Source organism: Blastococcus sp. TF02-09 (assembly GCF_003319105.1).
GTDB lineage: Bacteria > Actinomycetota > Actinomycetes > Mycobacteriales > Geodermatophilaceae > Blastococcus.
In genome coordinates this window covers 55769-168302 of record NZ_QOHH01000005.1, presented here as the reverse complement: position 1 = coordinate 168302, position 112534 = coordinate 55769, and the positions used below count along the sequence as shown (strand labels likewise).

At 74.5% G+C, this 112534-nt stretch carries 112 protein-coding genes, 2 tRNA genes, 1 pseudogene and 1 riboswitch (2 of these 116 cut by a window edge); of the genes and pseudogenes, 53 read left to right on the top strand and 62 right to left on the bottom strand.

The features are described from left to right. Positions 1–522, top strand: partial view of a SpoIIE family protein phosphatase gene (locus DQ239_RS09710; protein ID WP_113834204.1) — the end only. It extends 1455 nt beyond the left edge of the window; the window shows 522 of its 1977 coding nt (coding positions 1456–1977); the start codon falls outside the window, past its left edge; it ends in the stop codon at positions 520–522. 88 nt (positions 523–610) lie between these two features. Then, complete coding sequence (locus DQ239_RS20330) at positions 611–778, top strand: hypothetical protein (protein WP_233489011.1); 168 nt, start codon at positions 611–613, stop codon at positions 776–778. Positions 779–1158: 380 nt separating this feature from the next. Here DQ239_RS20330 and DQ239_RS09705 read toward each other — a convergent pair whose 3' ends face one another. Both DQ239_RS09705 and DQ239_RS09700 read right to left on the bottom strand, forming a co-directional pair. Continuing rightward, a complete protein-coding gene (locus tag DQ239_RS09705; RefSeq protein WP_113834203.1) occupies positions 1159–2127 on the bottom strand; it encodes a helix-turn-helix transcriptional regulator in 969 nt (322 codons plus the stop codon). Between the two features lie 33 nt (positions 2128–2160). Further along, positions 2161–3123 (bottom strand): AraC family transcriptional regulator, encoded by a 963-nt coding sequence (locus DQ239_RS09700; protein WP_113834202.1) that lies wholly within the window; start codon positions 3121–3123, stop codon positions 2161–2163. Between the two features lie 271 nt (positions 3124–3394). Between DQ239_RS09700 and DQ239_RS09695 the strand changes: the two genes are divergently transcribed. From DQ239_RS09695 to mscL, 3 genes are all read left to right on the top strand, one after another. After that, positions 3395–3703 carry an FmdB family zinc ribbon protein gene (locus DQ239_RS09695; RefSeq protein ID WP_113834201.1) on the top strand — a complete coding sequence of 103 codons (309 nt, stop codon included), beginning with the start codon at positions 3395–3397 and terminating at the stop codon, positions 3701–3703. Between the two features lie 85 nt (positions 3704–3788). Beyond that, positions 3789–4406, top strand: coding sequence for a Flp pilus assembly protein CpaB (gene cpaB / locus DQ239_RS09690; RefSeq protein WP_113834200.1), 618 nt, complete (start codon positions 3789–3791; stop codon positions 4404–4406). 50 nt (positions 4407–4456) lie between these two features. Further along, positions 4457–4861 carry a large conductance mechanosensitive channel protein MscL gene (mscL, locus tag DQ239_RS09685; protein WP_113834325.1) on the top strand — a complete coding sequence of 135 codons (405 nt, stop codon included), beginning with the start codon at positions 4457–4459 and terminating at the stop codon, positions 4859–4861. On the opposite strand, the gene DQ239_RS09680 is transcribed toward mscL, so the two are convergent. After that, positions 4862–5560: a YbaK/EbsC family protein gene (locus DQ239_RS09680; protein WP_233489009.1), complete on the bottom strand. Its 699-nt coding sequence runs from the start codon at positions 5558–5560 to the stop codon at positions 4862–4864. It lies immediately after the preceding gene. Between the two features lie 120 nt (positions 5561–5680). Here DQ239_RS09680 and DQ239_RS09675 point away from each other — a divergent pair, with 120 nt between their 5' ends. Together DQ239_RS09675 and DQ239_RS09670 are read left to right on the top strand one after the other, a co-directional pair. Beyond that, on the top strand, positions 5681–6037 hold the full coding sequence (locus tag DQ239_RS09675; RefSeq protein WP_199582827.1) for a VOC family protein: 357 nt from the start codon (positions 5681–5683) through the stop codon (positions 6035–6037). After that, positions 6034–6432, top strand: coding sequence for a PaaI family thioesterase (locus DQ239_RS09670; protein WP_113834197.1), 399 nt, complete (start codon positions 6034–6036; stop codon positions 6430–6432). The genes DQ239_RS09675 and DQ239_RS09670 overlap by 4 nt, the downstream gene beginning before the upstream one ends. 12 nt (positions 6433–6444) lie before the next feature. On the opposite strand, the gene DQ239_RS09665 is transcribed toward DQ239_RS09670, so the two are convergent. The 8 genes from DQ239_RS09665 to DQ239_RS09630 all read right to left on the bottom strand — a co-directional run bounded on the left by DQ239_RS09665 (position 6445) and on the right by DQ239_RS09630 (position 13232). Beyond that, positions 6445–7347 carry an MSMEG_6728 family protein gene (locus tag DQ239_RS09665; protein WP_113834196.1) on the bottom strand — a complete coding sequence of 301 codons (903 nt, stop codon included), beginning with the start codon at positions 7345–7347 and terminating at the stop codon, positions 6445–6447. A 16-nt stretch (positions 7348–7363) separates the two neighbouring features. Further along, a complete protein-coding gene (locus tag DQ239_RS09660) occupies positions 7364–7669 on the bottom strand; it encodes a biopolymer transporter Tol (protein WP_113834195.1) in 306 nt (101 codons plus the stop codon). After that, complete coding sequence (locus DQ239_RS09655; RefSeq protein ID WP_113834194.1) at positions 7666–8517, bottom strand: NAD-dependent protein deacetylase; 852 nt, start codon at positions 8515–8517, stop codon at positions 7666–7668. Before DQ239_RS09655 ends, DQ239_RS09660 begins: the two co-directional genes overlap by 4 nt. Before the next feature lie 38 nt (positions 8518–8555). Beyond that, positions 8556–9002, bottom strand: a complete 447-nt coding sequence (locus DQ239_RS09650; protein ID WP_113834193.1) for an SRPBCC family protein — start codon at positions 9000–9002, stop codon at positions 8556–8558. Between the two features lie 4 nt (positions 9003–9006). Further along, positions 9007–10038, bottom strand: a complete 1032-nt coding sequence (locus DQ239_RS09645; protein ID WP_113834192.1) for a hemolysin family protein — start codon at positions 10036–10038, stop codon at positions 9007–9009. Then, positions 10035–11414, bottom strand: a complete 1380-nt coding sequence (locus DQ239_RS09640) for a hemolysin family protein (protein WP_233489007.1) — start codon at positions 11412–11414, stop codon at positions 10035–10037. Before DQ239_RS09640 ends, DQ239_RS09645 begins: the two co-directional genes overlap by 4 nt. Positions 11415–11570: 156 nt before the next feature. Then, positions 11571–12029 (bottom strand): DUF4396 domain-containing protein, encoded by a 459-nt coding sequence (locus tag DQ239_RS09635; protein WP_199582825.1) that lies wholly within the window; start codon positions 12027–12029, stop codon positions 11571–11573. A 54-nt stretch (positions 12030–12083) separates the two neighbouring features. Then, positions 12084–13232 carry a serine hydrolase gene (locus tag DQ239_RS09630; RefSeq protein ID WP_158544817.1) on the bottom strand — a complete coding sequence of 383 codons (1149 nt, stop codon included), beginning with the start codon at positions 13230–13232 and terminating at the stop codon, positions 12084–12086. Positions 13233–13395: 163 nt separating this feature from the next. On the opposite strand from DQ239_RS09630, the gene DQ239_RS20325 reads away from it, so the two are divergent. Next, positions 13396–14091, top strand: a complete 696-nt coding sequence (locus DQ239_RS20325; protein WP_158544816.1) for a DUF1775 domain-containing protein — start codon at positions 13396–13398, stop codon at positions 14089–14091. Between the two features lie 52 nt (positions 14092–14143). On the opposite strand, the gene DQ239_RS09620 is transcribed toward DQ239_RS20325, so the two are convergent. Beyond that, positions 14144–14216: transfer RNA gene (locus tag DQ239_RS09620), tRNA-Arg, on the bottom strand. 175 nt (positions 14217–14391) lie between these two features. On the opposite strand from DQ239_RS09620, the gene DQ239_RS09615 reads away from it, so the two are divergent. The 3 genes from DQ239_RS09615 to DQ239_RS09605 are packed head-to-tail and all read left to right on the top strand — an operon-like array spanning position 14392 to position 16444. Continuing rightward, positions 14392–14712, top strand: coding sequence for a GNAT family N-acetyltransferase (locus DQ239_RS09615; protein WP_113834189.1), 321 nt, complete (start codon positions 14392–14394; stop codon positions 14710–14712). Positions 14713–14746: 34 nt separating this feature from the next. Then, positions 14747–15556, top strand: coding sequence for a zinc finger domain-containing protein (locus DQ239_RS09610; RefSeq protein WP_113834188.1), 810 nt, complete (start codon positions 14747–14749; stop codon positions 15554–15556). A gap of 39 nt (positions 15557–15595) precedes the next feature. Beyond that, complete coding sequence (locus tag DQ239_RS09605; RefSeq protein WP_199582823.1) at positions 15596–16444, top strand: hypothetical protein; 849 nt, start codon at positions 15596–15598, stop codon at positions 16442–16444. A 22-nt stretch (positions 16445–16466) separates the two neighbouring features. On the opposite strand, the gene DQ239_RS09600 is transcribed toward DQ239_RS09605, so the two are convergent. After that, the gene (locus DQ239_RS09600) at positions 16467–16775 is read right to left on the bottom strand and encodes a putative quinol monooxygenase (RefSeq protein ID WP_113834187.1); all 309 of its coding nucleotides are present in this window, start codon (positions 16773–16775) and stop codon (positions 16467–16469) included. 85 nt (positions 16776–16860) lie between these two features. Between DQ239_RS09600 and DQ239_RS09595 the strand changes: the two genes are divergently transcribed. Then, the gene (locus DQ239_RS09595; RefSeq protein ID WP_113834186.1) at positions 16861–18261 is read left to right on the top strand and encodes an FAD-dependent oxidoreductase; all 1401 of its coding nucleotides are present in this window, start codon (positions 16861–16863) and stop codon (positions 18259–18261) included. Between the two features lie 29 nt (positions 18262–18290). On the opposite strand, the gene DQ239_RS09590 is transcribed toward DQ239_RS09595, so the two are convergent. The 6 genes from DQ239_RS09590 to DQ239_RS09565 all read right to left on the bottom strand — a co-directional run bounded on the left by DQ239_RS09590 (position 18291) and on the right by DQ239_RS09565 (position 23947). Next, on the bottom strand, positions 18291–19337 hold the full coding sequence (locus tag DQ239_RS09590) for an inositol monophosphatase family protein (protein ID WP_113834185.1): 1047 nt from the start codon (positions 19335–19337) through the stop codon (positions 18291–18293). Positions 19338–19386: 49 nt separating this feature from the next. Next, positions 19387–20268: a tetratricopeptide repeat protein gene (locus DQ239_RS09585; protein ID WP_233489005.1), complete on the bottom strand. Its 882-nt coding sequence runs from the start codon at positions 20266–20268 to the stop codon at positions 19387–19389. 62 nt (positions 20269–20330) lie between these two features. Then, the gene (locus DQ239_RS09580; protein ID WP_113834184.1) at positions 20331–21311 is read right to left on the bottom strand and encodes a TIGR03557 family F420-dependent LLM class oxidoreductase; all 981 of its coding nucleotides are present in this window, start codon (positions 21309–21311) and stop codon (positions 20331–20333) included. 36 nt (positions 21312–21347) lie between these two features. After that, on the bottom strand, positions 21348–22529 hold the full coding sequence (locus DQ239_RS09575) for an ABC transporter permease (protein WP_113834183.1): 1182 nt from the start codon (positions 22527–22529) through the stop codon (positions 21348–21350). Further along, a complete protein-coding gene (locus DQ239_RS09570) occupies positions 22526–23440 on the bottom strand; it encodes an ATP-binding cassette domain-containing protein (RefSeq protein ID WP_113834182.1) in 915 nt (304 codons plus the stop codon). The genes DQ239_RS09575 and DQ239_RS09570 overlap by 4 nt, the downstream gene beginning before the upstream one ends. A 78-nt stretch (positions 23441–23518) precedes the next feature. Further along, positions 23519–23947, bottom strand: a complete 429-nt coding sequence (locus DQ239_RS09565) for a GNAT family N-acetyltransferase (protein ID WP_113834181.1) — start codon at positions 23945–23947, stop codon at positions 23519–23521. 56 nt (positions 23948–24003) lie between these two features. On the opposite strand from DQ239_RS09565, the gene DQ239_RS09560 reads away from it, so the two are divergent. Next, positions 24004–24693, top strand: a complete 690-nt coding sequence (locus DQ239_RS09560) for a UdgX family uracil-DNA binding protein (protein ID WP_113834180.1) — start codon at positions 24004–24006, stop codon at positions 24691–24693. Positions 24694–24768: 75 nt separating this feature from the next. Here the strand turns inward: DQ239_RS09560 and DQ239_RS09555 are convergent, their stop codons facing one another. Further along, positions 24769–26019 carry an MFS transporter gene (locus DQ239_RS09555; RefSeq protein ID WP_233489003.1) on the bottom strand — a complete coding sequence of 417 codons (1251 nt, stop codon included), beginning with the start codon at positions 26017–26019 and terminating at the stop codon, positions 24769–24771. Continuing rightward, positions 26016–26663 (bottom strand): pyridoxamine 5'-phosphate oxidase, encoded by a 648-nt coding sequence (gene pdxH / locus DQ239_RS09550; RefSeq protein WP_199582821.1) that lies wholly within the window; start codon positions 26661–26663, stop codon positions 26016–26018. Before pdxH ends, DQ239_RS09555 begins: the two co-directional genes overlap by 4 nt. A 158-nt stretch (positions 26664–26821) precedes the next feature. On the opposite strand from pdxH, the gene DQ239_RS09545 reads away from it, so the two are divergent. From DQ239_RS09545 to DQ239_RS09535, 3 genes are all read left to right on the top strand, one after another. Next, entirely contained in the window at positions 26822–27952 is a 1131-nt protein-coding gene (locus DQ239_RS09545) for a citrate synthase 2 (RefSeq protein WP_113834178.1), read from the top strand. Positions 27953–28034: 82 nt separating this feature from the next. After that, positions 28035–29147: a phosphoserine transaminase gene (serC, locus tag DQ239_RS09540; protein ID WP_113834177.1), complete on the top strand. Its 1113-nt coding sequence runs from the start codon at positions 28035–28037 to the stop codon at positions 29145–29147. Between the two features lie 85 nt (positions 29148–29232). After that, positions 29233–31941: an ATP-binding protein gene (locus DQ239_RS09535; protein WP_113834176.1), complete on the top strand. Its 2709-nt coding sequence runs from the start codon at positions 29233–29235 to the stop codon at positions 31939–31941. A 12-nt stretch (positions 31942–31953) separates the two neighbouring features. On the opposite strand, the gene DQ239_RS09530 is transcribed toward DQ239_RS09535, so the two are convergent. Beyond that, on the bottom strand, positions 31954–33405 hold the full coding sequence (locus DQ239_RS09530; RefSeq protein ID WP_113834175.1) for a circularly permuted type 2 ATP-grasp protein: 1452 nt from the start codon (positions 33403–33405) through the stop codon (positions 31954–31956). Next, a complete protein-coding gene (locus tag DQ239_RS09525; RefSeq protein WP_113834174.1) occupies positions 33402–35255 on the bottom strand; it encodes a S9 family peptidase in 1854 nt (617 codons plus the stop codon). The genes DQ239_RS09530 and DQ239_RS09525 overlap by 4 nt, the downstream gene beginning before the upstream one ends. 342 nt (positions 35256–35597) lie before the next feature. On the opposite strand from DQ239_RS09525, the gene sepH reads away from it, so the two are divergent. Continuing rightward, positions 35598–36506 (top strand): septation protein SepH, encoded by a 909-nt coding sequence (gene sepH, locus DQ239_RS09520; protein WP_113834173.1) that lies wholly within the window; start codon positions 35598–35600, stop codon positions 36504–36506. 12 nt (positions 36507–36518) lie between these two features. Here sepH and DQ239_RS09515 read toward each other — a convergent pair whose 3' ends face one another. Continuing rightward, positions 36519–37214 carry an HAD family hydrolase gene (locus DQ239_RS09515; RefSeq protein ID WP_113834172.1) on the bottom strand — a complete coding sequence of 232 codons (696 nt, stop codon included), beginning with the start codon at positions 37212–37214 and terminating at the stop codon, positions 36519–36521. Between the two features lie 71 nt (positions 37215–37285). Between DQ239_RS09515 and DQ239_RS09510 the strand changes: the two genes are divergently transcribed. The 3 genes from DQ239_RS09510 to DQ239_RS09500 are packed head-to-tail and all read left to right on the top strand — an operon-like array spanning position 37286 to position 41379. Next, positions 37286–39061 carry an ABC transporter ATP-binding protein gene (locus tag DQ239_RS09510; protein WP_113834171.1) on the top strand — a complete coding sequence of 592 codons (1776 nt, stop codon included), beginning with the start codon at positions 37286–37288 and terminating at the stop codon, positions 39059–39061. Further along, positions 39058–40869, top strand: coding sequence for an ABC transporter ATP-binding protein (locus tag DQ239_RS09505; protein WP_113834170.1), 1812 nt, complete (start codon positions 39058–39060; stop codon positions 40867–40869). Before DQ239_RS09510 ends, DQ239_RS09505 begins: the two co-directional genes overlap by 4 nt. Before the next feature lie 36 nt (positions 40870–40905). Further along, a complete protein-coding gene (locus DQ239_RS09500; protein ID WP_113834169.1) occupies positions 40906–41379 on the top strand; it encodes a general stress protein in 474 nt (157 codons plus the stop codon). A 71-nt stretch (positions 41380–41450) separates the two neighbouring features. Here DQ239_RS09500 and DQ239_RS09495 read toward each other — a convergent pair whose 3' ends face one another. Beyond that, on the bottom strand, positions 41451–42251 hold the full coding sequence (locus DQ239_RS09495) for an RNA methyltransferase (protein ID WP_233489002.1): 801 nt from the start codon (positions 42249–42251) through the stop codon (positions 41451–41453). 54 nt (positions 42252–42305) lie between these two features. Between DQ239_RS09495 and DQ239_RS09490 the strand changes: the two genes are divergently transcribed. The 4 genes from DQ239_RS09490 to DQ239_RS09475 all read left to right on the top strand — a co-directional run bounded on the left by DQ239_RS09490 (position 42306) and on the right by DQ239_RS09475 (position 45403). After that, positions 42306–43259, top strand: a complete 954-nt coding sequence (locus DQ239_RS09490) for an FAD-dependent oxidoreductase (RefSeq protein WP_113834167.1) — start codon at positions 42306–42308, stop codon at positions 43257–43259. A 61-nt stretch (positions 43260–43320) separates the two neighbouring features. Next, entirely contained in the window at positions 43321–44040 is a 720-nt protein-coding gene (locus DQ239_RS09485; RefSeq protein WP_113834166.1) for an ABC transporter ATP-binding protein, read from the top strand. Continuing rightward, complete coding sequence (locus DQ239_RS09480) at positions 44037–44780, top strand: ABC transporter permease (protein WP_113834165.1); 744 nt, start codon at positions 44037–44039, stop codon at positions 44778–44780. The genes DQ239_RS09485 and DQ239_RS09480 overlap by 4 nt, the downstream gene beginning before the upstream one ends. 71 nt (positions 44781–44851) lie before the next feature. Continuing rightward, positions 44852–45403, top strand: coding sequence for a TetR family transcriptional regulator (locus DQ239_RS09475; RefSeq protein WP_113834164.1), 552 nt, complete (start codon positions 44852–44854; stop codon positions 45401–45403). A gap of 6 nt (positions 45404–45409) precedes the next feature. On the opposite strand, the gene DQ239_RS09470 is transcribed toward DQ239_RS09475, so the two are convergent. Continuing rightward, a complete protein-coding gene (locus DQ239_RS09470; protein WP_113834163.1) occupies positions 45410–46246 on the bottom strand; it encodes a thioesterase family protein in 837 nt (278 codons plus the stop codon). Between the two features lie 27 nt (positions 46247–46273). Between DQ239_RS09470 and DQ239_RS09465 the strand changes: the two genes are divergently transcribed. After that, positions 46274–47242: an aldo/keto reductase gene (locus DQ239_RS09465; RefSeq protein ID WP_113834319.1), complete on the top strand. Its 969-nt coding sequence runs from the start codon at positions 46274–46276 to the stop codon at positions 47240–47242. A 187-nt stretch (positions 47243–47429) separates the two neighbouring features. Further along, positions 47430–49244 carry a heme peroxidase family protein gene (locus DQ239_RS09460; RefSeq protein ID WP_113834162.1) on the top strand — a complete coding sequence of 605 codons (1815 nt, stop codon included), beginning with the start codon at positions 47430–47432 and terminating at the stop codon, positions 49242–49244. 9 nt (positions 49245–49253) lie between these two features. Here DQ239_RS09460 and thpR read toward each other — a convergent pair whose 3' ends face one another. Genes thpR through DQ239_RS09440 form a run of 5 tightly spaced genes read right to left on the bottom strand, consistent with a single transcriptional unit; the run spans position 49254 to position 53581 of the window. After that, positions 49254–49796 (bottom strand): RNA 2',3'-cyclic phosphodiesterase, encoded by a 543-nt coding sequence (thpR, locus tag DQ239_RS09455; protein ID WP_255411213.1) that lies wholly within the window; start codon positions 49794–49796, stop codon positions 49254–49256. A gap of 11 nt (positions 49797–49807) precedes the next feature. Then, the gene (locus DQ239_RS20610) at positions 49808–50194 is read right to left on the bottom strand and encodes a hypothetical protein (RefSeq protein ID WP_199582857.1); all 387 of its coding nucleotides are present in this window, start codon (positions 50192–50194) and stop codon (positions 49808–49810) included. Positions 50195–50241: 47 nt separating this feature from the next. Beyond that, positions 50242–51615, bottom strand: a complete 1374-nt coding sequence (locus DQ239_RS09450; RefSeq protein WP_233489001.1) for an MFS transporter — start codon at positions 51613–51615, stop codon at positions 50242–50244. Further along, a complete protein-coding gene (locus DQ239_RS09445) occupies positions 51612–52046 on the bottom strand; it encodes a MarR family transcriptional regulator (protein ID WP_199582819.1) in 435 nt (144 codons plus the stop codon). Before DQ239_RS09445 ends, DQ239_RS09450 begins: the two co-directional genes overlap by 4 nt. 26 nt (positions 52047–52072) lie before the next feature. Then, a complete protein-coding gene (locus tag DQ239_RS09440) occupies positions 52073–53581 on the bottom strand; it encodes an NCS2 family permease (protein WP_113834161.1) in 1509 nt (502 codons plus the stop codon). Positions 53582–53685: 104 nt separating this feature from the next. On the opposite strand from DQ239_RS09440, the gene DQ239_RS09435 reads away from it, so the two are divergent. After that, positions 53686–53907: a DUF2530 domain-containing protein gene (locus DQ239_RS09435; protein WP_113834160.1), complete on the top strand. Its 222-nt coding sequence runs from the start codon at positions 53686–53688 to the stop codon at positions 53905–53907. On the opposite strand, the gene DQ239_RS09430 is transcribed toward DQ239_RS09435, so the two are convergent. After that, the gene (locus DQ239_RS09430; protein ID WP_113834159.1) at positions 53904–54740 is read right to left on the bottom strand and encodes a DUF3027 domain-containing protein; all 837 of its coding nucleotides are present in this window, start codon (positions 54738–54740) and stop codon (positions 53904–53906) included. The two genes, DQ239_RS09435 and DQ239_RS09430, sit on opposite strands and share 4 nt — an antisense overlap. An 86-nt stretch (positions 54741–54826) precedes the next feature. On the opposite strand from DQ239_RS09430, the gene DQ239_RS09425 reads away from it, so the two are divergent. Together DQ239_RS09425 and DQ239_RS09420 are read left to right on the top strand one after the other, a co-directional pair. Further along, positions 54827–56281, top strand: a complete 1455-nt coding sequence (locus DQ239_RS09425) for an MFS transporter (RefSeq protein ID WP_233489000.1) — start codon at positions 54827–54829, stop codon at positions 56279–56281. Next, on the top strand, positions 56278–56718 hold the full coding sequence (locus tag DQ239_RS09420; RefSeq protein WP_113834315.1) for a DUF2771 domain-containing protein: 441 nt from the start codon (positions 56278–56280) through the stop codon (positions 56716–56718). Before DQ239_RS09425 ends, DQ239_RS09420 begins: the two co-directional genes overlap by 4 nt. Before the next feature lie 263 nt (positions 56719–56981). Here the strand turns inward: DQ239_RS09420 and DQ239_RS20885 are convergent. Beyond that, positions 56982–57173 (bottom strand): annotated as a pseudogene (locus DQ239_RS20885) (cold-shock protein); the annotation flags it as partial. 177 nt (positions 57174–57350) lie between these two features. On the opposite strand from DQ239_RS20885, the gene DQ239_RS09410 reads away from it, so the two are divergent. After that, on the top strand, positions 57351–57671 hold the full coding sequence (locus tag DQ239_RS09410; RefSeq protein ID WP_113834156.1) for a hypothetical protein: 321 nt from the start codon (positions 57351–57353) through the stop codon (positions 57669–57671). 19 nt (positions 57672–57690) lie between these two features. Here the strand turns inward: DQ239_RS09410 and DQ239_RS09405 are convergent, their stop codons facing one another. Then, the gene (locus DQ239_RS09405; RefSeq protein ID WP_113834155.1) at positions 57691–57912 is read right to left on the bottom strand and encodes a hypothetical protein; all 222 of its coding nucleotides are present in this window, start codon (positions 57910–57912) and stop codon (positions 57691–57693) included. A 72-nt stretch (positions 57913–57984) separates the two neighbouring features. Between DQ239_RS09405 and DQ239_RS21280 the strand changes: the two genes are divergently transcribed. The 4 genes from DQ239_RS21280 (at position 57985) to DQ239_RS09385 (ending at position 63910) form a co-directional block, all read left to right on the top strand. Continuing rightward, a complete protein-coding gene (locus DQ239_RS21280) occupies positions 57985–60246 on the top strand; it encodes a helicase C-terminal domain-containing protein (protein WP_113834314.1) in 2262 nt (753 codons plus the stop codon). A gap of 81 nt (positions 60247–60327) precedes the next feature. After that, positions 60328–61614: a class I SAM-dependent methyltransferase gene (locus tag DQ239_RS09395; protein WP_113834154.1), complete on the top strand. Its 1287-nt coding sequence runs from the start codon at positions 60328–60330 to the stop codon at positions 61612–61614. A gap of 108 nt (positions 61615–61722) precedes the next feature. Next, on the top strand, positions 61723–63408 hold the full coding sequence (locus tag DQ239_RS09390) for a DNA repair helicase XPB (protein WP_113834153.1): 1686 nt from the start codon (positions 61723–61725) through the stop codon (positions 63406–63408). A 97-nt stretch (positions 63409–63505) separates the two neighbouring features. Next, positions 63506–63910: a nuclear transport factor 2 family protein gene (locus DQ239_RS09385; RefSeq protein ID WP_113834152.1), complete on the top strand. Its 405-nt coding sequence runs from the start codon at positions 63506–63508 to the stop codon at positions 63908–63910. A gap of 36 nt (positions 63911–63946) precedes the next feature. On the opposite strand, the gene DQ239_RS09380 is transcribed toward DQ239_RS09385, so the two are convergent. Then, the gene (locus tag DQ239_RS09380; protein WP_233488999.1) at positions 63947–66112 is read right to left on the bottom strand and encodes an HNH endonuclease signature motif containing protein; all 2166 of its coding nucleotides are present in this window, start codon (positions 66110–66112) and stop codon (positions 63947–63949) included. Positions 66113–66386: 274 nt separating this feature from the next. On the opposite strand from DQ239_RS09380, the gene DQ239_RS09375 reads away from it, so the two are divergent. Beyond that, positions 66387–68147: a DEAD/DEAH box helicase family protein gene (locus DQ239_RS09375; protein WP_233488998.1), complete on the top strand. Its 1761-nt coding sequence runs from the start codon at positions 66387–66389 to the stop codon at positions 68145–68147. A 202-nt stretch (positions 68148–68349) separates the two neighbouring features. Then, on the top strand, positions 68350–68595 hold the full coding sequence (locus tag DQ239_RS09370) for a DUF6458 family protein (protein ID WP_113834149.1): 246 nt from the start codon (positions 68350–68352) through the stop codon (positions 68593–68595). Positions 68596–68848: 253 nt separating this feature from the next. Here the strand turns inward: DQ239_RS09370 and DQ239_RS09365 are convergent, their stop codons facing one another. Beyond that, complete coding sequence (locus tag DQ239_RS09365) at positions 68849–69571, bottom strand: phospholipid scramblase-related protein (protein ID WP_113834148.1); 723 nt, start codon at positions 69569–69571, stop codon at positions 68849–68851. A gap of 44 nt (positions 69572–69615) precedes the next feature. On the opposite strand from DQ239_RS09365, the gene DQ239_RS09360 reads away from it, so the two are divergent. After that, entirely contained in the window at positions 69616–70293 is a 678-nt protein-coding gene (locus tag DQ239_RS09360) for a metal-dependent phosphohydrolase (RefSeq protein ID WP_113834147.1), read from the top strand. Here the strand turns inward: DQ239_RS09360 and DQ239_RS09355 are convergent. Then, complete coding sequence (locus tag DQ239_RS09355) at positions 70217–70510, bottom strand: DUF4031 domain-containing protein (protein ID WP_113834146.1); 294 nt, start codon at positions 70508–70510, stop codon at positions 70217–70219. The two genes, DQ239_RS09360 and DQ239_RS09355, sit on opposite strands and share 77 nt — an antisense overlap. 44 nt (positions 70511–70554) lie before the next feature. Between DQ239_RS09355 and DQ239_RS09350 the strand changes: the two genes are divergently transcribed. Both DQ239_RS09350 and DQ239_RS09345 read left to right on the top strand, forming a co-directional pair. Then, a complete protein-coding gene (locus DQ239_RS09350; RefSeq protein WP_113834145.1) occupies positions 70555–71547 on the top strand; it encodes a Gfo/Idh/MocA family oxidoreductase in 993 nt (330 codons plus the stop codon). Between the two features lie 100 nt (positions 71548–71647). After that, positions 71648–72406, top strand: a complete 759-nt coding sequence (locus DQ239_RS09345) for a hypothetical protein (RefSeq protein WP_113834144.1) — start codon at positions 71648–71650, stop codon at positions 72404–72406. A gap of 45 nt (positions 72407–72451) precedes the next feature. Here DQ239_RS09345 and DQ239_RS09340 read toward each other — a convergent pair whose 3' ends face one another. Then, positions 72452–73231, bottom strand: a complete 780-nt coding sequence (locus tag DQ239_RS09340; RefSeq protein ID WP_113834143.1) for a DUF72 domain-containing protein — start codon at positions 73229–73231, stop codon at positions 72452–72454. A gap of 142 nt (positions 73232–73373) precedes the next feature. Between DQ239_RS09340 and DQ239_RS20875 the strand changes: the two genes are divergently transcribed. After that, positions 73374–73634 carry a VOC family protein gene (locus tag DQ239_RS20875; protein WP_255411212.1) on the top strand — a complete coding sequence of 87 codons (261 nt, stop codon included), beginning with the start codon at positions 73374–73376 and terminating at the stop codon, positions 73632–73634. 162 nt (positions 73635–73796) lie between these two features. On the opposite strand, the gene groL is transcribed toward DQ239_RS20875, so the two are convergent. From groL to thrC, 3 genes are all read right to left on the bottom strand, one after another. Continuing rightward, on the bottom strand, positions 73797–75425 hold the full coding sequence (groL, locus tag DQ239_RS09330; RefSeq protein WP_113834142.1) for a chaperonin GroEL: 1629 nt from the start codon (positions 75423–75425) through the stop codon (positions 73797–73799). Between the two features lie 272 nt (positions 75426–75697). Next, positions 75698–75898, bottom strand: a complete 201-nt coding sequence (locus DQ239_RS09325; RefSeq protein ID WP_113834141.1) for a cold-shock protein — start codon at positions 75896–75898, stop codon at positions 75698–75700. Positions 75899–76097: 199 nt separating this feature from the next. Beyond that, positions 76098–77399 carry a threonine synthase gene (gene thrC / locus DQ239_RS09320; protein WP_199582817.1) on the bottom strand — a complete coding sequence of 434 codons (1302 nt, stop codon included), beginning with the start codon at positions 77397–77399 and terminating at the stop codon, positions 76098–76100. A 12-nt stretch (positions 77400–77411) separates the two neighbouring features. After that, positions 77412–77540: riboswitch (SAM riboswitch) on the bottom strand. A 57-nt stretch (positions 77541–77597) separates the two neighbouring features. Between thrC and DQ239_RS09315 the strand changes: the two genes are divergently transcribed. Both DQ239_RS09315 and DQ239_RS09310 read left to right on the top strand, forming a co-directional pair. Further along, the gene (locus tag DQ239_RS09315) at positions 77598–78419 is read left to right on the top strand and encodes an HAD hydrolase family protein (protein WP_113834140.1); all 822 of its coding nucleotides are present in this window, start codon (positions 77598–77600) and stop codon (positions 78417–78419) included. 57 nt (positions 78420–78476) lie between these two features. Then, entirely contained in the window at positions 78477–78902 is a 426-nt protein-coding gene (locus DQ239_RS09310; RefSeq protein WP_113834139.1) for a hypothetical protein, read from the top strand. Here the strand turns inward: DQ239_RS09310 and DQ239_RS09305 are convergent. The 5 genes from DQ239_RS09305 to rarD all read right to left on the bottom strand — a co-directional run bounded on the left by DQ239_RS09305 (position 78899) and on the right by rarD (position 85328). Continuing rightward, complete coding sequence (locus DQ239_RS09305; protein WP_113834138.1) at positions 78899–79756, bottom strand: ABC transporter permease subunit; 858 nt, start codon at positions 79754–79756, stop codon at positions 78899–78901. The two genes, DQ239_RS09310 and DQ239_RS09305, sit on opposite strands and share 4 nt — an antisense overlap. Next, the gene (locus tag DQ239_RS09300; RefSeq protein WP_233488995.1) at positions 79753–82563 is read right to left on the bottom strand and encodes an alpha/beta fold hydrolase; all 2811 of its coding nucleotides are present in this window, start codon (positions 82561–82563) and stop codon (positions 79753–79755) included. The genes DQ239_RS09305 and DQ239_RS09300 overlap by 4 nt, the downstream gene beginning before the upstream one ends. Positions 82564–82641: 78 nt before the next feature. Continuing rightward, positions 82642–83706 (bottom strand): LytR C-terminal domain-containing protein, encoded by a 1065-nt coding sequence (locus tag DQ239_RS09295; protein WP_147252062.1) that lies wholly within the window; start codon positions 83704–83706, stop codon positions 82642–82644. Between the two features lie 246 nt (positions 83707–83952). Continuing rightward, the gene (locus DQ239_RS09290) at positions 83953–84294 is read right to left on the bottom strand and encodes a DUF3263 domain-containing protein (protein WP_113834135.1); all 342 of its coding nucleotides are present in this window, start codon (positions 84292–84294) and stop codon (positions 83953–83955) included. A 122-nt stretch (positions 84295–84416) separates the two neighbouring features. After that, the gene (gene rarD / locus DQ239_RS09285; protein WP_113834134.1) at positions 84417–85328 is read right to left on the bottom strand and encodes an EamA family transporter RarD; all 912 of its coding nucleotides are present in this window, start codon (positions 85326–85328) and stop codon (positions 84417–84419) included. Positions 85329–85369: 41 nt separating this feature from the next. Here rarD and DQ239_RS09280 point away from each other — a divergent pair, with 41 nt between their 5' ends. From DQ239_RS09280 to DQ239_RS09270, 3 genes are all read left to right on the top strand, one after another. Further along, complete coding sequence (locus tag DQ239_RS09280; protein ID WP_113834133.1) at positions 85370–85768, top strand: DUF5313 family protein; 399 nt, start codon at positions 85370–85372, stop codon at positions 85766–85768. A gap of 129 nt (positions 85769–85897) precedes the next feature. Next, on the top strand, positions 85898–88270 hold the full coding sequence (locus DQ239_RS09275) for a multicopper oxidase domain-containing protein (RefSeq protein WP_113834132.1): 2373 nt from the start codon (positions 85898–85900) through the stop codon (positions 88268–88270). A gap of 7 nt (positions 88271–88277) precedes the next feature. After that, on the top strand, positions 88278–88916 hold the full coding sequence (locus DQ239_RS09270; RefSeq protein WP_113834131.1) for a hypothetical protein: 639 nt from the start codon (positions 88278–88280) through the stop codon (positions 88914–88916). Here the strand turns inward: DQ239_RS09270 and DQ239_RS09265 are convergent. The 4 genes from DQ239_RS09265 to DQ239_RS20605 form a co-directional block, all read right to left on the bottom strand. Next, a tRNA-Thr gene (locus DQ239_RS09265) sits at positions 88890–88962 on the bottom strand. The genes DQ239_RS09270 and DQ239_RS09265 overlap by 27 nt on opposite strands. A 62-nt stretch (positions 88963–89024) precedes the next feature. After that, on the bottom strand, positions 89025–89732 hold the full coding sequence (locus DQ239_RS09260; RefSeq protein ID WP_147252060.1) for a hypothetical protein: 708 nt from the start codon (positions 89730–89732) through the stop codon (positions 89025–89027). A gap of 194 nt (positions 89733–89926) precedes the next feature. Next, positions 89927–90553 carry a hypothetical protein gene (locus DQ239_RS09255; protein WP_113834129.1) on the bottom strand — a complete coding sequence of 209 codons (627 nt, stop codon included), beginning with the start codon at positions 90551–90553 and terminating at the stop codon, positions 89927–89929. A gap of 126 nt (positions 90554–90679) precedes the next feature. Then, complete coding sequence (locus tag DQ239_RS20605) at positions 90680–91372, bottom strand: hypothetical protein (protein WP_199582815.1); 693 nt, start codon at positions 91370–91372, stop codon at positions 90680–90682. A 79-nt stretch (positions 91373–91451) separates the two neighbouring features. Between DQ239_RS20605 and DQ239_RS09250 the strand changes: the two genes are divergently transcribed. The 3 genes from DQ239_RS09250 to DQ239_RS09240 all read left to right on the top strand — a co-directional run bounded on the left by DQ239_RS09250 (position 91452) and on the right by DQ239_RS09240 (position 95126). Next, positions 91452–92228, top strand: coding sequence for an ABC transporter permease (locus DQ239_RS09250; RefSeq protein ID WP_199582813.1), 777 nt, complete (start codon positions 91452–91454; stop codon positions 92226–92228). A 106-nt stretch (positions 92229–92334) separates the two neighbouring features. Then, positions 92335–93798 (top strand): trypsin-like peptidase domain-containing protein, encoded by a 1464-nt coding sequence (locus DQ239_RS09245; protein ID WP_233488994.1) that lies wholly within the window; start codon positions 92335–92337, stop codon positions 93796–93798. A 47-nt stretch (positions 93799–93845) separates the two neighbouring features. Beyond that, positions 93846–95126, top strand: a complete 1281-nt coding sequence (locus DQ239_RS09240) for a DUF445 domain-containing protein (RefSeq protein ID WP_233488992.1) — start codon at positions 93846–93848, stop codon at positions 95124–95126. Positions 95127–95133: 7 nt separating this feature from the next. On the opposite strand, the gene DQ239_RS09235 is transcribed toward DQ239_RS09240, so the two are convergent. From DQ239_RS09235 to DQ239_RS09210, 6 genes are all read right to left on the bottom strand, one after another. Next, positions 95134–95562 (bottom strand): CBS domain-containing protein, encoded by a 429-nt coding sequence (locus DQ239_RS09235; protein WP_113834127.1) that lies wholly within the window; start codon positions 95560–95562, stop codon positions 95134–95136. A 66-nt stretch (positions 95563–95628) separates the two neighbouring features. Beyond that, entirely contained in the window at positions 95629–96588 is a 960-nt protein-coding gene (gene rlmB / locus DQ239_RS09230; RefSeq protein ID WP_113834126.1) for a 23S rRNA (guanosine(2251)-2'-O)-methyltransferase RlmB, read from the bottom strand. Further along, a complete protein-coding gene (gene cysS / locus DQ239_RS09225) occupies positions 96588–97985 on the bottom strand; it encodes a cysteine--tRNA ligase (protein WP_113834125.1) in 1398 nt (465 codons plus the stop codon). The genes rlmB and cysS overlap by 1 nt, the downstream gene beginning before the upstream one ends. Positions 97986–97995: 10 nt before the next feature. After that, positions 97996–98517, bottom strand: a complete 522-nt coding sequence (gene ispF, locus DQ239_RS09220) for a 2-C-methyl-D-erythritol 2,4-cyclodiphosphate synthase (protein WP_233488989.1) — start codon at positions 98515–98517, stop codon at positions 97996–97998. Next, positions 98514–99200: a 2-C-methyl-D-erythritol 4-phosphate cytidylyltransferase gene (ispD, locus tag DQ239_RS09215; protein ID WP_113834123.1), complete on the bottom strand. Its 687-nt coding sequence runs from the start codon at positions 99198–99200 to the stop codon at positions 98514–98516. The genes ispF and ispD overlap by 4 nt, the downstream gene beginning before the upstream one ends. Positions 99201–99241: 41 nt before the next feature. Continuing rightward, a complete protein-coding gene (locus tag DQ239_RS09210; RefSeq protein ID WP_091767428.1) occupies positions 99242–99724 on the bottom strand; it encodes a CarD family transcriptional regulator in 483 nt (160 codons plus the stop codon). 124 nt (positions 99725–99848) lie between these two features. Between DQ239_RS09210 and DQ239_RS09205 the strand changes: the two genes are divergently transcribed. Then, on the top strand, positions 99849–100703 hold the full coding sequence (locus tag DQ239_RS09205; protein ID WP_113834122.1) for a UbiA family prenyltransferase: 855 nt from the start codon (positions 99849–99851) through the stop codon (positions 100701–100703). Between the two features lies 1 nt (position 100704). Here the strand turns inward: DQ239_RS09205 and DQ239_RS09200 are convergent, their stop codons facing one another. Then, on the bottom strand, positions 100705–102270 hold the full coding sequence (locus tag DQ239_RS09200) for a cryptochrome/photolyase family protein (protein WP_113834121.1): 1566 nt from the start codon (positions 102268–102270) through the stop codon (positions 100705–100707). A 107-nt stretch (positions 102271–102377) separates the two neighbouring features. Here DQ239_RS09200 and DQ239_RS09195 point away from each other — a divergent pair, with 107 nt between their 5' ends. The 3 genes from DQ239_RS09195 (at position 102378) to disA (ending at position 105617) form a co-directional block, all read left to right on the top strand. Continuing rightward, positions 102378–103013, top strand: coding sequence for a copper chaperone PCu(A)C (locus tag DQ239_RS09195; protein ID WP_113834120.1), 636 nt, complete (start codon positions 102378–102380; stop codon positions 103011–103013). A 47-nt stretch (positions 103014–103060) separates the two neighbouring features. Then, complete coding sequence (gene radA, locus DQ239_RS09190) at positions 103061–104425, top strand: DNA repair protein RadA (RefSeq protein ID WP_113834119.1); 1365 nt, start codon at positions 103061–103063, stop codon at positions 104423–104425. A gap of 106 nt (positions 104426–104531) precedes the next feature. Beyond that, a complete protein-coding gene (gene disA / locus DQ239_RS09185; protein ID WP_113834118.1) occupies positions 104532–105617 on the top strand; it encodes a DNA integrity scanning diadenylate cyclase DisA in 1086 nt (361 codons plus the stop codon). On the opposite strand, the gene DQ239_RS09180 is transcribed toward disA, so the two are convergent. Together DQ239_RS09180 and DQ239_RS09175 are read right to left on the bottom strand one after the other, a co-directional pair. Continuing rightward, positions 105608–106057, bottom strand: coding sequence for a hypothetical protein (locus tag DQ239_RS09180; RefSeq protein ID WP_113834117.1), 450 nt, complete (start codon positions 106055–106057; stop codon positions 105608–105610). The genes disA and DQ239_RS09180 overlap by 10 nt on opposite strands. Continuing rightward, positions 106054–106755, bottom strand: coding sequence for a MucR family transcriptional regulator (locus DQ239_RS09175; RefSeq protein WP_113834310.1), 702 nt, complete (start codon positions 106753–106755; stop codon positions 106054–106056). Before DQ239_RS09175 ends, DQ239_RS09180 begins: the two co-directional genes overlap by 4 nt. A gap of 76 nt (positions 106756–106831) precedes the next feature. Between DQ239_RS09175 and DQ239_RS09170 the strand changes: the two genes are divergently transcribed. Next, positions 106832–107737 (top strand): A/G-specific adenine glycosylase, encoded by a 906-nt coding sequence (locus tag DQ239_RS09170; RefSeq protein WP_113834116.1) that lies wholly within the window; start codon positions 106832–106834, stop codon positions 107735–107737. Between the two features lie 124 nt (positions 107738–107861). Here DQ239_RS09170 and DQ239_RS09165 read toward each other — a convergent pair whose 3' ends face one another. The 3 genes from DQ239_RS09165 to lysX form a co-directional block, all read right to left on the bottom strand. Further along, a complete protein-coding gene (locus tag DQ239_RS09165; RefSeq protein ID WP_113834115.1) occupies positions 107862–110399 on the bottom strand; it encodes an ATP-dependent Clp protease ATP-binding subunit in 2538 nt (845 codons plus the stop codon). 348 nt (positions 110400–110747) lie between these two features. Further along, complete coding sequence (locus tag DQ239_RS09160) at positions 110748–111098, bottom strand: Lsr2 family protein (RefSeq protein WP_113834114.1); 351 nt, start codon at positions 111096–111098, stop codon at positions 110748–110750. Positions 111099–111256: 158 nt separating this feature from the next. Continuing rightward, positions 111257–112534, bottom strand: partial view of a bifunctional lysylphosphatidylglycerol synthetase/lysine--tRNA ligase LysX gene (gene lysX, locus DQ239_RS09155; RefSeq protein ID WP_113834113.1) — the 3' portion only. Its footprint extends 252 nt past the window's final position; only the last 1278 of its 1530 coding nucleotides appear in the window; the start codon falls outside the window, past its right edge; the stop codon is at positions 111257–111259.

The following is a 112534-nucleotide window of genomic DNA, read 5'->3' as shown; positions in this document are numbered from 1 at the left end:
GGGCACTGGCGGCAGCCCGATCCCACGGCCACCCACCGGGGGCGGGGCCTGCTGCTCGCCGAGCAGCTCGTCGACTCCCTCGAGGTCCGGCACCCACCGCACGCCGACGCTCACGGCGAGGGGACGGTCGTGCTGCTCCGCCAGCGGCTGCACCGTCCCGCCGTGCTCGGTCCCCACACCGAGGCGCCACCGCCCGCTCCCGCGCCCCGGCCGGAGTTCGCCGTCGACGCCGAGCACCGCGACGGCCTTCCGCGGCTCCGGGTCCGTGGGCCGGTCGACATCGTCACCGGAGAGGAGTTCGCCCGTGCCCTGTCCGGGGCCTCACGCGGTGGGGTGCTCCCGCTGACGGTCGACCTCACCGAGGTCACCCACCTGGCCAGCGCCGGCGTGCAGGTCCTGCACCGGATGCGCGACCAGCTCGGCGCCCAGCAGCAGCACCTGCGGCTGCTCGCCCCACCCGGCAGTCCCGCGCACGCCGTCCTCGACCTGGTGCGTCTGCCCTCCCTGGCCAGTGACGCCTGACCGGCGGCCCGCTTCGCCTCCGGGCGAAGCGGGCGGCGCGGGTCTTCGCCTGCGGGGGCTAGCCGGTCGGGGGCCGGCCGCTGCCCAGGTGGCGTTGACCTACGACACCACCGCCGCGGACGCCGCCGAGGACAGCGACCCGGCCGGGCCGCGCCCCGACCGGGCGGCGTGGGCGCGCACGCGCACGGACGAGCAGCGCCGCCTGGCGGTGCAGATGTGGGCCAGCCCGGCCGCGCTGGACTCCACCGCCCGCTGACCGACGGGCGAACCGACACCCCCGTCGTGCGCAGTCGCGGGCGGGCTGATCCGGCGGGACCCGCCTCTGCCGCGTTCGCTGACCGTCGGCGGCCGCGCGCGGTCGATCGTCTCGAACAGACGGGACGCCCCGGGTGCACGCGGGAATCTCCGCGCGCGGCGCCGCACGATCAGGAGGGGGCACCCGTGGGCGCGAGGGCCGGCAGCGGGGAGCGCGTGGCGGCGGAGGACCGGTCCTCGGTGGTGGCGCGTCACGACGCGGCCGCGCGGGCCCGGTCCCGCGCGGCCGAGCTGGGGGCAGATGCCCGGGCCTCGTCGCAGCGGGCCGAGGCGCTGCAGCGGGGACTCGAGGCCCGCCGGGTGCGGGGCGGGTACGGCGTCTCAGGTCCGCAGGGTGTGGCTGGGGAGCACGCCGTAGGCCGCGCGGTAGTGCTCGGTGAACCGGCTGGGCGTGAAGCCCCAGCGCGCGGCGACGGCGGTCACGGTGAGCCCGTCGCCCGGGGTGGCGTCGCGTAGCTGCTGGTGGGCCTGCGCCAGCCGGGCCGTGCGGAGGTAGGCGGTCGGGGTCGTGTCGAGGTACCGGCGGAAGGCCAGCTGCACCGCGCGCGGGGTGACGTAGGCGGCGCGAGCGATGTCGGCCAGGGAGATGTCGCGGTCGCAGTCGGCGTCGATGAACGCGACCGCGCGCCGCAGCGTGCCGGGATGGGCGTCGACGCTGTCCGCGGGCGCCGCGTCCGTGACGAGCGTGTTCGGGAAGACGGTGAGGGCAGTCGCGGCCAGCAACCGTGTGGCCGGACCGAGCAGCAGCGGTGACGCGGCGGTCGCGGGCTCGGCGAGCAGGTCGTCGACGAACCGGCTGGTCGCCCGCCACCGGGCGGCGTCGCTGGGGGTGCCCTGCATGGCTGTGAACTGCCACGGGGGCCCGGGCTCGCCGGCGCCGCGGGCCACATCGGTGAGCAGCGACTGCGGCAGGGTGGTCGTCAGCGCCCGGGCCTCGCGCGTGTACCCGATGTCGTCGCCCCGCGGGTCGCTGGAGATGTAGACGTCCCCTGGCGCGTAGCGGTAGGTGCTCTGTCCCCACTCGAACCCGATCAGGCCTCCGGTGACCGTGCCGATGACGAGGTCGTCCTGGCCGGCGAGGCCGAACGTGAGGTGGGCCGGCAGCACGATGTCGATGGAGCTGAACAGGCCGGCGTCGACCATGCGCAGGCCCAGCAGCCAACTGGCATCGCGGGGAGCCTCGACCTCGAGCCGGACCCCGTAGAGCGTGTCGAGGAACGCGCGCGCCTCGGCCGGGTCGCGGGTGCGGAACTCGGCGCGCCGCGGCGCTGTGGTGGTCGGTGCGGTCATGACGCTCCTCCGTGCGGGGTCGGCCGCGGGGCTCTAGGTGCGCAGGGTGTGGCTGGGGGGCACCCCGTAGGCGGCGCGGTAGGCGGCGGCGAACCGGTCGGGCTTGGCGAACCCCCACCGGGCTGCGATCGCCGCCACGGTGTCCCCGGAGGTGGGGTCGGCGGCCTGCAGCTCCCGGTGCGCGCACTCCAGCCGCACCCGCCGCACGTAGGCCATCGGGCTGAGCCCGAGGTGGCGGGCGAAGGCCAGCTGCAGCGCTCGTGGGCCGACCCCGGCGGCGCGGGCGATGTCGGTGACGGTGATCGGGAGCGAGGCGTGCGCGTCGACGAAGGCGACCGCCCGGCGCACCACCGCCGGCGCCACCGCGCCGGCTCCAGGCAGGTCGCCCGAGGTCATCGTGGTGTTCGGGAAGGCCGCCAGCGCGGCCGCCGCCACCAGCTCGGCCAGCTGCGCGGCGACCAAGGGCTCGCCCAGCCCGCTGCCCGGATCGGCCATCTGCTGGTGCACGAACCTCATCAGCCCCAACCACGTGCGGCGCATCGGCTCGGACACCGGGCTCATCCCGTCGAACCGGACGTCGACGGGTGACGCACCCAGCCGTTCCTCTGCCACCCGCTCGACCACCTCCAGCGGCAGCCGCACGATGCCCACGTCCACGTCGTCCCACTCGTTCATGAACGGCTCGCCGGTCGGGCACCGGAACACTACGCCCGGGCGGGTGGTGACCTCGTCCCGGCCCGCCACGTACCGGCATCCCCCGCTCACCGGGCTGGCCACCACCAGGTCGCTCAAGGGCGCGACCGTGCAGCGCATGCCCGCGGTGAACCGCAGCCGGTCCGCGGCCAGACCACCGGCCGTCGCTGACCGCAACTCGCAGGCGAACGCCCCCCGGACGCCGGAGAACGCGAGCGGGCGCTCCGAGCGGTAGAGGTCGGTGAGCACGGCCTGGGCGGCATCCGGCTCCTGGAGGGACAGCTCGACGACCTCGACCGGCATGACGGGCCTCCGGATGCGTGTTCCTCGGGGCCGTTGCTGAGCCGCCACCGGCCGCGCCGGCCCCGTCGACGCTAGTCCCGGGTGCCCGTTGTGCGAAACCCTTCGCCTGCCGGCGCAGTCGGAGCCGGTTGCCGAACCGGGCGCACCGCCGCGGTGGTGACGCTCGTCCACGTTCGTGGACGGGCGGGCGACGATGACGCATCATTGGCAGTCGCCGGGTGAGAGTGCCAATCCCGGCACCCACCTCCGCTCGATCAGGGAGCCCAGCACCGTGCCCACGTACCAGTACGCCTGCACCAACCCCGAGGGGAAGCACGAGTTCGAGGCCGTGCAGTCGTTCAGCGACGCCGCGCTCACCGAGTGCCCGCAGTGCGGTGCGCCGGTGCGCAAGGTCTACGGCTCCGTCGGCGTCGTCTTCAAGGGCTCGGGCTTCTACCGGACCGACAGCCGGAAGACCTCGTCCGCGTCGGAGTCGGCCTCGACGAGCAGCTCGTCGTCGAGCTCGACGGCCGCCTCCACCCCGGCGGCCTCGAGCACGCCGGCCGCGACCTCCGGCAGCGGGGCCAAGGCCGCCGACTGACCGAGGCCCGTCCACAGCCGACGGGTCCGTCCACAGCTGCTCCGCACCGGCCCCCCGGGCGCCGCCGACCCAGCAGGCTCGGCGCATGCCGCGCTTCCGCCGCCCCCGCTCCCCGGCCGCACTGGCCCGCCGGGTCGCGGCCGCCCTGCTGGCCGCCGTCGCCGTGGCGCTCGCCCTGCGTCCCGGGCCCCCGGCCGAGGGGGCGGGGCCGCAGCCGCAGCCGGTGGTGGTCGCGGCCCATTCCCTGGACGCCGGCCGGCCGCTCGCCGCGGGTGACCTGGCGCTGGCGCGCTACCCGCCCGGCACCGCTCCCGCCGGCGTCGTGGCGGAACCCGACCTCCTGGTCGGCCGGCTCCTCGCCGGCCCGGTCCGCGCCGGCGAACCGCTCACCGACACCCGGCTGGTGGGACCGGGCCTCACCTCGCTGCTCCCCGACGGCCAGGTGGCGGCGCCCGTGCGGCTCGCCGACCTCGCGGTGGCCGGGCTGGTGCGCACCGGTGACCGGGTCGACGTGCTCGCCACCGAACCGGGGGCCGGCGAGGCCGGGACGCTGGCCTCGGGTGTCCGGGTGCTGGCGGCGGGGGGCTCCGGCGACGGCCCGACCGCGGGGCTGCTGATCGTCGCCGTCGACACCGCCACCGCGGCACGGCTGGCCGCGGCAGCGACCAGCGCGACGCTCACGGTCAGCCTTCCGCCGCCCTGACCCGACGTGGCGCACGGGCAGCGGCCGACGCAGCCGGTTGGATGGCGGCCATGATCAAGGGATTCAGGGACTTCCTGCTCCGCGGCAACGTCGTCGAGCTGGCCGTCGCCGTCGTGATCGGCACCGCGTTCACCATGCTGGTCACGTCGTTCACCGAGTCGTTCCTGAAGCCGCTGATCGGCCTGGTCGGCGGTGGCGGCGTGCAGGGCGGCACGCTGGAGGTGGACGGTCAGGTCTTCGCGTGGGGCGCGTTCGTGAACCAGGTGATCACGTTCGTGCTCACCGCAGCGGTCGTCTACTTCGTCGTGGTCCTGCCCATGAAGACGCTCCTGGAGCGGCGCCGGCGCGGCGAGGAGCCGGGTCCCGTCGCACCCACCCAGGTCGAGCTGCTCGCCGAGATCCGCGACCTGCTCCGCGCCCAGCAAGAGGAGGGACGCTCCAGCACGACCCCGTGATTAATCACTGCCCCAGTGCGGCGGCCGGTCCTCCAGGTAGCGACGGTCGCTGTCGGAGGAGTCGGCCGGGCGCTCGCCCCAGCCCACGTCGCTGTCGTCGGGCGCTCGGCGTACGGCGGGCGCCACCGCGGGCGCCGCGGGCGCGGCCGGCGCGAGCGGCTGCCCGAGCCCGTCGAGCACCTCCGCCGCGGGCAGGGCGGCCAGCACCGCACCGGGGACGGCGAGCTTGCTGCCCCGGGTGCCCGAACCGATGACCACGAGGTCGGCACCGGCGACGGCGGCGTCGACCAGCACCGGCCACGACGACGGCAGCCCGACCGGGGTGATCCCGCCGTAGGCCATCCCGCTCTCGGCCACGGCGACGTCCTGCGGCGCGAACGACGCCTTGCGCGCTCCCAGGTGCCGGCGGACCAGGCCGTTCACGTCGGCGCGGGTGGTGGCCAGCACCAGGCAGGCGGCCATCGTGGTCTGGCCGGCGCGGCGGGCCGCGACGACCACGCAGTTGGCCGACGCCTCCAGCGGAACCCCGTAGGCGTCGGTGAACGCCGCGGTGTCGGCGAGCTCGTCGTCGATCTCGGCCACCCAGGCCGGCCCGGTGAGCTGCGACAGCGCCGCGGCGACCGGAGCGCCCAGCAGCTCGGGGTGCTCGGCGGCGGGCAGCCAGGTCAGGGAGCCCAGGACGGGCGGGTTCGGGGCCACGCTCCAGATCCTGCGCCACGGCGTCCGCGGGGAGCGCCGTGGGGGTGGTGGCTCGATCGGCACGGTTCGCGGCCGGTTTCCGGCTGGAGACGGTCGCATCCGCCCACCAGGATGGGCAGCATGATCGGTCAGCTGCACTCCGTCGTGATCGACGCGCCCGACGCGCACGCCCTCGCCCGCTTCTACGCCGACCTGCTGGGCATGGAGGTGAAGGGCGACCCCGGGGACGACTGGGTGGTGATCACCGGCGCCGGCTACCGCATCGCGTTCCAGCAGGCCCCGGACCTGCGCCCGCCGGACTGGCCCGATCCCGAGCGCCCCCAGCAGTTCCACCTGGACATCCGCGTGGCCGACATCGCCGACGCCGAGCCGAAGGTGCTCGCCCTGGGCGCCCGCAGGCTCCCCGGTGAGGGCGGCGACTTCCGCGTCTACGCCGACCCGGTCGGCCACCCCTTCTGCCTGGTGTGGGACGCATGAGCGCCGAGGGCACCGTGTCCGGCTTCGTCGGCGCGATGGGCTTCACGACCGACGAGGTGAGCGGCACGAGGGTGACCGGCACCGCCGAGCTGGGCCCGCAGCACCACACCCCGTGGGGCGTCGTGCACGGCGGCGTCTACTGCGCGATCGTCGAGTCCGCGGCCAGCATCGGGGCCAGCACGGCGGTGCAGGAGCACGGCCAGTTCTCCGTCGGCGTCAACAACAGCACCGACTTCGTGCGCTCGATGACCGCCGGGCGGATCGACGTCGTCGCCGAGCCGGTGCAGCAGGGCCGCACCCAGCAGCTGTGGCAGGTCACCCTCACCCGGGAGGACGGCACGCTCGTCGCCCAGGGCCGGGTGCGGCTGCAGAACGTCCCGCTGCCGGGGAGCTAGCCGAGCGCCCGATCAGCCCAGGACGTCAGGGTCCAGGACGACGCGGAACAGCGCGCGAGGGTCCTGCAGCGTGGCCGGCGGGCACGCGGCCGACCGCGGCACCACCCGCTCCCAGCGGGCCGGTCGCCGGTGCGGCAGCAGCTCGCGGCCCTGGAAGAGGTACTCCCCCACCACCTCGCCCAGCAGCAGCCCGGCGCCGTGCTCGACGGGCAGCCCCACGCGGTCGCCGGGCGCCATCTCGTCCAGGAACGCCGAGAGCTGGCGCAGGTCCTTGGCCGGCCGGCGTCCCGACAGCTCCTTGGACAGGGCGCGGAGCTCGGCCGGCGTCTGCCCGGTGGCGTCGACGTCGATGCCCGACTGGGTGCCCAGACCGACCACGCCCGCGGCCAGGCATGCCCCCAGCTCGTTGTGGTTGCGCGGCCGCACCACCCATACGCCGACGCCCTCGGGTGCCGGCGCGGGCGGCACGTCGTCCGAACCGGGCCACTTGTACGGGAGGTCGTCGGGGTCGCCCGGGAACCGGGGCCGGTAGAACTCGGGGTCCTTGGCCAGCAGGTTGGAGCGGTGCGAGAGGTGCAGCTCCTCGTCCCCCACCCAGCTCGGCAGCAGCCCGGCGGCCGCCGCCTCCTCCTGGGTCATGGCCGCCGCCTCGGGCGCGAACTCGGAGATGAGGGCCTCGGTGGTGTCGGCGAAGCCGCGCTCCCGCCAGACGCGGACCATCGCCAGCGAGTAGACGACCAGGCCAGCGGTGCGGCCGCGCCACATGGTGACCACCGGGTGGTTGGCCCAGCCGTAGTCCGGTAGCTCCAGCGCGCGCAGCACCTGCAGGCACTCCACGCGCTGCTTGCCGAGCCGGGGGTTGTCCAGGAGGCGGGCGGACTCGGTGAAGTCGGCGACCGGCAGGAAGGTCTGCATCGCCGCCCAGTCTCGGCTACTCCTCCAGGTCGCGCAGCGCGGTCTCCCAGCGCTCCCGCCGCTCCGCGTCGGACTGCTCCCACCAGGCGGTGCCGCGCTCCCCCAGCCCGGTCTTGGCCAGCTGCACCCGCGCGCGTGCGGCGGCCACCGCGGCGTCGTCCCCCGCCGCCAACGCCTGCCGCACGCCGGAACGACCCAGGCCGAGGTGGTGCAGCAGCCGCGCGCGGACGTCGTCGGGCAGCGCCGGGTCCGCGGTCCGCCAGCGCCGCCCGTCGACGACGATCCACCGCCCGTCGTCGGTGCGCTCGACCTCGCGGGTCATCCGGCCAGGCGCGCGGCGAGCGCCGGCAGCACCTCGCCCAGCGGGGCGTCGACCCGGACGTCGGCCTTGGCGTCGCCCCGGGTCGGCCCGACGGTGCAGATCGCCACCGGGATGCCCCGCTTCGCCGCGTGCAGCACGAACCGGTAGCCGCTCATCACGGTCAGGGACGAGCCGAGCACCAGCAGGCTGCCGGCGCCGTCGACCAGCGAGAAGCAGTGGTCCACGCGGTCGCGGGGCACCGTCTCGCCGAAGAACACGACGTCGGGCTTGAGCAGGTCCTCCCCGCAGGCCAGGCAGCCGACCATCGTGAACCCGTCGAGCACCTCGTCGGGCAGCTCCGCGTCGCCGTCGGGGTTGACCTCCTCGACCCGCGGCCCGAACCCGGGGTTGGCCGCGTGCAGCCGCGCGTCGAGCGCCTCCCGCCCGGCGACGTCCCCGCAGCCCAGGCACACCGTCCGGTCCAGCCCGCCGTGCAGCTCGACGACGTCCCGCGCGCCACCGGCCTGGTGCAGGCCGTCGACGTTCTGCGTGATGAGACCACCGACCAGCCCGGCCGCCTGGAGCTCGGCCACCGCCCGGTGCCCGTCGTTCGGCCGGGCCGCGCGCATCTGCCGCCAGCCGACGAAGCTGCGCGCCCAGTACCGGTGCCGGCCGCGCGGGTCCCGGGTGAAGGTCTGGTACGTCATCGGGGTGTGCCGGCGCAGGCTGCCGGTGGCGCCGCGGTAGTCCGGGATGCCCGAGTCGGTGGACAGCCCCGCGCCGGACAGGACGACGACGTCGCCGTCGCCCACCAGGTCGGTCAGGGCGTCCAGCGCGGTGCCGGTGACGGCGGGGTGGGCGAGGGTCACCCGACCATGGTCCCTGCCGAGCGGCCCGCGCGCCCGCGTCAGACCGCGGCGAGCTCGGCGTCGAGGCGGTGCAGCAGATCGACGTAGACCCGGCCCAGGCCCTTGGGCGCGAAGGTGCGCTCGAAGAAGCCGCCGATGCCGCCGGCGCCGTCCCACGTCGTCCGCACCTTCACGGTGGAGCCGCCGGTGCCCTCGGCCAGCACCGTCCAGGTGGTGACCATCGAGGAGTTCCGGTCGGTCTCCACCAGGGTGCCGAGCGCGGGCTCGGTCACGTCGACGAGCTGGTCGCGGACCCGCTTGGAGGTGGCGGCGAACCTCCAGTGCACGACGGTGCCGGCACCGTGCCCGCCGTTCTCGACGCGGTACTCGCTGAACTGCTCGGGCAGGATCCGCGGGCGGACCGCTTCGTAGTCCGCCAGCGCCCGGGTCACCTGCTCGGCGGGTGCGGAGATGATCTTCTCGGCGTTGACCACGATCTGGCTCATGCGGTCATCCTGCCCCGGCGGAGCCGGCGGATGACACCTCACCCCGCGGGAAGAGCCGGCGCAGGACGTCGGCCAGCGTGACGACGCCGACGACGCCGCCCCCGTCGGTGACCAGCGCGAGGTGGTTGCGGGACTCGCGCATCGCCTTGAGCGCCGCGTGCACGGTGGTGCCGGCCGCCAGCTCGAACACCGGCCGGGCGAACCCGGCCACGGGGGCGTCGTCGGGGGCGGCCAGGGTGTCGCGGACGTGCACCACCCCGGCGATGCGCTCCCCGTCGCGGATGAGGATGCGCAGGTGGCCGGTGCGCCGGGCTTCGGCGCGCACGTCCCCTGCGGTGGCGTCGACCGGCACCGAGGTCAGCGCCGACGCCGGGTCGACCAGCTCGCGGACGGTGAGCTGCTCGAGCTCCAGCACGCCGGAGATCTGCTCGGAGAACGACGCGTCGAGCGCCCCGACGTTGGCCGAGTGCTCCACCAGGTGCCGCAGCGCGCTGGGGCTGTGACCCACCGCGAGCTCGTCGACCGCCTCGACGCCGGCCCAGCGCAGCAGCCGGTTCGCCGCGGCGTTGAGCGCGCGCAGCACCGGCCGGAACACGGCCATGAACGCGCGCATCGGCAGCGCGAGCAGCGTGGCCGAGCGCTCGGGGTGGGCGATCGCCCACGACTTGGGCGCCATCTCCCCCACCACCAGGTGGATGAACGTGACGACCAGCAGGGCGAGGACGAACCCGGCGACGTCGGCGGCCACGTGCGGGACGCCCCAGCCGTCGAAGACCGGCGTCAGCCAGTGGTGCACGGCGGGCTTGCTGATCGCGCCGAGGGCGAGCGTGGCCGCGGTGATGCCCAGCTGCGAGCCGGCCAGCAGCACGGTGAGCTCGGCGGAGTTGCGCAGCGCGGCTCGGGCCGCCCGGCTGCCGGGCGCGGCCTCCTCCAGCCGGTGCCGCTTGGCGGCGAGCGCGGCGAACTCGACGGCGACGAAGAACGCGCTGAGCGCCACGATCACGACGGTCGCGGCGACGACCACCCACGCGCTCATCGGGACGCCTCCGGGCCGACGTCGCCGGCCCCGTCGGGCAGCTCCAGCCGCACGCGCGCGGGCACGTGCCGCTCCACGTCGAGCACCTCGACGCTGAGCAGCCGCGGCTCGGGGTCGTCGGCGTGCACCAGGTCACCCGGGTCCGGCGGCAGCTCGACGGTCAGGCGGGTGCCCGGCTCGGGCAGCGTGCCGGCCGCGGCGATGACCAGGCCGGCGATCGTCTCGTAGTCCCCGCGCGGCAGGTCGACGGCCAGGGCCCGCTCGACCTCGTCGACGTGCACGTCCCCGGCCATCTCCCAGACGCCGTCGCCCTCGATCGGCTGGTACGTCGGGTGCTCGTCGTCGTGCTCGTCGGTGATCTCCCCGACCAGCTCCTCGGCGAGGTCCTCCAGCGTGATCACGCCGGCGAAGCCGCCGTACTCGTCGATCACGCAGGCCATCTGGTTGCCCGAGTCGGTCAGCTCGCGCAGCGCGTCGGGCAGCGAGGTGAAGGTGGAGACGACGAGGCACGGGCGGGCCACCTCGGTCACCGGCGCGTCGTCGCGCGCCGTCGTCGTCAGCAGGTCGGCCAGGTTCGCGACAGCGACGACGTCCCCGTCGGCCGCGTCGAGCACCGGGTAGCGGGAGTGGCCGTGCGCCATGAGCTCGCGCAGCCGGCCGACCGTGTCCGTCGTGGACACGGTGTCCACCCGCGGCCGCGGGATCATCGCATGCTCGACGTCGCGGTTCGGGAAGTCGAGGATCCGGTCGAGCATCATCGAGAGCTCCGCGGGCAGGTCCCCGCTCTCCCGCGACTCCTCCAGGATGTGCTCGAGGTCGCGGGCGGTGGCGGCGTGCTCGACGTCGTGCACGGGCTCGATCCGCAGCGCCCGGAGCAGCAGGTTCGACGCCTGGTCGAAGACGCGGACCAGCCAGCCGAAGAGGGTCAGGTACAGCACCGTCGACGTCGCCAGCCAGCGCGCGACCGGCTCCGGCCGCGCGATCGCCAGGTTCTTGGGGAACAGCTCGCCGAACAGCATCTGCACGAACGTGGAGAACAGCAGCGCCAGCACCGCGCCGATGCCGACCGCCACCCCGGTCGGCACGTCGACGCCGCCGAGCAGCGCGCCGATCGACTCACCGATCAGCGGCTCGGCGACGTAACCGACGAGCAGTCCGGTGACCGTGATGCCGAGCTGGGCGCCGGACAGCATGAACGAGGTGCGCCGCGTGACGGTCAGCGAGCGCTCGGCCGCGGCGTCCCCGGCCGCGGCCCGCGCGGCCAGCGCCGAGCGGTCGACCGCCATGTAGGCGAACTCCTGGGCCACGAAGTAGCCGGTCGCCGCGGTGATCGCGAGGACGACCAGGACGCCCAACAGGAGGGAGAGCACTTCCATCACCGGCCACGCACCCCCTCACCGGTGGAGGGAGTCGTGGCCCGGGGACTGTGACTGCTGCTCATGGCTCGCTTCGTCGGGGGGTGCGTGCGCCGACCGGCGGCACTCCCGGACTCCAACGACGGGGTGCGGCGGCGCGTTCCGCCGTCGCCCGATTCAGTGGAACCGGTGGACGACGGCGTGCCCCTTGCCGCGCCCGATCAGCCAGCGGTTGACCGGGACGGTGACGACGAAGGCGACGGCGAGGGCCAGCGCCAGGGCTCCCCAGAACAGCCCGCTGTCCAGGCCGGCGTCCATCGCGCCGGGCACCAGCAGCATGACCGCGTTGTCGACGACCTCCATGACGGTGATCGAGACGGTGTCCGCCGCGAGCGCCACCGGGATGGCAGCGGACAGCGCCAGGCCGGAGCGCATGACGGGACCGATGGTCAGGGCGTACCCGAAGACGAAGGCGAGCGCGACGGCGAGGACGATCGTCTGCACGTCCGACCAGCCGAGCGCGGTGCCGATGACCATGCCGAGCACCTCGCCGATGGCGCAGCCGGTGAGGCAGTGCAGTGTGGCGCTGACGGCCAGCCGGGTGAGCGCGGTGCCGGTCGGGCGGTCGCCGTGCATCGAGTGCTCCATGACGGCCCCGAACATTACCCGGTGGGGGTATGTTCCGCCGGGTCAGCCATCGGCCGCCATCGCGGACTCGACCGGGTCGTAGAGCTGCCCGGCGAGCTCGGCACCGAGCGTCGCGTCCGCCTCGAGCACCAGGTAGGCGCCGAAGCCGCCGTCCAGGTCCAGCCACGGCACCGCTCCGTACGCGCCGGGGTCGGTGATGCGCCGGCTGTCGTCGCGCTCCACCCACCAGCCCAGGCCGTATCCCGTGCCCGTGAACGTCTCGCCGCCGTAGGCCTCGATCCGGTCGGTGTGCATCCGCTCGACCGACTCCGGCTCCAGGACCTGGGTGTCCCCGCACCGGCCGCCTCTCAGGTGCATGAGCAGCAGCTCGGCGTAGTCGACCGGGTCGATGTACATCCCGCCCTCCATGTGCGGGTTCTCCGTCTCCGGCAGCAGGCTGGTGTCGCCGTCGAACCCGGCCGGGTAGTCGAACCCGCCGCCGAGCACGGCCCAGTGGTTGCTGTAGCCCATCGACCCGACGCCGCACGGCTCCACGTAGGTCTCCTGGATCAGCTGCGACCAGGGCCTGCCGGAGACCGTCTCGGCGACGGCGCCGGCGATCTGCCACTGCACACCGCCGTAGCGGAACTCGGTGTCGGGAGCCGCGATGTCGGCGTCGTCGTCGGGCGTCGTCCAGGCGGTGGTCGCGCAGTCCTCGATCTCGGCCGTCGGCACGAACTGGCAGATGTAGGGCGCGTAGGTGGCATCGGGCAGCAGCCCGACGAACCCCGAACTGCTCGACAGCAGCTGGGCGACGGTGACCTCGGGATTCTGGCCCGCCGCCCAGTCGACGTACTCGGCGATGGGCTGGTCGAGGTCGAGCAGGCCCTGGTCGGCGAGCCGCACGAGCACCCCGGCCGTGACCATCTTCGAGGCCGAGGCGACCAGCGACACCCGGTCCGCGGCGAACTCCCCGAAGTACTCCTCGCCGACGATGCCCTCGTCCTCGTCGACGACGACCAGGCCGGCGCCGTCCAGGTCGTGCTCGGCGACGAACTCCTCCACGATCGGCCGGACCGCGGAGAAGTCGTGGGCCACGGGGGCGTCGTCGACGTCTGCCGGCTCGTCGGCCGAGCACCCGGCGGCGGCGAAGGTCGCGAGCACGACGAGGGCGGCAGCCGTGCGCCGGGACCTGGTGGGGGTGGCGGTCACGATGCCTCTTTCGCCGTGGCGGGCAGTTGTGGGGACGAGCCGGACCGGAGCGGGGACACCATGGCACGCCCGGATGCGGTGGACGGCGCCAGGCCATAGCCGGCGCACGAGTCGACCGCGTCACCCAGGGAACTCGGGCCTCGCACCGGACGACCAATGGCACGTGCCCACCGACATCACCGGCCGCCGTCGCGCCGCCCTCGCCATTCCCCTCGCCCTCACCATCGTGCTCAGCACGGGCGGGCCCGCCGGCGCGCACGTCGAGGTGACCGCCCAGGGGGCGCAGGCCGGTACCGGACCCGCGACCATCCAGTTCTCGGCCGAGTCGGAGTCCTCCACCTCCGGCATCGTCGGCATGCGGACCCAGCTCCCCGGCGGGATCGACCCGACCAGCGTGTCGCTCGCCACCGGCCCCGCGGGCTGGGTGCTCACGCCGACCGCCGACGGCTTCGAGGTCGCCGGCCCCGCGCTCGGACCCGGCGTCGACGCCGAGTACGCGATCACCGTCGCCGAACTGCCCGCCGACTCCACCGAGCTGGTCTTCCCCACGCTGCAGCGCTACGCGGACGGCCGCGAGGACGCCTGGATCGAACCGGTGATCGAGGGCTCCCCGGACCCGGAGATGCCCGCGCCCACCCTGACCGTGGCGGCCGCCCCCGTGCCGGCGGCACCGACCACACCGACCGGCTCGGCGCCGTCGAGCCGGTCAGGGCCCACCTCGTCCGCGCCGACCGAGAGCGCCGCCGACCCGGCGGCCGACGAGTCGAACACCGGCACGATCGCGCTGACGGCCGCCGGCCTGCTCGTCGTCGCCCTCGGCGCAGGCGTCTGGTGGTGGCGGTCCCGGCGCACCGGCTGATCCCCGCCGGGTCGAGCGGACCGGGCGGCCTTCGGCCGGACTCTGCTGAAGGTGCCCCCGGCAGGATTCGAACCTGCGACACACGGTTTAGGAAACCGATGCTCTATCCCCTGAGCTACGGGGGCCGCGGCGCGCCAGGCGCGTCCGGGACCGCGTCGCAGAGGCTATCCGGTGGCCGTGGGAACCCCCGCCCCACCCGAGTCGTGATATCGAAGAGAGACGAACCGCTTCCCAGGCGTTACGGTCTGGGGCACACGTCGGGCCCCGGCAACGGCGCCGGAGCGACGGAAGGTGGATGCGATGGAGACCTCGGTGGTCGACGTCCCCGAGCGGGGACGGTTCGAGATCCGGCTGGGCGAGCGCGTCGTGGGGCTCGCGAGCTACCACGTCGACAACGGCCAGATGACGCTCCCGCACACCGAGGTCGACCCCTCCATGGGCGGTCGGGGCATCGGCACCGCGCTCGTCGAGGGCGTCCTCAACGCGGCCCGCGAGCGCGGCCTCACCGTGCTGCCGTACTGCTCCTTCGTGCGCCGGCACATCCTCCAGAACCCGCAGTTCCTCGACCTCGTCGCCGTCGACGACCGGCCGCACTTCGGCCTGGAGACCGCCGACCGCTGAGGCGCCGCCCGGGCGCGCCACCTACGCTGCCCGGATGCCCGAGGGCCACACCCTGTACCGCCTGGCGCGGGAGCAGTCCGCGCTGTTCGCCGGCCGCCCGGTCCACGTCACCAGTCCCCAGGGCCGGTTCGACGCGGGCGCGGCCCTGCTCGACGGCCGGGTGCTCGACGAGGTCTTCTCCTACGGCAAGCACCTGTTCGCCCGCTTCGGCAGCGACCACCTGCACGTGCACCTGGGCCTCTACGGCGCCTACCTCACCGGCACCGGCACGCCGCCGCCCGCGAAGGGCGCCCTGCGCATGCGGTGGGAGGCGGCGGGGCCCGACGGCCTCGGGGTGTGGACCGACCTGCGCGGACCCACCGCCTGCGAGGTGCTGCCCGAGCCCGAGGTGGCCGCGATCCTCGACCGGCTCGGCCCCGACCCGCTGCGCCCGCGGGCCGACGGCGGCCGGGCCCTCCGCCGCATCGCGGCCAGCCGCACCGCCATCGGTGCGCTGCTCATGGACCAGTCCGTGCTCGCCGGCGTCGGCAACGTCTACCGGGCCGAGATCCTGTTCCGCCACCGGGTCTCCCCGTTCCGCCCCGGCCGTGCCGTCGACGAGGCGCTCTGGGCCCAGCTGTGGGCCGACCTGGTCACGCTCATGAAGGCCGGCGTCCGCATGGGCCGCATCGTCACCACCCGGCCCGAGGACCGCACCCGCCGCAGCGGCGCGATCCGCCGGGAGGACGCCCACTACGTCTACCGGCGCACCGGCCTGCCGTGCCGGATCTGCGGCACCGAGGTCCGCACCGAGGTCATGGTCGGCCGCAACCTGCACTGGTGCCCGACCTGCCAGGCCGTCTGAGAGCACCACTCCGGTGGCCGCGCCCGGTACCGTCAGGGGGTGCGCATCGGGGGATGGGGTAGGCGGCTGCATGCCGTCGCCCTGACGCCGGTCGCCGCGGCCGTCGTGCTCGCCCTGCAGACGCCGGCCGTCGCCGCGCCGTCGGAGTCCGACGTCCCGGTCAGCCCGGCCGGCGTCGACATCTCGCACCCGCAGTGCGAGGCCGAGCTGCCCGACGAGCGCGCCTTCACCGTCGTGGGGGTCAACGGCGGGGTGGCGACGAAGGCCAATCCCTGTCTGGCCGACCAGCTCGCGTGGGCCTGGGAGTCCAACGGCTCGGTCCGCGAGCAACCACCCGCCCAGCTGTACGTGAACACGGCCAACCCCGGCCAGGTGCGGGGCCTGGTCACCACCTGGCCCTCGGCCGGAGTGACGCCGTACGGGCGGTGCGACGGCGAGAACTCCCCGGCCTGCTCTTGGCGGTACGGCTACGAGCGGGCCCGCGACAGCGTCACGGACTACTTCGTGCCCGCTGCGCGGGAGGCCGAGGTCTCCAGCCTCGCGTCGAGCTACACCTGGTGGCTCGACGTGGAGACGTCGAACACCTGGCAGAACGGGTCCGACGACGCCCGCGCCCGCAACCGGGCCGCGATCGAGGGCATGGCCGCCTACCTGGACTCGCGGGGCGCCGACGTCGGCGTCTACTCCACGGGGCGGCAGTGGGCGCAGATCGTCGGGAGCGTGCCCGACGACAGCTCGCTCGCGGGCCTGCCCAGCTGGCTGGCCGGGTCGACCAGCCTCGCCGAGGCCGTGGCCGCGTGCGAGCTGCCCCCGCTCGTGCCGGAGGGGCGGGTCACGCTGACCCAGTACGTGCCCGACGACCTCGACCGCAACCACTCCTGCGGCTGAGGGCGCCGGGTCCGCACTCGGGTCAGACGGCGCCCTTGTCGGCGTCGCCGGCGGGCAGCGGGGTGAGCCGCCGGATGTCCGGGGCGGCGGCCAGCTTGCCGGCCAGGGCGGCACCCAGGGTGGCGAGCGGCTCGGCCGTGCCGTGCACCTTCATCGCCTCGGCGCTCTCCCAGCGCTCCACGAAGACGAAGACCCCGTCGGCCTCGTGCAGGGCGTAGCGCTCGCATCCGGGCTCGGCGTGCACCTTGGGGACGGCGGCCAGGAGCGCCTCCCGCACGGCGTCGACCTCGTCCGGCTTGGGGGTCAGGGTGGCGACGACGACGATGGACATGGAGGGGCCTCCTCGAGCGACGATGATCGGGAAACCGGGCGCGCGCTCTGGTGGAGCGGCCCCCGGCGGGGTCAGGATGCCAGTCATGGTCGCCGACGGCTCCGCCGCTCCCCCGTCCGAGCGCCGCCCCCTCCGCGTGGCGATCATCGGCGCCGGCCCGGCGGGCATCTTCGCCGCCGACGCGCTGACCCGCCAGGACGACGTCCCGGTGGCCGTCGACCTGATCGACCGGCTGCCCACGCCGTTCGGCCTGGTGCGGCACGGCATCGCGCCCGACCACCCGAAGATGCGGGCCATCCGCGAGACCCTGCACCGCAGCCTCGACCAGCCGCTGGTGCGCTTCGTCGGCAACGTCGACGTCGGCGTCGACCTCTCGCTGGAGGAGCTGCGCGCGCACGTCGACGCCGTCGTCTACACCTACGGCTCCGCGGTCGACCGCCGGCTGGGCATCGAGGGCGAGGACCTCCCCGGCAGCCTCGCCGCCACCGACGTCGTCGCCTGGTACACCGGGCACCCCGACGCCGACCGGAAGCGGATCGAGGCCGCGCTGTCCGACGCCCGGTCGGTCGTCGTCGTCGGTGTCGGCAACGTCGCCCTCGACGTGGCGCGGGTCCTGGCGCGGGCGCCCGAGGAGCTCGAGCCGACCGACATGCCGCAGCACGTCCTGGACGCGTTGGCCGCCGCACCGGTCCAGGAGGTGACGGTGCTGGGCCGCCGCGGTCCGGCGCAGGCGAGCTTCACCACCCAGGAGCTGCGCGAGCTGGACGAGATGACGGCCGCGACGGTCCTGGTCGACCCGGCCGAGCTGGAGCTGGACCCGGCGTCGGAGGAGCGCGCCGCCGCCGACCGGGTGGTCGGCCGCAACCTCGGCGTCCTGCGCGGCTGGGCCGGGCACGCGCCGGAGCCCGGCCGCGTCCCGCTGCGGCTGCGCTTCTTCCGGCGGCCGGTGCGGCTCGTCGGCGAGGACCGCGTCACCGGCCTGGAGGTCGAGCGGACCGCGGTCGACGGCGACGGACGGGCCGTGGGCACCGGGGAGCTGGAGCTGCTGCCGGCCGACCTGGTCGTGCGCTCGGTGGGCTACCGGGGCACCCCGCTGCCCGGCCTCCCGGTCGACGAGCGCAGCGGCACCGTCCCCCACGACGGCACCGGCCGCGTGCTGCGCGACGGCGCGCTCGCACCGGGCGAGTACGTGGCCGGCTGGATCAAGCGCGGCCCCAGCGGGGTCGTGGGCACCAACAAGCACGACGCCCGCGAGACGGTGGACGCGCTCCTCGCCGACGCGGCCGACGGCACCCTGGCCGTCCGCGGCGGCACCGACGACCTGGTCACCACCCTGCGGGCGCGCGGGGCGCAGCCGGTGCTCCTGGAGGACTGGCGGGCCATCGACGCCGCGGAGGTCGCGCTCGGGGCCAGCCGCGGCCGGGCGCGCACCACCATGCACGAGCGCGAGGCCCTGCTCGCCGCGATCCGGTCCGCCACCACCTGAGGCCGGGGCGCTCTCAGGCGACGGCGCTCTCAGGCGACGGCGTCGAGCAACGTGCGGGCCAGCGCCTCGTCGGCGGCCGCGACGAAGCGGATCCGCCCGACGGTGTCCGGCTCGAGCACCACCGCGGCGCCGTCGACCGTGAGCGCCGCCCCGCCGGCGGCCAGCAGCACGGCCAGCCCGCCGGCGACGTCGTGCACGTGCGTGCCGGTGCGGTCCACGTCGTGCCAGGCGGCGGCCGCGCCGTCGGCGACCAGGCAGAGGTCGACCGCCGTGCACCCGGTGATCCGCACCCGCCCGAGCGCGCCGACCGAGCCGCCGTTCAGCCCACTGGGGACGACGAGGGTGCTCCCGCTCCGGGTGCGCACCGGCACGCCGTCCCGCGCCGCGCCGCCGTCCCCGGTGGCCGTCCACCGCCGCCCCGGGGAGAGGTCGCAGACCAGGCCCGCGACCGGGCGGCCCCCGTGCACGAGCGCGGCCGAGAACGCCCACGGCGGCAGCCCGGCGAGATAGTTGCGGACCCCGTCGAGCGGGTCGATGACGATCCACGGCATGCCCTCGGGCACCTGCCGGACGGCGCTCCCGCCGCTGAGCACCGGCACCCCGAGCACCCCGAGGACGTCGACCGCCGCGGCGTGCGCGGCGTCGTCCGCCGCCACCGGCGGGGTGCCGTCGTCCCGCGCGAGGGCGACGGCGGTCTCCACCCGGGTGGCCGCCAGCGCGGCGAGGTGGGCGAAGCGGACGTCCAGCGCGGCCGACTCCGGCGCGGGCGGCACCGGCACGAACCGGTCGTTGGCCAGGTGCCGCACGCGGTCGCAGCCCCAGTCGGCGGCCGCGGCCAGGACGTCAGGGTGGTCCAGCGGGACGCCGGCCCGGCGCACGACGACGGCCTCGGCGGTCGCGTCGGCGGCCCAGCGCCGGCGCAGCAGCACGACCTGCCCCTCGGCGCCGATGAGCCCGCGGGCGTCAGGCTCGACGATCGCGGGCGCCAGCGCCGGCAGCGGGAGCCCCAGCGCGTCGGCCACCGCTGCGAGGTCGGACCGCGTGGCGGTCCGGAGCGCAGCAGTGGCCGGGGTCACGTCGCCAGTATCCGCTCCGCGCCTCGCGGCCCCTGCCGGGCGGGGGGGCTCAGCCCCGTTCGAGGCCGCGCAGCGTCTGGGCGGCCAGCTGGTCGCCGGCCTCGGCGCCGAGCCGGAACTGCTCGACCGCGCCGTCGAGGTCGCCGCGGTCGGCCAGCAGCACGGCCAGGTTCTGGTGGCAGTAGACGTCGCCGGCGGCGATGCCGGCGCGGAAGGCCTCCTCGGCGGCCTCCTCGTCCTCGAGGTCCTCGCGGTAGAGGTTGCCCAGCGGCAACCAGGCCACCTGCTCGCCCAGCTTGGCGCCGCGCTCGAGCACCGCCCGCGCCTCGGCGCCCCGGCCGCTCTCCCGCAGGAGGTGCGCGAGGTCGGTGCGCGCCGCCGGGAAGTGCTCGGCGCCGGCGCGCAGGTCGTCCTCGAGCGCCGGGTCCAGGGTGGTGCAGAACCTCCAGCAGGCGACGACGCCGGCCGCCTCGGGGTCACCGGCGGCGGCGACCTCACCAGCGACGGCGAGCGCCTCCTCGCGCTCCCCCTGCTCGCGGAGCAGGAAGGCCAGCTGCAGCCCGCCCTCAAGGTCGCTGGCGTCGAGGGCACCGCGGTAGGCCCGCATCGCGCCCGCGAGGTCGCCGAGGTCCTCGAGCACCAGGCCGAGGTTGCGCCACGCGTCGGCCTCGCCGCCGGACAACGCGGCCTCGTAGGCGTCGACCGCCTCCGTCCACCGACCCTGCGCGGCGAGGGCGTTGCCCAGGTTGAAGGAGGCGACGGTGTCACCGGCCTCCGAGGCGGCGCGGAAGCAGGCCTCGGCGTCCGCGTGCCGGCCGGCGTCGGCGAGGTCGCAGCCGAGGTCGACCAGAGCGTCGCCGTCCCCGGAGGCCCGCAGCCGCCGGAGGCGCCTGTCGAGGTCCTCGGTCATGCCGCCGATCTTCAGGGGCACCGGGCCTGCTCCGCGCCGCCCGCAGGGGTGACCTCACCCCAACGGGAGGGGCCCCGGGCCGGTCAGCTGCCGAACGCCTCCCGCCAGGCCGGCAGCAGCGTGCTGCGGGTCCACTCGAGGTAGGGCTCCTGCTGGTCGCCGCCGATCTGCACGAGGGCCAGGTGGGTGAAACCGGCGTCGGCGTACTCCTTCGCCGCCTCGATCACCGCGGCGACGTCGTCCCCGCACGGGAGGCTGCTCTCGACGTCCTCCTCGCGGACGAATTGGCTGGCGGCGTCGAACCCGGCCGTGCCGGGGAGGTCGGCGTTGACCTTCCAGCCGAGACCGAACCAGCGGAACAGCTGGTGCGCGCGGGTGACGGCGGCGGCCTTGTCGGTGCCGTAGCTGATCGGCATCTGGCCGACCTTCCTCTTGCCCGCACCGCCCGCGGCCTCGAACTGCCCGACCAGCTCCGGCTTGGGCTCGGTCGCGATCAGGACGTCGGCGTACTCGGCGGCCAGCTCGACCGACTTCTCGCCCGACACGGCCAGCCCGATCGGCACCCCGCCCTCGGGCAGGTCCCAGAGCTTGCCGCCGTCGACGTCGTAGTACTCGCCGTGGAAGGTCGTGTACCCGTCGCCGCGGAGCAGCTCCTTGATGATCTGCACCGCCTCGGCCAGCATCTCGTGCCGCACCGCGACCGGCGGCCAGCCTTCCCCGATCACGTGCTCGTTGAGGTTCTCCCCCGCGCCGAGGCCGAGGGTGAACCGGCCGTCGGCGAGCAGCTGCAGCGTCGCGGCCTGCTGGGCCACCACGGCCGGCCGGTACCGGATGATCGGGCAGGTCACGTAGGTCATCAGGTCGATCCGGCTGGTGGCGTGCGCGGCGGCGCCGAGCGTCACCCACGCGTTGGGCGAGTGGCCCATCTCGTCCAACCACGGGAAGAAGTGGTCGCTGCTCACCGCGAAGTCGAACCCGACGTCCTCGGCGCCCACCACGTGGCGGACCAGGTCCTTCGGCCCGGCCTGCTCGGTCATCATCGTGTAGCCCAGCTGCATGCCCATGCCGCGCGGCTACCCGCAGGTCGGGCGGGCAACCCCTCAGGCGCGTTCGGCGGCGAGCGCTTCGCGGAGCTTGATCTTCCCGCCCGTGCGGAGCAGCGCGCCGGAGTAGACGCGCCCGCCCACCCGGACCACCAGCACGATGGCCACCAGCATGAGCGCGACCGCCAGCGCGATCTCCCACGCCGCCACCTCGCCCGCGGCCTGCCGCACCGGCATGACCAGCGGGGAGAGCCCCGGGACGTAGGAGGTCACCCGCGCCAGCAGCCCGCCGGGGTCCGACGCCGCCTGGATGCCGATGAAGAAGGCCACGATGAGCACCATCGACGTGGGCATGAGCACCGTCGCCAGGTCCTCCTGCCGGCTCACCAGCGACGCGGCGACGGCGAAGACCGCGGCGTACCAGGCGTAGCCCAGCACGAACCAGGCGATCACGATCGCGACGGTGCTGATCAGGTCGCCGGGCACGTCGACGACGTCGAAGGCCAGCGCCGCCCCGACGGCGACGACGCCGATGGCCACGATCTGCCCCAGCGCCAGCAGTCCGAGCCCGAGGATCTTGCCCGCGAGCAGCTGCCACGGGCGCATCGTGGCCAGCAGCAGCTCCACCACCCGGCTGGACTTCTCCTCGACGACGCCCTGCGCGATGAACTGGCCGAACAGGATGAGCAGGCTGTAGAGGATCACCACGCCGAAGATCGCGGCCACGACCTGCTGCTGGTCGGCCGCGGCGTCGGCGTCCAGGGCCGTCACGGCGACCTCCGGCACGTCGAGCTGGCCGATGCCCGCGTCGGTGAGCTGCTCGGCGACCGCGAGCTGCCCCACGGCGCCCTGCACGATCGCCTCCAGGGTGCCGCCGGCGGACTCGTGGACGAGCAGCTCGTCGTCCCCGGCGAGCAGCGCGCCGTCGACGTCCTCCTCGTCCACCGCCGTCCGGGCGGCGGCCGCGTCGTCGAACTCGACCACCTCCACGTCGACGTCCAGCGCCTCGCCCTGCGCCTCCAGGGCGCCGACCAGCGCGGCGTCGCCCCCGACCAGCCCGACCCGGCGCTGGTCCTCCCCGGAGCCGGTCAGGACCTGGACGAGCACCGCGCCGACGATCACCAGCAGGATCACGATCGAGCTGATGATGAAGCCCTTGTCGCGGATGCGGGTGGCGATCTCGCGCCCGGCGACCAGGCGGACCAGCTCGCCGCTGGAGGGGTCGTGCGGCGCGGTCATGCCGCCACCTCCGCGCCGGCCGGTGCGGCGACGGCCCCCCGGAACAGCTCCACGAGGGTGGGCTGCTGCCAGGCGAAGTGCGTGACGCGGCCGGTCCGCAGCGCCGCACCCAGGACGGTCTGGTCGTCGGTGTCCGGCGCCAGCTCCAGCAGGGTGTCCCCGGCCCGCTCGGACACCACGCGGGTGCCGCCCAGCCCGTCGGCCCACCCGGGTGCGGCATCCGGGACGACGACGCGCAGCAGCCGGCCGGCCTCGCGGCGGCGCAGCTCCTCGACGGTGCCGGTGGCCACCATGCGGCCGCGGGCCAGGATGCCGACGGAGTCGCACAGCCGCTCGACCAGGTCGAGCTGGTGGCTGGAGAAGACCACGGGGACGCCCTCGCGCACCTGCCCGAGCAGCGCCTCGGCCAGCGAGTCGACGCCGACCGGGTCCAGACCGGAGAACGGCTCGTCGAGGATCAGCACCTCGGGGCGGCTGACCAGCGCCGCGGCCAGCTGGACGCGCTGCTGGTTGCCCAGCGAGAGCTTCTCCACCTGCTCGTCGCGGCGGGCGCCCAGGCCGAGGCGCTCCACCCACTCCCCCGCGGCCCGCGTGGCGGCCGCGGCGTCCAGCCCGTGCAGCCGGGCGAAGTAGGCGACCTGCTCGCCGACCTTCATCTTCGGGTAGAGCCCGCGCTCCTCCGGCATGTAGCCGACCCGGCGGCGGGAGGCCTGGTCCAGGAGGCGGCCCCGCCAGCGCACCTCGCCGGCGTCCGGCCGGACCAGGCCCATGGCGATGCGCATCGTGGTGGTCTTGCCGGCCCCGTTGGAGCCGCAGAACCCGAACATCGAGCCCGGCTGGACGGTGAACCCGACGCCCTCCAGGACCCGGACCTCGCCGAAGCTCTTGCGGAGCCCGTCGAACTCGAGCACCCGTCCTCCCGCCGTCGTCCCCGTGCCTGTCCCGACCGTATCCGGGCGGCTGCGGAATCGGATCGTCCGGCGGACGTGTCAGGGGTCCGCCGGTCGACTGCTCGCATGGGGGCGCTCGAGGACCGTCGCGTCCGGCGGCGCGAACCCGAAACGGGCATAGAGACCGTGCGCGTCCGCCGTGTGCAGCATCCAGCGGAAACCCGCCCCGGGGCCGCGCTCGACCATCTCCTCGACCAGCCGCGCCCCGAGGCCGCGGCCGCGGTGCTCCGGCAGCACGAGCACGTCGGCCAGGTAGGCGAACCCCACGCCGTCGGACACGGCCCGGGCGAAGCCGACCATCGCGCCGGTGTCCGTGTCGTAGCAGCCGACCACCCGCCACGCGCCTGCTACCTGTCGCCGGAAGTCATCGGTGCCGCGCCACCGACCCCAGTAGGCGTCTCGCTCGAGGAAGGCCCAGGCGGCATCCACGTCGATGCGGGCGGGGTCGTCGTCGAAGGCATAGGGCACGGCGGGACGGTAGCGACGGCTCGCGGACGGCGCGGTCCTGCGGTGTCATCGGGTGCATGAGCGAGGGCAACGGGATCGCGCAGCCGCCGTCCGGGGTGGGCCTGGACGGCCTGGCGACCGCCGCGGCCGACTGCCGGGCCTGCGAGCTGTGGGAACCGGCGACGCAGACGGTGTTCGGCGAGGGCCCGCCCACGGCGCGCATCGTGTTCGTCGGCGAGCAGCCCGGCGACCAGGAGGACAGGAAGGGCGAGCCGTTCGTCGGCCCGGCCGGGCGGCTGCTGGACGACGCGCTGACCGGCGCCGGCATCGACCGCCGTGACGCCTACATCACGAACGCGGTCAAGCACTTCCGGTTCACCGTGAAGGGGAAGCGGCGCATCCACCAGACCCCGGGGGCCGAACACCTGCGCGCCTGCGCCCCGTGGCTGCGGTCCGAGCTCGCCATCCTCCGGCCGGAGGTGGTCGTGGCCCTGGGGGCGACGGCGGCCAAGGCACTCATCGCGCCATCCTTCCGGATCACCCAGGACCGCGGGCGGCTGCTGCCCTGGGACCTGCCGGGGCTGCCGCCGCCCCCGCTCGCGGACGAGGCCGACGACGACGAGCCCGACGAGGCCGCCCCGGCGCAGACCTGGATCCTCGCGACCACCCACCCCTCGGCGGTCCTGCGCACGCCCGACGAGGCGCGGGCCGCCGCCTTCGACGCGCTGGTCACCGACCTGAAGGTCGTCGCCGCCGCCCTCGCCTGACCTCGAGCGCGGGGTTCGACACGTTCCGCGGGCGGCGGTGAGGTGTCCTTCCCCGCGGTCGGCGCCAGGCGCGGGTCAGACCGCCGCGCGGGAGGCGCGGAAGAGCCAGAACGTGGGCACGAGCACCGCCACCAGCGCCATCGCCAGCACGACGACGACGCCGCCGGACACCATCGCCACGGTCACCGACGCCGCGCTCGCCAGCGCCCCGGCGCGCAGGTCACCCAGCCGCGGGCCACCGGCGACGACCACGATGAAGACGCCCTGCATCCGCCCGCGCATCTCCTCCGGCGCCGCGAGCTGCAGCATCGACGAGCGCAGCACCGCGCTCACCATGTCGCCCGCCCCGGCCACCGCCAGGCAGAGCACCGCCAGCCACAGCGTCGGCGCGAACCCGAAGCCGATGATCGCCACGCCCCACACCGCGATCGCGCCGAGCACCACCGCGCCCTGCCGGTCCACCCGGGACACCCACCCCGAGGTCAGCCCCATGAGCAGCGCGCCGATCGAGATGCCGGCGAACAGCCACCCCAGCGCGTTGGGCGAGTCGGCGAACCGGTTCTCCGACAACTCGGGGAAGACCGCCTGCGGCCAGGCGAAGCACATCGCGATGATGTCGACGACGAAGGTCATGAGCAGCACCGGCTGGGTGCGGAGGAACACGAAGCCTTCCCCCACGCCCCGGACGGCGGCACCGAGCCGCAGCGGCCCGGCGTCCCGGCCCGGGGGCAGCGAGGGCAGACCGCGCAGCAGGAGCGCGGCGGCGAGGAAGCCCAGCGCGTCGATCGCGTAGGCGAGGAAGAGCTCGCCCGCCCCGATCAGCACGCCGGCCAGCAGCGGCCCCACGATCACCCCGGCCTGGCGCACGGTCATCGACAGCGCGTTGGCCGCCGGAACCCCCGCGGCGCCCACGATCGCCGGGATGGCCGCGCTGCGCGTGGGCTGGTTGACCGCCGCGAAACCCGACACGCACGCCGTCAGCACCCACAGCACCGCCAGGTTGCCCTCGCCCGGCAGCAGCGCCTGCAGCGCCAGCAGCGCGCTGGTCACCGCGGCGCCGACGGACGTGATGAGCATCAGCCGGCGGCGGTCCATCGAGTCGGCGATCGCGCCGCCGAGCAGGCCGAAGACGATCAGCGGCACCAGCGCGACGATCGACGTCACGCCGACCATCAGCGAGTCGCCGGTGAGCGCGTAGACCTGGAAGGGGACGGCGACCAGCGTCATCTGCTGGCCGAGCATCGTCGCGGCCACGCCCCAGAACAGCCGCCGGTAGGCGGGGTTCTGCAGCGGTGTGGTGTCGATCGCCCAGCCGCGCCGGCTCACGGGGCGAGCCGCTGGACGATCCAGCCCCCGCCTTCGGCCTCGTCGCGCACGAAGCGGATCCGGTCGTGCAGCCGGTCCGCGCCGCCCTGCCAGAACTCCACCCGCTCCGGCACCACGCGGTAGCCGCCCCACGCCGCCGGCCGCGGCACCGGGCCCTCCGGCGTCTGCTCGTCGAGGCGGCGCACCCGCTCCAGCAGCTCGTCCCGCGACTCCACCACGGTCGACTGGATCGACGCGGCGGCGGCCAGCTGCGCGCCGCGGGGCCGCGGGTCCCACAGCAGGTCCGAGGCGGTGCTGCCGATCCGCTCCACCCGGCCGGCCACCCGCACCTGCCGCTGCAGCGGATGCCAGGGGAAGACCAGGGCCGCCCGCGGGTTCACCGCGAGCTGCGCGCCCTTGGTGGAGGCGTAGCTCGTGCCGAAGACGATCCCGTCGGCGTCGTACCCCTTCATGAGCACGATGCGGGCGTCCGGGGCGCCGTCGGCGTCGGCCGTGGCGACGACGACGGCGTTGGGCTCGGGCACCTCGGCGGCCACGACCTCGGCGAACCACCGGTCGAACTGCTCGACCCAGGTCGGGGCGAGGTCGGCCTCGCTCAGCTGCCCGAGCGTGTAGTCGTTGCGCATGCGGGAGAGATCGGGCACCGGACCATGCTGACACCGGGACCGCCGGCCGGCTCACCCCAGCTCAGGCCGTCACCCCCACTTGCGCCAGGCGTGTCCTGACGGCCTAGTGTCGGCAGGCAATCCCGTGCCCCGCGCGACCCGCGGGTCAGGGTCCCGCGCGCAGAGGAGCATGCGAGATGGCCGACGACTTCGTACCCGGCCTGGAAGGCGTCATCGCCTTCGAGACGGAGATCGCTGAACCGGACAAGGACGGCGGCGCGCTCCGCTATCGCGGCGTCGACATCGAGGACCTCGTCGGCAAGGTGACCTTCGGCAACGTGTGGGCGCTGCTGGTGGACGGCAAGTTCGGCCCCGGCCTGCCCCCGGCGGAGCCGTTCCCCATCCCGGTGCACACCGGTGACGTGCGGGTGGACGTGCAGGCCGCGCTGGCCATGCTCACCCCGATCTGGGGCTACCGCCCGCTGCTGGACATCTCCGACGAGGAGGCCCGCGAGGAGCTCGCCCGGGCCGCCGTCATGGCGCTGTCCTACGTCGCGCAGTCCGCCCGCGGCATCGGCACGCCCGCCGTCCCGCAGAAGCGGGTCGACGAGGCCAAGACCATCGTCGAGCGGTTCATGATCCGCTGGCGCGGCGAGCCCGACCCCCGCCACGTCGCCGCCGTCGACGCCTACTGGACCTCGGCGGCCGAGCACGGCATGAACGCCTCGACGTTCACCGCCCGCGTCATCGCCTCCACCGGCGCCGACGTCGCCGCCTCGCTCTCCGGCGCGATCGGCGCCATGTCCGGCCCGCTGCACGGCGGTGCGCCCTCCCGCGTGCTGCACATGCTGGACGCGGTGGAGAGCACCGGCGACGCCGAGAAGTACGTGAAGGACCTGCTCGACCGCAAGGAGCGCCTCATGGGCTTCGGGCACCGGGTCTACCGCGCCGAGGACCCCCGCGCCCGCGTGCTCCGCCGCGCCTCCGAGGAACTGGGCGCGCCCCGCTTCGAGGCCGCCCTGGCGCTGGAGAAGGCCGCCCTCAAGGAGCTGCGCGAGCGGCGTCCCGACCGGCCGGTCGAGACCAACGTGGAGTTCTGGGCGGCGATCGTCCTCGACTTCGCCGAGGTGCCCAGCCACATGTTCACCTCGATGTTCACCTGCGCCCGCACCGCCGGCTGGTGCGCGCACATCCTCGAGCAGAAGCGGACCGGCCGCCTCGTGCGCCCGTCGGCCCGCTACGTCGGGCCCGACCCGCGCAAGCCCGACGAGGTCGAGGGCTGGGACACCATCCAGACCACGACCACCACCCAGGTCTCGCCCGCCTGAGGCAGGACTCCACGGCCCCCCACCGCACGCACGCTCGCGGTGGGGGGCCGCTCCGCACCCACCCACGGAAGGTCCGTCCCGGATGAGCATCACCATCCCCGCCGAGCTCCTGCCCTCGGACGGGCGGTTCGGCTGCGGACCCTCCAAGGTCCGCCCGGAGGCCCTCCGCGCCCTGGCCACCGACGGCGCCGCGCTCATGGGCACCTCGCACCGCCAGGCACCGGTGAAGAACCTGGTGAAGAAGGTCCGCGAGGGGCTGCGGACGCTGTTCGACGTGCCCGACGGCTACGAGGTGGTGCTCGGCAACGGCGGGACGACGGCGTTCTGGGACGCCGCCCTGTTCGGCCTGATCCGCGACCGCGCAGCCTTCGGCACGTTCGGTGAGTTCTCCGCGAAGTTCGCCTCCGCCGCGCAGGAGGCGCCGTTCCTCGGTGACCCGGTGATCGTCCGGGCCGACCCCGGCACGCTGGCCATCCCCACCGCGCAGCCCGGCGTCGACGCCTACGGCTGGGCGCACAACGAGACCTCCACCGGCGTCATGGCGCCGGTGGAGCGGCCCGCCGGCACCGACGACGCCCTGGTGCTCGTCGACGCCACCTCGGGCGCCGGCGGCCTCCCCGTCGACGTGTCGCAGACCGACGTCTACTACTTCGCCCCGCAGAAGTCCTTCGCCGCCGACGGCGGGTTGTGGGTGGCCCTCATGTCGGCCGACGCGCTGGAGCGGGTCGCGCAGATCAAGGCCTCCGGCCGCTGGATCCCCGGCTTCCTGGACCTGTCGATCGCGATCGACAACTCCACCAAGGAGCAGACCTACAACACCCCCGCGATCGCCACCCTCTTCCTGCTGGACGACCAGATCCGGTGGCTGCTGTCGCTGGGCGGCCTCTCCGGCGCGGTGGCCCGCACGCGCGACTCCTCCGACCGGCTGTACTCGTGGGCGGAGAAGTCGCCGTACGCGACGCCGTGGGTGACCGACCCCGCCGAGCGCTCCTACGTCGTCGGCACCGTCGACTTCGCCGACTCGGTGGACGCCGCGGCGGTGGCGGCGACACTGCGCGCCAACGGCGTGGTCGACGTGGAGCCCTACCGCAAGTGGGGCCGCAACCAGCTGCGCGTGGGCATGTTCCCGGCGGTGGACCCCGACGACATGTCGGCCCTCACCGCCTGCATCGATCACGTGGTCGAGCGCCTGTAGTCCCCTCGGGCGCCCCTTCCGGACCTGCCGGTACCGTTCCGGGGCGATCCGGACCGCCGCGGGGGCGTCGGCCGGGAACCCGTCGATGACCGAACCGGACGAGCGACGCCGTCCGCGGCTGGAGGTGAGTGTGGTCCCCGATTCCCGGTCGGGACCCGGTGGTGACCTGTTCGCCGCGGGCGGTGAGGCGGGCCGGCTCATGGCGGCCTTCGACTGGGCCGCCAGCCCCGTGGGTTCGGTGGACTCCTGGCCGGCCGGCCTGCGCCACGCGGTGCGCACGGTGCTCGTCTCGAAGTTCCCGATGATCCTCACCTGGGGACCGGACTTCACGCAGTTCTACAACGACGCCTACGCGCCCTTCATCGGCGCGAAGCACCCGGCGATCGGCGAGGACATCCGCGACACCCTGGCCGAGGGCTGGGACGCGCTCGGGCCCCCCATCGCGCACGCCATGGAGACCCTCGAGGCCTCCTGGCTGCCCGGCCTGCTCCTGCGGCTGGAGCGCTACGGCTTCGTCGAGGAGACCTACTTCACCGTCTCCCACGCCCCCGCGTTCGACGACGAGGGCCGGGTCGCGGGCATGCACGGCGTGTGCACCGAGGTGACCGGTCAGATCCTCGGCGAGCGCCGGCAGCGACTCCTGCACGACCTCTCCCTGGTCGGCGGCCAGCTCGGCGACGAGCAGGCGACCGTGGCGGCGATGTGCTCGACCCTGGAGGCCGACGCCCTGGACCTGCCCTTCGCCGCGGTCTACCTCTCCGCGCCCGGTGAGCCCGGGTTCCGCCGGGTGGCGGCGACCGGGTGCGACCCGGCCCGTCTCCCGGAGGTGGTCGGGGGCGCGGCCGACCTGGACGGGCTCGTGGCGCAGCTCGGGGTCACCGGCGGCCCCTTCGGGGACCGGGTCACCGACGGCGTGGTCCTGCCCCTCACCGCCTCCCGGGACGGCGAGCCGCTGGGCCTGCTGTTCGCCGGGCACAGCCCCAACCTGGCCCGGGACGCCGAGTACCGCTCCTTCTACGAGCTGGTCGCGGCGCAGTTCGCCGGCGTCGTGGTGAACATCCGCGCCTTCGCGGCCGAACGCCTGCGGGCCGAGTCGCTCGCCGAGCTGGACCGGGCGAAGACGACGTTCTTCTCCGACGTGAGCCACGAGCTGCGGACGCCGCTGACGCTGTTGCTCGGCCCGATCGGCGACGTCCTGGCGAACACCGCCGAGCCCGTGCCCGACCGGGCCCGCGAGGAGCTGGAGCTGGCGCTGCGCAACGGCCGGCGCCTCCAGCGCCTGGTCAACGACCTGCTCGACTTCGCCAGCATCGAGGCGGGGCGGGTGCACCCGGTGCGCGTGCGGACCGACGTCGCGACCTTCACCGCCGAGCTCGCGGGCATCTTTCGCGCCGCCGCCGAGCGGGCCGGCCTGCGGCTGACCGTGGACTGCCCGCCGGTGGCGCAGCCCGCCTACGTCGACCCGCGCATGTGGGAGAAGATCGTCGTCAACCTGCTGGCCAACGCGGTGAAGTACACCTTCGTCGGCGGCATCGAGGTGGCCCTGGACTCCGACGAGGTGGGTCTCCGGCTCACCGTCCGCGACACCGGCGTCGGCATCGTGGCCGACGAGCTGCCGCACCTGTTCGAGCGCTTCCACCGGGTCACCGGGGCCACCGCCCGCACCCGGGAGGGCACCGGCATCGGGCTGGCGCTGGTCCAGGAGCTGGCCGCGCTGCACGGTGGGGACGTCTCCGTGGTCAGCGAACCCGGCGTCGGCAGCACGTTCACCGTGGCGCTGCCCTACGGCGCCCCAGACCTCGGCGCGGACGGGGACGGTGCCGCGGCACGGCCGTCGGAGGCCGCCCGGGGCGAGGCGGCCAGCTGGGAGGACGACACGAGCCGGCCCGGGGAGCCGGCGCCGGGCACGTCCCTGGGCGCGCACGTCCTCGTCGTGGACGACAACGCCGACATGCGCAGCTACCTGGCCCGGCTGCTGGGCGGGCACTGGGCGGTGCGCACCACGGCCAACGGCGAGGAAGCGCTCCAGGCGGTGGCCGAGCGGCAGCCCGACGTCGTCGTCACCGACGTGATGATGCCGCGGGTCGACGGCTTCGAGCTGCTGCGCGCACTGCGGTCGGACCCGGCCACCCGGCACATCCCGGTGATCATGCTGACCGCCCGGGCGGGCCAGGAAGCGTCGGTCGAGGGCCTGGAGGCCGGTGCGGACGACTACCTCGCCAAGCCCTTCCGCGCCGACGAGCTCATCGCCCGGGTCCGGGTGGTGCTGGAGCGCGCCACCGGGCGCACCGGCCCCATCCCGCTCCCCACGCTGCCCAGGGCCGACGGGGCCGCCCCGGTGCCGGCCGCACCGGTGATGCCGTCGGCGGCCCCCGCGGTGGCGACCCCGGCGCCCCGGACGCCCGCCGACCCCGAGCCGGCGGAGGAGCTGGGCCGGTGGCGGCTGCCCTCGGAGCCCGCGGCGGTCCCGGTGCTCCGGCGGGGGCTGCGCGGCGTGCTGGCGGAGATGGGCATCGACGAGGACCGGGCCTACGACCTGCTGCTCGCCGCCGGTGAGGCCGTGACCAACGCGATCGAGCACGCCCAGGACCCCAGCGAGCCGTTCGTCGACGTCACCGTCGGCAGGCGCGGGGACCGGCTGGAGATCGTCGTCCGCGACTACGGGCAGTGGCGCGAGCGCGTGCCCAGCATGGACCGGGGCCGGGGGTCGACGCTGATGAGCGCGTTCGCCGACGTCAGCGCCGTCCCCAGCCCCACCGGGACGACGGTGGTCATCAGCAGCTCGCCGGTCTGAGCGCGGGGCAGCTCAGGGCAGCAGCCAGGTGTCCTTGCCGCCGGGGACGGGCCCGCCGAGGTCCACCTGCGTCCACGGGGCGGGCAGCGCGCGGGTGCCACCGCCGATCGCCACGGAGAACACCCGCAGCCGCGCCGTCCGGGGGTGCAGCGCGCCGCCCACGAGAGCGGGCAGGGTGGTCTCCTCGACCGGCTCCCGGGCCACGAATCGGTGCGGCGCGGCGTCGACCGCTGCGGCCAGCCGCTCGAGCGCCGCGGCTCCGCAGGTGCGGCCGTCCACCGCCCCCTGCCCGCCGTAGCCGGCGACCTCCTCGACGACCAGCTGCTCCAGCCGCCCGCGGACCTCGGCCAGCGCGGCCGGGTCGGCCAGCACCCAGGTGCGCGGCGAGGCCAGGAGCGGCTGCTCGCCGAGGTAGAAGCCGATCATCGCCGGCACCCAGGCGAAGGTTGCGGCGTCGTCGGCGACCCCGTTGCCCGGCACGTTCACCAGGCCCAGCCGTCCGGCCCGCACCGCCTCGGTGAGCTGCACGTCCAGCGCCTGACCCAGCGACGTCCGGTAGGCGCCGAGGCCGCCGTCGTCGAACCGCCGGTACAGGACGTCGACGGGGCGGCGCCGGCCGTCCACCACGATCTCCAGGCCGCCGTCGGCCCGCGGCCAGAGGTCGGCGGCCCGCACCAGCGGCACCCCGAGGGCCTCGGCGAGCACGGCGTGCTCGTAGGAGGAGGCGTCGGTCTCCGCCGCGCTGAGCACGGCGACCTCCGGCGGGCCGGTGCAGGCGGGTGGTGCGGCCTCGTCCAGCGCCCGGCGCAGCAGGGCCAGGGCGGCCCCGGGGTCGGCCGGGGCGCTGCCGGCGAACAGCCCGGGCAGGGCGGCGCGCAGGGCCAGCCGGTCCTCGAGGGCGAAGCCGAGACCTGTCGGTGCGCGCAGCTGATCGGCGGTGACGGCCCATCCGCCGTCGGCGGTGCGGACCAGGTCGGCGGCCGCCAGCCCCGCGCGGGGCTGACCGGGCCAGGCCTGGCTGATCGCCCCGGGGTCGCGGGCCGGGTTGTGCACCACCGCCCACTCCGGCAGCGCTCCCGCGCGGACGATCTCGGGTGCGCGGTCGACGTCGCCGCGCCGGCGGCCCGCCGCGCGGTAGGCGTCCGCGAGGAACGCGAGCAGGGCCCGGTGGCGCTGCTCCACGCCGGCCGCCAGGAGCCGCCACTGCGCCGCAGGCAGCAACCGGGGCAGCGGGTCGAGCGGGACCGGGTGCCGCTCGTGGCGGCCGTCGGTCCAGCTGCCCAGGGCCACGCCCCGGGCCCCGCGCAGCTCGGTGAGGGACCGGGCCGCCGCGCCGAGACCCGCGGTACCCAGCTCCGCGAGCGCCGGCTCGAGGACGGCGTAGTCGGGGCTCAGCCGGCCGTCGGGGGTCACCGCCTCGTCGGGGGTGGGAGCGGGGTAACCGGCGAGCAGTCCGCCGCTCACAGCCAGCGGTCGAACCAGGCGGTCACCCGGCCGCTGAGCTCGACGAGGTGGTCGCGGCCCACCACGGTGTGCCCCTCGCCGGGCAGCAGGAGCAGCTCGCAGGGCGCACCCCGCGCGACCAGCTCCTGGTGCGCCTGCACCGACTCGGCGACGGGCACGTTGGTGTCCCGGTCGCCGTGGGCGAGCAGCAGGGGCGCGGTGACGCGGTCCAGGGCCGACATCGGTGAGATCGCCGCCAGCATGTCCCGGTCGGCGACGGGGTCGCCGTACTCGGTGACGGAGGCCGCCGCCATCCACGGTTCGGTGCCGGCGAAGAAGGTCCGCAGGTCGCTCATACCGGCCAGGGTGGCACCGGCGGCGAACAGCTCGGGCCACCGGGTCAGCGCGACGAGGGTCAGGTAGCCGCCGTAGGACCAGCCGTGCGCCCCGATCCGGCCGGGTGCGGCGATGCCGGCGGTGACCAGCTCGTCCACCGTCGTCCGCACGTCCTCGAAGGAGCCCTCGCGGGCGGCGCCGTCGTCGGAGGTCATGAACGCGCGGCCGAACCCGCCCGAGCCGCGCACGTTCGGGGCGAAAACCGTGAGCCCCGCGGCCACCAGGGTCTGGGTGAGCGGGCTGTACGACGGCCGTTCCTGGCCCTCCGGTCCGCCGTGGAAGCTGACCACGGTCCGGTTCGGGGCGTGCGCGTCCCGCGGGGTGTACAGCCAGCCCGACAGCGGCATGCCGTCCGGTGCCCGGTACTCGTACCGCTCCGGCGCCACCATCCGCCCGGCGGGAGGACGGCGCGCGGAGCCGGGCAGCCGCGCCGGCCGCGCGGGGCCCTCGAGGTCCACCCGCCACAGCGCGCGCGGCGTCGTCGGCCCGGTCAGCTCGGCGATCATCGTGCGGCCGTCCGGGGTCAGCGACCAGCCCGGCAGGACGGCGTCCGGCAGGGGCGCCCGGCGCACCAGCGCGCCGTCGGCCAGGGAGTGCAGGGCCAGCTCGGTCTCCCCGCCGGCGTTCCAGACGGCGAGCACGGTGCCGTCGGGACGCAGCGCGTACCCGTCGAGGTCGGCGTCGGCGCGGTACAGCACCGTCCGCCCCTCCCCCACCGGGCCGTCGGGGCCCAGCGGCACCTCGACCAGGCCGGCGCGGTCGGCGAGCAGCGGGCCCGGCAGCGAGGCACGCAGGTAGACCGCGCGTCCGTCCGCGGCGAAGCGGCCGTCCTCGGAAGCGATCCCGCCCGGTGCGTCCGGCCGGAGGACGGGACGCTGCGTACCCGCCGCCACGTCGACGGCGACGACGTGCCGGAACCCGCGCGGGCCGCGGCGGGCCAGCAGCGTCCGCCCGTCGGCCGACAGCGCCGAGACGGACAGGAAGCCGCCGCGGGCCAGCGTCCGGGAGGTGCCGGTGGCCACGTCGACCAGGACGACGTCGGCGTCGGGACCGGTGCCCGGGGCGATCGAGCAGAGGTAGGAGCCGGGGCCGGTCCAGAGACCGGCGAACACCGTCGCGCGCGGGTCGGCCCCGGCGACGCGGCGTGCGTCGCTGCCGTCGGGCCGCACGACGTGCAGCTCGGCGCAGATGGAGCCCCCGGGGCTCACCAGGTAGGCCAGCCAGGCGCCGTCCGGGGACCAGGCGACGGAGACGACCTCCTGGGCCGGGAGCGACAGCACCCGGGGCGGGTCGCCACCGTCGAGGGAGACCAGCTCCAGGCGCGGGATGCCCGACCGGTCGGTCACGTAGGCGACCTGCCGGCCGTCCGGCGACACGGTGGGGCACCAGGCGCCGGCGGCGCCGGCGACGGACGCGACGACGGCGGGGAGCCTCGCGGGCGCGGCGGGCGCCAGGTCGGTCACGGGGCCGGCCATCGCACCTCCTCGGCTCGTACGGGTGCGTCCCGGGCGGAACGCGATCGGCAGGATTCCACGCCGCCGGGCCGCTCCGGCTCCCCCGGCGACGAACCGACGACGCGCCGTCGCCGCACCTCCCCAGCGGCCACTTCCGTCACAGCGCGCGGGACCACTGTGCCGAGCGCACGTTTCCGGGACGTGTCCTCCGCGTCAGGGCCGATCGCATTCCTGCCCCGCACCCGCGCAGCCGGGACGCGCCGTGCCGCACCGCCTGCGGCCCGCCCCGGGCGCGCGCCGATAGCCTCGGGCCCGGTCTCTCTCCGGAGACCCCGATCGCTGACGCCTGGCAGGAGGTGGCCCGTGCGCACGCTGCGCCTCGTGGGGCTCTCCGACGACGGCTCCAGCCTGGTCCTGGTCGCCGACACCGAGGACGGCGAGGAGCGCTTCTCGCTGCCCGTGGACGACCGGCTGCGTGCCGCCGCCCGCGGGGACTCCCGCCGGCTCACCCAGATCGACGTCGACCTCGGCACCGAGCTCCCGCCGCGGGTGATCCAGTCCCGCATCCGGGCCGGCGAGACGCCCGAGCAGGTCGCCGCGGCGTCCGGGACGCGCGTGGAGCGGATCATGCGCTTCGCCCACCCCGTGCTCCAGGAGCGCGAGCGGGTGGCCGAGCAGGCCCGCGAGGCGCGGGTGCGGCTCACCGACAGCACGCCGGGCACCACGTTGCAGCAGTTCATGACCGAGCGCCTGCGGCTGATCGACACCGACATCGACGCCGTCACCTGGGACGCCTTCCGCAGCGACACCGGCACCTGGGTGGTCAGCGGTGAGTGGCGAGCCGGTGACAAGTCCGGCACCGCACGCTGGACCTTCGACCTGCCCTCGCGCACCGTCACCCCGCTGGACGCCGTGACGACGGACTTCGCCGAGGGCACCCGCCTGGTCCGCGTCGTCCCCGACGTCCCGGCCGGGCCGCCGCCCGCACCCGTCCAGCCGGCCCGGCCGGTGTCCGTCCTGCGCGAGGAGCCCCGACCGGCCCCCGCCGCCGAGCCGGCCGCCGCCGCGCCCGAGGAGCTCCCGGTGCGCGACGTCCATCCGCCCAGCGGCTCGCCAGACGACGCCCGCGCGATGGACACGTTCCTCGACGAGATCGCCGACCACGACACCGTCGTCCTCGGCCGCCCCGGCGAGGACCTCGACTCCGACGACCCCCGCGCCCGCATCCCGGCGTGGGAGGACATCGTCTTCGGGGTCCGCCGCAACCGCTGACCGCCCGGCCGCTCAGCCGCCCCGGGCGGCCCACCGCAGCACGTCGACGTCCGCGCCGAGCTCCTGCCGCAGGCGGTCCAGGTCGCGGGGGGACGGGTCGACGACGTGCGGCACCTCCGCCCGCCGCAGCAGCGGCAGGTCCGAGGCGCTGTCGGAGTAGGCGTGCGCGACGGGGAACCGGACCCCCGCCGCCTCCAGCGCCCGCACCTTCCCCTCCCCCCGCACCGGCACGACCCGCTGCGGCCGGCCCCAGGTGCGCCGGACCAGCCGGGTCCCGGCCACCTCCACGTCGGTGAGGCCCAGGACGGCGCACACCTCCTCGGCCAGCGGCGCCGCGCACCCGGTCGCCACGACCACGCGGTCGCCCCGCTCGCGGTGCTCCCGCAGCCGCTCCAGGCCCACCACCGCGGCCCGCCCGCCCCCGGGACCGGCGTGCTCACCGGCGAACCGCCGCAGCTCGGCCGCGACGGCGTCCTCGTCCCGGCCGGCGAACGCCAGCCAGACCAGGTGGCGCTCCGCGGCGACGCGGGTGACCGGCACCAGCAAGGCCGGCACCCACGCCGGCGCCGAGAGCAGGGCGGCGGCGAGCCGGAGGCGCGACCGGGTGAGCAGCTGCCGCAGGAGGAGCCCGAAGGCGTCGCCGGAGACCAGCGTCCCGTCCAGGTCGAACACCGCCACGGGCCGGCTGTCGACCGGTTCGGCACCCATGCGCGTGATGCTGCCAGCCCCGCCGAAAGTCGGTCGCTCCTGTCGGAGGTGCGGCCTAGCCTCGATTCCCCATGGACGCCGCCACCCCTCCCGACGGCCGGGGCCGGCTCTCCGCCCTGCGCCGGCTGTGGCCCTACGCGCGGCCCTACCGCGCGCTGATCGCGCTGACCTTCGCCGCCGCACTCCTGGCCACGCTCGCCCAGCTCGCGGTCCCGCTGGTCACCGCCGCCGTCGTCGACGGGCCGATCGCCGAGGGCGACCGCGCCGGCCTCGTGCCGCTGCTGGGGCTGGCCCTGCTGTTCGGCGTCGCGGAGGCCGCGCTGTTCTTCCTCCGCCGCTGGGCCATGACCCAGAGCTGCCTGGCCATCGAGCGCGATCTGCGCGGCGCCCTCTACCAGCGGCTGCAGCGCCTGCCGGTGGCGTTCCACGACCGCTGGCCGTCGGGCCAGCTGCTCTCCCGCGCGTCCAGCGACATGTCCACGGTGCGCCGCTTCGTGGGGTTCGCGGCGGTGTTCCTCGCGGTCAACCTGATCACCTGCGTCGTCGTCGCGGTCCTGCTGCTGGTCACGTACTGGCCGCTCGGCCTCGCCGTGCTGCTCACCACCGTCCCGCTGACCGTGCTCGGCCAGCGGTGGGAGCGGCGGTACAACGTGCAGTCCCGCCAGGTGCAGGACGAGCAGGGCGAGCTGGCCACCGACGTCGAGGAGGCCGTGCAGGGCATCCGGGTGGTCAAGTCGCTCGGGCGGCGCGGCCTGGTGTTCGACCGCTTCGACGGCAAGGCCCGGCGGCTGCGCCGGCTCGAGCTGGACAAGGTGCGCACGCTGGCTCTGCTGTGGTGCCTGTTCGAGCTGCACCCGCAGCTGACGCTGGCGCTGATCCTGGTCGGTGGCGCGACCGCGGTGAGCACCGGCGCCCTCACCGTGGGCGGGATGATCGCCTTCGTCGCGCTGTTCACCGTGCTGCTGTGGCCGATCCTGTCGCTGGGCTGGCTGTTCGCCTTCGCGCAGGAGACCGCGAGCGCCTGCGACCGCATCGGCGAGCTGCTCGACGAGCCGCTGACCGTCACCGACCGGCCCGGTGTCGTGCCGCAGCCGGTGGGGACGCCGGCCCGGCTCGCCTTCGAGGGCGTCGGCTTCCGGCACCCCGGCCCGGCCGGTCCGGTGCTCACCGGGGTCGACCTGATCGTCGAGCCGGGCGAGACCGTCGCGCTCGTCGGGGCGACCGGCTCGGGCAAGACCACGCTCACCTCGCTGGTCGGGCGGTTGCAGGACGTGACCGAGGGCCGGGTCACCGTGGACGGCGTCGACGTGCGCGACCTGCCGCTGGCCCAGCTGCGCGGCGTCGTCGCCACCGCCTTCGAGGAGGCGACGCTGTTCTCCATGAGCGTCCGGGAGAACCTGACGCTCGGGCGTGCCGACGCCACCGACGCCGACATCGCCGAGGCGCTGCGCGTGGCCCAGGCGGAGTTCGTCCACGACCTGCCGTGGGGCCTGGACACCCGCATCGGGGAGCAGGGCCTGTCCCTCTCCGGTGGCCAGCGGCAACGGCTGGCGCTGGCCCGCGCGGTGCTGGGCCGGCCGTCGGTGCTGGTTCTCGACGACCCGCTGTCGGCCCTCGACGTGCACACCGAGGCACTCGTGGAGCTGGCGCTGCGCGAGGTGCTGTCCGGGACGACGGCGCTGGTGGTGGCCCACCGGCCCTCCACCGTGCTGCTGGCCGACCGGGTGGCGCTGCTGGCCGGCGGCCGGATCGCCGCCGTCGGCACGCACTCGGAGCTGCTGGCCGCGCACCCGGCCTACCGCGACCTGCTGGCCCAGGAGAGCGACCTGGCGGAGGTGCTCCGGTGAGCGCCCAGGACTGGCGCGGGGTCGCGACCGAGGACTCCGACGACCTCCCCCCGGACGCCGGGATCTTCCTCCGCGCGCGCTCGCGCCGGCTGCTCGGCGAGCTGCTGCGCCCGCACCGGCGGTCGCTGTGGTGGCTGCTGGCGACCGTCGTCGCCCAGAACGCCGCCTGGCTGGCCGGCCCGCTGCTCATCGGCGTGGGCATCGACGTCGCGGTGCCGGCGCTCGTGGAGGGGGACTTCTGGCCGCTGGTCTGGATCACCGCGGCGATGGTCCTGGCGGCGGCGCTGGACACCCTGCTGCGCTTCGTCTTCCTCACCGTCTCCGGCCGGGTCGGCCAGGCGGTGCTGCTGACCCTGCGCCGCCGGGTGTTCACCCACGTCCAGGTGCTGCCGCTGTCCTTCCACGAGCGGTACACCTCGGGCCGCACCATCAGCCGGCTGACCAGCGACGTCGAGGCGCTCGCCGAGCTCCTGGACGAGGGCCTGGACGGGCTGGTCACGGCGCTGTTCAGCGTGCTCGGCATCGGCATCGTGCTGGTGGTGCTCGACCCGCCGCTGGGCCTCACCGCGCTGCTCGGCTTCCCGGCGCTGTTCTGGGTGGCGCGCTGGTTCCAGCGCAACTCCACGGCGGCCTACCGGCGCACCCGGGAGACGATCGCCGCGCTGATCGTCCAGTTCACCGAGACGTTCGGCGGCATCCGGGCGGTTCAGGCGTTCCGCCGCGAGCCGCGCAACGACGAGCTGTACGCCGTCCTCAACGAGGACAACCGGCAGGCCCACCACCGGGCGTTCTGGCTGATCGCCGTGTTCGTCCCGGCCGTGGTGCTGATCGGCAACCTGGTCACCGTGGCCGTCCTCGGCTACGGCGCGCTGCGGGTCATGGACGGCGCGATGGCCGTCGGCACGCTGGTGTCCTTTTTGCTCTACCTGCGGCGGTTCTTCGACCCCCTGCAGGACATCGCGATGTTCTACAACAGCTACCAGTCGGCGACCGCGGCGCTCGAGAAGCTGTCCGGGGTGCTGGAGGAGACCCCGAGCGTGCCCGAGCCGGTCGACCCGGTGCCGCTGCCGGCCGCGTCGGGCGAGCTGGTGTTCGACGACGTCCGCTTCGGCTACGGCGAGGCCACGGTGTTGCCCGGTCTGGCGCTCACCCTGCCGCCGGGGCAGACGGTGGCGCTGGTGGGCACCACCGGCGCGGGCAAGTCGACGCTGGCCCGCCTGGCGGCCCGATTCTACGACCCGGTCGCGGGCGAGATCCGGCTGGACGGCGTCCCCCTGCACCGGCTGGCCGACGCCGACCTGCGGCGGGCGGTCGTGATGGTGACCCAGGAGAGCTTCCTGTTCTCGGGCACCGTCGCCGACAACATCGCCTTCGGTCGCCCGGGAGCCGACCGCGCCGAGATCGAGCGCGCGGCCCGGGCCATCGGGGCGCACGGGTTCATCACCGCCCTGCCCCAGGGCTACGACACCGAGGTGGACAAGCGGGGCGGGCGGCTGTCGGCCGGGCAGCGCCAGCTGGTCAGCTTCGCGCGCGCCTTCCTCGCCGACCCGGCGGTGCTGATCCTCGACGAGGCGACCAGCTCGCTCGACGTCCCCAGCGAGCGGTCGGTGCAGCACGCCCTGCGCACCCTGCTCGCCGACCGGACCGCGCTGATCATCGCCCACCGGCTGTCCACCGTGGAGATCGCCGACCGGGTGCTGGTGATGGAGGGCGGCCGGATCGTCGAGGACGGCTCCCCCGCCGACCTCGTGGGCGGCACCGGCCGCTTCGCCGCGCTGCACCAGGCGTGGGCCGACAGCCTGGTCTGAGTGGAACACCCGCCCGGGCTGGGTAGTTCAGCAGGCATGAGTGCTTCGGTGTCCATGCCGCTGGGCGGCGTCCAGGTCGGCTCCTACGACAGCTACGAGCGGGCGCAGGCCGCCGTCGACCACCTCTCGGACGAGAAGTTCCCCGTCGAGAACGTCACGATCATCGGCTCGGACCTGCGCCAGGTCGAGAAGGTCCTCGGCCGGCTCACCACCGGCCGCGCGATCGCCGCCGGCGCCGCGGGTGGCGCGTGGTGGGGTCTGTTCGTCGGCCTGCTGCTCGGCATCTTCGCCGTCGACGGCAGCGACTGGATCGGCTCGGTGCTGACCGGCCTGCTCATCGGGCTGGTCTTCGGCGCGCTCTTCGGCTGGATGGGCTACGCGGCCACCCGGGGACGGCGGGACTTCACCAGCACCAGCGCGATCATCGCTGCCCGCTACGACGTCATGTGCCAGCCGGCCCACGCCGAGCAGGCCCGCGAGATCCTCGCCCGCTTCTCCCTCCGCTACTGATCTGCTTCTCCGCGGAAAAGCGGCCTGCTTTTCCGCGGAAAAGCGGTCTGCTTTTCCGCGGAGAAGCAGGGTCAGCGCAGGGTGGCGAAGGCGATGGCCGCGGCGGCGGCCACGCCCAGGGAGTCCACGCCCGAGCGCATCGGGATGCGGGCGCGCACCGAGGCCGCCCGCTGCGCCTCGGGGGTGAGCCCCGGGCCCTCGGCGCCCAGCAGGACCGCGGTCCGCCGGTGCTCCCCCGGATCGACGTCGGCCAGGTCGACGGCGTCGGCGGCGGGGGTGAGCGCCACCGTCCGGTAGCCCGCGTCGTGCAGCCGGTCCAGGCTGGCGGGCCACTCGGGCAGCACGGCGAACGGCAGCGACAGCACGTGCCCCATCGACACCCGCACCGACCGGCGGTACAGCGGGTCGGCGCAGCGCGGGTCCAGCAGCAGCCCGTCGATGCCCAGCGCCACGGCCGAGCGGGCGATCGAGCCCAGGTTCTCGTGGTCGTTGAGCGCCTCGAGGACGGCCAGCCGGCGCGGCGCCGCCGGGTCCGGGCCGGCCAGCAGCTGGTCGAGGTCCGCCGGGGGCAGCCGGTCGGCCGAGGCCAGGACGCCCCGGGTCAGCCGGAAGCCGATGACCTCCGACAGCACCCACTTGTCGGCGACGTAGACGCCCACGTTCTCCGGCACCTCGAGGCTCTCGACGCGCCCCGGCACCCCGAACACCGCCCGCACCCGGTACGGGGAGAGGAGCAGCCGCTCGACGGCCGCGGTCCCCTCGACGATCACCGGTGCGGTCCCGGCCGGGGCGCCGGCCGGGCGGTCACCGGCCTTGAGGTCGCGGAAGTCGGCCACCCGGGGGTCGGCGGGGTCGGTGATGGTCACGGGCACCCGCGCGATTGTGCCGGGCGGGCGCCGGCGCTCCGCAGCCCCCAGGATCGGGCCATGGCACTCGAGCGCGGACCCCTGACCGTCGTGGGGGCCGGCATCGCCGGTCTGGCCTGCGCCCGCGTCCTGGCGGAGGGGGGCCATGACGTCGAGGTGCTGGACCGCGGGCGCGCCCCGGGCGGGCGGCTGTCCTCGCGCACCGTGCGCGGACGCCCGGTGGACCTCGGTGCCTCCTACCTCACGGCCGGCGAGGGTTCCCCGTTCGCCGACGTCGTGGCCGGCTGGGTCGACCGCGGGCTGGCGCACCCGTGGACCGACACCTTCTCGGTCGTGGGGCCGGACGGCTTCCGGGAGCGGACGTCCGGGCCGCTGCGCTACGGCACCCCGGAAGGCATCCGCAGCCTGGCGGCCGATCTCGCCGCCGGCCTGACCGTCCGGTCGGGCACCCCCGTGCGCACGGTGACCGCCGGCCCCGCCGTGGACGGCCGGCCGGTGCCGGCCGTCGCGCTGGCCATGCCGGCGCCCCAGGCTGCGCGGCTGCTCGACCCGGCGGGCCCCGTGGGCGGCCTGGTCGCCGGCGAGGTCTGGGAGCCGGCGCTGGCGGTGGTGCTCGGCTGGAGGCAGCGACGCTGGCCGGCCGACCTGCACGGGGCCTTCGTGCACGACGACCCGGCGGTGGCGTGGATCGCCGACGACGGCGACCGGCGCGGCGACGGCGCCCCGGTGCTGGTGGCCCACACGACCGCCGGCCTGGCCACCCGGAACCTCGAGACCCCCGCCGCCGCGGTCCCGGCGGTGGTGGCGGCGGTGCGTGCCGCCCTGGGCATCGCCGAGGAGCCCGTGTGGACCGAGGTGCAGCGCTGGACCTTCGCCCGGCCGGCCGCACCGCGGGACGAGCCGTTCGCCCTGGTCGACGGCGTCGGGCTGTGCGGGGACGGCTGGCACGCGCCGGCGAAGGTGGAGAGCGCCTGGTCCTCGGGCACCGCGCTGGGCCGCGCGCTCACCGCTTGACCGACGGCGCCGAACTCATCTAGCGTTGAGTTCATCAGCCGTTGACATCGAGGGAGGCGTCATGGACGCCGTCGTCGTCCGGGACCTCGTGGTCGAGCGCGGCCGTCGCCGCGTGCTGCAGGACCTGTCGTTCGCCGTTCCGCCGGGCCAGGTGACCGGCCTGCTCGGACCGAGCGGGAGCGGGAAGAGCACGCTGATGCGCGCCGTGGTCGGGGTGCAACGGGTGCGCTCCGGGCAGGTCACCGTGCTGGGCGAGCCGGCCGGTTCGCCCGGCCTGCGGACCCGCGTCGGGTACGTCACCCAGGCCCCCAGCGTCTACGCCGACCTGACCGTCCGGGAGAACGCCCGCTACTTCGCCGCCCTCTACGGCCGCGGCGCACGGGAGGCCGACGCGGCCCTCGCCGACGTCGGGCTCCACGAGGCGGCCTCCCAGCTGGTCGGGAACCTCTCCGGCGGGCAGCGCGGCCGGGCCTCGCTCGCCTGCGCCCTCGTCGGCGAACCGGAGCTGCTCGTGCTGGACGAGCCGACCGTCGGGCTCGACCCGGTGCTGCGCGTGGAGCTGTGGGAGCGCTTCGCGGGGCTGGCGGCGGCGGGCACCACCCTGCTCGTGTCCAGCCACGTCATGGACGAGGCGGCCCGCTGCGACCGGCTGCTCCTGCTCCGCGACGGCGCCCTGCTGGCCGACACCACCCCCGCCCGGCTGCGCGCCGACGGCCGGAGCGATGACCTCGAGCAGGCGTTCCTCACCCTCGTGCGCGCCTCGGAAGCGGCAGCGGCATGACCGCGGCCACCGCGGGCCGGGTCCTGCGCCAGCTGCGCCACGACCCCCGCACGATCGCCATGATGCTGCTGGTCCCGAGCCTGCTGCTGGGGCTGCTGTACCTGCTGTGGAAGGACCTCCCCACCGCACCGGGGCAGACCAGCACCTTCGACCGGGTCGGGCTGACGATGCTCGGGATCTTCCCGTTCGTGGTCATGTTCCTGGTGACCAGCATCGCGATGCTGCGGGAGCGCACCTCGGGCACCCTCGAGCGGCTGCTCACCACTCCGCTGTCGCGGCCGGCCCTGCTGTTCGGGTACGGCACCGCGTTCGGCCTCGCGGCCACCGTGCAGGCGGTGGTCACCGTCGCCGTGGCCACCACCGTCTACGACCTGGAGGTGGCCGGCTCCCTGGCGCTCGTGGTGCTCATCGCCGTCGTCAACGCCGTCCTCGGTGTCGCCCTCGGGCTGCTGGCCAGCGCCTTCGCCAGCAGCGAGTTCCAGGCCGTGCAGTTCATGCCGGTGATCGTGCTGCCGCAGTTCTTCCTGTGCGGTCTGCTCGTGCCTCGCGAGCAGATGGCCGGCTGGCTGCAGGCGGTCAGCGACGTCCTCCCGCTGACCTACGCGGTCGAGGCCCTGCAGGAGGTGGGACGCTCGACCGAGGCCACCGGCAGGATGTGGGCCGACACCGCCGTCGTGGCCGGGGTGGCCGCCCTCGCGCTCGCCCTGGCGGCCGGCACCCTGCGGAGGAGGACCAGCTGAGCGAGCAGCCCGGCACAGGCGGAACCCGGCGGCCGGGACGGCGCCCCGGCAACTCCGGCGCCCGCGAGGCGGTGCTCGCCGCGGCCCGGGCCGCGTTCGCCGAGCGGGGCTTCGACGGGGCGACGATCCGCGGCATCGCCACGGCGGCCGAGGTGGACCCCGCGCTGGTGCACCACTACTTCGGGAGCAAGGACCAGCTGTTCCTCGCGGCGGTCGAGGCGCCGGCGGATCCGGCCGAGCTGCTGCCCACGGTGCTGGCCGGCGGGCGCGACCGGCTCGGCGAGAGCGTCGTCCGCCTGCTGCTGCAGGTCTGGGACGGGCCGATGCAGCCCGCCGCGCTGGCGCTGGTCCGCTCGGCGGTGGGCAACGAGTGGGGGGCGAAGCTGCTGCGCGAGTTCCTGGTCACCCAGGTGCTGCGCCGCGTCGTCGGCTCGCTGGACCTGCCGCCCGAGGAGGCGGAGGTGCGCGGCGCGCTGGTCGCCTCCCAGCTGATCGGACTGGCCATCGGCCGCTACGTGCTGCGCATCGAGCCGCTCGCCTCGGCCGAACCCGACTGGCTGGTCGCGACCGTCGGCCCGACCGTGCAGCGCTACCTCACCGGCGCCGTCGACCTGCCGGGCTGATCCGGGTCAGCGGCCGCGCGAGAGCCGGGCGAGCTGGCGGGCCTGGACGACCAGCCGGCCCTCGGAGTCCCAGATCGTGCAGTCCTCGTCGATCCAGCCGCCGGCGATCTGGGTGGCGCGCGCCTCGGCGAGGCACCAGCCCGGCGCCGGCATCGCGCGCACGAGCACCTGCAGCTGCACGGTCGGCGCCCAGCCCCGCTGTCCCATCGCGAAACCCAGCGGCGGCAGCACGTCGGAGAAGGTGAGCAGGGCCAGCGGGTCGGCCGGGCGGCCGTCGACGAACCGGATCCACGCCCGCATCACCGGCTCGTCGGACGGCTCCCCCACCGTCCAGCCGGCGGTCGCCGGGTCCAGCCGGCTGTCGACGTGCCGGCTCAGCCCCGGCCGCTTGGCCGGGTCGGGGTTGAGCCGGGCGGAGAGGTCGACGCACTCGTCCGGCGGCGGCATGTCGGGCATCCGCGAGGCGTCGTAGTCCGGGGTCTCGTCGCCGAGGGTCGCCGTGGTGGCCTGGACGACGATCGAGGGGCCGGCGCCGGAGCTGGACAGCGTGACGACGGAGTGCGCCAGCGTGCGCCCGGCGGCGCCGGGCGTGACCTCGATCGCGGCCTCCCCCGCCGGCGTCGGCCGGACGTAGCTCGCGGCCACCGCGACCGGGTGCGGGTGCGGGCTCTCCGACACCGCGGCGCGCGCCGCGACCGACAGCAGGTAGCCGCCGTTGAGGATGCCGCCGCCCACCTGCCAGGTCTGATCCAGGTCGGCCAACAGCCCACCCCCCTCGCCCCGCCGCACCGCGGTGGCGGTGTCGAAGTCGTAGGTCGGCTGGACGTCGTCGGTCTGCGGCACGCATCACAGAGTGCCAGGGTGATCGACATGGACTACACGCACCTCGGCCGCAGCGGCCTCACGGTCTCCCGCCTGTGCCTCGGCACGATGAACTTCGGCTGGAAGACCGAGGAGGCCGACAGCCACGAGATCATGGACCGCGCCCTGGCCGAGGGGATCAACTTCTTCGACACCGCGAACGTCTACGGCTTCGACGCCGGCAAGGGCCGCACCGAGGAGGTGCTCGGCACCTGGTTCGCGCAGGGCGGTGAGCGGCGGGACAAGGTCGTGCTCGCCACCAAGGTCTACGGCGGCATGTCGGACTGGCCGAACGACACCTTCCTCTCGGCGCGCAACATCGTGCGGGCGTGCGAGGCCTCGCTGCGCCGGATGCAGACCGACTGGATCGACCTCTACCAGTTCCACCACGTCGACCTGCGCACGCCGTGGGAGGAGATCTGGCAGGCCTGCGAGACGCTCGTCGCCCAGGGCAAGGTGCTCTACGTCGGCTCGTCCAACCACGCCGCCTGGCAGCTCGCCGCCGCCAACGAGGCCGCGGCGCGGCGCCACTTCGTGGGTCTGGTGAGCGAGCAGTCGCACTACAACCTGCTCACCCGGCACGTCGAGCTCGAGGTGCTCCCGGCCGCCCAGCACTACGGCATCGGCATCATCCCGTGGAGCCCGCTGGCCGGCGGCCTGCTCGCCGGCGTGCTGGAGAAGACCGAGGGCGGACGTCGCAACGAGGAACGGACCCAGGCGCGCATCGAGGAGCACCGGCCGGCGCTGGAGCAGTACGAGGCCTTCTGCCGCGAGCTCGGGGCCGCGCCCGCGGACGTCGGTGTCGCCTGGCTGCTGCACCAGCCGGCCGTCACCGCGCCGATCGTCGGGCCGCGCACGATGGAACAGCTCGAGGGCGGTCTCCGCGCGCTCGACGTGACGCTGACCGACGACCAGCTGGCCCGCCTCGACGCGATCTTCCCGGGTTACAAGGCGGCACCGATGGAGTACGCATGGTGACGACCTCCGCAGTTTCGACATCGCACCGCTGTCGGCCGGACACGTAGCGCAACACGCCGTCCTCTGACCCCCAGTTCTGGGGGGCCTGACCCCCTCCGGATACGTGTGTCCGGGACCCCCGCCCTCGACCGACGCTCGTCCCCGCCGGGCAGCCGACGGGGCCGCTCGCGCGCGAGGGCGGGGGATCATGCGCGAGTTCGACACGACGTCCGGAGCGGTCTGCCCCTTCAGCGGAGCCCGGGCCGCCGAACCACCTGCGGCCGCCGCCGGCACGCTGTCCCGGCGGTCGATGATCGCCGGCCTCGCCGGACTCCTCGCGATGCCGGTGGTCGCCGGGCTCGGTGGCACGGCACAGGCGGCGCCGGCCCGCCGCCCTCCGGCCGCGCCCGCCGCGCCGCGCCGGCCCGCCCGGGCCACCCGCGGCGCCCACGCCGTCGGCAACCCGCGGGGCAGCGACATCGCGGTGCGGGCGGGCCGGGACAAGGAGGCCCGGTTCGGGGTCATGTTCAAGCGCCTGCCGGCGTTCAACCCGCCGGACGCGCTGCTGCTCGCGCTGGCTGCGCAGATGAACGACGGCAAGGCGCCGCTCAGCGACGTCAAGGACTCCGACGTGGAGTTCGACAACCCCGGCATCCCGGCCGGTTACATCTACCTGGGTCAGTTCATCGACCACGACATGACCCTGGACAAGACGCCGCTCTCGCAGCAGCAGCAGGACCCGCGGGCCATGACGAACTTCGACACGCCCCGGTTCGACCTCGGCAGCGTCTACGGCAAGGGACCGGCGGGGAGCCCGGAGCTCTACGACCGCGACCGGCCCGGCTACCTGCTCGTCCACGAGCACGACGGCCTCGTCGACCTGCCGCGTGACGAGGTGGGTGCGGCCTACCTCGGCGATCCGCGCAACGACGAGAACCTCATCGTGGCCCAGCTGCACGTGGCCTTCCTCCGGCTGCACAACAAGCTGCGCGACGACGGCGCGACGTTCGAGCAGGCCCAGCAGCAGGTCCGCTGGCACTACCAGTGGCTGATCGTGAACGACTACCTGCCCCGGATGGTCGGCCGGAGCGTGGTCGACGGCCTGCTCCGCCGCCGCGGGGCCGGGCCGATCACGGTCGCCTGCCGGTTCTACACGCCCCGGAACAAGCAGCGGCCGTACATGCCGGTCGAGTACTCGGGCGCCGCGTTCCGCTTCGGGCACAGCATGATCCGCGCCGAGTACGAGATGCAGGACGGTCACACCGTGCCCATCTTCGGCCGTGACGGCTACGAGGACCTGCGGGGCAGCCGGCCGATCCCGCACGACCTGTGGGTCGACTGGAACTACTTCTTCGACATCCCCGGCATGAGCACCCCCGACGACCGCAACATGTCCCGGAAGATCGACACCCAGCTGTCGCTCCCGCTGTCCTCCCTGCCGTCCACCGTGGTCGCGCCGACCGCCGGTGCCATCGTCTCGCTGGCCGAGCGCAACCTGCTCCGCGGGAAGCGGCTGGGCTTGCCGTCGGGCCAGGACGTCGCGGCCGCCATGGGCCTCCGGCCGCTGACCAACCAGGAGCTGGGCCTCACCGGCAAGGACTGGCAGCGGCTGAAGAAGGCGCCGCTCTGGTACTACATCCTCAAGGAGTCCGAGCTGCTGGGCGGGAACCGGCTGGGCCCGGTCGGGGGCACGATCGTCGCCGAGGTGATCCTCGGGCTGATGGCCTGCGACCGCGACTCCTACTTCACCACCAACCCCTCCTTCCATCCCGGCGACGGCTACGCCATGGGCCACTTCCTGCAGTGGGCAGGCGCCATCGATCCGCGCGCCTTCGAGAAGCCGGCGGAGGAGGTCCCCGAGCCCGACGTGGAGGAGCCGGAGGCCGAGGAGCCGGACGTGGAGGAGCCGGACGTGGAGGAGCCGGACGCCGAGGAGGAGGAGGGCATCGGCGGTGCGCAGAAGCTCGAGCCCGACGAGGTCATCCAGCCCGAGGCGACGGCTCCGGTGCCGGGCGTGGTCTGAGCGGGCCGCTCAGCCGACGCCCCACGCCCCCACCGTCTCGTAGCGGGGCGCCGGGCCGAGGAAGCTCTGCCACAGCCGCACCTCGGTGACCGGCCAGAACGGGCCGCGGTAGGAGGCCAGCCGGTCGGTCAAGGTGCCGTCCGCCGGGTGACCCGTCCGCCATCGGCCGAGGGTCAGGTGCGGCCGGAACGGCCGCTCCTCCACGGGCAGCCCCAGCGTCCGGGCTCCGGCGGCGAGCCGGGCGGCGAGGTCGGTGAGCGGGCGGACGTCGCCGTCGAGCCCGGCCCAGGCCACCGACGGCCGTCGGGCGGACCCGAACCGGCCCCCGCCGGCCAGGCGCAGCCGCATCGGTGGCGCGACGGTCACCGCGGACGCGGCCCGGGCGACGAGCTCGGGGAGAAGCGGGTGCTGCACCGCACCGAGGAACAGCAGCGTGAGGTGCCAGCGCCCCGGATCGGTCCAGCGCGGTGCGCCGGGCAGGTTCCGCAGCGGCCCGATCGCCTGCTCGAGGTGGGTGCGCGCCGCCTCGGGTGGGTCGACGGCGAAGAACAGCCGGGCGGCGGTCAGTCCCCCACCGCCAGCCCGGCGGCCTCCAGCTCGGCGAGCAGCCGCAGCCGCTCCGCGTCGCGCGCCCGTCCGAGCGGCTCGGTGGTCAGCGTGTGCGGCACCGCGAGCATCCGTGCCGCCTCGACGAGCACGTCGTCGAAGGCGGCCTGCAGCGCCCTGCGCCGCGCCATCGGCGCACCGGCGGGCACCAGGCCGAGCTGGCGGCGCAGCCGGCGGACGTCGGCGGCCACGGCCTGCAGCGGCCGCCGGTCCAGCGGCGGCAGGGTGCGCGCATGCCGCCGGGCGGCCAGCTCGGCCAGCCACCGCTCGGTGGGACCGAAACCGACGACGACGGCGCAGAACGCGGCGAACATGAGCCCGAGCGCGATCAGCGAACCGGTCATGGCATCTCCGGACCGTCGTGGGCCGACGAGCCGACGGTACCCGCGGATCAGCCGCCCGACGACGCGGACTGCACGCCGGGCGCCCGGCCGGCGACGACCTCCTCGGCGGCCCGCTCGGCCGGCGGTGCGACGGCGCGCTCGCTCACGTGCAGGCGCATCCACGGCCGCTCGCGGAGGGGCTCCAGCCGCACGGCGCGGCCCCGGGCCAGGAGGGCTCCGGCCACCCCGGCGGCCACGAGCACGATCCCTCCGCCGAGCAGCAGGCCCCAGCGCGGGCCGAGGTGCTCGGCGATCACGCCGATCAGCGGCGCCCCGATCGGCGTCCCACCCATGAAGCACATGAAGTACAGCGCCATGACCCGGCCGCGCATCTGCGGGTCGACGCCCAGCTGCACGAAGCTGTTGTTCGCCACGCTGAAGACCAGGGCCGCCGCCCCCGTGGGCACCAGCAGCACGCCGAACCAGACGTAGCCGGGCATGAGCCCGGTGACGATGGTGAGGACGGCGAAGACCAGCGCGGACCCGACGAGGAAGCGGCGCCTCGGGCGGCGGCTGCGGCGGGTGGAGAGCAGCGCGCCGCTGAGCGAGCCGACGGCGAACACGGTGGCCAGCAGGCCGAACGCCTCGGCACCCAGCTGGAACTCCTCGCGGGCCATCAGCGCGATGGTGATCTGGTAGTTGAAGCCGAAGGTGCCCACGACGAAGGCCAGCCCCATCGCCAGCACCAGGTCGCGGTGCGCCCAGGCGTAGGCCGCCCCCGCGCGCAGCTGTCCCTTGCCGCGGGCGACCGGCGCGCTGGGCCGCAGCTCGTCGGCGCGCATCGAGGCCAGCGCCAGGATGGTGACGCCGAAGCTGGCCGCGTTGATGAAGAACGCCGGGGCGGTGTTGCCCGAGGCCGCGCCGATGAGCAGCCCCGCCACCGAGGGGCCGACGAGGCGGGCGCCGTTGAAGATCGTCGAGTTGAGGCTGACCGCGTTGGTGAGCAGCTCCGGGCCGACCATCTCCGAGACGAACGACTGCCGGACGGGCGCGTCGATCGCCGCGGCCGCCCCGAGACCGGCGGCCAGCACGAAGACGTGCCACAGGGCCACCGAGCCGGTGGCCACCAGGACGGCGAGCACCAGGGCCAGCAGGCCCATGGAGGCCTGGGAGATCTGGAGCAGCCGCCGCTTGGGGTAGCGGTCGGCGAGCAGCCCGCCGTAGGGGCTGAACAGCACGGTGGGCGCGAACTGGAGGGCGGTGATCAGCCCGAGGGCGACGCCGCTGTCGTCGGAGAGCTGCAGGACCAGCCAGTCCTGGCCGATCCGCTGCATCCAGGTGCCGGTCTGGCTGACCAGGTTGGCCGAGGCGTAGCGGCGGTAGTTGGGCACCCGGAGGGCACGGAACATGCCGCCGTCCGAGGTGGTCTGCGCAGCGCTCACCCGGCGGCCAGCTCGTCCATGATCGCGGCCGCGTCGCGGAGCACCGCCCGCTTCTCGGGGCTGAGCGCCTGGAGCTTCTCGGCCAGCCACGCGTCCCGGGCGCGTCCCTCGGCCGCGAGCAGCTCCCGGGCGGGGTCGGTGAGATCGAGGACCACCTGCCGCCCGTCGGTGGGGTGCGGCGTCCGGGTGAGCAGCCCCATCCCCTCGAGCGCCACGACGACCCGGGTCATCGACGGCGGCTGCACCCGCTCGTGCGCCGCCAGCTCGCCCGGGCTCATCGGCCCGTGCCGCTCCAGCGTGGACAGCGCGGAGAGGTGGGTGATGGTCACCGACGTGTCGACCCGCTGGTGCCGCAGCCGGCGCGCGAACCGCATGACCCCGAGCCGCAGGTCGTGCGCCAGCGCTGCGGTGTCCAGCGTCGTCCGGGTCACATAGTTAGCTTATCTCACTAACCGCCCTAGAACACCTGCTGCAGCGGCTCGAGAGCGAAGTAGACGACGAACAGCACCGCGATGACCCACATCAGCGGGTGGATCGCCCGGCGGCGCCCGACGGCCAGCTGGAGCACGACGTAGGAGACGACGCCGGCGCCGATGCCGTTGGTGATCGAGTAGGTGAACGGCATCAGCGCGATCGTGAGGAACGCTGGGATGACCAGCGACATGTCGTCCCACGCGAGGTTTCGGATCTGGGTGATCATCAGCGCGCCCACGATGACCAGCGCGGGTGCCGCGGCCTCGGACGGGACCATCTCCACCAGCGGCGTGAACAGCATGGCCACGAGGAACAGCACGCCGGTGACGATGCTGGCCAGACCCGTGCGGGCGCCGTCGGCCACACCGGCGGTGCTCTCGATGTAGGTCGTGTTCGACGAGACGCTGCCGGCACCACCAGCCGCGGCGGCGAGGGAGTCGACCAGCAGCACCGGCTGGGACCGGGGCAGGTTGCGCTTCTCGTCGAGCATGTCGCCCTCGGCACCGACGGCGGTGACCGTGCCGACGGTGTCGAAGAAGTCGGCGATCATGATCGAGAAGACGATCAGCAGCGCGGCGATGACGCCGATCCGCTCGAAGCCGCCGAACAGCGAGAAGTTGCCGATCAGCGACAGGTCCGGGCTGCTCACGACGTCGTCGGGCAGCTGGGGCACCTGCAGCGCCCACCCGCGGTCGTTCACCGCGCCGTCCGCGCCGAAGCGGGGGCCGATGTCGGCGATCGCCTCGACGACGATCGCGAGGACGGTGGTCGCGATGATGCCGATCAGCAGGGCGCCCTTGACCTTGCGCACCACGAGCACGGCGCTGAGCAGCAGGCCGATGACGAACACGAGCATCGGCCAGCCGGCGAGCTGCCCACCGTCACCGAAGCTGATCAGCGGGTTGCCCGGCCGGATCACCCCGGCGTCGGCCAGCCCGATGATGGTCAGGAAGAAGCCGATGCCGACGGCGATCGCCGTCTTCAGCTGGGCCGGGATGGCCTCGAAGACCGCCCGCCGGAAACCGGTGAGCACCAACAGCGTGATGAGCAGGCCCTCCAGCACGACCAGGCCCATGATCTCGGGCCAGGACAGCTGGGTGCTCGCGTAGACCGCGACGATGGCGTTGATGCCCAGGCCGGTCGCAAGCGCGAAGGGATACCGGCCGACGACGCCCATGAGGATGGTCATGACGCCGGCGATCAGCGCGGTGACCGCGGCGACCGAGGCGAAGGGCAGCGAATTCCCGTCGACGTCGGCGCCGGACAGGATGATCGGGTTGAGCACCACGATGTAGGCCATCGTGAAGAAGGTGGTGAGCCCGCCGCGGACCTCGCGCGTGACCGTGGAGCGCCGGGCGGTGATCTCGAAGTAGCGGTCCAGGCCGTTCCTCGGCTTGGCCCGCGGGCCCTCGCTGCGGTACGGCCGGGCGGGTGCGTCGGCGACGACGTCGGCGGGCGTGTCGCCCGCGATCGAGCGGGGCTGGTCGGCCATGGTGGTACTCCCGGGGCGTGCGGCGGCGGTCGAGCGGCGACAGCGTGCCACAGGCGGAATCCCGTGCTACTACGGGCTGGGAACCAGGGTCCTAGAGTCGCACCGTGCCGACCCCGACGAAGCAGGCCCCTCCCTCGCTGCAGGTGGACACCGCCCGGGTGGTCGTCGTCGGCATCGGGCTGTGGGCGGTGGCCCTCGTCGTCGTCCTGCTGCTGGGCGACCGGGTGGACGCGCTGTGGACCTGGACGTGCCTCGCCGCCATCGGCCTCGGCGTCCTCGGTCTGGGCGTCATGCGCTGGCAGGGCCAGCTGGGCCGGAAAGACTAGTCGCTCAGGACGTCGTAGGTCCCCGTGTCGTAGCGCGCGGTGTGGACCACTTCGGTCGGGTCCGCCACCACGAGGGTGGCCTGGCTGTGCGCCCCGCAGCCGTAGTCGGCGGTGACGACGCGGCCGTCGGCCGGGGCGTAGGCGTTGCCGCAGGCGCCGACCCGCTGCCGGAGCGAGCCGGCCAGCGGCAGCCAGAAGCCGCAGCTGGCGCACGGGCCGGGGGCGGAGCGGGCCATCGCGGAGGCCGGGCCGAAGTCGCCGTCGGCCCAGCGGGTGGCGGCGTCGGCGCGGCCCTCGGCCGACATGACCCGTTCGCGGCCCAGGCCCAGCTCGGAGGCGACGATCCGGCCCTCGGGGTCGTCGGCGGAGTCGTCGTCGGCGGTGTAGGCCGGCACCAGCCGCGGGTCGTCCTCGGTGGAGGGCAGCACGTCGCCGACGGAGAGGTCGCCGGGGCGCAGCCGCTCGTGCCACGGCACCCACGCCGGCGCCAGCAGCGCCTGCTCGCCGGGCAGCAGCACGACCTCGTCGATGGTGACCTCGTCGTCGCCGGGCGCCGCGGCCACCGTGACCGCCCAGTGCCACCCCACGTAGCCGGGCAGCCGGCTGGCGAAGGTGTGCGTCGCGGTGGCGCCCAGCTCCTCGGCCGGCACCTCGCCGGTGACCGGCGCGGCGACCTCCGGCTCGACGCCGAGGTGCTCGCCGACGAGGGCGGGATCGCCGGCCGTCTCCGCCGCCGCGGCGCGCGCCTGCTCGACCGCCGCCGCCTCCGTCAGGGACGCGGGGAGGGAGGAGGCGGACCGGGGGTGGGCGACGGGATCGGACACGTCGCCCATGGTCCCAGAGGACGCCGGTCCGCGGGAGCCGGACCCTCCGCGAGGGAACGGGCCGTCGGACCGGCCGGGTGCGGCACCATGGAGCGGTGCCTGCCTTCCGTCGTCCGGTGCCACCGCCGCCGGACCGCGCGGACACCACGCCACTGCAGCGACCGCAGACGACGCCGATGCCCGCAGCGGACTCCGGATCGACCCGCGTCACCGTCACCCGGGTCGCGCTCGCCCGCAGCCGGGAGCTGTCCCGCGCCGCCGCCCGGCGCGTCCAGGCGGCCAGCCGGGCCGACGGCGCGGACGACAGCGGCCTGAGCCGGCTGCTGTGGGTGAACGCCCTGCACATGGCCGGGGACGCGCTCATCGCCGTCTCGCTGGCCGGCACGCTGTTCTTCGCCGCCACCACGGACGCCCAGCGCGGCAACGTGGCGCTCTACCTGCTGGTCACCATGGCGCCGTTCGCGGTGCTGGCCCCGGTCATCGGGCCGCTGCTGGACCGGCTGCAGCGCGGCCGGCGGTGGGCGCTGGCGGCCAGCTCGTTCGGCCGCGCGGCGCTCGCGCTGTTCATGGCGGCGCACTTCGACGACCTGCTGCTCTATCCCGCCGCGCTGGGTGTCCTGGTGCTGTCGAAGGCGCACAACGTGCTGCGCGCCGCCGTCGTCCCCCGCGTCCTGCCCCCGACGCTGTCCCTGACCTCGGCCAACGCCCGGCTGTCGGTCTTCGGGCTGGCGACCTCCGGGGTGGCCGGTGCCCTCGGCGCGGCCGTGGCCTGGGCGCTGGGCTTCACCCCCGAGCTGTGGCTGACCGCCGCCGTCTTCACCGCCGCCGGGGTGCTGGCGGCCCGGCTCCCCCGCCACGTCGACGTCCCGACCGGCGAGCAGCCCGCGGACGTGCTGAGCACCGCGGAGATCCCCGTCGCCGGGCGGCGCCGGCGCCGGGTGAGCCCGCACGTCGTCCTGGCCCTGCGGGCGACGGCGGCGCTGCGCGGGCTCACCGGCTTCCTCACCATCTTCCTGGCGTTCCTGGCCCAGGCGGAGTTCGCCGACGGGTGGTCCGCGACGCTCGCCCTGGGCGCCGTCGCCGTGGCCGCCGGTGCGGGCAGCTTCCTCGGCACGGCCGCGGGCTCGCGGCTGGGCTCGGCGGCCCCCGACCGGGTCGTGCTGATCGCGGCAGGGACCGCGACGGCGGTGACCGTGCTGGCGGCGGTCTTCTACGGGTTCGGCATGGCCGTGCTCGTCGCCGGGGTCGCCGGCATCACCAACGCCCTCGGCAAGGTCGCGCTGGACGCGATCATCCAGCGCGAGGTGCCCGAGGAGCTGCGCGCGTCGGCCTTCGCCCGCTCCGAGACGGTGCTGCAGCTCGCCTGGGTCGCCGGTGGCGCGCTGGCGATCGTGCTGCCGACGACCGGCTGGATCGGCTTCACCGTGGCCGCGGCCCTGCTCGTGCTCGCCGTCGGCCTGGTGGTCTGGAGCCTGGTCGGCGGCCGCCCCTCCCCGGCGCCGGTCTCCCCCGACGCCCCGACGACCCCGGTGGGACCGCAGTGGACATGAGACGGACGACGGCGACCGGCGCGCTGGTGCTGCTGCTGAGCGGCTGCGCGAGCGGCGACGACGGCCCCGGCGAGGTGCGGGTGCAGGCCGGCGCCCAGGACGTCACCGCCCAGGCCGTCCAGGGGTGCGACGACGGCGAGGAGGTCCGCTACGACAGCACCCCGCCGATCGTCGAGGTGTCCCCGGACACCGACATCACCCTCACCGTGCCGGAGTCGGTGGCCGAGCGCGGCTGGGGCGTGCAGGTCTTCGACGAGGCGCTCGAGGAGAAGCTCGGCACCGTCGACGTCCCCGAGGGCGAGGAACGATTCGCCGACATCAACTCCTCCGACGTCGTCCCCCCTGCCTTCTACCTCCTCGTGGTGGAGGACAAGGGGGGCGACTGCGGGGTGTGGTCCCGGGCGTGGCCGGTCGGCTTCATCCGCGCCGGCGGTTAGCAGAAGGACCCCCTCCCCCTCAGCCCTCGCACGCTCGGGCCGAGCCTCTGGAGGGGGCCTCAGGCTTCCAAATCGGCGGCGACGGCGCGCAGCACGGAACCGATCTTGCGGGACTCGGCGCGGTCGGGGTGCCGGCCGTGGCGCAACCCCTCGCCGACGTCATCGAGCAGCTTGATCAGGTCCTCGATGATCGGGATCAGCTCGTCGGGCTTCTTGCGGCTCTTCGCCGCGACGGTTGCCGCCACCGAGGGCAGCGGGTCGAGGACGCGCACCTGCAGCGCCTGGTCGCCGCGCTTGCCGGCGACGATGCCGAACTCCACGCGCTGCCCGGGCTTGAGCTCCGAGGTGCCGGAAGGGAGGGCGTCCTTGTGCACGAAGACGTCCGGTCCGTCCTCGCGCGCGAGGAAGCCGAACCCCTTCTCAGGGTTGAACCACTTCACTTTCCCGGTGGGCACGTCGGATCCTCGGTTCCTCGCTGGCAGGGCTTGCGTGGTTCCAGGCTAGTGCCGGTCAGCCCCCGGCGAGGCCGGGGACGACGTCGAGCCGCCCGAGCAGGTGCAGGAACACCGCCGCGATGGGCTGACCTGCGGACACGGGTCGCGCCGCGGGGGCCGCCGGTAGATCATGTCGCCATGGCCCGCACCGGATCGACGCGCATCTTCGCCCTGCTCGCCACCGTCGTCCGCGTCGTCGCGTCGGTGATCGGCGCGCTGATCATCGCCCACGCGGTGTTCGTGTTCTTCGAGGCGAACCCGACCAACCCGCTGGTGGAGTTCACCGCGGGCATCCGGGACAGCTTCGGCTGGTTCACCAAGGACCTGTTCCAGCCGGATGACGCCAAGATCGGCGAGACGATCAACGACGCGCTGGCCGCCCTCATCTGGGTGATCGCCGGCAACCTGCTCTCGAAGCTGATCGTCCGGCTGGCACCCACCTCCAGCGCGAAGGCCTGAGGCGGGCGCCAGCCCCGGGTCAGCGGTTCTCGGGGAGCTGCACGCCGGCGCGGTTCGGCTTGTCCGTCGGGTGCGCGTAGCGGACGAGCTCGACCGGCATCGGGAAGCCGTGGTCCTGCCCGAACGGGGACAGCCCCCCGGCCACGGACGCCGAGAGCTCGGTCAGCGGCGGGCCGCCGTCCTCGGACTCGCCCCAGGTGGGCTCGACCAGGTGGGCGTTCTTGGTGGTGCGCTTCGACATGGGCCCATCTTCCCCGACGCCCCGACGGATCCGCACGGCGCCGCTCCATCGGGCCGTCGTAACGTGGTCCGGATGCCCACCGCCCCTCCGCCGACGCTCGCCGCCTGGCTGCGCACGCGCGACGACGCCCAGCTCGGCGCCCTGCTGGCCGCGCGCCCCGACGTCGCCCGTCCGGCGCCGTCCGACGTCGTCGCGCTCGCGTCGCGGCTGGCGGTGCCGGTGTCGGTGGACCGCGCGCTCGACGAGCTCGACGCCGGCACCCTCCAGGCGCTCGACGTCGTGCTGCTCGCCCCCGGCGACGGCATGGCGCCCGAGGACGTCGTGGCCGCGCTCCCCGACGTGCCCGAGGACGTGGTGGCGTCGGCGCTGGAGACCCTGACCGACCGCGCGCTGCTCTGGGGCGACGACGTGCTGCGGGCCCCGGACCCGGTGCGCCGCGCGGTGCGGTACCCCGCGGGGCTGGGCCGCCGGGCGGTGGACCTGCGGGTGCAGCTGCCGGCCGATCTGCCGGCGGCGCTGGGCGCGCTGTCCGACGAGGAGCGCGGCGTGCTCGAGCGGCTGGCCGGTGACCGTCCGGTCGGCCATCTGCCGGAGAGCGGCGGCGGAGCCGACTCGCCCGCCCGCCGGCTGCTGCAGCGGGGGCTGCTGGCGCGCATCGACGCGCTCAACGTCGAGCTGCCCCGCGAGATCGGGCTGCACCTGCGGGGCGACCGCCCCTACGGCCCGCCACGGGTGCGCCCCGAGCCCGAGCTGATCTCCCGCGACCCCACGGCCGTGGACCGGCAGGCCGCCGGTGCCGCGCTGGAGTCGGTCGGCCGGATCGGCGAGCTGCTGGCCCTGCTGGAGGACGAGCCGGCCGGGCTGCTGCGCAGCGGCGGCGTGGCGGTGCGCGACCAGAAGCGGCTGGCGCGCGAGCTGCACGTGCCCGAGCCCGAGGCGGCCTGGCTGCTGGAGCTGGCGTTCGCCGCCGGGCTGCTGGACGTGGGCGGACCGCACCGCGACGAGTGGCTGCCCACCCGCTCCTACGACGGCTGGCGGGAGCAGGACCTCGCCGACCGGTGGGCGGTGCTGGCCGCGGGGTGGCTCGCGGGCATCCGGCTGCCGGCGCTGGTCGGCCAGCGGGACGTGGCGGGCAAGGCGGCCAACGCGCTCTCCCCCGACCTGGTGCGGCACACCGCCCCGGCGATCCGCCGCTCGGCGCTGACCGCGCTGGCCTCCTACCCCGCGGGCTCGGGTCTCGCCCCCGACGACCTGGTGGCGCTGCTGCGGTGGCGCACGCCCCGGCGCGCCGACCGGCTCGCCCCGGTGCCCGGCATGCTGGCCGAGGCGGCGCGGCTCGGCGTCCTGGTCGGGGGCGTGCTGTCCTCGGGCGGGCGCGGCCTGCTGACCGGCGGCGAGGACGGCGCGGCGGCCGGCATGAGCGGCCTGCTGCCGGAACCGGTGGACCACGTGCTCGCCCAGCCCGACCTGTCGCTGATCGCGCCGGGCCCGCTCGTGGCCGAACTGGCCGACACCCTCGCCGTCGTCGCGGACGTGGAGTCCTCCGGCGGCGCGACGGTCTTCCGGGTCACCGAGTCCAGCGTCCGCCGGGCCCTGGACGCGGGCTGGTCGGCCTCGGACCTGCACGACTTCTTCGCCCGCGCCTCGCGCACGCCGGTGCCGCAGGCGCTGGACTACCTGGTGGACGACGTCGCCCGCCAGCACGGCCGGCTGCGCGTGGGGGCCATCGAGAGCTACGTGCGCTCCGACGACCACGGGCTGCTCGCCCAGGTGCTCAGCGACCGGCGGACGGCGGCGGCCGAACTGCGCCGACTGGCCCCCGGGGTGCTGGTGAGCGGGCTGGGTGCCGACGAGGTGCTGACCGTGCTGCGCGACGCGGGGTACGCCCCCGCCGGGGAGAACCCGGGCGGCGCCGTCCTCACCCGCCCGCCGGGCCGGCCGCGGGCCGCCGGACGCCGGCCGACCGGCACCGAGGGCCCGGCCGCCCCGCGGCCCCTGACCGAGGACGAGGTCGCGGCCACCGTGCGCGAGATCCGGGCCGGTGATGCCGCGGTCGCGGCCCGCCGGGGCGAGGCGGTGCGGCAGGTTCCGGGGGTCACGACGGCGTCGACGCTGGAGCTGCTCTCCCGTGCCGTGCGCGAGGGGACGCCGGTATGGCTCGGCTACGTCGACGCGCAGGGCAGCGGCAGCCAGCGGGTCGTGCAGCCGGTGTCACTGGTCGGCGGCTTCCTGCAGGGGTTCGACGAGCGGCGCGGCGAGAGCCGGACGTTCGCCGTCCACCGGATCACGTCGGTGGCGCTCGTCGAGGACGACGACGCGCCGGTCGCCGGCTGACCGCGGGCCAGGACTTTTCCGCTTCCCTCCCTCGGCAGCCTGCGCAAGGATCTTGCTCCTCCCGGGTGACGAGGAGCGGGCATGGCAGGACGACGGACCGTGGCGGACCGGCTGGCGGAGGCGTTCGGCGCCGTCCTGGGCACCGACCGGATCCCGTTGCGCCTGCGCGGGTGGGACGGCTCGGTGGCCGGGCCCCCCGGTGCTCCGGTGGTCGCGGTGCGCTCGCGCCGCGCACTCCGGCGGCTGGCCTGGTCGCCCGGGCAGCTGGGCCTGGGGCGCGCCTACGTCGCCGGCGAGATCGACATCGAGGACGACGTCTTCGACACCTTCGCCGCACTCCGCTCCGCGGGCCGGCTGGCCGAGAAGGGGCGGGTGGTGCCGCCCACAGCGCGCGACCGGCTCGGGCTCGCGGCCACGGCGCTGCGGCTGGGCGCGATCGGCCCAGAGCCGGAGCCGCCGGCGGAGGAGGCCGACCTGGGCCGCTCCGGCCGCCGGCACTCGCGCCGGCGCGACGCCGCGGCGATCGCGCACCACTACGACGTGGGCAACGACTTCTACGAGCTGGTCCTGGGCCCGTCGATGGTCTACTCCTGCGCGGTCTGGGAGTCCCCGGCCACCGGGCTGGACGTGGCGCAGGAGGCGAAGCTCGACCTGGTCTGCCGGAAGCTGGGGCTGACCGAGGGCGACCGGCTGCTCGACGTGGGGTGCGGCTGGGGCAGCCTGGCCATCCACGCCGCCCGCCGGTACGGCTCAGGCGTCGTCGGCATCACGCTGTCGGAGGAGCAGGCGCAACGGGCCCGCAAGCGGGTGGCCGAGGCGGGGCTGACCGACCGGATCGACATCCGGGTGCAGGACTACCGGGAGGTCGACGACGGCCCCTTCGACGCGATCAGCTCGATCGGGATGTCCGAGCACGTCGGGCGCGCCGAGATGCCGGCGTACGCCCGGCGGCTGCACGACCTGCTGCGGCCGGGCGGGCGGCTGCTCAACCACGCCATCGCCTGGAACGCCGGCACCGCGACGTGGAACCCCGACACGTTCATCGCCCGGTATGTCTTCCCCGACGGGGAGCTGCTGGGGCTCGGCGAGACCGTGGCCCTGCTCGAGGACGGCGGCGCGCTCGAGGTGCTGGACGTCGAGGCGCTGCGCCGGCACTACGCGCTGACCCTGCGCGCCTGGGTGCGCCGGCTCGAGGAGCACTGGGACGCGGCGGTGGCCGCCTCGAGCCCGGGCCGCGCGCGGGTGTGGCGGCTGTACATGGCGGCGTGCGCGCTGGCGTTCGAGTCCGGCGAGATGGGCGTGAACCAGGTGCTGCTCCGGCGTCCCGGCGGCGAGCAGCCACCGCTGCGCCGCGACGCGTGGGTGTGAGCCGGAGCCCCGTCCGGGCCGGAAGGACCTGCCCTCCGACGGCGTTAGCCTGGACAGTCCGGCGCGCACGGCTGCGCCGAAAGCCCCCCGAACGAAGGACGCTGACGCGTGTCTGACGGCCCCCTGATCGTCCAGTCCGACAAGACGCTGCTGCTCGAGGTCGACCACCCGCTGGCCAAGGAGTGCCGGGCCGCCATCGCGCCGTTCGCCGAGCTGGAGCGCTCCCCCGAGCACGTGCACACCTACCGGGTCACCCCGCTCGCGCTGTGGAACGCGCGCGCCGCGGGGCACGACGCCGAGCAGGTCGTCGACGCGCTGGTGCGCTACTCGCGCTACCCGGTGCCGCACGCGCTGCTGGTCGACGTCGCGGACACCATGGACCGCTTCGGCCGGCTGACCCTGGCGAACAACCCGGTGCACGGCCTGGTGCTCACCTCCTCGGACCGGGCGGTGCTCGAGGAGGTCATCCGCTCGAAGAAGGTCGCCCCCATGCTGGGGGCGCGGATCGACTCCGACACCGTGGTCGTGCACGCCGCCGAGCGCGGACGGCTCAAGCAGGCGCTGCTGAAGATCGGCTGGCCGGCCGAGGACCTCGCGGGCTACGTCGACGGCACCGCGCACCCGATCGACCTCGACCAGGCCGGCTGGCACCTGCGCGACTACCAGCAGGAGGCCGTCGACGGGTTCTGGGCCGGCGGCTCGGGAGTCGTCGTCCTCCCCTGCGGGGCGGGCAAGACGCTGGTCGGCGCGGCCGCGATGGCCGAGGCCAAGGCGACCACGCTGATCCTGGTCACCAACACCGTCGCCGGGCGGCAGTGGAAGCGGGAGCTGATCGCCCGCACCACGCTGACCGAGGACGAGATCGGCGAGTACTCGGGCGAGCGCAAGGAGATCCGCCCGGTCACGATCGCGACCTACCAGGTGATCACCACCCGCCGGAAGGGGGAGTACATCCACCTGGACCTGTTCGACGCGCAGGACTGGGGCCTGATCGTCTACGACGAGGTGCACCTGCTGCCGGCGCCGATCTTCCGGCTGACGGCCGACCTGCAGTCCCGCCGGCGGCTGGGGCTGACCGCGACGCTGGTGCGCGAGGACGGTCGCGAGGACGACGTCTTCTCGCTGATCGGCCCGAAGCGCTACGACGCCCCGTGGCGCGACATCGAGGCGCAGGGCTACATCGCGCCGGCCGAGTGCATCGAGGTGCGCGTCTCGCTCGACGACGAGGAGCGGATGACCTACGCCGTCGCCGAGCCCGAGGAGCGGTACCGGATCGCGGCGACCGCGCAGTCGAAGCTGCCGGTGATCCGCCGGGTGCTGGAGCGGCACCCCGAGGAGCAGAAGCTGGTCATCGGGGCCTACCTGGACCAGCTGGAGGAGCTCGGGACCGCACTCGACGCCCCGGTGATCCAGGGGTCGACGACGAACAAGGAGCGGGAGAAGCTCTTCGACGCCTTCCGGGCGGGCGAGATCCGGACGCTGGTCGTCTCCAAGGTCGCGAACTTCTCCATCGACCTGCCCGAGGCCGCGGTCGCCGTGCAGGTGTCGGGCACGTTCGGATCGCGGCAGGAGGAGGCGCAGCGGCTGGGCCGGGTGCTGCGGCCCAAGGCCGACGGCCGGCAGGCGCACTTCTACACGGTGGTCAGCCGGGACACCCTGGACAGCGAGTACGCCGCGCACCGGCAGCGGTTCCTCGCCGAGCAGGGCTACGCGTACACGATCGTCGACGCGGCGGACCTGGCCGGCCCGGGCGAGGTCAACGGCCCCGACTGGGTGGACGAGTCGGCCGATTAGAGAAGGACCCCCTGCCACCGCTCGCTCGCTCGCGTCGGGACCCTGCAGAGGGCCGTAGGTTGCTGCCCACCACTGGCACATCGGAAGGGCAGGACCCATGGACGAGATCCAGCAGCTGGTCGCCGAGAACGAGATCCGCAACCTGGTCGCGCGCTACGCGCAGTACACCGATGACACGCGGCTCGAGGAGTGGACCGCACTGTTCGTCGAGGACGCCCGGATGAAGGCCCAGGGGCGGCCGCTCGAGGGGCGTCCGGCGCTGACCGAGTGGATCACGGGCGTGACCTCGACCATGAAGCTCCGGCACATCATGGGCGGAGTGACCGTGAGCCTCGACTCGGCGACCGAGGCGCACGGTGCGGCCGACATGATCCTGCTCGCCGCCGTCGAGGGTTCGTGGGTGCTGGTCGGCGCCCCGCGTTACGTGGACCGGTACGTGAAGACCGACGGCGGCTGGCGCTTCGCCGAGCGGATCCTCGAGGACCGTCCCGCCGCCGTCTGACCGGCCTCCCCCACCGCCGTGACCGACCACTGACGGTCAGAACGGCGGTGGGGTGCTGTCCGCCCGCAGTCCGGACGGCGTGGTCACCGTGAGCGTTCCGTCGGCCCCGAGCTCGTGCCGCCAGCCGGGCGCCTGGTGCTTTCCCCGGTGGTGCCGCGTGCAGTAGCCGACGAGGTTGCCGGCGCTGGTCGGACCACCCGGCCAGGGGTGGTTGTGGTCGAGCTCCCCTCCGCGCAACACGGGTCGCCGGCAGCCCGGTTGCCGGCACCGTCTGTCCCGCGCGCGGACGAACCGGTCGAGCGCAGCACCCGGCCGATAACCCGCGGTCGCCGGCGGCGGGCCCAGCCCGGGCCGGCCGTCCAGGTCGTGCGCGCACCCGCGTGGCCGACTCCGGCAGGCGGGCCGTGCGCAAGTCGCTGTGCGACGGAGTTCGGCGCTGTCGGTCAACGACAGGAGCGCGCCGTCGAGCGCGTCCACGACCGCGATGCGGGGGCGGTCGGCGAGGGAGCCGCCCGCCGTCGAGTCGAGCAGCCGGGCCAGCACAGCGCGCTGCTCCGCTCCGGCCGCGGCGAGCGCTGCGACGGTGTCCGTCGCAGCCGACACCCGGCCCGCCGGGGAAGAGCGCCAGGCCTCCTCGTCGGCTGCGTCGGCGCGCTCGGCACGACCGACCGCGACGGCAGCCCGACGGACGGCGCGGGCGAAGTCGAGCTGCGCCTGCCCCGCGGCCAGTACGGCGTCGTCCGCGGCGGCACGCGTCGAACGCACGGTCGAGCCGATCGGTCCTGCCGAGCGGGGTGCATACCGGCCGGCATGGTGCGTCGGCGCGTACTCGCGGATCACGGAGCGGCGATCCGGCGGCCGCGCGGGTCGAGCACCCCACTGCTCGTCCCGGGCGCGTTGCTCGACCTCTCGCCACCACTCCTCCAGCGCACGCTCCACCGCCGACGGCTCGCAGGGCCCGAGGAGCGCGTCGTCGACCCGGCCGCGGAGCCGGCTCGGGCCGCGGGGCTGACCGGGCGCGGAGCCAGGATCCGTCGGGTCACCGTCCTCCCCCGGCTCACCGACGGCATCCGCAGCCGCCTGGACGATCTCGCCCTCCGCGCCCTCGTCCTCCGCAGCACCCTCGTCCTCCGCGGCGCCCTCGTCCTCCGCGGCGCTCCCGTGCTCGTCGGCGGCGGCCTCGTCCTCTGCGGCAGCCTCGTGCTCTGAAGCGCCCCCGTGCTGGTCGGCGGCGACCCCATCCGCCGCGGCGGCCTCGTCGTCGGAGGGGATGGCGTCAGCGTGGTCCGTGTCCGGCAGCAGACCGAGAGCCCGCGCCAGCGCGCGCACCGTCTCCGCGGGGACGACCTGGCCGTCGACCTCACCGGGCGCGTCTCCACCGAGCAACGTCGAGATCGCTGCGACCACCGTGAGGTGCGCCCGGACCGGAGCCAGGCCGTTCTCACCGGGCCGCAGCACCAGGTCGAGCAGGCAGTCGGCCATCTTCTGACCCCGGGTGCGCGTGTCACCGGGTTCGTCCAGGGCGTCGGCGTAGCGGCCGAGGGCGTCGATCAGCGCAGCCGCCTCGGGCGCGGTGAGCAGCGCGATCGCCTGCGCCATGCCGTCCTGCTGGTCGGGCCGGGCGAAGACGCCCCTCCGCCGCACCGCCTCGGCCAGCCTCCGGGCGGTGTCGCGGGCGTCGACCAGCAGACCGAGTCGCCGCGCCTTGTCCGTCAGCTGCGGTGGCGTCGTCACCCGACCGGCCATCCAGTCGAGCAGCTTCGCCTCGACCTCGGCGCGCTTCGCGTCGTCCGCGATGGGAGCGACCCGCTCCAGCATCGGGTACAGGTGGCCCGGGTGCAGCGCGCCGGACTCCAGCGCCGCCAGCGTGCGCGGCAGCCGGTTCACGAGGGTGAGCGACCGCTCGAGGAGCGTCTCCGCGGCCTGCTCGCTGATCTCGAGCGCGACCACCAGCTCCGGCGCCGTCCACTCGCTGACGTCCGCGAGCACCGCGGGGCGCGCTGCCCGCCGGTCCGCGCTCATGGCCCCGGGTTCTCCGGCCGGACGGTCGGCAGATGCGGGCCGCGTCGCGGCGAAGGCGGCGACCGCACGTGCCCGCAGCGCGGTCTGGCGGGCGATCTCCCGATCGGCAGCCTGGACGGCCCCGAGCGCGCCCGGGGCCCAGCCCGCCGTGGGCTCGCGCACCGTGCCGCCGTCCGCCATGTCTTCGATCATATGTTCGACCACCGACATTTTCGGCAGTCCGCGGGGCGGCTGAGAACGCCGGGACCCACGGGGCGTGACGTAGCCGTCCCTCACAGGATGGGAATCACCACAGGACTCGCCGGCGGAATCGCATCGTCGCAGGTCAAACGGCTGCCGCGCGGCCCTATACGATGGCCGGGGCGGGGCGCGCGGCAGGCCCCGGGTTGGGCGTGTTGCCCCTCCGGCAGCCAAGATGGACCCCGACATGGGGAGCGCAGCACGAGCGGAGGCCTTGAGCCCGCAGACGACCAGCCGACCGCTCCGGGCCTGGCAGCAGACCGCCCTCGCGCAGTACGAGGAGGCCTCCCCGAAGGACTTCCTCGTCACCGCGACGCCCGGCGCCGGCAAGACCACCTTCGCCCTGACGCTCGCCTCGCGGCTGCTCGCCCGGCGCGAGGTCGCCCGCGTCGTCGTCGTCTGCCCGACCGACCACCTGCGCCTGCAGTGGGCCGACGCCGCCGACGCGATGGGCATCGTGCTGGACCCGGGCCTGACCAACGCCGTCGGCCCGGTCCGCGCCGGCACGCAGGGCTACGTGACCACCTATGCGCAGGTCGCCGGCAAGCCGATGCTCCACGCCGCCCGCTGCACCTCGGTCAAGACGCTGGTGATCCTCGACGAGGTGCACCACGCCGGCGACGGCCTCTCGTGGGGCGAGGCGGCCGAGGAGGCGTTCGGCATGGCCGCCCGCCGGCTCTGCCTGACCGGGACGCCGTTCCGCACCAAGCCCGACGAGCGCATCCCCTTCGTCCGCTACGAGGAGGACACCTTCGAGGGCGATGCCGGCGAGCGGGGTGTCGGGCTGGTCAGCCGCGCGGACTACACGTACGGCTACAAGGAGGCGCTGGCCGACAACGTCGTCCGCCCGGTGGTCTTCGCCGCCTACACCGGCACCTCGCGCTGGCGGAACTCCGCCGGCGAGGTCGTCGCCGCCTCGCTGTCCGAGGCCGGCACCCGCTCGGTCGAGATGCAGGCCTGGCGCACCGCCCTGGACCCCAAGGGTCAGTGGGTGCCGCACGTCATCGCCGCCATGGACGACCGGATCACGCACCTACGCGAGAGCGGCATGCCCGACGCCGCCGGACTGATCCTCGCCAGCGACCAGGACGACGCCCGCGCCTACGCCAAGATCGTCCGCCGGGTGACCGGCAAGGCGCCGGAGCTGATCCTCTCCGACGACCCCAAGGCGTCGAAGAAGATCGAGCGCTTCGCCACCGGCTCGGCACGCATCGCCGTCTGCGTGCGGATGATCTCCGAGGGCGTCGACGTCCCCCGCGCCGCCGTCCTGGCCTGGATGACCTCCTACCGGACGCCGCTGTTCTTCGCCCAGGCGGTCGGCCGCGTCGTGCGCTCCCGCTCCCCGCACGAGTCGGCGACGGTCTTCCTCCCCGCGGTGCGCCCGCTGCTGTCGCTGGCCGCCTCGATGGAGGAGCAGCGCAATCACGTCATGCCGCCGCCGCGCACCCAGCCCGACGAGGAGCTCGAGGCGCTGGACCTGCCGCCGCGGGAGCCGCGCGAGGGCGAGATGAAGCAGTGGGAGGCGCTGGAGGCGGACGCCCGCTTCGCGCACGTGCTGCACAGCGGGACGGCGCACACCGGCGAGGGCTCCGGCCCGGCCGTGGTGGTCGGCGAGGAAGAGGAGGAGTTCCTCGGCATCCCCGGGCTGCTCACCCCCGCGCAGACCGCCGCGCTGCTCGCCAAGCGGGACGACGAGCTGCGGATGCGGATCGCGGCCAGCCACCGGGCGGACGCCGAGGACTTCATGCTCGTCGAGGACCACCCCGACGAGGACGACGCCGGCCGCTCGTGGCGGGACGCCGCGGAGCTGCGCCGGGAGATCAACAAGCTGGTCAACCGCGTGGCCGCGCGCACCTCGCAGCCCCAGGCCGTCGTGCACACCCAACTGCGCCAGGCGGTGCCCGGACCGCCGTCGGCGTCGGCGTCGGTGGACGTCCTGCGCGCTCGCCGGGAGCGCCTCCGCACGATGCTCTGAGCCGTCTCTCGACCAGCTCGAGTCGACGTCCGCGGCTCCCCGGAAGACCGAGCCGGAACCGTCGGGGGCCCCCTCGGACCCACCCGTTCGGAGGAGACCGGCGGCGACCCCGGTTACGGGGACCGGTCCGGCGGGCACCTGCCCGGCCCGCGGCACCCGCCGCCGGCGCGGGCCTGCCCGCGCGGTGAGAAGGGAGTACGACATGAGGCTCGGAACCGGCATCGTCCTGCTCGCGCTCGGCGCGATCCTGACCTTCGCCCTGACCGTCGACGTCAGCGGTGTCGACCTGCAGGTGGTCGGCTGGATCCTGATGGTCGTGGGTGCCCTGGGCATCGTCCTGGAGCTCGCGGTCTGGGCCCCGCGCCAGCGCCGGGTCACCCGCACCACGGAGGGCTACGCCGACCCGGGCGCTCCGGTCCGCCGCAGCACCACCGAGGAGACCTACTGAGCGACCCCGCACATGCGTCGGGCCCCCGTCCAGCGGACGGGGGCCCGACGTGCGCATGAGGTCCGGACCGGATGACGGCCGCCTCGCGGCGAGATGCACAACACGGCTCCAGGCCCCCGGCCAAGGCCGGGGCGGTAGTCCGTGAAGGCGTAACCAAATGGCACCCGGGGGCACGTGGCACCCGGCCCGGACGATCTCCAGGGTACCCGCCGGGGCCCCGACCATGCCCCGCCGCGGAGAACCGCGCGAGCTCCTAGTTGACGCCGCGGTCGTCCTGTTTGAGCGCGGTGTCGACGGTCAGCGCCGACGCGATCACGAGGCTGGCCAGCGGCTCCGGCAGCCGCGCGTGCACCCGCACGACGTAGCGGTCGGCCGTGGTGAACAGGGTGCGGGCCAGGCCCTCCCACGTCTTCGTGATCCGGGCGACCTCGGTGCCGGCCGCGTCGGTGATCGCGAAGTCCCAGGCCCGCCAGTTCTCGGCCTGGATGGCACCGACCGGCTGCCCGCCGGCCACCAGGTCGAAGCGGATCCGCCCGAAGACGGTGGCCTGCACGATTTCGCCGACCGGGCTGCCGTCCGGCCGCCCAACCCGCACGCGTGACTTCACCAGCTTCGCCGGCCGGGTCAGCACGAGCACCGGCCCGCGGGAGTCGCGCACCTCGAGCGTGTGGGTGAGGAACTGGTCGAGCTGGCTGAACAGCCGCACCGCCTTGGTGACGGCGGTCTGCCCCACCTGGACGACGGCGCCGATCTGCCGCCCCTCGCCGTCGAGGACCGCGTACTCGTTGGTGAGCTCGATGAGCTTCGTCTTCTGGTTCACCAGCAGGACCGGCTGCTCGTAGAGGGACGGCCCGGAGGCCGCCAGCGGGGCGGGCTGCTGGACGTGCTCGGTCCATGCCCCGCCGTCCCACCAGCGGGCGCCCGGGGTGCCGGCGGGGTCGGGGTACCAGCCCGCGGGGGGCGGCGGCTGCGTCACGGCCGCACCGTATCCGAACCGGCTCCCCGTGCCAGACTCGCCGCGTGAGCGAGCTGGTCGGCTTCGAGGCGTGGGCGGCGCTGGCCGGCGACTCCCCCACCTCGCGCACCGAGTGGGCCGCCGTCGTCCGCGCCTGGAGCGAGCCGCACCGCCGGTACCACGACCTCGCCCACCTGGCGGCGGTCCTCGGCATCGTCTCCCGGCTCGCCGACGACGCCACCGACCCCGACGCGGTGCGGCTGGCCGCCTGGTACCACGACGTCGTCTACGACCCGCAGCGCTCCGACAACGAGGCCGTCAGCGCCGGACGCGCCACGGCGGGGTTGCGCGGGCTGGTCCCGGACGAGCGGGTGGCCGAGGTCGAGCGGCTCGTCCTGCTCACCGCCGGCCACGACGTCGATCCCGGCGACGCGAACGGTGCCGTGCTGTGCGACGCCGACCTCGCCGTCCTCGCCTCCCCGCCGGAGGCCTACGCGGCGTACGCGTCGGCGGTGCGCCTGGAGTACGGGCACGTCCCCGACGACCGGTTCACCGCCGGCCGCATCGCGGTGCTGGAGCAGCTGCTGGCGCTGCCGCGGCTCTACGGGCTGCCCGTGGTGGCGGAGGCCTGGGAGTCGCGGGCGCGGGCGAACATGACCGCCGAGCTCACCCTGCTGCGTTCGCGGGCGGCGTCGGCCGGCGGGGCTTTCGGGCGCGCAGCCCCGCCGCCAGCAGCCGGCTGAGCAGCTCCCGCGCGCCCACCGGCTGCGCCCCGGCGGCGACGGCGACGTCGTAGAGGTCCTCCGGGACGTCGTAGTGGTCGCCCTGGAACGCCCGCCGCGGGATGCCCAGCTCGGCCTCGACGAAGGCGTGCAGCTCGTCGTAGGAGACGTCGCTGACCAGGTGCGACCACCTCCGGCCCCGCCACGGCCACACCGGGGTGTCGATCAGCACCGTCACGGTGGCAGTCTGCCCCGCCTCGGCCCGCGGCTACCGTCGCACGCGTGAGTGCAGAGATCCGCTGGGGAATCGTCGGGCCGGGACGCATCGCCGAGAGCGTGCTCCCGGACTTCGCGCACGTGCCGCACGCCCGCCCGGTGGCCGTGGCGTCCCGGTCGCAGGAGCGCGCCGACGCCTTCGCCGCCCGGCACGGCCTGGAGCGCGCCCACGGTTCCTACGACGCCATCCTGGCCGACCCGGACGTCGACGTCCTCTACGTCGCGACGCCGCACCCCCAGCACCACGCCCTCGCGCTGGCCGCCCTGCGCGCCGGCAAGGCGCTGCTCGTGGAGAAGGCGTTCACGGCGACGACGGCGGGCGCGGCCGAGGTCGTCGACCTCGCGCGCGCGACCGGCGTCTTCACGATGGAGGCGATGTGGACCCGCTTCCAGCCGGCGGTCGTGGCCCTGCGCGAGCTCGTCGCCGACGGCGCCATCGGCGAGGTGCGCTCGGTGCAGGCCGACCTGGGGGTCTCGCGCGAGTACGACCCGGCGGACCGGCTCTTCGCGCTGGAGCTCGGCGGCGGGGCGCTCCTCGACCTCGGCGTCTACGTCGTCTCCTTCGCCCAGATGCTGCTGGGGACGCCGCAGCGCGTCGTCGCCACCGGCTCGCTGTTCCCGACCGGCGTGGACGCCGAGGCGGGGATCCTGCTCGGTTACGACGACGGGCGGGCCGCCACGCTCCTCACCTCGCTGCGCAACGCCCTGCCGGGGCAGGCCCGGGTCTTCGGGACGGCAGGCTGGATCGACGTCCTGCCGCGGTTCCACCACCCGGACACGATCGTTCTGCACCGCGCCGGCGCCGAGCCCGAGACGATCACCCGGCCGCAGACCGGCGCCGGCTACGCGCACGAGCTGATCGAGGTCACCGAGTGCCTGCGCGCCGGGCGCCGCGAGAGCACGGTCATGCCGCTGGCCGACACCCTCGCCGTCCAGGACGTCCTGGGCCGGGCCGCCGAGCAGCTGGGGGTGCGGCACGCGGAGGCCGTCGTCCTCTGACCGGGTGACAGATGCCCCGGCCGGCTCCAGTCGGGGCCGGTGGGTGCCGATACCCCTGTGACGGGCCGCACCGGCGGCCCCGGCAGGAGGGACCGGTTCCATGGCACTGCTCGAAGGCCTGGCCGCTGTCGTCGCGAAGGTCGCCGGCGCGGGTACCGCCGCGCAGGTCGCGGCCGGACTCGGCATCGCGACCGCCGGGGTCACCGGGGCCGGTGCAGCCGGCGCCCTGCCGGAGCCCGTCCAGGACGTCGTCGCCAGCAGCGTCGAGACGCTGTCCCCGTTCGATCTGCCCGACTCCCACGACCCGTCCTCCGACGACTCCTCCACCGACGACTCGACCGAGACCGACGACTCGGGCGTCGACGGGCCCGGGGACGACGGCAGCAGCGACGACAGCAGCGAGGACGGCAGCGACGAGGACGGCAGCGACGACTCCGACCTCGACGCGCCCGGGGACGACGACGCCGACGACACCCCTGGCGAGCACGCCGAGGACGGCACCGACGACTCCGGCCACCACGGCCTGGAGAACGCGCGCGAGCACGCGGACGAGCACGCACAGGAGTCGCTGCGGGAAGCGCAGGAGCGCCACGCGGCCCACGAGGCGGACAAGGCTGCCCGTGACGCCGCCCGCGACGCCGAGAAGGCGGCCCGCGACGCCGACAAGGCCGCGCGCGACGCGGCCCGGGAGGCCGAGAAGGCCGCCCGTGACGCAGCCCGGGAGGCGGAGAAGGCCGCCCGGGACGCCGAGAAGGCGGCGCGGGATGCCGACGAGGACGCCCGCGACCACGACGAGGACGAGGCCGAGGACGAGCACCGCGCCGAGGACTCCGAGCAGCGCGACCGCGACGACGACTGATCCCACGTCGGCCGGCTGACCCGGCCGGCTCCGGATCCGGTCCGATCAGACGGTCCAGGCCGGCCCGGTCGCCTGGTCGGCGGTGGGCACGCGGGTCGTCGTCCCCCCGGCCCGGCGGACGGCGTCGGCGAACCGGACCGCGTCGATGACGGCGTTGCACCCCGGGTCGTTGTTGAAGTACACGAGGACGTTGGCGTCGCCGTAGGTGGACACGACGCGCTCGGCCCACAGCTCCAGGGTCTCGGCGCGGTAGCCCCATCCCTCGACGCCGTGGTGGAAGCGCAGGTAGCCCCAGTCGGTGGTGCGCCACAGCGGTGCCACCGGCTGCTCGTCGCGGTCGGCCCAGCACAGCGCCGCCCCGTAGCGCTCCAGCAGCGCGCGGATCTCGTCGGTCCACCACGACTCGTGCCGCGGCTCGACGGCGACCCGCGTACCGGCCGGGAACTGGGCCAGGCAGGCGCGGAGCAGCTCGGCGTCGGCCCTGAGCGTGGGCGGTAGCTGCAGCAGGATCGTGTCGAGCTTGGCGCTCAGCCCGACGGCCCGGCCCATCAGCCGCGCGACGGGCTCCTCCGGCTCCCGGAGGCGCTTGATGTGGGTCAGGAAGCGGCTGGCCTTGACCGCCCAGCGGAAGTCCGGCGGGGTGCGGTCGCGCCACGCCTGGAACGTCTCCAGCTCGGGCAACCGGTAGAAAGCGTTGTTGCTCTCGACGGTGGCGAAGTGCTGGACGTAGTGCTCGAGCCACAGCCGCTGCGGCAGCTTCGGCGGGTAGAAGGCGCCGCGCCAGTCGCGGTACTGCCACCCCGACGTCCCGATGATCACGGCCACGGGAGGCCGCCTACCCTGCACGCCCATGGCTGACGCACCCGCCCGCTTCAAGGACCTCTGCCTCGACGCCGACGACCACCACGCGCTCGCCGATTGAGGAAACACCCCCTGCCCCCGCCACTCGCACGCTCGTGGCGGGACCCTGCAGGGGGCCGAGCCGCGCCCGCACGACTGGCCGATCCCGATCGTCGATCCGGCCGGCGAGGGGCCGTTGATCTGGATCGTCCCGGTGCCCGAGCGGAAGACGGTCAAGAACCGCATGCACTTCGACGTCGTCGGCGAGACGTGGCCGTTGATCGCCGCGGGCGCCCGGATGTTGCGGGAGCAGGACGACGAGATCGAGTGGAGCGTCCTCGCCGACCCCGAGGGCAACGAGTTCTGCGTCTTCGCCCCGGAGGACTGAGGCCGACGGCCGGGCACCAACTGCGGGAAAGATGGCCCTCCTCGCGCCGTCCGGAGCCCTCGTTCCCCGCAGATGGCGGCCAGCAGGCAGCCCCACGAACGCCGACAGGGGCGGCCCGCCGTAGCGGACCGCCCCTGCCGAGGTATTACGAGGTGGCTGGACTCAGAAGTCCATGCCGCCCATGCCGCCGTCGGCGCCGGGCATGGCCGGAGCGTTCTTCTCCGGCTTGTCGGCGATGACGGCCTCGGTGGTGAGGAAGAGCGCCGCGATGGAGGCGGCGTTCTGCAGCGCCGAGCGGGTCACCTTGGCGGGGTCGATGATCCCGGCCTGGATGAGGTCCACGTACTCGCCGCTGGCGGCGTTGAGGCCCCAGCCGGTGTCGGAGTTGCGCACCTTCTCCGCGACGACGCCACCCTCGAGGCCGGCGTTGACGGCGATCTGCTTCAGCGGGGCCTCGAGCGCGACGCGCACGATGCTGGCACCGGTCGCCTCGTCGCCCGTGAGCTCCAGCTTGTCAAACGCGACGGCCGTGGCCTGCGCGAGGGCGACGCCACCACCGGCGACGATGCCCTCCTCGACGGCGGCCTTGGCGTTGCGCACCGCGTCCTCGATGCGGTGCTTGCGCTCCTTGAGCTCGACCTCGGTCGCGGCGCCGGCCTTGATCACCGCAACACCGCCGGCCAGCTTGGCCAGGCGCTCCTGCAGCTTCTCGCGGTCGTAGTCGCTGTCCGACTTGTCGATCTCGGCGCGGATCTGGTTGACCCGGCCCTGGATCTGGTCGGCGTCACCGGCACCCTCGACGATCGTCGTCTCGTCCTTGGTGACGACGACCTTGCGGGCGCGGCCGAGCAGCTCGAGGTCGGCGTTGTCGAGCTTGAGGCCGACCTCCTCGCTGATGACCTGGCCACCGGTGAGGATGGCGATGTCGGTCAGCATGGCCTTGCGGCGGTCACCGAAGCCCGGGGCCTTGACGGCGACGGACTTGAAGGTGCCGCGGATCTTGTTCACGACCAGGGTCGCGAGGGCCTCGCCCTCGACGTCCTCGGAGATGATGGCCAGCGGCTTGCCCGACTGCATGACCTTCTCCAGCAGCGGGAGCAGGTCCTTGACGGTGCTGATCTTCGAGTTGACGACAAGCACGTACGGGTCGTCGAGGACGGCCTCCATGCGCTCGGTGTCGGTGACGAAGTAGGGCGAGATGTAGCCCTTGTCGAAGCGCATGCCCTCGGTGAGCTCGAGCTCGAGGCCGAAGGTGTTGCTCTCCTCGACGGTGATGACGCCTTCCTTGCCGACCTTGTCCATCGCCTCGGCGATGAGCTCGCCGATGGCCGAGTCAGCGGCGGAGATCGACGCGGTGGCGGCGATCTGCTCCTTGGTCTCGACGTCCTTGGCGGTCGAGAGGAGGTACTCGCTGACCGACGCGGTGGCGGCCTCGATGCCCTTCTTCAGGGCCATCGGGTTGGCGCCGGCGGCGACGTTGCGCAGCCCCTCGCGGACGAGAGCCTGGGCGAGCACGGTGGCGGTGGTGGTGCCGTCACCCGCGACGTCGTCGGTCTTCTTGGCGACCTCCTTGACGAGCTCGGCCCCGATCTTCTCCCAGGGGTCCTCGAGCTCGATCTCCTTGGCGATGCTCACACCATCGTTGGTGATGGTGGGCGCACCCCACTTCTTCTCAAGAACGACGTTCCGGCCACGGGGGCCGAGGGTCACCTTGACGGCGTCGGCGAGGGTGTTCATCCCTCGCTCGAGGCCGCGGCGCGCCTCTTCGTCGAACGCGATCATCTTGGCCATGTGGTGATGTCCTCCGAGCATGGATCGCTGCACGGCCGGGTGGTGCCCGCGACGGACGACACCGGTGGCCGTGGGCGCTCCGTCGGCCCACGAACCGGTGCCTCACCGTTCCGACCTGATTGGCACTCAGGAGCCCCGAGTGCCAGAAACGAGTCTGGCACTCGACCCCTGCGAGTGCAAGAACGGGGTCCCGGTCCCGGCTGTTCCCGGGCCCGGACGCACCGAGGCCCGGCCCCCGCACGGGGGGCCGGGCCTCGGGAGCGCGGTGGTGCTCAGGCGACGCGGACGCCGTCGGCCTGCGGACCCTTCGCCCCCTGGACGACCTCGAACTCCACCCGCTGCCCCTCGTCGAGGGACTTGTAGCCGTCCATCTGGATGGCCGAGTAGTGGACGAAGACGTCCTGACCCCCGTCGACGGCGATGAAGCCGAAGCCCTTCTCGGCGTTGAACCACTTCACGGTGCCCTGTGCCACGTGTGCTCCCACGGTCGTGCGTGCGGTCGCCCCACCCGTGTGGTGGGACGAGGCCTCTCTTCCGCCCGCGAACACGAACGAGGAGAAAAGAACCGCGCGGAACCTACAACAGAGTGACCTCTAGCACACTCTTATGGCGCACGACGCGTTCCCGGATCCAGCGAATCGTCGTCACACGTTCCGGTGACGACCGCGGCGGTCAGCCGATCAGGCCGGCCTCGCGGGAGGACGCCAGCGAGGGCTGCACGCGGTGCGTCGGGCCGACGACCGGCTCCAGCGGGTCGAGGGTCTTGAGGCCCTCACCGGTGTTGAGGACGACGGTCTCCTTGGCGGGGTCCAGCCGCCCGTCCTCCACCAGCCGCCGGAGGACGGCGACGGTGACGCCACCCGCGGTCTCGGCGAAGACGCCCGTGGTGCGGGCCAGGTCGCGGATGCCCTGCACGATCTCGGCGTCGCCCACGCGACCCACGGCCCCGCCGGTGCGGCGGATGGCGTCGAGCGCGTACGGGCCGTCGGCGGGGTTGCCGATGTTCAGCGACTTGGCGATGCCCGTGGGCTTCACCGGCTTGACGACGTCCCACCCGTTGTCGAAGGCCGTGGCGATGGGGTCGCACCCGGCCGACTGCGCACCGAAGATCGTCCACTCGGAGGCCTCGACGATGCCCGCGGCGGTGAGCTCGCGGAACGCCTTGTCCACCTTGGTGAGCAGCGAGCCCGACGCCATCGGGATGACGACCTGGGCCGGGATGCGCCAGCCGAGTTGCTCGGCGAGCTCGTAGCCCATGGTCTTGGAGCCCTCGGCGTAGTAGGGCCGCACGTTCTGGTTGACGAAGGCGGTGTCCTCGAACTCGTCGGTCTCGGCGAGCTCGCTGGTCAGCCGGTTGACGTCGTCGTAGGAGCCGTCCACGGCGACCAGCGTCTGGCCGTAGACCGCGGACTGCACGACCTTGCCGGGCTCGAGGTCAGAGGGGATGAACACGAAGGAGGGCAGCCCCACGCGGGCGGCGTGCGCGGCGACCGAGTTGGCCAGGTTGCCCGTCGAGGCGGCGGCGATCTTCGTGTAGCCGAGGCCCTTGGCGGCGGTGGCGGCGAGGCTCACGACGCGGTCCTTGAACGAGTGCGTCGGGTTCGCCGAGTCGTCCTTGACCCACAGCCCGCCGGTGAGGCCGAGCTCCTCGGCGAGGCGGTCGGCCCGCACCAGCGGAGTCATGCCCGGGTCGAGCGAGACGCGGGAGGCGGGGTCCTGCCCCACCGGCAGCAGCGCGACGTAGCGCCAGATGTTCTGCGGACCGGCCTCGATCTGCTCGCGGGTGACGGCCTTCATCAGCTCGGGGTCGTAGTCGACCTCCAGCGGGCCGAAGCACTCGGCGCAGGCGTGCTCGGCGATGAGGCCGAAGGTGGCGCCGCAGTTGCGGCAGATCAGCCCGCGCGCCGGACACGGCGGCACGGGGCCGCCGGCGGACGAGTCGGCCTGGAGAGAGCCCGGAGCGGTCAGTGTCATGCGACGACTACCTCCTCATCTTTCCCGCGTCGGGCCGTCGAGCCGCGCGGGACGGAATTGGCACCTCCCGCTGCGCAGGCGCGCAGTCGGCGGTTGCCGGGGCTTCATCGGGCCGTGTCCCTCTGCCCCTCTGGATGAGTGAACCTCCGCACTGTACCCACCCGCCGGCGTGGGGCGGGCGGCGGACAGGATGGGCGGGTGGCAGCGCGGATCGTCTACACCGACCTCGACGGCACGATGGTGGGACCGCGGGGGTCGTTCTGGCACACCGCGGGCCGCGACCTCACCGCCGATCCGGCGACGGCGCTCCTGGAGCTGCACCGCGCCGCCGTCCCGCTGGTGCTGGTCAGCGGCCGGACGTTCGAGCAGGTCGTCGAGGCGGCGCGCATCTTCGCCGCCGACGGCGCCATCGCCGAGCTGGGCGCGATGCTGAGCTGGGACGGCGGGCGGGGCACCCACCGGTTCACCGGCGAGCTGCCCGCCGAGCACGCCGGCCGCACGCCGATGGAGGTCATGGCGTCCCTCGGGGTCCTGGAGGAGCTGTTCGCCGCCCACCCGGGCCGGCTGGAGTGGCACGCGCCCTGGCACACGACCCACGACACCGACGCGCTGCTGCGCGGCCGGGTCGACCCCGTCGCCGTCGACGCGTGGCTGGCCGAGCGGGGCGCCGGCTGGCTGACGCTCAAGGACAATGGCGCCCTTCCTGTCACCTCGCGGATGACCCTGGACCCCGACCCGGCGCCGCCGCGGGTCTACCACCTGATGCCGCGCGGCATCTCCAAGGGCGCGGCGATCGCCTGGGACCTCGAGCGCCGCGGCATCGACCCGGCCGACGCGGTGGCGATCGGCGACAGCGTGAGCGACCTGGAGATGGCGCCCGCCGTGGGCCGGCTGTGGATCACCGCCAACGGCGCGGCGGTCGACGGCATGGCCGACCGGATCGCCGCCGTCCCCAACGCCGTCGCCACGGACGCCCCGATGGGCGAGGGCTGGGCGCAGGCGGTCCGGGCGAGCCTGTGACGGGGACCGATGAGTGCCGCCACCGGGGCCGGTCTCCCTCGCATGCCCACTGCGCACATGAGCCGCCTCGCCCCACTGATCGGGCGCTGGCAGACCTCGGGCACCGTCCACGGCGCCGCAGGCGCAGTGTCCGCGTCGATCGACGGCACCGACGTCTACCGCTGGCTGCCCGGCGGCTGGTGGATCGCCCACGAGGTGGATGTGGTCATCGGAGCCGAGCACGTGCTGACGCACGAGCTGATCGGCGGGGTGGACGCCGCGACCGGCGGCTGGCAGATGCACGCGTTCGACGCGGGTGACTCGCCGTCGCTGACGGCGCTGGTCCCCCAGCCGGACGGGCGGCTGCTCCGGCGTGCCGACGGCGTCCGTTCGTGGTTCGACCCCCACGCCGGTGCCGACCTGATGACGACGCGCTGGGAGCGCGAGGCGTCCCCGGGCAACTGGGCGCTCTGGATGGACATGCGCTTCCGGCGCGCGGCCTAGCTGGTGACGTCGCGGCGGGCGAAGTGCCGGAAGCCCAGCGCGGTGAAGACGGCGGCGTAGACCAGCGACTGGACGACCCCGCGGAACAGGTCGCCGTCCTGCACCGGTGTCTGGAGCAGGTCGGTCCAGGCGAACTCCTCCGCGGTCGGGAACCAGTCGCGCAGCGAGCCCAGCTGCTCGACCTGGTCGAGGATCGCGAAGACGAACATCGTGAACACCGCGCCACCGACGGCGGCCAGCGGCGCGTCGGTGATGGTGGAGAACCAGAACGCCAGCGTGCCCACGACCAGCAGGTGGACGGCGAGGTAGCCGAGCATCCCGGCCAGGCGCACGAACCCCTCGCCCTGGGACAGCGTGACCCCGACCGGGGTCTCGATGGGCCCGAACCCGAACGCGAGCGAGCCGGCCAGCACCGAGACGGCGGTGAGGGTGAGCAGCGCCCCGACCGAGAGCACCAGGGCCGCCAGCCACTTCTGCCGGAGCAGCCGCATCCGGGGCACCGGGGTCGCCAGCGTGTACCGCAGCGCCCCCCACTGGGCCTCGCTGGCCACGGTGTCGCCGAAGAACAGCGCGTAGACGACCACCAGGAAGAAGCCGGTGGTCGCGAACAGCACGAACAGCGTGAAGTTCAGCCCGCTGGCGGTGGCGACGTCGACCAGGTTGATCCGGTCGTTCTCGCCGGCGTCCTCACCGGCCCCGAGCTCCAGCGCGGCGATGAGCAGCAGCGGGAGGGCGACCATGAGCGCGCCGACGCCGAGGGTGCGGCGCCGGGCGAACTGCCGGCGCAGCTCCACGGCCAGCCGCAGGGTGCGCCCGGGCCGGTACCCCACCGCTGCACCGCTCCGGTCCGTCATGACTCCCCCACCAGCGCCAGGAAGGCGTCCTCGAGCCGACGGCGCGGCGTGAACTGGTCGACGGCGATCCCGGCCGCCACGAGCGCCTGCAGCGCCGCGGCACGGCCGTGGCCGTCCAGGTCGGCCACCAGGCCGTCGTCGGTGCGCGCGGCGGTGACGCCCGGGAGCGCCTCGAGGACGGCGATCGCCCGGTCGGTGTCGGCCTCGGCCACCCCCACGAGCACCGCGCCGCCCGCGCCCACGATTTCCTCCACCGTGCCCTGCGCGATCTTCTGCCCCTTGGCCATGACGACGACGTGGCTGCAGGTCTGCTCGATCTCGCTGAGCAGGTGGCTGGAGACGATGACCGTGCGCCCGGTCGCGGCGTAGGAGCGCAGCACGTCGCGCATCGCGTGGATCTGCGGCGGGTCCAGCCCGTTGGTCGGCTCGTCGAGCACCAGCAGGTCGGGCAGGCCCAGCATCGCCTGGGCGATCGCGACGCGCTGCCGCATGCCCTGGCTGTAGCGGCGCACCGGCCGGTCCAGGGCGGCACCGAGGCCGGCGACCTCGATCGCCTCCTCCATGTGCGCGTCCTCTGCCGGGCGCCCGGTCGCGGCCCAGTACAGCCGCAGGTTCTGCCGGCCCGAGAGGTGCGGCAGCAGACCGGTGCCCTCGACGAACGAGCCCAGCCGGGACAGCACCGGGGCGCCGGGCCGCGCAGCGTGGCCGAACACGCTGATCCGCCCCTCCGTGGGCTGGATCAGCCCCATGAGCATGCGCAGCGACGTCGTCTTGCCGGCGCCGTTCGGGCCGAGCAGGCCCAGCACCTGGCCGCGGCGGACCTCGAAGGAGAGGTCGCGCACCGCCACGAAGCCGTCCTGGTAGGCCTTCGTCACGCCCTCGAAGCGCAGCGGCACGTCCTCGCCGTCGGGCTCGACCGCGCTGACCAGCCGGTCGCGGCGCCGTCCGACCAGCCACGCGGCACCCCAGCCCAGCAGGCCGAGGAGCACCAGGCCGCCGAGGAGCAGCCACCAGCGGGACGTCCCACCGGCCGACTCGACCGTGCCGGCCACCTGGGGCACGCTCACGCCGGCTCCGGCGTCGGCCAGGGCCACGGAGTAGACGGCCGGCTGGGCCGGGAGGGCGAAGCCCTGGTCGGTCGAGGAGACCACGACCCGCATCGTGTGGCCGGCCTCGAAGCGGTGCACGACCGCGGGGAGCGTCACCTCCACCGTCGTGGCCCGCGCCGGGTCCGTGGACAGGCCGGTGAGCTGCAGCGGCGCCACGAGGCCGGCCGGCAGCACGGTGGCGCCGCCGGGCGCGACGTCGTACAGCTTCGCGAACAGCGTGGCCGAGCCGCTCTCCGAGGAGACGTCGAGCGTCACCGTCGGGGCGCCCACCACCTCGACCGCGGCGTCCAGCGGCGCGCTCTCGAAGCTCGCCGACTGCCCGGGGATCTCCAGCGTCGTCCCGGAGAGCGCCGCGGTCAGCGCACCCAGCCCGGGCACCGTCGTCAGGGCCGCCGGCGTCCCACCGGCCGGGTTGACCACCGGCTGCAGGGACCCGGTCAGCTCGATGCCGGTCCGGCGGACGGGCTCCCCGCCGTCGAGACCGGGATAGCCGTCGGCGGTGACCGTGCGGGTGCCGCCCTGGACGCGCCCCACGGTGCCCGCGGTGCCCAGGCCTGTGGGTGCGGGGAAGGCGAAGGGGGCGAGCTCGGCGTCCCCTCCGCGCAGGTGCACGTCGAACCAGTCGCCGACGGCGTCGCGCAGATCGCCGGCGACCCGGTCGGAGGCCGGGGTGTCGTGCCCGCCGGCGTACCAGAGCACCTGCACCGGCGTGCCGTTCGCGGCGATCCCCCGGGCGTTGGCGTCGGCCTCGCCCAGCCCGAAGAGCGAGTCCTGGGTGCCCTGGATCAGCAGCGTCGGCGCGGTGATCCGGTCCAGGACACCGGCCGGGCTGCCGCGGTCGAGCACCGCGGCGGCCTCGGGCGTCAGCGTCCCGGTCGAGGCGGCGGACTGGTAGGCCGCGCACACCTCGGCGCTGAACCGGCCGCAGGTGAGCGCCTGGCTGACGTTGTCGGCGCCGACGCCGGCCGGCACCGGTCCGCCGTCCTGGAGGCCGGATCCGCCGAGCACGTCGAGCAGGTCGCCCGACGGCGCCGCACCCAGGCCGAAGAAGAGCCCGGACCACAGCCGCTTGTAGACGCCGGTGTCGCCCTGCGGTGTCGCCGCCGGGGTGCCGGCGGGCACCGCGCCGGTCTGCGACGGGAACAGCGCCGAGGTCAGCGAGTGCCAGGTGATCTGCGGTGCGATGGCGTCGATGCGCTCGTCGTAGGCCGCGCCGAGCAGCGCCAGGGCGCCGCCGTAGGAGGCCCCGGCGACGCCGACCCGCGGGTCCCCGTCGCCGTCCTGGACGACGTCGTCCCGCTCGGCGAGGACGTCGACCAGCGTGCCGAGGTCGGCTCCCTCGCGGTCCGGGTCGACCAGCCCGATCTGCCCCGTGCTGTCGCCGAACCCGCGCGCGGAGAAGGTGAGGACGACGTAGCCGCGCCCGGCCATCGCGCGGGCGTCGTCGGCCACGGACTGCTTGCTGCCTCCGAAGCCGTGCGCGAGCACCACCGCGGGCGCCGGCAGCTCGTCCCCGGCCGGCAGGTACAGCGTCGTGTCCAGCTCCACCGCGTCGGCACCCGATCCGCTGGAGATCCGGGCGTCCTCCGTGCGGACGCCGTCGGCGGCCGCGGCGGGGGCGGCCCCGGCGAGGACGGCGCCGGCGACCAGGGGCAGGAGGACGGCGAGCGCGCGCCGGGCGCCGGGGCGCGGACGCACGAGCCCGCGGGAGCGACGCACGAACCGGCCAACGGACGGCGTGCGGGGGGTGTTCCGCAGGCGGTCAACCAGCGGAGATCAGGGCACCCACTCGCCGGCGGCGACGATGACCAGGCTCGAGGCGTCGACCTCGGCGGGCAGCTCGAAGAAGCGCGGCGCCGGCCCCTGCAGCTGCGGGAACTGCTCGACCAGCTGCAGGGCCGCCTGGCGCTGCGTCTCGTCGCCCTCGGTGTAGTAGACGGTCGTGGCGGGCACGTCGTCGCCGTTGTAGGCGCCGACGCCCGCGGCCTCCCAGCCGCCGCCGACCACGACGCCCGAGATCTTGGCGGCCAGGCCGGTGACGTCGGTGGCGTTGAGCACGGCGAGCGGCACGCGCACCGGGGCGCTCGGCGCGACCTCCTCCACGGGGACCGTCTCGGCCCCCGTGTCGAGCTCGGGCAGCGGGGGCAGCGGCGTGACGGGGGCGACCGACGTGGTCGCGGGGGTGGTGCGCGTCGAGGCGGCGGCCTCGTCGGTCTTGGGCGAGGTCACCTGGTAGACGCCGAGCACACCCAGGGCGACGACGCCCATGGCGACCAGACCCTTGGCCACGCGGCGCGGGGCCCGACGGGGCTCGTCGTCCAGCAGGGTGATGCCGTTCTCCTTGGCGGCCCGCCGGCGGGCGTCGTCGGCCGCCTGCCGCTCGGCGCGGAGCGCGGCGCGGCCACCGACGGCGGCACGCGAGGAGCCGCGGGCGGGACGCGCCGGGGTCTCCTCGTCGAGGTCGGGGATGTCCTCGTCGCGCTGGGCGACGGAGCGCTCGGGGATGAGCGAGGTGGCGGGGACGGGCGCGAGCGCCGCCCGCATCTCCTCCTCCGAGGGCAGCTCGCCGGAGCGGGAGGGCTTGGTCCAGTCGCCGTAGCGGGCGTCGGAGCTCCCGCCGGCCTGCCGCGGGAGGCGGGGCGCGGGAGCGCCGCTGCCGATGCCGGTCGGGCCGGTGCTCGCGGGCGCGGCGTCGTCGTCGACCCACACGCTCTTGCGGCGGGCGGCGGCGGCCTCGGCGGCGCGGAGGCTCTCGGCGAGCGCTCCGGCGCGCTCCTCCAGCGGCGCCGAGGGGCGCGAGGAGACCGGGACCGGAGGCAGGGGCAGGCGCGCGCGGGACACGGGGGCACCCGGCTCGGCCGGCCGGTTCGCCACGGCGGCGGCGGTGGGGCGGCGCGAGGGGGCCGGGTTCAGGCGGGCGCGATCGCGTCCGGGAGCGGTCGGGTGCTCGCCCAGCCCGGCGTCAGGAACCCCGCGCCAGAGGGCGCCGGGAGCATCCGTCCGACGGCGGCCACCGGCCACCGGAGCACTCATCCCGTCACTGCCTGATCCCGCGTGCCTGCCCACGGTGACGGAATCTAATGCTTGTCACTCTCGATGCCCAGGACCTCGGGACGGACGCGTCCGTTGCCGTGCCGCGCGCACCCGCCGCAACCTGCGGACCAGCAGGGGGTCGGCCGCCAGCGCCTCCGACCGGTCGACCAGGGCGTTGAGCACCTGGTAGTAGCGGGTCGGGCTCAGGCCGAAACGGTCGCGGATCGCCGTCTCCTTGGCGCCGGCCGCCCGCCACCACTGCCGCTCGAAGGCGAGCATCGCCAGCTCGCGGGCGGTGAGCCCCGGGGCTGTGACCTGCACGGATGCCGGTGCAACGGCCTCCGCGGCGTCGTCGTCGCGGGCTGCCGAGGCCGCCGCGGCGAGGTCGGTGGTCATGCTCGTGCGCCTCCTGCTGGACCGGGCCGACCCGTGGTGCGGGCGGCTCGAGAGGAACGCTAGAGGGGACCTCCGACAGTTCCGGGCAGCGCGGCGGCGCCGCGCGCGGACGGCGGCGGAGGTCACAATCCGGCCGGGACGACCTCCGGAATCGACCGGCGTGTCCCTGCACGGGCGTGTCGCAGGCTGTCGGCGGTGAAGACCGCCAGGGCCACCCAGACGACGGCGAATCCGGCCAGCCGCGCCGGGGGCATCGCCTCGTCGTAGACGAAGACGCCGACCGAGAGCTGCATGAGCGGCGTGAGGTACTGGAGCAGCCCGACCGTGGACAGCGGGATCCGGCGGGCGGCCGCCGCGAACAGCAGCAGCGGGACGGCGGTGGCGATGCCGGAGCTGGCCAGCAGCAGCGCGTGCCCGGCGCCGGCGAACGTCCCCGCGCCGTCGGCGTGCAGGAAGCCCAGGAGCGCGATCGCCGGGAGGGTCATGACCGCCGTCTCGAGGAACAGGCCCGGCGCGGCCTCGACCCGGACCACCTTCTTCATCAGCCCGTAGAGGCCGAAGCTGGCCGCGAGTCCCAGGGCGATCCACGGCGGCCGGCCGTAGTCGACGGTGAGCACGGCGACCGCGACCGCCGCGATCCCGACCGCCACCCACTGCAGCCGGCGCAGCCGCTCGCCGAAGACGACCACCCCGAGCAGGACGCTCACCAGCGGGTTGATGAAGTAGCCGAGCGAGGTCTCGACGACGTGGCCGGAGTTCACGCCGTAGACGAAGATCAGCCAGTTCGCCGCGATGAGCACCGACGCGCCCGCGAGGACCAGCACCGTCCGCCGGTCGGCGACGGCGGCCCGCACCAGCCCCCAGCGGCGGACGACGGTGAGCAGCAGGGCGACGAACAGCAACGACCAGACGATCCGGTGGGCGACGATCTCCACCCCGCCCGCGGGCTCCAGGAGCGGGAAGTAGAGCGGGAACAGGCCCCACATCGTGTAGGCGGCCAGGCCGGAGAGGATCCCCAGACGTCGCTCGTCCACGGGGGGTCACCGTACGCCCGCGGGGGCATACCGTCGTACGCGTGGGGAGCGAACGGCCGAACCCGGCGCAGTGGCTCTGGTACGCCCTCGGCGGCGGCCTCCCCCGGCGGCTCTCCCCGTGGGTGCTGGCCGACACGACCTGCCGGACGTGGATCTGGCGGCACTTCGCCCGCGCGCTGGTCCAGCTGTTCCCCGTCGTCGTCCTGTGCCCCCTGCTGCCCCCGGTGCCGCTGGCCTACCGGGTGTCGGCAGCGGCCGGCGGGGTGCTCATCGGGCTGCTGTTCTCGACGGCGTTCATGACCGAGACGAACGAGCACCGGGCGGTGAAGGCCGGCTATCCCCCGGGCACCGCCGGCCGGCTGCGCGAGGAGCGCGCGGAGCGCGACCGGGTGGAGCGGAGGTCGCCCTACCGCCGGGACGGCGCCGGCAGCTTCGACTGAGGCTCACCGGCCCCTAGTACAGGGGGTCCCCGACCCCCCATCGGTGGCCTGTGGCGTGCCCGCAGGGCGGCGAAGGATCGAGCCGCTCGACAGGCAGCCCGCCAGGGTGCACACAGGGAGAAGCCACCCATGACCGTCCACCAGCAGCCCAGCCCCGCCGGCGACGCTGCGCCCCCACCGACGACTCCGCGGCAGCTGTCGCGGCGCACCGTTCTCCGGACCGGGGCCAGGGGTGCGGCGCTGGCCACCGCCTACACCCTCCACTCGATGCTCGCCCCGTCGCTGGCCCGGCAGGGCCTGAACACGCCGGAGGGCGTCTTCAACGCGGCATCGATCGAGCTGGCCGACTCGCTCTACACGGAGGTGTTCCCGACCAGCCCGCTGGTCCTCGAACCCTTCAAGGACCAGCTCCCGATCCCGGCGGTGCTGCAGCCGACCTCCGGCCTGCCCGAGGCCGGCAAGGGCAAGCAGTCGAGCCTCGCCAAGAAGGACGGGTCCTTCCAGGCCCACCAGTGCTGGTCCGACGACGAGCGGATCATGGCTGGCAACGGCGGTATCCCCTACCCGGAGCCGATCCAGTACCACCTGCCCGTGCAGATCGCCGAGCACTCGTTCACCTCGTCCAAGGTGCTGCCCATCGACGCCAACGGGAAGCCGACGGTCTCCTTCGACCGCGACGGCCGGACCTACCCCGCAGGGGTCCCCCGGTTCCTGCCGGCCAGCACCGTCTACGCGTTCGCCGGCACGTTCCCCGGGCCGGCCATCCACGCCCGCTACGGCCGTCCCGCGCTGGTGCGCTTCGCGAACCAGCTCGGGAACAACCCGCAGAAGTTGCCGACGATGGACTTCGGAGCGCCGGACAAGACGTTCCTCACCCACCTGCACAACGGCCACACGGCGCCGGAGAGCGACGGCAACCCGCACTACTTCTTCAAGGACTTCGACGACGTCGAGGTCAATGGCTACGGCCCGGGCACGTGGTGCGACAACCTGTACCTGAACTGGCCGGCCGGCGGCGACGACGCCGAGAAGCAGAGCTTCTTCTGGTTCCACGACCACCGGATGGACCAGACCGGGTCCAATGTCTACAAGGGCATGGTCGGCCTCTACCCGATCTACGACCCCAAGGACTACCGGACCGACGCCACCTACCTGAAGTTCAACCCGGACGCCGGCACCCCGGGCAAGCCGAACGGCTTGAAGCCCGGCGGGCTGGACGACGGGGACGAGACCAAGGGCCTCGGGCTGCCCGGCGTCCCCAACGGCAACGGCGTGGACTACGACATCCCGCTGGCGTTCTTCGACGCCCGGCTGGACGACGGCGTCACCGTGCACCACGACATGCACGACCGGGAGTTCCTCGACGAGAACGGCGCGCCCATCCCCGGCAACCTCAAGCACCCCGAGTGGTGGGGCCGCACCTTCTACAAGCACTTCCCCAACCACGGCTTCGTGGGCGACCTGTTCACGGTGAACGGCACCGCGTACCCGGTGCTCAAGGTCAAGCGGCGCAAGTACCGGTTCCGGTTCCTCGACTGCTCCCTGGCCCGGATCTACGAGTTCAAGCTGATGAGCTCGGCGGGCGGGCCGAAGGCGGCCCGGGACCTCGGCCTCTCCGGGGACGAACTGCAGGGCCAGTACCGCATCCCCGACGGGGAGCAGTGCATGCAGATGATGCAGATCGCCTCCGACGGCGGGCTGCTGCCCAAGGTGCTGACCCGCGACTCCTTCGAGCTGTGGCCGGCCAAGCGGCGGGAGATGGTGATCGACTTCCGCACCTACGGCGCCGGCAGCAAGAAGGGCAGGGCCACCCGGAAGGGCGAGCGCATCTACCTGACCGACGTGATGCGGATGAAGGACGGGCGGATGTTGAACAGCTCCACGCGCTCCTCCCCCGACCCCACCTACAAGGTGCCGGTGCTGGCCTTCGAGATCGAGGACGACGCCGAGGCCCCGGACGCCAGCAACGTCTTCCCCGGCAAGCTGCTGCGGCCGCTGCCCGAGATGCGCCTCAAGCCCGGCACCCCCGAGTTCGACGCCGCCATGCGCAACCGGCTGGTCTTCGAGGTGCAGCGCGGCAGCGGCAGCGGGGAGACCGAGTGGCTCATCAACGGTCAGGAGTTCGACCCGAGCACCCCGGTGACCAGCCTGAAGAACCCGGCCGGCAAGACGCCGAAGGCAGTCGTCAAGAAGGACAGCTACGCCCTGTGGGAGATCCGCAACGGCGGCGGCGGCTGGGTGCACCCGTTCCACCTGCACATGGAGGAGCACCGCACGGTGATGCGGAACGGGAAGCTGATGATCAACCCGGACGGCTCGCAGAAGACCGACGCCGCCCATCCCGACGACGGCTCCCGCGAGGACCTGGTGGCGCTCGACCCGGGCGAGTCGGTGATCATCTACCGCCAGTTCCGGGACTTCGAGGGCGACTACGTGGCGCACTGCCACAATCTCGCCCACGAGGACCACGCCATGATGTTCGGCTGGACGATCGCGAAGTAGGCCGACGGTGTCCCTCGCCTCCGCCCCGTCGCTCGAGGCCGACCGCGCCCGGCGCACGCCGGGCGCGGTCGCCTGGACCACGGTCGCCGTCCTCGCCGTCGTGATGGCGTTCGCCGACGGGTTCGTGCTGACCGCGGTCCAGGGCGCGGTCGGTGCGATCGCCCGCGCGCAGGAGCCGGTCACCTACTGGCTGTGGATCTCCGCGGCCCTGGTCCCGGCCTTCGCGCTCGCGGTGCTCGCGGCGATCTACTACGCCCGTCGCCTGTTCGGCCCGACGCTCCGCTCACCGCTGCGGGTCGTGGGCGCCGGGCTGCTGATCGCGCTGGCGGGCAGCGTCGTCGGCACGGCCGCGCTCGTGGTCAGCGCGATCCACGACTACGACCAGCAGTCGCAGATGTCCTCGACCATGCAGATGGATTCCTCGCCGGCGCCGCCCGGCGTCTGCACCGGGGAGTGCGCGGCCGACCAGGCGCAGTACGACGTCCACCTGAGGGCGGCGCGGCTGGGCAGCGCCCTCGACATCGGGGTCAACGTCGTGCTCGTCGGCTGGATCGTGGCGTTCCGCGGCGGTCGGCTGGAACGCCCTGAGGTCGAGCGGGCCGGGGACGTCGAGGAGCGGAGCCGACGAGGGGACTTGAACCCCTAACCGCCCGATTACAAGTCGGGTGCGCTACCAATTGCGCCACGTCGGCGGGACACGGGAACACGTCCCGCCGACGAGTCTAGGGACAGCACCCGGACGAGGTCCGCGCCGTCAGCCTGCGGCGGACCCGAGGGCCCGCTGGATGACCGCGAGAAGTCGGAGGTGGTGCTCGAGCAGCAATGGCCGGTGCCCGTCGGGTCGCAGGGCAGCGAGGTGCCCGGCCGCGATCCAGAAGTCGTCGCCGTCGTCCGTGGCGAGCAGTGCCTGCCGGACCGCCGCATCGTCGGCCACCTGTCGGGCACCCGCATCACGACCGAGCACGCGCCAGCGCGCGTCGAAGCGCTCGTCGCCGGTCTCGAGACGGGCCAGGCCGTCCGGGTCGTGCAGCCACAGCCGGGCCGGCGTCAGGCGCACGGTCGGCGCACCGGCCGGCACGGCAGCCGCCGTCACCGCCCACTCCGCGATCCACCCGGTCGTCGCGGAGACGGCGATGTCGAAGGCGAGCACGTCGAGGCCGTCGACGGAACCGGCGATGACGTTGCGAGGGTGGTGGTCGCTGCCGATCCGGCGAGCCGGCGCGCTGCGCACCAGCTCGTCGGCGACCCTCTGCCGCCGTCCGGATCCGTCGACCGCCTCCCACCCCGCCCGCCGGGCCCAGGTCCGGATGCCCACCCGGTCCGCGTCACTGGCGAAGACCTCGTCGGCTGGTCCGCGGCCGTGCCCGCGGCTCATCCCGAGCCCGAGCCGACCGGGCCCGCCGGCGTCCCGCTGCGCCTGGCCTACGTGCGGGTGTTCTCGATCCCGCGAGAGGTCGCTCACCGGGCCAGCTCCCGGTGGGCGGCGGTCAGGACGGCGTCGCGCACGCGGTCCAGCATCGCCGAACGGAGCCGCCACTGCTGCCAGTGGTCTTCGCGCGCCCCGTGGCCTAGCGGGTCCTCGACGGCGTCATCGCCGTCGTCATGACCGCGCTGGCCGTCTCGCTCGTCCTCCGCGGGCTGGACGCCGGCTGACCGTCAGGCGGCGCCGGTGCCCGCGGCCGGGAGGTCGCGCACGTGGTCGGCGGGGTTGCTGCTCGTCGTGGGCCCCTCGGCCAGCCAGCGCGCGAAGCCGGTGCCGTCCCGCCGCTCCAGCTCGTCGAGGATGGACACCCGGCGATCCACCACCGCCCGGCGCAGCGCGGGCTCGACGCGGGCCTCCAGCAGCGCCGTGGACTGCAGCCACTCCTCCCCGAGCTCCCGGCAGCTGAGCTCGGGGACCGAGGGCCGCGGTGAGACCGGCGCCTCCTGACGGACCGGGGCCGTGGAGCGCGCGCGGCGCAGGTGGACGACCAGCACGGCCGTCGCCACGGCGCCGGCGACGAGCAGGGTGACCACGACGCCGGCGACCGCCGCCAGGCCGGCCAGCACCAGCAGCACGCCGGCGGTCCACCCGGCCGCGCGCCCGCCGGCGTCCAGGATCCGACCCCGGGCCGCGCCGGGCCCCTCGGAGGCCAAGCCGGCGGCGACGGTGCCGACGACCGTCGCGGTGACGAGCACGGTGACCAGCCCCGGCCCGCGCAGCGCCAGGCCACCGACCACCGCGAGCGCGGCGCCGACCAGCAGCGCGAGGACCTGGGCTGACCGGACGAGCGGTGCGGGCACGGGACGGCCTCCGGGAGAACTGCGGCGACGACGCGGGCGGTCTGCCGGGCGCCGCGTGCGGCCGCACTACCCGTGGATCGCCGACCATGCACGCGTTCCCGGTGTGTGGCGTACCGACCGGCGCCCTCAGCCGGCGCCGGGCTCCTCGCGCAGGAACTCCGCCGGGTTGCCGCCCCGCTCCGTCCCGAGCGCCAGCCAGCGCGCGATCCCCTCGGGATCGCGCCGCTCCAGCTCGTCGAGGACCGACGCCCTCCGGGCCGCCACCGCCTCCTGCGTGAGCGGCTCGGGTGCGGCGTCCAGGAGTGCCGTCGTGCGCAGCCACTCCTCCCCCAGCGACCGGGTGCTGAGCACCCGCACCGGCGGGAGGACCGCCCGGGCGACGCCGGCCGCACCGATGCGGAACGTCGGGGCCGCGGGGTGCAGCGGGGAGAGGAGGACCGGGCCCTCCGGCTCGTCGGGGAGCGCCGCCCCGGCCGGTGCGGCGCGGCGCGGGCCGGGCCGGTGGAGCACCAGGGCGGCGACGGCGAGCAGCGCACCGGCGAGCAGGGTCACCGTCATGCCGACGAGCAGTGCGGCCCCGCAGAGGACCAGCAGCCCACCGACGGTCCAGGCCGCGGCCCGTGCCCCGGCGACCAGGGCCACCTCGCCCGCCCGCGACTCCTCCCAGGCGGCGCCCGCCCAGGCGGCACCCACCAGTGCGGTGACGACCCCCAGGCCGAGGACCGCCGAGCCCTCCAGGGCGAGCCCGCCGACGACCGCGAGCACGGCCGCGAACGGCGCGGCCAGCACCAGTTCAGGCCGTCCGGGGAGACGGGGCACGGGCGTCCTCCTGCTGAGGTCGGGCGTCGTCGACGGCCGGCCGCCTGGCCACCCGTGGTACCCGGCAGTATCCACGCCCGTGGGCTCCTCCGTCGTCGACCCGGATCTGCGGCTGACCGTCGTCCTGCTCGTGCTCACCGCGCTCGCCGCGGCGGCCGGCCGGTTCTCCGGCCTCGGTGAGGAGCGCCCGATCCTCGTCGCCGCGGTCCGCGCGACGGTGCAGCTGGCCGTCGTCTCCACCGTCCTGCTCGCCGTCGTCGAGTCCCTGCTGCTCTCCGCGGCCTTCGTCCTGCTGATGACCGGCATCGCGGCGATCACCGCCGCGGGGCGGGTGACGGGGCGCCCGCTGCGCTCCCCCGGCGCCCGCGACCGGTTGCTGGCGACCGCGCTGCCGATCGCCGGCGGCGCCGCACCCGTCGTGCTGCTCGTCCTGGGCAGCGGGACGGTGCCCTTCCGGGGGGAGGCGGTCATCCCGATCGCCGGCATCCTCATCGGGGGCGCAATGACGGCGACGTCGCTGGCCGGCCGGCGGCTGAACGAGGAGCTGGAGTCCCGCCGCGGCGAGGTGGAGGCCGCGCTCGCCCTCGGGCTGCTCCAGCGCGACGCCGTCCTCCTCGTGCTCCGGACCGCCGCGGCCTCCGCCCTCATCCCGCCCCTCGACCAGACGCGGACGGTCGGCCTGGTGACGCTGCCCGGCGCGTTCGTCGGCGTCCTCCTGGGCGGCGGGACCCCGCTGGAGGCCGGCGCCGCCCAGCTGCTGGTCCTCCTCGGGCTGCTGGCCGCCGAGATGCTGGCCATCTGGGCCGTCACTGAACTGGTCGGACGCGGGGCATTGCTGGAACGCGTCCCGCGTTGAGCCGTCCAGACATTTCACAGGGATCCTCCAGCCCCGAATCAGTGCGGGGCAGGACAGTGGGACCGTCGCGCCGGCCGGATGGCCGCGCGGAGGGAGGAGAGGACCAGTGAGCGAAACCGGATCGTCGGGCCACACGGGACCGGTCGGGCCCGCGGAGGGCTCCGGCCAGCAGCCGGGAGGTCCTGACCGCGCGCCGACCGCTCCGCAGCCGTCCTACGGCCAGCCGAACGCGAACCCCCAGCCCTACGGGCCCCCGACCGGGCAGCAGCCCTACGGCGGGACGCCGTACGGGCAGCCGTACGCCCGGCCCTACACCCCGCCGCCGCCCAATTCCCCGCCGCAGGGGCAGCCCTACTGGGGCCCGCCGCGCCAGCCGACCACCCCCGTCCCGCACGCCTCCGGCGGGCTGCCGCCGGGTGCCGGCTCGGCGGAACCGGGCGCGGTCGCGGTCGCCGCCCCCGCCCCCGCCCGCCGCAGCGGCCGCGTCCGCATGGGTCTGGCCGGGCTCGTCGCCGGCGCGCTCATCGGCGGCGCCGCCGGTGCCGGCGTGGCCACCCTGGACGACGACGGCGGCCGGTCGGGCACCGCGACCACGGCGGCGCAGAACGTCGTCATCCAGAACCCCGAGTCGGCGACGACCGCCACCGCGGCCGCCGCGAAGGCCGCGCCCAGCGTGGTCACCGTCTACGTGACCAGCCAGTCGAGCGCGGGCAGCGGCTCCGGCGTCGTCCTGACCGAGGACGGCTTCGTGCTCACCAACAACCACGTGGTCGCCGGTGAGGGCGGAGGCGGCGGGACGGTCCAGGTCCGCACCTCCGACGGCACCCTCTACGACGCCGAGGTCGTGGGCACCGACCCGTCGGCCGACATCGCCGTGCTGAAGCTCGACGGCGCGCAGAACCTCACCCCGGCCACCTTCGCCGACTCCGACGACGTCCAGGTCGGCGACGTCGCGGTCGCCATCGGCGCTCCGCTGGGCCTGTCCAACACGGTCACCGACGGCATCATCAGCGCGACCGGGCGGGCCGTGCAGACCGGGTCCTCGCAGGACGACGCGACCGTCATCGACGCGCTGCAGACCGACGCCGCGATCAACCCGGGGAACTCCGGCGGCGCGCTGGTCAACGGCGCCGGCGAGGTCATCGGCATCAACACTGCGATCGCGACCGTCGCCTCCGGGGGCATCGGCGGCGATGCGCAGAGCGGGAACATCGGCGTCGGCTTCGCGATCCCGAGCAACACCGCCAAGCGCATCGGCGACGAGATCCGGGAGACCGGCAAGGCCACCCGCGCGTTCCTGGGGGTCAGCTCCCGCACCGCGGCCGACGGCGGGAACACCGAGGTGGGCACGGGCGCCGAGGTGGTCTCCGTGGAGGCCGACAGCGCCGCCGCGGAGGCCGGCCTGGAGGCGGGCGACGTCGTGGTGGCGGTGGGCGACCGCCCGATCACCAGCTCCACCGAGCTGACCGCCGCGGTTCGCAGCGAGGCCCCCGGCGCCACGGTCGAGCTCACGATCCGCCGCGGCGGGGACGAGAGCACCGTCGAGGTCACCCTCGGGTCCACCGGCTGACCCCGACGGGAGGAGCGGTCGAGGGTCCCTTATCTAGGCTCGGGAACGTGCCGGAACCTCGACCGTCCCTCCCGTTGGTCGGCTCCCTCGACGATCCGCAGCGGGCACGCGACCTGGCCCGGATGAAGCGGCTGGCCACCGGGCTGTTCCTGCTGGCCGCCGCCGTCTTCGTCGGCTGCGTACTGCTGGGCGAGGAGCACGGCGCCTGGGTCGGCTACGTCCGGGCCACCGCGGAGGCGTCCATGGTCGGCGCCCTGGCCGACTGGTTCGCCGTCACCGCCCTGTTCCGGCACCCCCTGGGGCTGCCGATCCCGCACACCGCGATCATCCCGCGCAAGAAGGACCAGATCGGCGAGAGCCTGGGCACCTTCGTCCAGGAGAACTTCCTCACCCGCGGGGTCGTCGAGGACAAGCTCGGCACCATCGACGTCCCCGGCCGGCTCGGTGTCTTCCTGGCCGCACCGGACCGGGCCGAGCGCCTCTCCGGGGACGCAGCCGCGGCGCTCCAGGCGGTGTCCGAGCTGCTCCGCGACGAGGACCTCGAGCCCGCCGTCGCCGCGCTGGTGCAGCGCAAGCTGCACGACACCCCCGCCGCACCGGCTCTCGCCCGGGCCCTGGAGCTCGTCGTCGACGGCGACCGGCACCAGGAGGTGCTCTCGGCGGCGATGCGGCTGCTGTCCCGGTTCCTCGAGGACAACCGGCTGGTCTTCCGCGCCCAGCTCGGCGACGCGACGCCGGCCTGGGTCCCCGACTGGGTGGACGACCGGGTGTTCGACCGGGTGTTCGCCGGCGTGCAGGACTTCCTCGACGAGGTCGGCTCGGACCCCCGGCACGAGCTGCGCCGGGCCTACGACGCCCGCCTGAAGGCCTACGTCGAGGCGCTGCGCACCGACCCGGAGACGGCGGGGCGGGTGGAGGCGCTGAAGAAGGAGCTGCTCGAGCACCCCGCGGTGCGCACCTGGTCCGGTTCGCTGTGGTCCAACGCGAAGACCGCCGTCCTCACCGCGGCGGCCGACCCGGACTCGGAGCTGCGCGCCCGCGTGACCGCGCTGATCCTGCAGGGCGCGCGGCTGCTGGAGTCCGACCCGACCGTGCGGGAACTGGTGCAGCGGCACTCGCGCACCGTCGCCGGCTACCTGGTCGAGCGGTTCTCCGGCGACGTCGCCGACCTCGTGAGCAGCACCGTCGCCCGCTGGGACACCGACGAGACCAGTCGCCGCATCGAGCTGCAGGTGGGCCGCGACCTGCAGTGGATCCGGGTCAACGGCACCGTCGTCGGCGGCCTGGCCGGCCTGGTCATCTACACCGTGGCGCAGCTGATCGGCTGAGCCCCGCTCAGGTCTGGATGTAGTTGACGAGCTGGCGCCGCTCGTCCTCCAGCTCGTCCAGCCGCGCCTTGACGACGTCGCCGATCGAGACGATGCCCACCAGCGCGCCCTCGGCTACGACGGGGACGTGCCGGACGCGGTGGTCGGTCATGGTCCGCGCGAGGTTCTCCACGTTCGCGTCCGGCGCACAGACGTGCACCTCGGCGGTCATCACGCTGGACACCGGATCGGCGAGCAGGTCCGCACCGCGCTCGTGCAGACCGCGGGCGACGTCGCGCTCGGAGACGATGCCGTCGACCCGGCGGCCGTCGGAGGAGACGACCAGGGCACCGATCCCCTTCGCCGCCAGCAGCGCGAGAGCCGAGCGGACACTGGCCGAGCCGTCGACGGTCGCGACCTCGGGATCCTTGTGACGGAGCAGCTGGCTGATCAGCACGAGGGCCTCCTCGGGGGCGGTGGCGCGGAGTGTGCTCCTCCCCCCGCCCCGGAGGCAATGGCCGGGTCAGCGGCGCGCGGCCGCCGCTGCGTAGAGGGCGATGCCGGCGGCGACGCTGACGTTGAGGGACTCGGTCTCGCGGTCGATGGGGATGCGCACGACGACGTCGCACTTCTCCCGGACCAGCCGCGACAGGCCGCTGCCCTCGGCGCCCACCACCAGGGCGACCGGGTCGGCGAAGCCGTCGTACTCGTGCAGGTCGACGTCGCCGTCGCCGGCCAGGCCGACCGTCTGCAGGCCCGCGTCCTGGTAGGAGGCCAGCGTGCGGGCCAGGTTCACCGCGCGTGCCACCGGGATCCGCGCGGCCGCGCCGGCGCTGGTGCGCCAGGCCGACGCCGTCATGCCGACGGCTCGGCGCTGCGGCACCACGACGCCGTGGGCGTCGAAGGCGGCCGCCGAGCGCACGACGGCACCGAGGTTGCGCGGATCGGTGACGCCGTCGAGCGCGACCAGCAGTGGCGGGCGCCCCGAGTTCCGGGCGAGGTCCACGAGGTCGTCGGGGTGCGCGTAGTCGTAGGGCGGCACCTGCAGGCCGATGCCCTGGTGCAACGCACCCTGGGACATCCGGTCGAACTCGGCCTTGCCCACCTCGAGCAGCGGCAGCCCACGGGCGGCGGCCAGCCCCAGCGCCTCGGTGATCCGCTCGTCGGTTGCCCGGGCCGTGTCGCCGGTGACGACGTAGAGCGCCGTCGCGGGGATCTGCGCGCGGAGCGCCTCCACGACGGGGTTGCGACCGAGCAGGAGCTCGGGCGCCTCCTCGGCGCGCTGGCGGGCCCGCGTCCGCTCGGCACGCTGCCGCTCGGCGGCCTGCGCCCGGCGCTGGGCGGGGTGGCCGTACCGCTCGGCGGCCGGCGGGGTCGCCCCGCGACCGGCCAGCGCCCGGCGGTTCTTGCCGCCGGTGCCGGCCGTGGCGGTCTTCTTGCCTGCGCCGGTCGTGCGGCCGCGGCGCTGGCTGTTGCCGGCCATCAGCGGGTCAGCTCCCATCGGGGTCCGTGCGGGGTGTCCTCGACGGTGACGCCGAGGGTGGTGAGCTGGTCGCGGATCGCGTCGGCGGCGGCGAAGTCCTTGCGGGCGCGGGCGGCCTGGCGCTGCTCCAGCGCCAGCGCGACGAGCCCGTCGGTCGCCGCGGCGAGGCCGGAGTCGGCACCGGTGGCCCACTGCGGGTCGAGCGGGTCCAGCCCGAGGACGCCGAGCATCGCGCGCACCGCGCCGAGCGCGGCGGCCGTGGCCGCGTCGTCGTCCGCGGCCAGCGCGGTGTTGCCGTCCCGGACCGCCTCGTGGACGGCGGCGATGGCGGCGGGGGTGCCCAGGTCGTCGTCCATCGCGGCACGGAACGCGTCGGGGAGGCTGGTGTCGACGTCGCTGCCCACCCGCTCCGCCGCACGCTTCACGAACGACTCGATCCGCCGGTAGCCGGCGGCCGCCTCGTCCAGCGCGGCGTCGGTGAACTCGATCATCGACCGGTAGTGCGGCGCGACGAGGTAGTAGCGCAGCTCGACCGGCCGGACCCGCCGCACGACCTCGTCGACCAGTGCGGTGTTGCTCAGCGACTTGCTCATCTTCTCGCCGCCGAGGGTGACCCAGCCGTTGTGCATCCAGTACTGCGCGAACCGCTCACCGGCCGCGCAGGACTGCGCCCGCTCGTTCTCGTGGTGCGGGAAGCGCAGGTCCAGGCCGCCGCCGTGGATGTCGAAGGCGTCGCCCAGGTACTTGCCGGCCATCGCCGAGCACTCCAGGTGCCAGCCCGGCCGCCCGGCGCCCCACGGCGTCGCCCACGACGCGGTCTCCGGCTCGCCGGGCTTGGTCGCCTTCCACAGCGCGAAGTCGCGAGGGTCGCGCTTGCGCTCGTCGGTGTCGGTGTCCGCCGCGGGCTCCAGGTCGTCCAGCTTCTGCCCGGTCAGCTCCCCGTACGAGGGGAACGACCGCACGTCGAAGTACACGTCGCCGTCGACGGCGTAGGCGTGCCCGCGGTCGATGAGCCGCTGGACGAGTTCGACCATCTCGGGGATGTGCCCGGTCGCCCGCGGTTCGTAGGTGGGGGGCAGGATGCCGAGGACGTCGTAGGCCCGGGTGCAGGCGCGCTCGTTGAGGTACGCCCAGGCCCACCACGGGACGTCGCGCTCGGCGGCCTTCGCCAGGATCTTGTCGTCGATGTCGGTGACGTTCCGGACGTAGGTGACCTCGAGGCCACCGGCCTCCAGCCAGCGCCGCAGCACGTCGAAGGAGACCGCGGCCCGGATGTGGCCGACGTGCGGCGGACCCTGCACGGTGAGCCCGCAGACGTAGACGGATGCCTGACCGGCACGCAGGGGCGTGAAGTCGCGGACCGCACGGGCGGCCGTGTCGTACAGGCGGAGGCTCACTGCTGGGAGTCTACGGAGTGCCGGGAGCGGCCTCGGCCTGCGGAGAGCCGGTCTCCCCCGTGCGGACGACCAGGGCGGTGGCGACGGCGGCGCGGCCCTCACCGCGGCCGGTCAGACCCAGGCCGTCGGTGGTCGTCGCGCTGACGCTCACCGGGGCCCCCAGCGCGGCCGACAGCACCGCCTCGGCCTCGGTCCGGCGCGGCCCCACCTTGGGGCTGTTGCCGATCAGCTGCACCGACGCGTTGCCCACCTGCCAGCCCGCCGCGGCGAGCACCTCCCGCACGTGGGCGAGGACGTCGGCACCGCGGGCGCCGGCCCAGCGCGGGTCGTCCGTGCCGAGCAGGCCGCCGATGTCACCCAGCCCGGCCGCGGCCAGCACCGCGTCGGTGAGCGCGTGCGCGACGACGTCCCCGTCGGAGTGCCCGGCGCAGCCGTCGACCCCCGGCCACTCCAGGCCGGCCAGCCAGCACGTGCGGCCGGCCTCGACGGGGTGCACGTCGGTGCCGGTGCCGACCCGAGGCAGGGCGGTCACCACGAGGCCTCCGGGCTGTCGTCGGAGCGCAGCACGAGCTCGGCCAGGACGAGGTCGTGGGCGACGGTGACCTTGGCGCACAGCTCGTCGCCGGCCACGGTGGCCACGGGCACGCCGGCCCGGCGCACGACCGCGGCGTCGTCGGTCAGGTCGGCGTCGGCATCGAGCCCGGCGTAGGCCGCCTCGAGCGTGGTGCGGTCGAAGCCCTGCGGGGTCTGGACGCGGCGCAGCGGAGCCCGTGGCACGGCGTCGGTGACCAGGCCGTCGTCGTCGACCAGCACGGTGGTGTCGACGACGGGCAGCACGGGGACGACCGCGGGGGCGCCGGCGGCGATCGCCTCGAGCACGCGGACGACGACGGCGGCCGGGGTGAGCGGGCGGGCGGCGTCGTGCACCAGCACGGCGGTCGCCGCGGGGTCCACGGCGGCCAGGCCCGCGCGCACGGAGGCGGTGCGGGTGGCGCCGCCGTCCACGACGACGACGCCGGTGGGCAGCGCGGCCTCGAACTGGGCGCGCTGGGCGGCCGGCACGACGACCACCACCTCGGCGACACCGCCGTCGAGCAGCGCGTCGACCGCCCGGCACACCAGCGGCCGGCCGGCGAGGGGCACCAGCGCCTTCGGCAGATCGGCCCCCAGACGCGAACCACTCCCGGCCGCTGCGACGATCGCTGCAGCGTGCACGGGAGTGGTCCGGATGTCTCGAGCGCTCAGGGAGACGCCGTTCAGCTGGCGAGGACCTCGTCGAGGAGGATCTCGGCCTTGTCCTCGTTGGTGCCCTCGGCGAGCGCGAGCTCGCTGACCAGGATCTGCCGGGCCTTGGAGAGCATGCGCTTCTCCCCGGCCGACAGACCGCGGTCCTTGTCCCGACGCCAGAGGTCGCGGACGACCTCGGCGACCTTGTTCACGTCACCGGAGGCCAGCTTCTCGAGGTTGGCCTTGTAGCGCCGCGACCAGTTGGTCGGCTCCTCGGTGTGCGGGGCGCGGAGCACCTCGAACACCTTGTTGAGGCCCTCCTGGCCCACGACGTCGCGAACACCGACGATCTCTGCGTTGTCCGCGGGGACGCGGACGGTGAGGTCGCCCTGGGCGACCTTGAGCACCAGGTATGCCTTCTCGACGCCCTTGATGGTGCGCTGCTCGATCGCCTCGATCAGTGCGGCACCGTGATGCGGATAGACGACGGTCTCGCCGACAGTGAAGCCCATGTGAATGTGACCCCTTTCGCTGTCCCCAGACTACCACGGCAGACTGACCCACCGGACCCGACGGCCGCCGCAAAGGCGCAGGTCAGAAGGCAGGTCCGTCCTCCGACGAGGGGTTGACACAGGCATGGCCGATGTGCGTGCACCGGGCCCGCGGACGGGTCTCGTCCCCGCCCTGGTGCGCGCCAGCCACCCCGGGCCGGCGATCGCGGTGACCGTCGTCGGCACGCTGCTGGCCGTCGCGGCCGGCGCCGGCCCCGGGCGCACCGCGCTGGTCTGCGCGGCCGTTCTCGCAGGTCAGCTGTCCATCGGGTGGAGCAACGACTGGCTGGACGCCGACCGGGACCGCGCCGTCGCGCGCCCGGACAAGCCCGTGGTGCAGGGGGCGGTCGAGCCACGGCTGCTGCGCACCGCGGCGCTCGGGAGCCTCGCGGCCGCCGTCGCCCTCTCCCTCCTGCTCGGAGTGGTGCCGGGGCTGCTCCTGCTGGTCCTGGTGGCCAGCGGATGGGCCTACAACGCCGGCCTGAAGCGCACCGCGGCCTCCGGGGTGCCCTACGTGACCGGCTTCGGGGCGCTGCCCGCGGGTGTGGTCGCCGCCGCCCCCGGCACGCCCGCGGCGCCGTGGTGGCTGGTCGCCGCCGGCGGCGCACTGGGTGCCGCCGCGCACCTGGCCAACGTGGCTCCCGACATCGAGGACGACCTCGCCACGGGGGTGCGCGGCCTGCCGCACCGGCTGGGCCCGGTCCCCTCGGCGATCACCTGCGCCGTGCTGCTGCTGGGCGCCTCGCTCGTGCTGGTCCTGGGCCCCGGCGGGCCGCCCACCCCAGCAGGCTGGACCGGCCTGGTCGTCGCCGCCCCCGCGGCCGTCGTCGCCGCCCTGGCCGGCAGCTCCCGGGCCCGGCGGCTGGCCTTCCCTGCGGTGATGCTGCTGACCGTGCTGGACGTCGTCCTGCTGCTGACCAGCGGCGCCGGCGTGACATAGCTCAGAGCGGATCGGTGCCGCGCTGCTGCTCCTGCTCGACGACGGCGGACAGGTCCCCGAGCCGGTCGAGCCCCTGCAGCGGGCGGCGCATGCGGTGGTTGCCGGCCAGCCGCTCGCGGGTGCGGTCGAGGAAGGCCCAGTAGCCCGCGGTGTACGGGCAGGCGTCGTCGCCGAGCCGTTTCCGGGGGTCGTAGCGGCAGCCGCCGCAGTAGTCGCTCATCCGGTCGATGTAGGCACCGCCGGAGGCGTAGGGCTTGGTGGCCAGCACCCCGCCGTCGGCATGCTGGCTCATGCCGACGACGTTGGCGACCATCACCCACTCGTAGCCGTCGACGAAGCTCTCGTGGAACCAGTCGGTCATCGCCGACGGGTCGATCCCGCGCTGCAGCGCGTAGTTGCCGAGCACCATCAGCCGCGGGATGTGGTGCACCCAGCCGTCCCGGCGCAAGTCGCCGAGGACGTCGGACAGGCAGGCCGCGTCGACGGCGCCGTCGTCCAGGTCGGCGAGCCAGGCGGGCACCTCCGCGTGCGCCCCGAGGTGGTTGCGCGCGCGGAAGTCCCGGCCGAGGTGCCAGTACATGTGCCAGATGTAGTCCCGCCAGCCCATCACCTGCCGGACGAAGCCCTCGACGCTGTTGAGCGGCAGCAGCTCGCCGGCCGCCGCGCGGTCGCGGGCGCTCCGCTCGGCCGCGACGACCACCTCCAGCGGGTCGAGCAGCCCGAGGTTGAGCGCCGGGGAGATCAGCGAGTGCGCCAGCCACCGGTCGCCGGCCAGCATCGCGTCCTCGTGCGGGCCGAACGCGCCCAGCCGGTGCTCGAGGAAGTCCTCCAGCCGGCGCAGCGCCTCGGCCCGCGTGACCGGGAACAGCCGCGGTCCATCGTCCCCGACGAAGGAGACCAGCCCCTCGGCCTCCCACCGGTCGAGGTCGTCGCGGACCTCGGCGTCGATGTCGTCCTCCTCCGGCCACCACGGCTCGGGCACGCCGATCCGGCCGTCGGCCGGCGGGGGCTCGCGGTTCTCCTCGTCCAGGTTCCACCGGCCGCCCACCGGCTCGGCGCCGTTCATCAGGACGTCGTGGCGCCGCCGAGAGTCGCGGTAGAAGTCCTCCATCAGCAGGCGCCGCCTCCCCCGGCCGTCGGCCCAGCCGGCGAACTCCGCGTGGGTGGTCACGAACCCGCGCGCGTCCAGCACCTCCAGGCCCGGCCGGCGCAGCACGAAGTCGCGGCTGCGCCAGGACGTCGGGGCGCACACGCTCAGCGGCTCCCGGACCCGGTCGAGCGCCTCGGCGTAGGTACCGACCTGGCGGAACTCGGCCTGGTCACCCAGCTCGGCGGCGCGGTGCCGCAGCGCGGACAGGACGAGGTGCGCCTTCTGGCGGTGGAAGCGCCGGCGGGCGAGGACGGCTCGCGACTCGATCAGCAGCACCGGCTGGTCGGGCCGGTCCAGGAAGTGCGGTCCGAGCTGGTCGGCGAAGCACCACCGCCGGGTCGCCGGCGCGGAGGACGGGAAGTCGGCGAGGGCCGGGTCGGGTCGTGCACCGCCCCCTGCTGCGCCCGACGCCACCACTGGCCTCACCTCCCGGCGATCATCGTGGGGGGACCGATAGTCTGAGCGCGACTCGGTCCCGATCCCGGGAACCGCTACCCCCGAACACCGTGTGGAGGTCGACGGCCGTGACCCGCGCTCTGCGCGCCGCTCTCGTGGGCGTTGCTCTGTTCTCCCCCGTCGCACTGTCCGCGTGCAGCGCCGGCCAGGTCACGCAGACCGGGACGCAGGAGCGCGACAAGGTCGGGGCCATGGCCCAGGTGGGCGACATCACCCTGCGCCAGGTCGAGCTCGCCTACCCGCGGTCGGGCAGCTACGACGCCGGTGACGACGCCGAGCTCACCATGGCGGTCGTGAACACCGGTGAGGAGGCCGACACCCTCGTCTCGGTCGAGGGCGAGGGCTTCTCCTCCGCCGAGATCTCCGGCACCTCCGCCGACGTCAACACCGCCGGCAGCCCGGCCGGGCGAGCCCCGGTGGCGACCGCCGAGGAGATCGAGATCGCCCCGGACACCACCGTGTTCGTCGGCTCCGGGGACGCCGAGGTCACCCTGACCGACCTGGACGAGGAACTCACGGTCGGGCAGCACCTCACCCTCCTGCTCACCTTCGAGAACGCCGGCGAGGTCGAGGTCGCGGCCACCGTCAGCACCCCGGACCGCGAGGAGGAGCGCGAGGAGGGCTTCGACTTCCACCAGGAGGAAGGCGAGGGCACCGAGGGGGCCGAGGACATCGCGCGCGAGCGGGAGTCCGCCGAGGACTGAAGAAGGACCGCCCGAGGATTGTCGGTGGCCGCAGTTTGCGTCGCCGCGTGCCGCCCGCTGGAGTGAAGTCCGCCCGTCCCGCCCACCGCTGCACCGAGTGCGGCTACGCCTCGGCCAAGTGGGTCGGGCGCTGCCCCGAGTGCCAGGCCTGGGGGACGATCGCCGAGGTCGGCACGACCGGCCCGGGCCTGCGTGCGGTCTCCGCCGGCCCGGTCACCGCACCCGCCCGGCCGATCGCCGAGGTGGAGCTGGCCGGTGCCCGCGCCGTGCCCACCGGCATCGGGGAGTTCGACCGGGTGCTCGGCGGGGGCCTGGTGCCCGGTGCCGTGCTGCTGGTCGCCGGCGAACCGGGCGTGGGCAAGTCCACCCTGCTCCTCGAGGTGGCCCACCGGGTGGCCGCGACCAACGGCCCCGCACTGGTGGTCTCGGGCGAGGAGTCCGCCGGCCAGGTCCGGCTGCGGGCGGAGCGGATCGGTGCGCTGCACGAGCGGCTGTTCCTCGCCGCCGAGACGGAGCTGTCCGCCGTCCTCTCCCACGTCGAGCAGGTGAACCCCACCCTGCTCGTCCTCGACAGCGTCCAGACGGTCCGCTCCCCCGGCGACGGCACGGACGGCGGCGCGACCCAGGTCCGCGCGGTGGCCAGCGCGCTGACCGCCGTCGCCAAGAGCCGGGGCATGACCACGATCCTGGTCGGCCACGTCACCAAGGACGGCGCCATCGCCGGGCCGCGCACCCTCGAGCACCTGGTCGACGTGGTCGTCTCCTTCGACGGCGAGCGCCACTCCACCCTCCGGCTGGTCCGGGCGACGAAGAACCGGTTCGGGCCGGCCGACGAGATCGGCTGCTTCGAGATCGGCGACGGCGGCGTCGTCGGCGTCCCCGACCCCTCGGCGCTGTTCGTGTCCCGCCGCGCCGCCCCGGTCCCGGGCAGCTGTGTCACGGTCACGATGGAGGGCAGCCGGGCGCTGCTGGCCGAGGTGCAGGCACTGGTCGCCAGCTCCTCGGGGGGCGGCTCCCCGCGGCGGGCCGTGAGCGGGCTGGACGGCCAGCGGGTGGCGATGGTCAACGCCGTCGTCGAGCGGCGCGGCCGGGTCAAGCTCGCCGACGCCGACGTGTTCGCCGCCTCGGTCGGCGGTGTGCGCATCGGCGAGCCCGCTGCCGACCTCGCGCTGGCGCTCGCCATCGCGTCGGCCGCGCACGACCGCGCGCTGCCGGCCGGGATGATCGCCCTGGGCGAGGTCGGGCTGTCCGGGGAGATCCGCCGGGTGGGCGGTACCGGCCGGCGCCTGGCGGAGGCCGCCCGGCAGGGCTACACCGTCGCGCTCGTGCCCGAGGACGCCGGGCCGCCGCCACCGGGCATGCGCCTGGTGGAGGTCCCCGACCTCGGGTCGGCCTTCCAGCGGCTTTTCTGACCCCACCCCGTTCCGCATCTGCGATGCTGGCCGGACAGGACCCCGATGCCCGGAGGACGGGACACGTAGACTCGAAACCCGTACCACTCGACCGTCAGGAGCGCTCGTGCCCGCCGTTGAGGACCCCGAGGTCGCCCTGCGCGAACTCCTCGGCCGGATCGCTCCGGGTACCGCGCTGCGTGACGGTCTGGAGCGCATCCTCGCCGGGCGGACCGGGGCGCTGATCGTCCTCGGCTACGACCGCACCGTCGAGGGGCTGTGCACCGGCGGGTTCGCCCTCGACGTCGCCCTGTCGGCCACCCGGCTGCGCGAGCTGGCCAAGATGGACGGCGCGGTCATCGTCTCCTACGACGGCACCCGCATCGTGCGCGCCGGCGTGCACCTGATGCCCGACCCGACGGTCCCCACCGAGGAGTCGGGCACGCGGCACCGCACCGCCGAGCGGGTCGCCATCCAGACCGGCTTCCCGGTGATCTCGGTCAGCCAGTCGATGCACATCATCAGCGTCTACGTGGCCGGGCGCCGCTACACCCTGGAGCACCCGACCACGATCCTGGCCCGCGCCAACCAGGCCCTCGCGGCCCTGGAGCGGTACAAGCTGCGGCTCGACGAGGTGGCCAGCACCCTCTCGGCACTGGAGATCGAGGACCTGGTCACGGTCCGCGACGCGATGAGCGTCAGCCAGCGCCTGGAGATGGTCCGCCGGATCGCCGACGAGATCGAGGGGTTCGTCGTCGAGCTCGGCACCGACGGCCGGCTGCTCGCCCTCCAGCTGGACGAGATGCTCGCCGGCGTCGAGGAGGACCGCGGCCTGCTCGTCCGCGACTACCTGCCTGACGGCGGCCGGCGGGTGCGCACGATCGACCAGGTCCTCACCGACCTGCGCGCGCTGACCGCGACCGAGCTGCTCGACCTGTCGGCCGTGGCCCGCTGCTACGGCCTGCCCACCTCGCCCGATGCGCTCGACTCGCCCGTGAGCCCACGCGGGTACCGGTTGCTCAACCGGGTGCCGCGGCTGCCATCGGGGATCATCGACCGGCTGGTCGACCACTTCGGCGGGCTGCAGAAGCTGCTGGCGGCCACCATCGAGGACCTGCTGGCCGTCGAGGGCGTGGGCGAGGCCCGGGCCCGCGGCATCCGCGAGGGGCTGTCCCGCCTCGCCGAGACCTCGATCCTGGACCGCTACAGCTGAGCCGCCGGCGCGGGCCGCCACGGCGTCGCGAGCACCAGCATCCCGACGTACGACACGGCCAGCGCCGTCCCCAGCAGGGCGCGGACGACGTCCACCCACGCTCCGTCGGCGCCCAGCAGTTCCTGGCCGATGAAGCGGAACACGACCCCCACGCAGTAGACCGCGATCGCCGTCTCGGACCAAGCGCGCGCCCGGACCACTGCCGGGTCGTCGGACACGCCCGGTACCGACCAGGCGCGGCGCAGGAACACCGGTGCCAGCAGGCCGGCGACGACCGCAGCGAGCAGCAGGATCGTCGCGGCCGGCCACGGGTCCTCCCGCGGCGGGAGCCGGCTGAGCACCCCTGCACCGGCCGCCGCGACGGCGCCCCAGCCCAGCACCAGGCCGGTGCGCCGCCATGCCACGACGCTGCGCGCGCTCGCGGCGTCCTCGTCGGTCATGTGAGGGTGAACGGCGCGTCCGGGGAGCTCTTGGTGTCCAGCCGTCCCCGGACGGCGTAGGCCCCGGGGGGCGGCGGGGTGCGCTCGGCGGCGCAGCCGGGCGTGCTGGCCAGCCCGCCCCACAGCACGGGGAAGACGACCACCTCACCGGCGGCGAGGGTGCGCACGTCGGCGCCGGACTCCGGGAAGCAGTCGTTGCTGCCCCACACCCGGGCTCCGTCGCCGTCGAGCATGATCAGCTCCTGCACCCCCTTGCCGAGGTCGCGCACGCACGACACGGTCGCGGCGTTGACCACCACCAGCTCGAACACCGGCTTGCTGCCCACGGCGGCCGAACCCGGCGTCCGCACCTCGATGGTCAGCATCTCGTCGGTGCACGGACCTCCGGCCACCGGTGCGGGTGCCGGCAGCTCCGCGGCCGCGCTCTCCGCCGCGGCCGACAGCTCTTCGGGGGCCGGCGGCGGCACGGGCGTCCGCACCGCGCTCAGCGACGGCACGACCTGCGCCAGGGCCGGGGTGCGGGGGGAGGCGGCGGTGCGCTCCGCGACGGCGTCCCCGTCCGAGCCGCCCCGGACGCTGGAGACCAGTGCCACGGTGCCCCAGGCGCCGGCACCCACCACGACGAGGAGCACCGCCAGCACGACCAGCCGGCGGCGCCAGTAGACGCGCGCCCGCAGCGGACCGACCGGGTGCAGCACGGGCACGACGCTAGCCCGGGCCCCCCCGGCGCCCGACCCGGCACGCCGCTCCCCCGGGACGGCACACTGGACCCCCGTGACCAGCCTTCCCACCCGTCCCGCCCGGGAGCCGGGACCGGAGAGCGGCGACGCGATCGTCGACTGGTTCGCGACCGCCGCCCGCGACCTGCCGTGGCGCCGTCCCGGCGTGGACGCCTGGGCGGTGCTGGTCAGCGAGGTGATGCTGCAGCAGACCCCCGTGGCCCGCGTGGAGCCGGTCTGGCGCGAGTGGCTGGCCCGCTGGCCCACGCCGTCCTCACTGGCGGCGGCCAGCCCGGCGGAGGTGATCCGCGCCTGGGGCAAGCTCGGCTACCCCCGCCGCGCGCTGCGCCTGCGCGAGGCCGCCGCGGCGATCGCCCAGCGGCACGGCGACGTCGTCCCGGCGTCGGTGCCGGAGCTCGAGGCGCTGCCGGGCATCGGCACCTACACGGCCCGGGCAGTGGCCTGCTTCGGCTACGGCCAGCGGCAGCCGGTGGTGGACACCAACGTGCGGCGCGTGGTCGCCCGGCTGGTCCACGGCCGCGCGGAGGCTGCGAACGCCCGCGCCTCGGACCTCGTCGACATCGCCGCCCTCACGCCCGAGGACGACGACCGCGCGGTCCGGTTCTCCGTGGCGATCATGGAGCTGGGAGCCCTGGTGTGCGTCGCGGCCACCCCGCGGTGCGGCGCCTGCCCGGTGCGCGACCGCTGCGCCTGGCGCCTGGCCGGCTCTCCCGCGCGCGAGGGGCCGGCCCGGCGGGTGCAGAAGTTCGCCGGCACCGACCGGCAGGTGCGCGGTCGGCTCCTCGACGTCCTCCGCGGGGCGTCCGGCCCGGTGGACGCCGCAGCGCTCGAGCCGGCCTGGGACGACGCCGTGCAGCGCTCCCGCTGCCTGGACTCGCTGCTGACCGACGGGCTGGTCGAGCAGACCGAGGACGGCCTGTTCACCCTCCCGCGGGGTTGATCATCGGCAGCTGGTCGTCCGGCCCGCCGTCGTGGGCAGCCGACCGGCGATGATCAACAGCTGAGGACGCGGAAAGGCCCCTCCGCTCGGGGAGCGGAGGGGCCTTCCTGCGTCGTACGGGGTGTTACTCGCCGGCTGCCGCCGACCCGTCCTCGTCGCCCTCGGCGCCCGAGAGGGCCACCGGCGGGGTGTCGGGCAGGTCGACCGGCTTGGCCTCGCCGCGGAAGGTGAACTTCTGCAGCGGACCCTCGGCGTCGTCGACGTCCACCACGATGATCTGACCGGCGGCCAGCTCGCCGTAGAGGATCTTCTCCGACAGCGCGTCCTCGATCTCGCGCTGGATGGTCCGGCGCAGCGGCCGGGCACCCAGGACGGGGTCGAAGCCACGCGAGGCCAGCAGCTGCTTGGCCGCGGGCGTGATCTCCAGCGCCATGTCCTTGTTCGCCAGCTGCGACTCCACGCGGGCGACCATCAGGTCGACGATCTGGATGATCTCGTTCTCGGTGAGCTGGTGGAACACCACGATGTCATCGATGCGGTTGAGGAACTCCGGCCGGAAGTGCTGCTTGAGCTCTTCGTTGACCTTGAGCTTCATCCGCTCGTAGTTGCTCGTGGTGTCGTTACCGGCCTGGAATCCGAGACCGACGGCCTTCGAGATGTCCCGCGTACCGAGGTTGGTCGTGAGGATCAGGATCGTGTTCTTGAAGTCCACGATCCGGCCCTGACCATCGGTGAGCCGGCCGTCCTCGAGAACCTGCAGCAGCGTGTTGAACACATCTGCGTGCGCCTTCTCGATCTCGTCGAAGAGGACCACCGAGAACGGCTTGCGCCGCACCTTCTCGGTGAGCTGGCCTCCTTCGTCGTAACCGACGTAACCGGGAGGAGCACCGACCAGGCGCGACACGGTGAACTTGTCGTGGAACTCACCCATGTCGATCTGGATCAGTGCGTCGTCCTCGCCGAAGAGGAACTGCGCGAGCGCCTTGGCCAGCTCGGTCTTACCGACACCCGAGGGGCCGGCGAAGATGAACGAGCCGCCGGGACGGCGCGGGTCCTTGAGGCCCGCCCGCGTGCGCCGGATGGCCTGGCTGACGCTCTTGATGGCCTCTTCCTGGCCGATGATCCGCTTGTGGAGCTCGTCCTCCATGCGGAGCAGCCGGGAGGTCTCCTCCTCGGTCAGCTTGAAGACGGGGATGCCGGTCCAGTTGGCCAGCACCTCGGCGATCTGCTCGTCGTCGACCTCGGCGACGACGTCCATGTCGCCGGCCTTCCACTGCTTCTCGCGCTCGGCCTTCTCGGCGAGGAGGGTCTTCTCCTTGTCGCGCAGCGACGCCGCCTTCTCGAAGTCCTGCGCGTCGATCGCCGACTCCTTCTCGCGGCGCACGGCCGCGATCTTGTCGTCGAACTCGCGCAGGTCCGGCGGAGCGGTCATCCGCTTGATCCGCATCCGGGCGCCCGCCTCGTCGATCAGGTCGATCGCCTTGTCGGGCAGGAAGCGGTCGGAGATGTACCGGTCGGCCAGCGTCGCGGCGGCCACGAGGGCGCTGTCGGTGATGCTGATCCGGTGGTGCGCCTCGTAGCGGTCGCGCAGGCCCTTCAGGATCTCCACGGTGTGGGCGAGGGTCGGCTCGCTGACCTGGATGGGCTGGAAGCGGCGCTCGAGCGCGGCGTCCTTCTCCAGGTGCTTGCGGTACTCGTCCAGCGTGGTGGCGCCGATGGTCTGCAGCTCGCCCCGGGCCAGCATCGGCTTGAGGATGCTGGCGGCGTCGATCGCGCCCTCGGCGGCACCGGCACCGACGAGGGTGTGGATCTCGTCGATGAACAGGATGATGTCGCCGCGGGTGCGGATCTCCTTGAGGACCTTCTTGAGCCGCTCCTCGAAGTCACCGCGGTAGCGGGAACCGGCGACGAGGGCACCGAGGTCCAGGGTGTAGAGCTGCTTGTCCTTCAGCGTCTCGGGCACCTCGCCCTTGACGATGGCCTGCGCCAGGCCCTCGACCGCGGCGGTCTTGCCGACGCCGGGCTCGCCGATGAGGACGGGGTTGTTCTTGGTGCGGCGGGACAGCACCTGCATGACCCGCTCGATCTCCTTGGCCCGCCCGATGACCGGGTCGAGCTTCTGGTCGCGCGCGGCCTGGGTCAGGTTGCGGCCGAACTGGTCGAGGACCAGCGAGGTCGACGGGGTGCCCTCGGCGGGGCCACCGGCGGCGGCCGGCTCCTTGCCCTGGTAGCCCGAGAGCAGCTGGATGACCTGCTGACGGACGCGGTTGAGGTCGGCGCCGAGCTTCACCAGGACCTGGGCGGCGACGCCCTCGCCCTCGCGGATCAGGCCGAGCAGGATGTGCTCGGTGCCGATGTAGTTGTGGCCGAGCTGCAGGGCCTCGCGGAGCGAGAGCTCCAGGACCTTCTTCGCCCGCGGGGTGAAGGGGATGTGACCGGACGGCGCCTGCTGGCCCTGCCCGATGATCTCCTCGACCTGCTGGCGGACGCCCTCGAGCGAGATGCCGAGGGACTCCAGTGCCTTGGCGGCGACACCCTCACCCTCGTGGATCAGGCCCAGGAGGATGTGCTCGGTGCCGATGTAGTTGTGGTTGAGCATCCGGGCCTCTTCTTGGGCCAGGACGACGACGCGGCGGGCTCGGTCGGTGAACCGTTCGAACATCTGCTGCTTCTCCTTCGACCGGCTGGTCCGGCACTGTCCTTCCCTGTTCTGGGGAAGGAGCACCCGACATCCGTCGGCGCTGGGGGGCACCGGTCATTCCACTGTAGTCGCGAACCACGCCGTCCCGTCGTCACGCGACGGGCGCGGTGGATGGCTGCCCGGTGCAACGGGTGCCCCTCCCGGGCTGTTCCGTCGCCGTTACGCCGTCAGCGGACGCCGGCGCGGCGCCCCGGGTACGACGAAGGCCCGGCCCCCCGCCGGGGAACCGGGCCTTCGACAAGTCGTTCACGGCCCCGTCCAGAGGCTCACCCCGAGCGTGCGAGGGGTGAGGAGGACGGGGTCCTTACTTCAGTGAGCGCCTTCGTAGGCCTCGACGACGCTGGCCGGGATGCGGCCGCGGTCGCTGACCTGGTGGCCGTTCTTGCGGGCCCAGTCGCGGATCGCGCCGGCCTGCTCGCGGTCCATGCGGCCGCCACCCGTGGCCCGGGAACGCCCCCCACCGGAGGCGCCACGGCTGCCGCGACCCACCTTGCGGGCGGCCGACACGTAGCGCGCGAACGTGTCGCGCAGTTCCTTGGCGTTCTTCTCGGCGAGATCGATCTCGTACGACGTGCCGTCGAGCGAGAAGCTCACGGTCTCGTCGGCGGGGAGGTTCTCGTCGAGGTCGTCACTGAGGATGACCTGTACCTTGCGCGCCATTTCCTGTTCCTCGCTCCTGTTTTCCCAGCCCCGTGTTCGGTCAGCTGCGTCACCGAAGGCGACGTGGCCATTACATCACACCGTCCGACCATTCGATGCAACCAATGTCGACACCCCCTGAATAGGGGGTGTGCAGAAACGGGGGATTCTCGGAATTCTCAGGAACTCAGCGGCCGGACGAGCGGGAAGAGAATCGTCTCGCGAACACCGAGTCCGGTGAGCGTCATCATGAGCCGGTCCAGCCCCATGCCCATACCGCCGGTCGGCGGCATTCCGTACTCGAGCGCCTCGAGGAAGTCCTCGTCCAGCGCCATGGCCTCGGGGTCGCCCGCGGCGGCGAGGAGCGCCTGGGCCGTGAAGCGCTCGCGCTGCACCACCGGGTCGACCAGCTCGGAGTAGGCGGTCGCCCGCTCCACTCCTCCGATGTAGAGGTCCCACTTCTCCGCCAGGCCCGGCGTCGTCCGGTGCGCGCGGGTGAGCGGCGAGGTGTCCACCGGGTAGTCGATGACGAACGTCGGCGCCTGGAGAGAGTCCTGCACCAGGGCCTCGAAGATCTCCTCGACCACCTTGCCGGGCACCCAGTTGGGGTCGACGCCGACGCCGTGGCGCTCGGCGATCGCGCGCAGCGTCTCGATCGGCGTCTGCGGGGTGATGTCCTCACCGACCGCCTCCGACACCGCCGTGTACAGGGGGACCTGCGGCCACTCCCCCGACAGGTCCACCTCGGTGCCGTCGTGGTGCCGGGCGACGTGGTCGCCGAACAGGGCGACGGAGGCGTCCTGGATCAGCTCGCGGGTGAGGGTGGCCATCACCTGGTAGTCGGCGTAGGCCTGGTACGCCTCGAGCATCGCGAACTCCGGGGAGTGCGTGCTGTCGGCGCCCTCGTTGCGGAAGTTCCGGTTGATCTCGAACACCCGGTCCAGCCCACCGACGATGGCCCGCTTGAGGAACAGCTCGGGTGCGATGCGCAGGTACAGGTCGAGGTCGAAGGCGTTCATGTGCGTGCGGAACGGCCGGGCGGACGCGCCGCCATGCACGGTCTGCAGCATCGGGGTCTCGACCTCGAGGTAGCCGCGCGCGGTCAGCCCGGCGCGCAGCGAGGCCATGACCGTGGCGCGCTGGCGCACCGTGCGGCGGGCCTCGTCGCGCACGATGAGGTCCACGTAGCGACGGCGGACCCGCAGCTCCTCGCTCATCGGCTTGTGCGCCACCGGGAGCGGGCGCAGCGCCTTGGCGGTCAGCTGCCAGGAGTCGGCGAAGACCGAGAGCTCGCCGCGCCGCGACGTCCCGACCTCGCCGGTGACCAGCACGTGGTCGCCGAGGTCGACGTCGGCCTTCCACGCGGCCAGGGACTCCTCGCCGACCCGGTCGCGGGAGAGCATGACCTGCAGCTCGGCGTCGCCCTCGCGCAGCGTCGCGAAGCACAGCTTGCCGGT

Bases quoted from the DNA above. Each gene is read 5' to 3' on its own strand.
- DQ239_RS09440 (WP_113834161.1), bottom strand. From the start codon at position 53,581: ATGGCCGACCAGCCCCGCTCGATCGCGGGCGACACGCCCGCCGACGTC.
- DQ239_RS09670 (WP_113834197.1), top strand. From the start codon at position 6,034: ATGAGCGCCGAGGGCACCGTGTCCGGCTTCGTCGGCGCGATGGGCTTC.
- DQ239_RS09535 (WP_113834176.1), top strand. From the start codon at position 29,233: ATGACCGAACCGGACGAGCGACGCCGTCCGCGGCTGGAGGTGAGTGTG.
- DQ239_RS09205 (WP_113834122.1), top strand. From the start codon at position 99,849: ATGGCCGATGTGCGTGCACCGGGCCCGCGGACGGGTCTCGTCCCCGCC.
- DQ239_RS09610 (WP_113834188.1), top strand. From the start codon at position 14,747: ATGCCCGAGGGCCACACCCTGTACCGCCTGGCGCGGGAGCAGTCCGCG.
- DQ239_RS09410 (WP_113834156.1), top strand. From the start codon at position 57,351: ATGGCCCGCACCGGATCGACGCGCATCTTCGCCCTGCTCGCCACCGTC.
- DQ239_RS09580 (WP_113834184.1), bottom strand. From the start codon at position 21,311: ATGGGCATGCAGCTGGGCTACACGATGATGACCGAGCAGGCCGGGCCG.
- DQ239_RS09385 (WP_113834152.1), top strand. From the start codon at position 63,506: ATGGACGAGATCCAGCAGCTGGTCGCCGAGAACGAGATCCGCAACCTG.
- DQ239_RS09635 (WP_199582825.1), bottom strand. From the start codon at position 12,029: ATGCACGGCGACCGCCCGACCGGCACCGCGCTCACCCGGCTGGCCGTC.
- DQ239_RS09480 (WP_113834165.1), top strand. From the start codon at position 44,037: ATGACCGCGGCCACCGCGGGCCGGGTCCTGCGCCAGCTGCGCCACGAC.
- DQ239_RS09345 (WP_113834144.1), top strand. From the start codon at position 71,648: ATGGCACTGCTCGAAGGCCTGGCCGCTGTCGTCGCGAAGGTCGCCGGC.
- DQ239_RS09700 (WP_113834202.1), bottom strand. From the start codon at position 3,123: ATGCCGGTCGAGGTCGTCGAGCTGTCCCTCCAGGAGCCGGATGCCGCC.
- DQ239_RS09160 (WP_113834114.1), bottom strand. From the start codon at position 111,098: ATGGCGCGCAAGGTACAGGTCATCCTCAGTGACGACCTCGACGAGAAC.
- DQ239_RS09665 (WP_113834196.1), bottom strand. From the start codon at position 7,347: ATGCAGACCTTCCTGCCGGTCGCCGACTTCACCGAGTCCGCCCGCCTC.
- mscL (WP_113834325.1), top strand. From the start codon at position 4,457: ATGATCAAGGGATTCAGGGACTTCCTGCTCCGCGGCAACGTCGTCGAG.
- DQ239_RS09615 (WP_113834189.1), top strand. From the start codon at position 14,392: ATGGAGACCTCGGTGGTCGACGTCCCCGAGCGGGGACGGTTCGAGATC.
- DQ239_RS09515 (WP_113834172.1), bottom strand. From the start codon at position 37,214: ATGGGTGCCGAACCGGTCGACAGCCGGCCCGTGGCGGTGTTCGACCTG.
- DQ239_RS09395 (WP_113834154.1), top strand. From the start codon at position 60,328: ATGGCAGGACGACGGACCGTGGCGGACCGGCTGGCGGAGGCGTTCGGC.
- DQ239_RS09645 (WP_113834192.1), bottom strand. From the start codon at position 10,038: ATGAGCGCGTGGGTGGTCGTCGCCGCGACCGTCGTGATCGTGGCGCTC.
- DQ239_RS09210 (WP_091767428.1), bottom strand. From the start codon at position 99,724: ATGGGCTTCACTGTCGGCGAGACCGTCGTCTATCCGCATCACGGTGCC.
- DQ239_RS09275 (WP_113834132.1), top strand. From the start codon at position 85,898: ATGACCGTCCACCAGCAGCCCAGCCCCGCCGGCGACGCTGCGCCCCCA.
- rlmB (WP_113834126.1), bottom strand. From the start codon at position 96,588: ATGGCCGGCAACAGCCAGCGCCGCGGCCGCACGACCGGCGCAGGCAAG.
- groL (WP_113834142.1), bottom strand. From the start codon at position 75,425: ATGGCCAAGATGATCGCGTTCGACGAAGAGGCGCGCCGCGGCCTCGAG.
- serC (WP_113834177.1), top strand. From the start codon at position 28,035: ATGAGCATCACCATCCCCGCCGAGCTCCTGCCCTCGGACGGGCGGTTC.
- DQ239_RS09705 (WP_113834203.1), bottom strand. From the start codon at position 2,127: ATGACCGCACCGACCACCACAGCGCCGCGGCGCGCCGAGTTCCGCACC.
- DQ239_RS09380 (WP_233488999.1), bottom strand. From the start codon at position 66,112: ATGGCGGACGGCGGCACGGTGCGCGAGCCCACGGCGGGCTGGGCCCCG.
- DQ239_RS09650 (WP_113834193.1), bottom strand. From the start codon at position 9,002: ATGAGCCAGATCGTGGTCAACGCCGAGAAGATCATCTCCGCACCCGCC.
- DQ239_RS09310 (WP_113834139.1), top strand. From the start codon at position 78,477: ATGAGCCGCCTCGCCCCACTGATCGGGCGCTGGCAGACCTCGGGCACC.
- DQ239_RS09465 (WP_113834319.1), top strand. From the start codon at position 46,274: ATGGACTACACGCACCTCGGCCGCAGCGGCCTCACGGTCTCCCGCCTG.
- DQ239_RS09305 (WP_113834138.1), bottom strand. From the start codon at position 79,756: ATGACGGACCGGAGCGGTGCAGCGGTGGGGTACCGGCCCGGGCGCACC.
- DQ239_RS09460 (WP_113834162.1), top strand. From the start codon at position 47,430: ATGCGCGAGTTCGACACGACGTCCGGAGCGGTCTGCCCCTTCAGCGGA.
- DQ239_RS09525 (WP_113834174.1), bottom strand. From the start codon at position 35,255: ATGGCCGGCCCCGTGACCGACCTGGCGCCCGCCGCGCCCGCGAGGCTC.
- thrC (WP_199582817.1), bottom strand. From the start codon at position 77,399: ATGACACTGACCGCTCCGGGCTCTCTCCAGGCCGACTCGTCCGCCGGC.
- DQ239_RS09560 (WP_113834180.1), top strand. From the start codon at position 24,004: ATGAGCGAGGGCAACGGGATCGCGCAGCCGCCGTCCGGGGTGGGCCTG.
- DQ239_RS09490 (WP_113834167.1), top strand. From the start codon at position 42,306: ATGGCACTCGAGCGCGGACCCCTGACCGTCGTGGGGGCCGGCATCGCC.
- DQ239_RS09545 (WP_113834178.1), top strand. From the start codon at position 26,822: ATGGCCGACGACTTCGTACCCGGCCTGGAAGGCGTCATCGCCTTCGAG.
- DQ239_RS09595 (WP_113834186.1), top strand. From the start codon at position 16,861: ATGGTCGCCGACGGCTCCGCCGCTCCCCCGTCCGAGCGCCGCCCCCTC.
- DQ239_RS09420 (WP_113834315.1), top strand. From the start codon at position 56,278: ATGAGACGGACGACGGCGACCGGCGCGCTGGTGCTGCTGCTGAGCGGC.
- DQ239_RS09575 (WP_113834183.1), bottom strand. From the start codon at position 22,529: ATGACCGCGCCGCACGACCCCTCCAGCGGCGAGCTGGTCCGCCTGGTC.
- DQ239_RS09640 (WP_233489007.1), bottom strand. From the start codon at position 11,414: ATGGAAGTGCTCTCCCTCCTGTTGGGCGTCCTGGTCGTCCTCGCGATC.
- DQ239_RS09405 (WP_113834155.1), bottom strand. From the start codon at position 57,912: ATGTCGAAGCGCACCACCAAGAACGCCCACCTGGTCGAGCCCACCTGG.
- DQ239_RS09485 (WP_113834166.1), top strand. From the start codon at position 43,321: ATGGACGCCGTCGTCGTCCGGGACCTCGTGGTCGAGCGCGGCCGTCGC.
- DQ239_RS09600 (WP_113834187.1), bottom strand. From the start codon at position 16,775: ATGTCCATCGTCGTCGTCGCCACCCTGACCCCCAAGCCGGACGAGGTC.
- DQ239_RS09180 (WP_113834117.1), bottom strand. From the start codon at position 106,057: ATGACCGACGAGGACGCCGCGAGCGCGCGCAGCGTCGTGGCATGGCGG.
- DQ239_RS09500 (WP_113834169.1), top strand. From the start codon at position 40,906: ATGAGTGCTTCGGTGTCCATGCCGCTGGGCGGCGTCCAGGTCGGCTCC.
- DQ239_RS09510 (WP_113834171.1), top strand. From the start codon at position 37,286: ATGGACGCCGCCACCCCTCCCGACGGCCGGGGCCGGCTCTCCGCCCTG.
- DQ239_RS09290 (WP_113834135.1), bottom strand. From the start codon at position 84,294: ATGACCACCGACCTCGCCGCGGCGGCCTCGGCAGCCCGCGACGACGAC.
- DQ239_RS20610 (WP_199582857.1), bottom strand. From the start codon at position 50,194: ATGACCGGTTCGCTGATCGCGCTCGGGCTCATGTTCGCCGCGTTCTGC.
- DQ239_RS09660 (WP_113834195.1), bottom strand. From the start codon at position 7,669: ATGACCCGCGAGGTCGAGCGCACCGACGACGGGCGGTGGATCGTCGTC.
- DQ239_RS09165 (WP_113834115.1), bottom strand. From the start codon at position 110,399: ATGTTCGAACGGTTCACCGACCGAGCCCGCCGCGTCGTCGTCCTGGCC.
- DQ239_RS09370 (WP_113834149.1), top strand. From the start codon at position 68,350: ATGAGGCTCGGAACCGGCATCGTCCTGCTCGCGCTCGGCGCGATCCTG.
- DQ239_RS21280 (WP_113834314.1), top strand. From the start codon at position 57,985: ATGCCCACCGCCCCTCCGCCGACGCTCGCCGCCTGGCTGCGCACGCGC.
- DQ239_RS09675 (WP_199582827.1), top strand. From the start codon at position 5,681: ATGATCGGTCAGCTGCACTCCGTCGTGATCGACGCGCCCGACGCGCAC.
- DQ239_RS09430 (WP_113834159.1), bottom strand. From the start codon at position 54,740: ATGGGCGACGTGTCCGATCCCGTCGCCCACCCCCGGTCCGCCTCCTCC.
- cpaB (WP_113834200.1), top strand. From the start codon at position 3,789: ATGCCGCGCTTCCGCCGCCCCCGCTCCCCGGCCGCACTGGCCCGCCGG.